The organism is Wolbachia endosymbiont of Armadillidium vulgare str. wVulC (genome assembly GCF_001027565.1).
In the GTDB taxonomy this organism is placed as follows: domain Bacteria; phylum Pseudomonadota; class Alphaproteobacteria; order Rickettsiales; family Anaplasmataceae; genus Wolbachia.
In genome coordinates this window covers 346,029-461,371 of the sequence record NZ_ALWU01000010.1, presented here as the reverse complement: position 1 = coordinate 461,371, position 115,343 = coordinate 346,029, and the positions used below count along the sequence as shown (strand labels likewise).

Genomic DNA, 115,343 nt, shown 5'->3' with positions numbered 1-115,343 from the left:
TAGTCGCTTTTACTTGTTCTAAGCCAGTGTTTATGGTTTTATCAAGTAAGGAATTTTTCAATTCTTCATATCGAGAGGAAGAAGTAATGAAATTATATTTTTCCAAAAGTTCTTCATAGGAGATCTCTTGTTTATGATATCTTTCAAGTACTTCAGTGGATTCCTTATGAATCTGCTCATCGAGATTCTTTAGTTTCTCATCGCAAGTTTTTTTCAAAGTTTCATCATACTTTGACAATACATTTAAAACCTGACTCTTATATTCTTGACTGTTTTGATATTCATTACCTTGTTGATCAGAGTAAGTTAGTTTATCCTGTCCATTAGAAGTTTTTACTACCTTGAGGAAATGATATTCCTTTGATATATCAAGTGTATCATCTGTTGCCCTATTTATAGCACGAGCAACATCATAAAATGCGACGTGTTCTACAGGAGAAAAACTTCCAACGTTTTCTCCATCCATTTTTTCTATATTTGCTTTATAGTAGGATATGTTTTTAATTTCTCCACCCACTATTTCTTGACCAGTTGCTATAAAAGCTCCTTTTGTAACTTGCAAAGCGTTAAGATGTTCCATTGCAGTTTCTGTATCATTCTCAGCAAGCCAGCCTTTAAAATTATCATTATGCCCTTTTATTTGAGAGAGAAAGTCTTTTGACTTATGTGAGTCACCTTGACGTAAAGCATCTAGGTAGTCTCTTAATAAACTAGGATCTTTTTCCTGTAAGTACATTATCAACGCATGACCTGTTTTATAAACCAGGCTATTTGCTTCGTCGTTCTCTGAATATTCTAAACTTAAAATTTCACTTAAATTCAAATTTGTAGCTTCAGTTTTGTCGATACTTGATCCTTGAGAATTGAATTTATGATCTGAATGGTGCTCAAAGTAATCTGCAATTCCTTCCATTAATACTGCAGGTAGGTGCTCACCTCCTGTAGCCAAGTAAGTTAAACCATGTGCAAATTCATGCTGAAGGTTATGAACGCCACCTTGTTGGTAGACATACATTTCAGCAAAAACATCAGCTTCCCCTTTGTAGTAACATTTACCACCTTCATCTCCAAGGTAAGAACCGAAACGCTCGCTTCCGCCAAGGTGAGTGTAATCATCCTTGTCATCAAACATATAAATTTTAAATGTTTGTTCTGAGTTGCTGTGTTTTAACTTGAATGCGTCCTTAAAATTAGTAGCTGTTTCTCTTATCTCACTTTCAATGTTAGCAATTTTACTTGCTCTTAAATTATGAGAATAAACCTCTACTTTAATATTTAAATCTTTAACTTCTACAACATGTGGCGAATTAAATCCTTTGCCGTTATTGTTGAAATATTCTTCTTTAGTTATATTTTTATTTATTTGTTGATTGATTGTCATAATTCTAACCTCTAATTTACTAACTCTTCAAATATAAGGTGATCTCTACTAAAAAAATGTGAATTTTCATATTGATATAGTCTATATCTTAGTGAAGAAATATAAGTAATTAATTTAATATGAACAATATAAGATATAGCTTGACTACAAAAAAAATCTACATTCTAACGTTACATTAGGATAGGGTAAGAATTTAAAAGCAAATTGACTTCTATTCCACTGAAGCACTATACTAAAGCTATGATGGGTAATTAGCTCAGTTGGTAGAGCACTTGCTTGACGTGCAAGGGGTCGCTGGTTCGAGCCCAGTGTTACCCACGTTTTTTGCTCATGAAAAGATTTTATATGACAGCAGTCCACAATGGCAAACACTCAGCAGCAGCATCCAAGCGCTTAATTTATTCTATAATAATAGTTGCAATAACAATGCTTATGGAGATAGCAGGTGGAATAATTTCACACTCGCTTGCTCTGTTATCAGATGCAGGACACATGCTCACTGACCTTTTTGCTTTGGTTTTAAGCTGGATAGCACATAAATTTTCAGCCAAGAAATCTGATTTACAGAGGTCATATGGTTATCACAGATTGCAGATAATTGCAGCATTTATTAATGGTTTAACTCTATTTCTCATTGCAGCGGTCATTATAATTGAATCAATAAAAAGATTTATTTTTCCAGTTAATGTTGAATGGAAAGTAATGTTAATAATTGCCACACTTGGCCTGATTTCTAATATCATAGTCTTTTTTATATTACATAGTAAATGTGAAAGTAACATAAACATAAAAAGTGCTGTATTACACGTCATAGGAGATATTTTAGGCTCTGTAGCTGCTATACTTGCATCCATAATTATCATGCTTACCGGATGGCAAGTAGTGGACCCTATTTTGTCAATATTTGTCAGCGTAATAATCTTAAACAGTGGCTATAAAATTCTCAAGAATTCTTGCCATATACTCCTTGAAGGTACACCTGAAGGTGTATCTGCTGAGGAGATCAAAAGTGAGATTGTATCTAAGTTACCTGAAGTGATAGATGTGCACCACATACATGCATGGTCACTATCTGATAATTATTTTATAATTACCATGCATGCCAAAGTAAAGCAAAATGCACAACACACTGATATTTTGTATGAGATAAAAAAAATACTACTAAATAGGTTCGAGATAGCACACTCTACAGTCGAGATCGAATACGATGAGTGTGCGGATAATAAGATACTTAAACATTGACGTTTTAAATTACTATGCTATTACTAGGGTGTAATGATGTTGAAGGTAAGCTATGATAGGTATTTCTCAATTACAATTTCCTTCAAAGGAATCTAGCAGGCTAAAGTTTTTTGTTTACCTTGGTATTGTGCAAGCGTTAAATATATTAACTATGCCCACCAGTATAGCAATTTCTTTTGTGGCTGTTCTTTACAGATTAGAGATCCAGACTTTTCTTACCTATAAAAAAATAAAGAATGAGGAAGTAAATAAAAAGGAATATTGGAAAATGTTTATTAAAGATAATATAATCAAGTCAGTGTTTTTTTTATCGTTAGTAGGGTTTATATTATATCTATCCTTTACTAAGGCTCTCATATTAGCTTGGCTGTTAGCACCGATACCATTACGATGTTAATAATTTTGTTGCAATCTGAAGTCAGACCAAAAAAACTTAATCCTATTGCCCTGTTTAAGAATGCAGTGAATTTACTTTTGGATGGTGCACGAGAAAATTTATTCGGTATGAAGTATATTATTAATACTGCTATTGAACACACATTGCCTAATTTATCGAATGATAGTATTATTGACAATATTAATATATTAAAAGATAAATATGGTGAGAAGGTACCAGAACCTAAGGATGTTATACGTAATGATGAGTTTGTTAAGTTTATCCAGTATATAAAAGAAGAAAAAGAGTTTAGGAAGAGTAATGAACAAGAATTCATTAACTATCTTAATAGATGGTGCAATAATGATGAACAAGTTCATGTTTCTGGACTTACAGGAGGGCAAATTTTATACTTAGTTCTAAAGGCTTGTAATAGTGGAGATAGTGAATCAGTTGCAGCAAAAAGGCGGGAATTGGCAAAGTCTTTAATGTATGCCATAAATTATGCTCAAGGGACGTTTATTCCTGAAACTTGCTTTACTATTGGTGCTACGGTAAAGTCATTAAAAGGAATACACCCTGATATTAGAGTAAAATACCTTATGGAAGACAGAATTGGAATGGATGCAAAAGATGAGGCGTATGAGTTTATTAAGAAAGAGCTGAAAAAAAAAGAAGAATCATAAAGAAATCCTCAATGCTTGGAATAAGTCAGATGATAGCAGTAAACAAATAACTTCTAATTTTATTCAAGAGATCAGGATACCTTTAATGAGAAATTTGTTTAGCTTGGACTGTAGTGAACAGAATGTAGTAGATACAATAGAAAATCTTGAATATATTAATCCAGAAAAATTAACCGACCCAAACATCGATAATATAAGAAGTAACAGGATCAGCACGTAAATTATAAAAACTTATGTTCCTTGCCTTGCAAAAGGTTTGTGATGTTTTTGTGGTGCTTGAGAAAAACTAACACTTCTATAACTATGAGTGTTAAGGATAAATCCATTTGAAAAAAGAATGAAGTTATCACGGCTATTGTAATAGCACTTAATGAAGCAAGAGAAGAGTATCTAAAGATAAAAAATACCATTATCCAGGCAAATATAAATATCAGGGCAACTAGCATATTAAGTGCTATCAAAACTCCCAAAGTTGTTGCAACTCCTTTGCCTCCTTTAAATTTTAGCCAAATGGGAAACATGTGCCCTAAAACTGCTAAAATTGCAGATATATATATATAAAGATTGTCATCGAAAAATTGTTGTGCTATATAAACCGCGATAAACCCTTTAAAGGTATCCAGAAATAATGCAAGAGCAGCAAGGCCTTTATTTCCTGTCCTTGCAACGTTTGTAGCGCCAATGTTTCCTGAGCCTACCTCTCTTAAATTTATCCCCTTTATTTTTGCAATAATTAAGCTAAACGGTATTGAACCGAGTACGTAGGATAGTATAAGGATTACATACCTCTCCATCATTCTAGCATCCTCTCTCTTGTCATCCGAGTAGCTGACACTGGGATCCAGCGAACTTTGTTCGCAAACGAATCTAGTAGATAAATATAAAATTTTACATTAAAACATAACACTATGGTGGAACTATATGCAAAATAGATCCCAGTGTCACACACTGGGATGACAAAAGGGAGTTTTGCTATGACAAGAAGATGGTACTGAAATGACATCTGTTGCTGTACCTTCATATGCCAAAATTTAATTAATTTTATTATTCCTCAGCCTTTTTAGGTAGCACTGAACTTCATCGTTAATCTGATTACTGAACAGTATGAGCGCTGTCATATTGATGAGTGCTAAACAAGAGAATAAAGCTCCACCAATATTGGCAATAGCCATTATATCTTTAGAAAGACCAGAGAAAAATGCCACAATTATTACCGATATTCGGTATATCACTATACTCTTTGCACCAAACAAATATAACCATCCCATTTCACAGCAATAGACAAATGAAATTACTGAAGAAAATGCAAATAAAGGCGCAGCTATTGTTAAAAGGATAGGAAACCAAGAAGAAACTGTCTCAAATGCTTTTTGGGTGATCAGTATTCCCTCGCCAGTGCTGGTCTGGTATGCACCTGTTATTACTATTGTTATTCCTGTTAAACAGCAAATTAACATTGTGTCAAAGCATGGTTCTATCATCGCAACTAGTCCAGTTCTAACCGGCTCCTCATCTTTAGCTGCCGCGTGAGTGATTGAAGCAGAACCAACACCTGCTTCGCTGGCAAAAACCGCCCTTTGAATTCCAGCAACAAATGCTCCTACCACTCCTCCACCAACAGCATTGAAGTCTATCATACTGGAAAACAATATTTTTAATGTATTGCCAAAGTTGTGAATATTGAATGCAATGATTGTGACACAACTGAAAATATATATGAGCGACATAATAGGCACTAGTGCAGAAGACACCCTGGCTATCCTTCTAATTCCACCAATAATTACTAGAGCAAGTAACATAGAAATTATGGAAGAGAGAAACCAAGGATGACCATCTATCCAATTTGAATAACCAGATAATATTGAAACCATTTGGTTAGTTTGAAACGCTACACTTCCACCAAGACCTGATAATATAAAAAATACTGCATATATAGCAGCCAGAACAATACCAAGTTTTTTAAATCCAAATTCCTCTAGCCCATTTCTTATATATTGAAAAGGACCACTGAATAACTGCTCTTGACCCTCTGTTCTGTGCCTGAATGCTAAAGTTACTTCAGCAAACTTTGCGGACATACCAAAAAAGCCTGTAATCATCATCCAAGGTACCGCTCCTGGCCCTCCCATTGAAATTGCAATTGCAACACCAGCAACAGTTCCAAGACCTACTGTGCTTGATAGCGCGGTTACGAATGCCTGAAAATGCGTAATGTGACCATCGTGATGATCTGTGTTATATTTTCCACACAAAATAGCGAATGCATGCTTAAACATCCTTATGTTGAGAAATTTAAAACGTAGTGTTAGAAATATATAACCAAAAACCAATAGAAGAATTATAAATGGTACGTGAAAGATCTTGAAAAACAATACTTCATTCATGAAGTTGCTTATTCCATTTAATGCAATGTCATAACTTTTGTAAAAAATTGAAGCAGCATATACATCATTAAACGATAGGCAAAATAACATCATACAAAGCAATCTATAAATCATGTTTATACCTTTCGTAATAAGAGTCTACTGCATTTGAAACGTCCCTTCTCAGTAGATATATTGCAACAGCATTTGGAATCATAAGGCACATAAACAGGCTGTCACCTAAACAAGATATAAATTCTATATTTTTTGATATACAGCTAATGTACACTGAACCCACTATAAAAAATTGAAATAATATCAGTACTTTTTTGTTACCAAATAAGTACACAAGGGCAACTTCACAGTAGTAATAATAAGCTATTATCGTGGAAAATGCAAAGGAAAACATTATCAGCGGAAGAACTAGCTTGCTAAATAAAGGCAAGACTGTCGAAAATGCTGAGCTAACTAACGTAATATCACCGATTTCATTGGTACTGTGCATACCAGTGATAATTATCACAACACCAGTCAAAAATGAGACTAATATTGTGTCTACAAATGGCGCAATCATTGCAACACTCCCAACTTTAACTGGGTCTTTCTCTTTTACAATCGAATGTGCTATAGCTGCTGTTCCAGTACCAGCTTCATTAGCAAACACTGATCTTCTTACCCCTGCTATTAATCCACTCAATACTCCACCTCCTATAGCTGATTTGTTAAAGATATCTTGAAACATTATAGATAGAGCATTCAAAAGATTACTTCCGTTTGCACAGATTAAATACACGCACATGCCTACATATAACATTATCATAATCGGCCCTAAACCTGTTGCAACGAAAGCAATTCGCTTTATCCCTCCGAGTATTACAATTAATACAAGCAGAGATATAATAACAGATGCGTTGTATTCAAATAGGTTATTTGACAACGCTGCAATTTGATTTGCCTGAAATGGTATGTCGCCCAGAATCATTGCAACAAGCAGCATAATCACATAAATAAATGCGAGGGATTTGCCAGTTTTTATAAATCCAATCTTTGCAAGTCCATGCTCCATATAATAAAAAGCTCCACCAGTTGTGTTTTCAGAGCGGTAATTGAATGCAAGCACTACTTCAGCAAACTTTATTGACATACCAAGTATTCCAGTAACTATCATCCAAAAAACTGCACTTGGGCCCCCTATTGTGATAGCTATTGCAACTCCTGATATTGTTCCAAGACCAACTGTTCCGGAAATGACTGTTGCAAACGCTTGAATATGAGTGATTACACCATTGTTATTGCCATTACATTTTAGGTTGAATAGCGTCTGTATTCCATGTTTGAATAATCTAAAGTTAGTAAATTTGAATTGAATCATACAAAAAACTCCAGTTGCAATTACCCAAATAATTATGAATGGAATGTTAAATATCTTTATATATAGAAGAGAGTTTAATAGATCAGTTACTTTTACAACCATGCTGCTCACTATTTTTTATATAGCGGACTAGTTTTATATGCGTAATATATATAAAGTCCGGTACTTATTGGAAGAGTCAATATATAAACTGCACCTAAAATTGGTAGTGTTATCCAGGGCTTGCTTATAAAAAATATGATCAATATTCCAAAAAATGATACAAAGATATAGGATAAACTTTTAGGGACATAAATGTACTTTGCGGAGAAAGTTGGAATATGACTTATCGAAAAAAATGAAATGGCCAAAAAGTAACAAGCTGTATTCCTTACGTTAAAAAATTGCTCTATAAGAAGTAAGTATTCACTTTCATGAGATTGGAAGGTAATAATTATTGGTAACAGAGTAAGTAAAGCGCATACAGGAGCTGGAATGCCGGAAAAGAAATTTTTTTTCCAGTATAGTTGTTCTGAATGTAGCGAAACATTGAATCTTGCAAGTCTTATTGATATGCAGATTACATATATCATTACTAAGATCCAACCTACAACTTTAATTTCATTTAACTTCCAAAAATACAAAAGAAAGGCAGGTGCTGAACCAAAATTCAGAAAATCTGCAAAAGAATCAAGCTGTGCTCCAAAATCGCTAGTTGATTTTAGAATTCTGGCTATTCTACCATCCATTCCATCTATTATTGCTGCGATGATAATAAAAATTGCTGAAAATTCCCATTGTTCATTAAATGTGAATTTAAGTGAAGTAAGGCCAGCACATAAACCCAGTAAAGTTATAAAGTTTGGAAATAATTTGGTAATAGGTAAGAATTTACCGTTACTTCCATCGTTATTCATATTACATCAAAAATAAGCTTCTCTTGCTTGTTTAAATCTGCTATAATTGTTTCACCACCAATAACAGTTTGCCCTTCTGAAACTCTTACCTCTATGCCAGCAGGTATATAAATATTTACTCTACTGCCAAATCGTATAATTCCAAATCTTTCACCTGCTTTTACACTTTGAGATACTCTCAAATTACAAACAATGCGGCGTGCAATAAATCCAGCTATTTGTTCCACAATGATTTCTTTCCCCTCTTCATATTCAATCACAATAACCTGCTTTTCATTTTCATTACTAGACCTATTGCTTATTGCAGAAACAAACTTGCCTTTTTTATAATTCATCTCCTTTATCGCACCAGATATTGGCATACGATTCACATGGACATTCAAAACACTTAGAAATATGCTGACAAGTGTAAACTTCTTTCCTTCTTCGTTTTCTGCTAACAAAGGATAATTAACTTCTTCAATTTTTGAAATCACACCATCAGCAGGGCTTAATATGAAATCCTTATTGTTTGGTACAGCTCTTGATGGGTCACGAAAGAAATAAGTACATAATAGTGTTGGGAATAAGCAAGTAATGCCAGCCCCCCAAGATATAGAGAATGCTATACACGTTACTATAAAGGAAACAATTATAAATAAATAACCTTCTCTGTTTATGTTAGGCAAACCAAAGCACATAACTTATTCTCAATAATTCATTATTAACAATTTATCATTTATAATTTCTCATGAAAAGCTTTTTTTTACTGTTTCACTTTTGGAATTATTATATAAACATTTGCTTATAAAATCGCTGATAGATATCTATTTTTTAATAGAAATTGAAGTTTTTTTAACTATTATTAATATAATCTTAATGAAAACTTAATAATATATGAATTAATATGTTCGCAATTTCGTATGACAGGGGAAATAGAAAAAGATGAATCTCCTTCCTTACACGTTGCAATTAAGGCAGATGATATTAAAACTGCAGAATTACTAATAAAATCTGGTGCAAACGTCAATGATAATTATGAACGTAATCATACACCACTGCATATTGCCATCGGGCATAAGCAATTTAAAATAGCGAAATTGCTGATAGAAAGTGGAGCAAACGTTAACGCAAAAACTGAAAATCATGGCAAAGATTACTTAACACCAATGCACCTTGCAATTTTTGCAAATACGCCAGAGTTCATAGAATTACTATCTAGCCATGATGCGTTAATTAATGAAAGAGAAAGCACCGAAGGACATACACCTCTTCACTTTGCTGCTTTATATGGAAATAAAAGTGTAATACAAGCCTTAGTTGATAAGGGACAGAATATTGAAGATATAGATAACAATGGGCGAACAGCTTTATTTTTAGCTACTAGACAATGCACTGAAGCAGAGGATGATAGCAGAATAGAAATTATCGAGTACTTGATAAATAAACTCAAAGCAGACGTAACAAAAAAAGATAATAATAACAACACAATGCTTGTTTCTGCTGCTAATAATTGTCCTGGAAAGGTAGTAAAACTCGTTATTGAACAATATGTGGAAAATTTTGATAGAAACCAGCTAAAGGATTTTATCAACCACAAAAATAAAGCTGGAATGGATGCTTTGGATATCGCGCTCAATAGTGGGAATGAAAAAGCCATTGAAGTACTTAGATCATATGGAGCAGATATTGAAAAGATAGAAGGTGAAAGTCGTCTATTTCGTACAGTAAAAGAAGGTAATATAGAAAAAACGGGGCTTCTTTTAAAACAGGGAGCAAACATTAATATAAAAAATGGGAGGGGACTTACTCCTTTAGATCTTGCGATGCAGGAAAACGATCAAGACATGGCTCGATTCCTAAGAGAGAATAAAGCAAAAACGGGTTTAGAGATGAAAGTTCAGTTAGCAGCATTAGTTACGCTAACTATTATAACTCTTGGTTTAGCGCTAGTAGTGTATTTTATTGTGAAAGGTATTCAAGAAATTGCTGCACAAAAAACAGGCAGTACTCTCAATAATGCAGAAAGCACAAAGATAGAATCTCCAATCAAGCAAAAATAAAAGCAGCTCACAGATAGTTGATAAATTTCTTGCTTTATTTACATGCTTTCTATAGCATAGCATATTAATATTAGAATGGGGTGTGTGTTATGTTTGTAGGTCAAAATAATAATCAACAGCAAAATAGAAATAGGGCACAGGATTTAATAGAAGAAGCGCAAAATGTTCACAACAACACTAGTAAAACTAAAAAGCTCATCAATATAGTTTTATTAGTAAGTATGATTTCTCCGCTTCTTTTCATCATACAATTCCTTTTATATTTATTATTAGTAAATTATTTTTTCAAACCAGGAGAAAATGAAAAAAGGTCGTCAGCATGGTTAAAAAATATCATTAGAGGAATATTAACAACTATTTTGATCGTATGTATTATTCCTTCCTGTATGTTTTTAGTGCTGCCTATGTTGTCCTTGTGGCTGCTAAATCGTGAAGGAGTACAGCAGCTTAATAGTTTAATACAACAAATTCCAAAAGAAGAGATACCTTTCTTCCATAGTTTAACTAATGTCCTTCCTTTTGCTGTAAAAACTACTCATGATCCAAGTGCAGTTGCTAGTATAAACTTGAGTGTTAATAGACTCATAGAAAAGCATAAAGAGAATCTAAGCAAAGATGAATTCTATGTACAGCTAAATAGAGGCAACACAAACGACATTGAAGAGTATATCAAACAGTCAAGTGAATTTACAGAAGGTGATAAATCTCATGCACTTGAATGCTTAAGATTTATCAATAGAACAGGAGATAATTTTAAAGACAATCATAGTAAGCTAACACTAAAGCAGGCAGCTGTTTTATGTTGGAAAGCCTGCAACGATAGAAATGAACAGAAAATCAAAGAATCCCTTTGAATGGTGAAGACATAAAAAATAGAAAAGATATGTTTGTAAAGGGTCTTGTAGACGCTGCAACAACTTACGGTACTCAAGGTCAAAATTGTGCAGGTGGAACATACAATAAACTGTTTGAGTCTTTATCTGATTTGCATCCATTAGTAGTTATTACACTAGATGAAGAAGAAGCTAGAGCAATGATAAAAGAAACGATTACGCAAAAATTCCCTGAAATGGCCAGAGCCAATTTTAGCAATTTCTCTGAACTAGAACAAGGAAGGATCCGTAATAAGTTACCAGAGTTATCATCTGAAACGGTAAGGTATATTATGACTACGCATTCAGCTGTCGAGAGAAGGTGTCAGGAGTTCAGCAGTAAACTAAACAACGATAAAAAGGATGAAATATTAGAAGAGTGTATGAGTAATCTATCCTGTGTTAATTTGGAAAGTCTAAGCAAAAGGGAAAGGTAAATTATACCTCACTGTAGTTATACGTCTTGAAATATAAAGCAGGGTTTCATGTAGGTAGTGTAGTATATTTTACCTATATACCACAACCAAAGATACTTCTTTCAGTTTTAAAATCTTGCTAATCGTTGTATACAAATGTAATATTAATTAACATTTATAAATAAAGCAATTCCATGGAAAGTAATTACAACGCTGACGCAATAAAAATCCTAAGAGGTCTTGATGCTGTAAGAAAGCGTCCAGGTATGTACATTGGTGATACTGATGATGGATCTGGTTTGCACCATATGGTGTATGAGGTTGTTGATAATGCGATAGATGAGTCTTTAGCTGGATATTGTGATAAAATTGAAGTTAGCATAAATGAAGATGGATCAGTATCTGTAACTGATAACGGTCGTGGCATTCCAACTGATATTCATGAAGAAGAAGGAATATCGGCAGCAGAAGTAATAATGACTCAACTTCATGCTGGTGGTAAGTTTGATAATAATACCTATAAAGTTTCCGGTGGATTACATGGTGTTGGAATCTCGGTTGTAAATGCATTATCAAGCTGGCTGGAATTAACTATCTGGCGCAACAAGAAAGAACACTTTATACGCTTTGAAGATGGTGAATCCATTGAATCCTTAAAAGTAGTGAATGAAAACACAAACAAAAGAGGAACTAGAGTGACATTCATGCCATCAACAGAGACTTTTAACGGTGTCGATTTTAGTTACTCTACTCTTGAGGGTCGCATCAGAGAATTAGCATTTTTAAATTCAAATATCAAGATTACTTTGTGTGATTTACGTAATAAACCATATGTGGAGTCTCACTTTAACGATAGTAAACAGTCTGAAGATAATTTCGGCACAGCAAATTTTGTACGGTACTTAGATAAAAACAAGACACACATTACTAAAATTGCCAGCATTAGAGATGATGTGAAAAATCTAGGCACCAGTGTAGAAATATCGATGGAGTGGAATGATTCTTACTATGAGAATATGCTGTGCTTCACAAACAACATAAGACAAAGGGATGGCGGTACGCATTTGGCAGGGTTTAGATCTGCACTAACCAGATGTATCAATAACTATGCAACCAATGAAGGGTTTTTGAAGAAAGCAAAAGTGAATTTGACCGGAGAAGACGTTAGAGAAGGCTTAACTTGTGTTTTATCTCTCAAAATGCCTGATCCTAAATTTTCTTCACAGACAAAAGATAAATTGGTCAGTTCTGAAGCGCGGACGGTTGTAGAGAGCATAGTTTTTGACAAATTAAGTACAATACTTGAAACTGACCCCAAGTTAGCAACAAGTATAGTAGAAAGAGCGATTAGATCAGCAAAAGGAAGAGAAGCAGCAAGAAAAGCACGAGAGTTAGTTAAAAATAAAAATAATATTGATATCGCAACTCTACCTGGAAAGCTTGCCGATTGTCAGGAAAAAGTTCCTGAGTTATCGGAATTGTTTATAGTAGAGGGTAATTCCGCAGGTGGTACTGCAAAGCAGGGACGTAATCGTAAAACACAGGCAGTACTTGCATTAAGAGGGAAAATTCTAAACGTAGAACGTGCAGGATTGGATCGTATTTTTTCATCTGCAGAAATTGGCTCTCTGATCACGGCAATTGGGGCTGGAATAGGGAGTGAGCACTTCGATATTGAAAAAACTAGGTATCATAAAATTATCATTATGACAGACGCAGACGTTGATGGCTCACATATAAGAACTTTGATTCTAACTTTCTTTTTTAGACATATGCGCGAAGTAATTGAAAAAGGATATTTATATATAGCGCAGCCACCGCTCTATAAAGTTACAAAAAATGCCAAAGATACTCATATTAAAGATGACGAAACTTTTGAAGAGTATATAGTAAATTCAGCGATTAAAAGATTAACATTAAATGGTATAGGCAAAGACTTGCGTTTCGTTTTGAATAAGTGCCTCAGTATTTCAAACATTAGCAAAAATTATGATAGGGAAATACCACAAGATCTCTTAGAATCATTGCTAATTTTAAGCAAAAAGAATGCTCTATTGTCTGCTGATGAGATATTAAAATATTTAAAATTGATGTATAGTGAATATAATTGGGAAGTAGAAGTAAAAGATGAAGAAATTCACATTGCTAAATTGTTTCAAGGATTAGCAGACAAATATGTATTCTCGCTTAGCATGCTTGAAAGCAAAGAAATACAGAATATATTGAGTTCTCTTGATAACATAATTGACTTATTTAATGGTGATTCATTTTTAAAATCGCAAGAAACTGAAATAAAAATAAAGTCTCCAAGTGCACTTGCAAAAATAGTAATGGATTACGGTAAAAAAGGTTTAACTCTGCAGAGATTTAAAGGCCTTGGTGAGATGAATGCTGATCAGCTTTGGGAAACTACACTCAATCCAGAAACTAGAACTCTGCTAAAAGTTGAAATAAAAGATTGTGAGGAAGCAGATAGCATATTCTCGGTGCTAATGGGTGATATAGTTGAACCACGTCGTGACTTTATAAATAACAATGCACTTAACGTGCATGATGTTGATATTTGATTTTAGAAACGCTAAACCCTTATGGCTTGTGATTCCAGCATTGTGTGCCAACACAACATTTAAAACGTACTACTAATCAGTTCATTTTAGAAATCTGAATTGATCTTGATTGTATTCCTATTTTCGATCATAAATATATAGATTTTCTGCCCTACTGTTGTTATAATTAATACCTCGCTAAAATTGAATATTAATGAATGAATTGAGAAGGTTAAGTATTACAGAGATGCATGATGGACTTAGGCGGAGAGATTTTTCTGCTGTTGAGCTTGTAGAGACGCATGTTAATGCAGTCGAAAATGAGCAACTAAATGCATTTGTAACAAAAACCCCAGAAATCGCGATAAAAGCCGCTAAAATAGCAGATGAATACTTCTTGAAACAAAAAGATAATATCTCACCACTTATGGGCATACCAGTTGGTGTTAAAGATTTATTCTGTACAAAAGGGATAAAAACAACAGCATGTTCAAAAATGCTGGAAAATTTTGTTCCAACTTATGAATCTACGGTGTCTGACTTACTTTTAAAAAATGGAGCAGCCATTCTCGGTAAACTTAATATGGATGAGTTTGCTATGGGTTCTGCGAACACAAATAGCTATTTTGGTCCTGTTGAAAATGTATGGATTAGAAAAAGCGATGGAGAAAAGGTTGTTCCTGGTGGATCTTCTGGTGGATCTGCAGCATCAGTTGCTGGGTTTTTATGTGCTGGAGCACTAGGAAGTGATACTGGTGGATCTGTACGTCAACCAGCAGCTTATTGCGGAGTAGTGGGAATAAAGCCAACTTATGGAAGGTGTTCGCGTTTTGGTATGATTGCATTTGCAAGCTCTCTCGATCAAGCAGGAGTAATTACTCGTTCTGTTTCTGATTCAGCATTAATGCTGGAAGCGATTTGTGGCTATGATGAAAAAGACTCAACATCAAGCGAAATGCCAGTACCTAAATTTTCCAATTTTGTAAATGGCGATATCAAGGGTAAGCGCATTGGTATACCAAAAGAATATAGGATGGATGGAATTTCAGAGGAAACAGTCCATAATTGGGAAAAAGTTACTTCCTATTTAAAAGAAAATGGTGCTGAAGTTATTGACATTGCTCTGCCTTATACTAAACATGCAATACCAGTCTACTATTTAATTTGTTCTGCTGAAACTTCATCTAATCTTGCTCGTTATGATGGTGTACGTTATGGATTTAGGGTTGATGCTGACACCCTTGAGGAAATGTATTCGTTAACAAGAGCAGAAGGTTTTGGTAAAGAGGTAAAAAGGAGAATTTTAATTGGTGCTTATGCGCTTTCTTCAGGTCATTACAATGAGTATTACGAAAAAGCGCAGTGCATTAGGGCGCTAATCAGAAATGATTTCATAAAAGCATTTGAAAAAATAGATTATATACTTGTACCATCTGCTCCAACAGAAGCTTTTGGCTTAAATGAAAAGCCAGATCCGCTAATGATGTGCATTAATGATGTGTTTACTGTGCCAGCGAGTCTGGCAGGATTGCCTGCTATTTCTGTTCCTGTTGGGCTCTCCAATGAGGGTTTGCCCCTTGCTTTGCAAGTAATTGGAAATTATTATGATGAAGCTGGAATATTAAATATAGCTAGTGTGATAGAGCAAAATTGCGGCAGAATAATTAACTCTCTTATGTAATATGTTTTCTTATAGTAACTATAAAATAGTGATTATAATTTGAATCTTTAGCTATAGGAAACAAGAATTTGATTTTTGTAGCTAAATAATAGACCATCAAAGGCACACATAAATATCTACAATGAAAGAAAAAACTTTCACAATCATTGATGGTTACAGCTTTCTTTTCAGAGCTTATTACGTTTTGCATCATTTAACTACCACAACCGGTATTCCAATAGGTGCTGTGTACGGCTTTCTTAATATGGTTCTGAAGTATATTTCCCATTCGGACTACTTAACTATAGCACTTGATTCAGGAAAAAAAAACTTTAGGCACGATTTATATACTAAGTACAAAGCAAACAGAGTAACGCCTCCTGAGAATCTAATTCCACAGTTTACCATACTGAGGGAAGCTGTAGAAGCTTTTAACCTCAGCTATGAAGAGATTGAGGGTTATGAAGCAGATGACATAATTGCAACACTAGCTGCAAAATATACCAATCATCAAGACTTTAAGGTGGTAGTAGTTTCCTCAGATAAAGATTTATTTCAACTTTTGAATTGCAATATTTTGATATTTGATCCCATTAAAAATATATACATAGATGAAAAACAGGTAATAGAAAAATTTGGTGTAAATTCAAACAAGCTTCTTGATTTATTTTCTCTAACTGGAGATGCATCTGATAACATTCCAGGTGTCCCAGGGATAGGCCCAAAAACTGCAGCTAAATTGCTGGATGAATTTGATTCGCTGAATAATATTATAGAGAACATTGATAATATCGAACAAACAAGAGTTCGTAATATTCTTACTGAACATCAGGAAAAAGCACTCATTTCAAGAAAGCTTTTATCATTATGCGAAAGAGTAGATCTTCAGCATGACGTTGCAAAATACGAAATCCATCCTCCAAATATGGAAAAATTGTTATCCTTTTTAAAGAAGTATGAACTTAATTCATTGATAGGAAAAGTGGAAAAGCTTTTTTCTTATAATGGGTCTAGCACAAAAGAGGAAACAGAGTATAGCAGTGAAAAGTTAGAGAAATTTTTAGAGCACTGCAGATATGAAGGCAAAGTTGCAGTTCATTGCCACTTTGAAAACAACGCGTTAAAAAAAATCTCCTTATCTTGCAATGAAGATAATATTTTCTACATAGATCAAAACTATCTACAAGATGCACTCACTATAATAAATTCAACTTTATTTTCAAATGGGGTGCTTAAAATAATACATGATATTAGAAAGATCAGAGAAACATTCCCTACAATAGAGAAAGTGCTAGACTCAATTGATGACTTGATGATCATGTCATATAGCCTTGACACAGGGAAGCATGATCACAGCATTCCAAACATAGTTGCACATAATTTGAGTGAAAATGTAGAAACTTTCTCGGCAAAAACTTTAATAGCGATCCATGAGAAACTGACACGAAGATTATTTCAGGAAAAACTTTTTACGATTTACGAACGCTTTGACAGGCCTCTCATGAAAGTAATATTTGATATGGAGAAAAATGGAATACTGCTCAATATTCAAAAACTACAGGAATTGTCTGATAAGTTTCAACAGCTAATCACTGTACTTGAGAACGATATATACGACTTGGCAGGGGAAAAATTCAACATTGCATCACCAAAACAATTAAGTGATGTTTTATTTAATAAAATGGGGTTGAGTAAAAAGAAAAAGTCAAAATCTGGATCGTACAGCACCAATTATGAAGTGCTAGAGGCGCTTGAAGAAGAAGGGGTAGAAATTGCAAGTAAAATTTTAAGTTGGCGACACCTAAGTAAATTAAAGGGCACCTACACTGATGCATTAATAAAACAGGTTGATCCTCTTGATGGTAGGATACACACAAACTTTTCGATAACTATAACTGCAACTGGAAGGCTGAGCTCAAGCAATCCTAACTTGCAGAATATTCCTATCAGAAGCGAAGAAGGAAATTTCATCAGACAAGCATTTATTGTGCCAAAAGGATGCAAGATAATCTCTGCTGACTATTCACAAGTAGAACTAAGACTCCTGGCACACGTTGCAAACGTTGCAGCATTTAAAGAAGCTTTTGCAAACAGGCAAGATATTCATGATATCACCGCAAGACAAGTTTTTGGAGTGCAAGAAATAGATGAACAATTAAGACGCAAAGCAAAATCCATTAATTTTGGAATTATATATGGCATTAGTCCATTTGGCCTTGCAAAGCGGCTTGGAATTACCATTGCGGAAGCTGCTGAATATATTAATTACTACTTTTCCTGTTACCCAGAGATAAAGGTCTATATGGAAAAAGCAGTATCTATCGCGAGACAGCATGGTTATATAGAGACTTTGTTTGGTAGAAGATGCTTTATAAAGGACATAAACAATAAAATTCCTTATCTAAGACAATTTGCAGAAAGGGCAGCGATAAATGCACCACTGCAAGGAACTGCCGCTGATATAATAAAACGTGCGATGATTCAGCTTTTTGATCAGCTAAAATCAGGTAAAATAATCCTGCAAGTGCACGATGAATTGCTTGTAGAAGTTGAGGAAGTCAGAGTACAAGAAACAGCGAAACTTATGAAAGACATAATGGAGAATGCAGTAAAAATTACTATACCACTTGAAGTAGAAGTAAAAATTAGTGATAACTGGGCTCTTAATTATGACTTAAACATGGCGGATTCTAAGAACATGTCTTAAAAGGGAATAAAGAAAAGAATATGATTAGGTAAGCAAAAAATAGGAGGGTAAATTGTATCCAAGTAATGTAAGTGACAAGGATTTTTCGCCGTGGAAGAGTGTGTATCTCAGGTGGATGGCAAATTGGAAAAAATACATGATATGCTAGTAAAAGGGGTGAGAAAAATGGTTGGTAAAAACGAAACGCCTTCAGTAGGAATAGTTAATCAGTGAAAACAACTCAAACCAGGGCTGGCAAGAAAATAAAGGGTAGGAAACGTCATATTGTTGTAGATACAATAGGGCTAGCAGATGTTCATAGTGCAAGCGTTCAAGATCGTGATGGTATCTTTTGTTCAAGCTAAATGCAAATGTACGTAAGTTTTTTGCTGATCAGGGATATATAGGCAAATTGCAAAATCACTGTTTATTGGGGAATGTTCAAAAAAGCATAGGCGTCAAGTTAAGAGAATACGCCCAATTAGCAACCATTTAAGGTTTATTTGTTATATTTATTTTTTAAGAAATCTTGATCTAAAATAAGATAATTTTTTTTAAAGAGTCTATAAATTACTAATTTTATCGTTTTATGTCTAAAATAATTTTTACCGCTTCTCTTCTTTCTTATGCCACTTTTCCTTAACTTGACGCCTATGGTTTATTTAACACTCCCATCAAAAGCTGATCTTCATTTATTTTCAGTTGCCAAGTAATTATTGTTGATGTCGAGTTCTGTTAATAATTGATTCAAAGGTAGCTGTGTACCGCAAATCTCAAGTACCATTCCTTGCTGAATAGCCTGCTCAATGTCGAATATTAGTATATCGGTATTTAATGAATCATCATGCAAGATAATAGACCTCTTGCATAACCCATATGGACAACTCCAAATTGTAAATTCCGGAAATAAGATTGAACCTCAGACTGAAGCGTTTCCTTCGATTTCTATATCTATCCACTATAATTTTGAATCTTTTGAGCAATTCTATCACATTTTCAACTACTGCTCTCTTAGCTTTTGATTTTCTTTCTTTTGCTCTTTTGTTAAGAGGTTCTTTTTCGTTTTCCTGTATGGCAATTCAACGTTTTCATGAATTTTTTGCAAACCTCTGTACCCTGTATCTGCTAGCACCTTCATTTCTGGTAAATACGCACTTTTGACTCTTTAAAAATCCAAAAATCACACACCCTGCCGTTTGAAAATGACGTACATATCACTCTCTTGCTCTCTTTTTCTATCACTACTTATGTCTTTTTATATGCTGTACTTTCGCTAATTCCATAGCTTTATGAAAATATGTACGATATTCTCTCAGTGCCATAAATAGTATGCCCTCTTCACTCAACTCTACCTCCTTTAACCTTTTTTTCCTTCCCGTAAAATCTCTACCATTTTATTAAATATTACCTTTTTTACTCCTGTTAACCTGCGAAATTTTTCATCATCCAACTCTTCTACTATTTTCACCTTTTCCCTTACTCAAAACCCATCATTGTACACTCTTCTTAGCTTTGTTCTAGTTTCAAAGAGGTTTAATGAGATCTGATGATTGTTCCATCAATTATGGAGATTTCCAAATCTGGATCTTGTTGTGCATACTTAAGTAATTTTGCCAAAATTCCCTTTTCGCACCACTTTTTAAACCTCCTATGTATACTCCTGTAATTACCGTAAATTCTTGGTCATTGGCAGCCACTTTGCCACACTGCTTCCATAAATATTCTTAACTTCTCCTCATTTTTACTGTGTATTCCTTTTGTGCTCTTTAAAAATGCAAAAATTTGCTTCCAAATTTCCTTTTTTATGTGATATTTCATACGGTAACTTCTCTATATTTATGATCATTAGGTTAAATTACTGCTTTTTTATACTTCCTGCCCTCAATTAATTTGACCTGCTAACATTTTGTTCACAGAGCCTAGATGTTTTCTACTATTTTATCGCGAGCGATTATTTTTTCTTCACTCGTATCCATATTTTTAATTTTTAAAGTTTTACTGCTTAGCTCTTCATCACCAAAGATTAATGCAGCTTTTGCATTTGCTTGATTTGCTTTTTTCATGCGGGTTTTAAGCGTTCCGCTATATTCGTGAACTACATATAAACCATTTTTGCGCAATTCATTTACAAGTATTAGAGCATGTTCTTCAGCTTCTCTACCGATTGGAATTAGGTAAATGGGTCTCTCTTCTTTTGCAACATAGTTGATTAACTCCATTATGCGTTCAATACCTCCTGCAAATCCTATCGCTGGAGTGTGTTTTCCACCTACTGAAGATACTAGATTATCGTATCTTCCACCGGCAAAAACTGCCCCTTGTGCACCTAAATCTTCTGTGACAAATTCAAATACTGTGTGACAATAATAGTCTAGACCTCGAACTAATTTGCTATTTACAGTGTAAGGTATGCCAAGAGCTTGCAGTCCATTTAACACCTGGTCAAAGAAATATGAAGATTCTTTTGTATAGTGATCACTGATTTTAGGCGCATCAGAAATTATTAATCTATCTTTCTCATCCTTAGAATCCAGTATTCTGAGTGGATTTTTGATCAACCTATTTTTGCTATCTTCTGATAGATCGTTTTGATACTTTCTAAAGTATGATATCAAAGCTTCTCTGTATTTGGTTATTGTTTCACCATCGCCCAAAGAATTAATTTCTAGTTTTACATTCCTATTGATGCCAAATTCAGTTAGTAAGTGCTGAGCAAGTGATATCAATTCAATATCAACTTTTGGATCTTCTATGCCAAAAACTTCAAAATTTATCTGATGAAATTGCCTTTGTCGTCCCTTTTGTGGTCTTTCGTAACGAAATGCAGGTCCTGTTGAGAATAATTTTATCGGTGTTTGCAGTTTTTTTTCAATGAGCAGTCTGACAATCGCTGCAGTAAATTCAGGACGCAGAGTTATGCTCTTTCCTCCTTTATCATTAAAGGTGTACATCTCTTTATTGATGATATCTGAGCTATCACCTAAAGTCTTTGTGAAAACTTCTGTGTATTCAAATATCGGAGTTTGAGCAGGCAAAAAGCCGTATAAACTTGAGATTCGATTTGCTATTTGCTCTATGTGTTTAAACTTGTACCATTCATCAAACAGGAGATCTTTTGTTCCTCTAACCGTTTGATTAGTCATAGTGTGGTCTCTATACCTGCAACCTCTGGTATGTGGTAGCTCAGCATATTCTGCACTCCTTGCTTGAGGGTAATTGCAGCACTTGGGCATCCAGAGCAAGCTCCTTGTAGCTCAACATAAACTATCCCGTCTTTATAGCCACGAAATTTGATATCGCCACCGTCTTGAGCAACTGCAGGTTTGATATAACTTTCCATCAATTCTTTTATTCTATTTACAATTTCTATATCATTCTCATCGAAAAATTCTTCATCTGGCAAGTTGTTGTCATTCACTCCTTCTTTATCTAGTGTTTTTCCACCTGAAGTAAAGTGATCCATAATTGTAGTTAAAACTTCTACTTTTAATGTATCCCAATTAATTCCACCCAATTTTGTTACTGAAATAAAATCATGACCAAAAAACACTCTTACCACATGTTCTATTTGAAAAAGATTTGCTGCTAACTTGGAGTTTTTTATTTCATCTGCATTTGAAAAATCGGCTGTTTCTCCTTCGCTTAAAATTTCAAACCCAGGAAGAAATTTTAGTGTGTTTGGGTTTGGTGTTTCTTCAATCTGGATAAACATGTTATTTACCACAATAATTATAATTGTTACTATTTAATCATAAAATGATAAAAAAATATACATGTCATTCATCTTTTTCCTTTTTTTGATATTCGCAATAATCACTTTTGTCCTGCCTAGCGTTGTTGTATTTTTTCTCTTTCTGGCGAAGAGAAATAACATAAGTTTTATGATGAACTCTATATTAAGTAAGTTTTTAAACGAATTTAATAGTGGTACAAGTTACAACAAAAATTATACTGGTGATAACATGTCTAAAGACGAAGCATTAAAAATACTGGGGCTAAATCCTGAAGCAAGCCAGAATGAAATCAATAAAGCATACCAAAATTTAATGAAGCTAGTCCATCCAGACAAAGGAGGCTCAGAATATTTTGCACAAAAGTTAAACGCAGCACGTGATAAGTTGCTGAAATAACAATTTCTTACATTGTAAAAACCTCTTTAATTTTCCATATAGATTTTGCTAGCACACATTCAATTTATATGGTATAAGGGCTAAAAATATTAGTCTTTAGGAGGGTTTATACTCACAAGTACAGAATTTAAGAAATTGGAAGATGATCTACGTTCTGCAGTGAAGGAAGAGAATTTTCAGAAAGTTAAAGAATGTGTTAAAAAAGCAAAAGAGGCTGAAACTGCTACTCTCAATTCCAACGTTATTATTAACTCTAAAGATGTGAATGGTAACTCACCTTTATCGATTGCTGTTAGTAAACAAGATTTAGAAATGATGAATTTTTTAATTGAGAATGGTGCAGATGTTAATATTGAGGATTATTTTCGTATGCCACCTATATACTATGCTGTTACGAAGGGCACTACAGAAATGATAGAGCTTCTAATCGATAAAAAGGCTAGGATTAGTGGCTACTTTTCATACGCTCGTGAAGAACGTACTCTTGTAGGTTGGGCTATAGATGAAAATAGTCCGGAGAAAGTGGAAGTCTTACTTAAGCGTGGTGCTAGCCCAAATGGTAAATTTGATCTTTACGATCACTCACAAGATTCATGTCTACATGCTGCTGTTAAAAAAAATTACTTAAGGATAGTTGAGCTTCTTATCATACATCACGCTGATGTTAATGTTCAAAACGAACAGGGACAAACACCTATATACTTGGCTATTAAATCAAAACGCCAAGAAATAATAAAGCTATTATACGATAATGGTGCTGATATTGACAATGTTAAGGACATAAGAAACGATACACCATTAGATTATGTTAAGTCATTTTATCCCGGTAAAACGATAAAAGAAATTGCTGCAGAGGCAGAAAGTGCCAATTTAAACCCAGAAGATACTACTCTTGCACCAAGTAGTGCAGTAAAACCTTCCTCTTTTATTAATAGTATATTTAGTGGGATAACTACCACCATCAGTTGCTTATTCAGCAGTGCTCCTGCTTTACCTCCTGCACAGCAAGCTGTTGCCTATTCGGCTGAAAGCCCAATTGGTTTTTCGCAAGTTGATTTTAATGGAACAGTTCTGCTAGCTGATGTGGTAATCAGAAAGTTTATCGGGAGGAAATATTCAACACCATTGGATGATTCGCTTTTGACATTGGAGCAAATTAGAGAAAGAAAGGTTAGTGCTATAGAAAGGAATATCAAGATGGCAATTAGTGAGTTTGAAGAACTTGATCAATGTCCTAGGAGTTCACTAAGTAACACAACAATATCTAAAGGTGTATGTCATCAAAAATCCCTCTAAATCAGTTAAAATAAGCACTCAAATTTGAGTGCTTATTTTTCTATCCCTTATTTCCTCTTCTCAAACACATTGCTTCTTATCAAGAGCCAAAAAATTCGAATAAGGAAGCTCGGAATGCTTTGCACAAAAGTTACATGATAGGTTGCTGAAGACCTAATTTTTAACCATTGAAAATTTTTCTCTGTAAATTTTTACTTGTGCACACTAAATTGTGTGATATAAAGCTGGAAACATTGTTCTTCAAGAGGTATTTAATGGAAAGACAAGAAATAATTGAGAGCCTGAGAAAAAAATTACTTGCTGCTATAAGCATGGGTGATTTTCAGAAAGTTAAAGAATATATTGAAGAGGCAGATCATAGACACATAAAAAATGAGATTTTGAATGATGAAAAATATAGTATGAATCCTATGCATTCTGCTACTTACATAGGTAACTTAAAGGTATTGCAGTTTTTGTGTGACAGTGGTGCTGATGTTAATACTACTATTAGCAGTCGATATTTGAGCACTCCCTTACACATTGCTGCTATTGATGGCAAACTAGAAATAGCACAATTTTTACTTGATTGTGGTGCTAACATCAATGCTACAAATTATAAAGGCTTTACACCTTTGCACTTAGCATCTTTCTATTGTCGCCCAGATATAGTAAAACTTCTGCTCTTCAACAATGCTGATACTAGTATTAAAGATATGAATAGCAAAACAGCCTTGGATGTTGTTGGAGGTTATAGAAGAGATAGATGTAATAGCAATAGTAAAATTCAAGAGATAGAATCTGTATTGAGTAGTGCAGCAAATCTTTCACTATTCCCTACCAAAGCAATTAAGATAGAATTGGAAGCTAGCAATACCACAGACTTGGCAAGTAGCACAGTGAATTCTTCCTTCACTCTTACCAGAGAAAATTTTAAAGAAGCTAGCAGCACTACAAGCAGCGCAGTAAAATCTTCTTCTTCTATTAATAGTATATTTAGTTGGGTGAGAGCTTTAACTACCGCCACACTCAATGGCTTATTCAGCAGTTCTCCTGCTTTACTGCCCTGCACAGCAGGCTGTTGCTAGAAAGATTGATTTTAATGGAACAGCCCTACTAGCTGATGTAGTGGTCAGAAAGTTCACAAGAGAAAAATATTCAATGCCATTGGATGACTCATTTTTGACGATAGAACAGATTAAAGAAAGAAAACTTAATTCTCTAGAAAGAAACATCGAGACGGCACTTAGTAAGTGTGAAAAACTTTATCAGTGTCCTGGAAGTTCACTAAGCAACTCAACAACATCTAAAGGTATATATCAAAAGTCCCTTTAAAATAAGTACTCGAGTTTGAGTGCTTATTTTTATCTCTTATTTCCTTTTCTAAAACATACTTCCTCTTATTAAGTGCTACATAACTTAAACAAGGAAGCTCAGAATATTTTGTATAGAAGTTAATGCGATAGGTTGTTGAAGACCTATTGAAAAATTTTTTCATTTCTTCTACAAGTTTTACTTGTATGCACTAAATTTTGTGATATAAAGCCGGAAACATTGTTCTTCAAGAGGTATTTGATGGAAAGACAAGAAATAATTGAGAGCCTGAGAAAAGAATTATTTTCTGCTATAAACAGAGATGATTTTCAGAAAGTTGAAAAATGTATCGAAGAAGCAGAGAGTGAACATGTAAAGAATGAGGTTTTGAATAGTAAAGAGTACGGTATAAATCCTATACGTCTTGCTACCCAAGAACGCAACTTAAAAATACTACGTTTTTTAATCGCCAAAGGTGGTGATATTAATGCTGCTACTAGTACTGTATATTTTAGTACTCCCTTACACATTGCTGCTGCTGATGATGAACTAGGAATAGCACAATTTTTACTTGATAGTGGTGCTAATATCAATGCTACGAATTATGAAGGCTTTACACCTTTGTACTTAGCATCTTTCTATTGTCGCCCAGATATGGTAAAACTTCTGCTCTTCAATAATGCTGATACTAGTATTAAGGATATGAATGGCAAAACAGCATTAAATGTTGCTGGAGGTTATAGAAGAAATATGTGTGATAGCAACACAAGACAAGAAATAGTATCTATATTGGAATATGTGACCTTTACAGTAACTATTAAGACAGTATTAGAAGTTGATGATAACTCTAACACTGCAGATATGGCAAGCAAAGAAGTTGAACAATTGACGGATGAATTATTCGCTGCCATGAATATAGGTAATTTTCAGAAAGTTGAAAAATGTATTAAAGAAGCAGAGAATATAGGTATAAAAAGCAGGATTTTGAGTAGTGAAAGATACAGTATGAAACCTATACATTTTGCTACTAACAAGTGCAACTTAAAAATATTGCAGCTTTTGCTTAATGAAGGTACTGATATTAATGCTACTAGTACTGAATATCTTAGTACTTCTCTACACATTGCTGCTATTCATGGTGAACTAGAATTAGGACAATTTCTGCTTGATAGCGGTGCCAATATCAATGCTGCAAATTATAAAGGTTTTACACCTTTATGCTTAGCATCTTTTTATTGTCAATCAGATATGGTAGAACTCCTCCTCTGTAATAATGCTGATATTAATATTAAAGATATGAATGGCAAAACAGCATTAGATATTGTTGGAGGTTATAGGAAAGACATATGTAATCGCGATAGTGAAATGCAAAGAGTAATATCTATATTGAGTGGTACCGTTTCAACTGATTGTAAAGCGATATTAGCTTCTACTAGAGTCAGCCTTAAAGCAGCATTGGAATCTGGCAGCACTACAAGCAATGCAGTAAAACCTTCTTCTTCTATTAATAGTATATTTAGTGGGATAACTACCGCCATCAGTGGCTTATTCAGCAGCGCTCCTACTTTACCTCCTGTACAGCAATCTGTTGCATATTCAGATGAAAGGCCCATTGATTTTTCACAAGGTAATTTGCATGGAATAGTCATGTTAGGTTATGTAATGTTCAAGCATTTTACAGGGAAAAAATATTCAGGACGACTGGACGATTCACTTCTCACAATACAAGAAATTAGAGAAAGAGAGCTTAACACTATGGCAAAAAACGTTGAGAGCATATTTAGTAAGTGTGAAAAACTTTATCAGTGCCCTGAGAGTTCGCTAAGCAACTTAACAATATCTAAAGGCATGCATCAAATGTCCTTTTAAAATAAGCACTCGAGTTTGAGTGCTTGTTTTTCTATCTCTTATTCTCTTTTTTCAAGCATACTGCTTCTATCAAGTACCAAAAAATTCGAATAAGGAAGCTCGGAATGCTTTGCACAAAAGTTACGTGATAGGTTGCTGAAGATCTAATTTTTAATCATTGAAAATTTTTCTCTGTAAATTTTACTTGCGCGTACTAAATTGTGTGATATAAAGCCGTAAACATTTTTCTTCAGGAGGTATTTGATGAACGAGGTGGAAAGACGGGTTAAGAACTTTATAGATGAGTTATTTGTTGCCATAGAAGAACATAATCTTGCAAAAGTTAATAAATATTTCAAAACTGCAGCAAGCATGAAACTAAAAAATAAGATTTTTATTAGTGAAAAATACGGTATGAAGCCTATAAGTTTTGCTGTTAAAGAAAACAGCTTAAATACATTGAGGTTTCTGGTTAATAATGGTGCCAATGTTAATGCTGCTAGTAGTGAAAGTTTGAGAGTTGCCTTGCACATTGCTGCTGAATATGGCAGAGAAGATGCAGGACAGTTGTTACTTAGTCGTTATGCTAAGATCAATTTGCAAGATATAACGGGTAAGGTGCCTTTGCACTTAGCGTCTTTCCATTGCCAAGTGGAAATGGTGGAACTTCTTATCAAGCATGATGCTAACATTAATATAAGAGATGCGGGTGGTAGAACACCACTAGATGTTGTTGGAGATGATCCAAAAGCTATATGTATCAGTAATACAAGGCAAAAAATAATATCTACATTAAAATGTGCTGATAAAGTTAACTGTCAGCCATTAGCTTCTAGGACAAATCTTAAGGTAATAAAAGCTAGCAGTCATGGTAGCACAATCGCGTCAAGCAGCGCAGTAAAATCTTCTTCTTCTATTAATAGTATATTTAGTTGGGTGAGAGCTTTAACTACCGCCACACTCAATGGCTTGTTCAGCAATTCTCCTGATTTACCCCCTGCACAGCAGCCTGTTGCTGGAAAGATTGATTTTAATGGAACAGCCCTACTAGCTGATGTAGTGGTCAGAAAGTTCACAGGAGAAAAATATTCAATGCCATTGGATGACTCATTTTCGACGATAGAACAGATTAAAGAAAGAAAACTTAATTCTCTAGAAAGAAACATCGAGACGGCACTTAGTAAGTGTGAAAAACTTTATCAGTGTCCTGGAAGTTCACTAAGCAACTCAACAACATCTAAAGGTATATATCAAAAGTCCCTTTAAAATAAGCACTCAAACTTGAGTGCTTATTTTCGTGAAATCTATTCTTTAAATTTAAACTTTTTATTGTGCGTTGTAGGTAAGTTGTTACAATAAAATGAGTTAAGGCGAAAAAACTTTAAGTTATGGAAGATGGTAGCAAAAAAGAAATAATAGAAGAAAAAGGTATATTAGGTTGGATAGAGTATAGGCTTCCTATATTTTCTTTTCTAAAACACACTGCTTCTTATCAAGTACCAAAAAATTTAAATTATGCTTGGAATTTTGGTTCTTTAGCTGGTATAGCACTAATTTTGCAGATAATAACAGGTATATTTCTTGCTATGCATTATACTCCGCATGTTGATTATGCGTTTAATAGCGTGGAGCGTATAATGCGTGACGTAAATTACGGATGGTTGATACGCTACACTCATGCTGTTGGAGCTTCGCTTTTTTTTATGGTTGTATACGTCCATATAATGCGTGGATTGTATTATGGATCTTATAAGAGGCCACGAGAGATGGTGTGGTTTATTGGCATATTTATATTTTTTGCAATGATGGCAACTGCCTTTGTGGGGTATGTTCTTCCCTGGGGGCAAATGAGTTTTTGGGGTGCAACAGTCATAACCAACTTATTTTCAGCCATACCCCTGGTTGGCAATGAAATAGTTACATGGTTATGGGGCGGTTTTTCTGTTGATAACCCAACACTTAATCGTTTTTTTGCACTGCATTATCTTCTGCCTTTCATTATTATTGCTTTAGCTATGTTGCATGTTATTGCTCTACACAGATTTGGTTCTAGTAACCCAAGTGGAATAGAAATCAGGTCAGATAAGGATACCATTCCATTTTATCCTTATTATATAGCAAAGGATTGCATAACTTTTGGCTTATTTTTTATAATTTTGTTTGCATTTGTTTTTTATGCCCCTAATTATCTTGGGCATCCTGATAATTATATAGAAGCTGATCCTATGGTAACTCCAGTACATATAGTGCCAGAGTGGTATTTCTTACCTTTTTATGCGATGCTGCGTTCAATTCCAAATAAACTTATTGGTGTACTTACCATGTTTGGGTCTATTTTAGTGTGGTTTCTTTTGCCTTGGCTTGATCAATCAAAGGTTAAAAGTGGTGCTTATCGTCCACTGTTTAAGAAATTTTTTTGGGTTTTTGCAGTAAATTTTGCATTTCTTGCTTGGCTTGGCGGTCAGGAAGTCAAAGAGCCTTACATCACTTTAAGTAGGCTTTCAACTCTTTATTACTTTTCATACTTTGTGATAATTTTACCTTTACTTAGTAAGTATGAGAAACCAAAAGAACCACCAAAAACCATAAGTGATTCTGTGCCGGAGATGAAGTAATGTCAACTCAAAGCAAATTCCTTACAAAATTCTCTGTCATCCCAGCTTCACAACTTTATGAACATTGTACACAACACACAGCGTCATTTCGCTATCTTCTGTTGTCATCCCAGTGCTTGACACTGGGATCCAGATATAAAAATACTTATAAATCATGCAATGAACAACAAATTCTGGGAGTGCACGATAACCATAATGTCAGTGATGAAATAAACTGGATTCCAGTGTCAAGCACTGGAATGACATCAATTCGAAATTTACTAAAACAGTGGTTACGCATGGGATCTAATGTATTTGCAGTCTTTTGCATGTTATTCCTGTCTAGTTTTATATCTGCAGAAGAATTCACACCATCACCAAATAAGAAGATGGATTGGAGTTTTAATGGGATTACCGGATCTTTCGATAGAGAGTCAGTTCAGCGTGGCTATAAGGTATACAAGGAAGTCTGTGCTGCTTGCCATTCAATGAATAGAATAGCGTTCCGTAACTTGCAAGATGTTGGTTTTTCTGAAGAGGATGTAAAACAAATCGCAGCCTCTTATCAAGTGAAAGATGGGCCAAATGATATGGGTGAAATGTTTGATAGGCCGGGAGTATCTTCGGACTATTTTATTGCACCTTTTGACACGAAAGAAGCAGCTGCAGCAAGCAACAATGGCGCAATTCCACCGGACTTATCATTAATTGTCAAAGCAAGACATGATGGTGCAAATTATGTCTATTCACTACTAATTGGTTATCAAAACGGTGAACATGATGAGAACGGTTTATATTTTAATCCATATTTTTCAACAGGTAGGTTAGCTATGGCACCACCGCTTTCTGAAGGAATGGTAGAATATGATGGTGCAAGGCAAGCCACAGTTGAAAATATGGCATATGATGTGGTAAATTTTTTACAATGGGCAGCGGAGCCAGAGCTGGAACGCCGACATAAACTTGGGTTAAAAATAGTGACATACTTTATAATTTTGACGGTGTTTTTTGTATTAACTAACAACAGGATTTGGAGCAAGCTCTATAAAAAGAAAAAATAGAGTTTTTTTATGTTCATTCTTTTATACCTTATTTACACTAGCAAATGTATTATATAATAATAAATACATTATGAAAATATAAAGGTATGGAATTTCAAATAGTTACACATTTTCAGCCAGCTGGAGATCAACCACAGGCAATAGATAGCTTAGTTGAAGGGCTAAATAACAACAAAAGAGATCAGGTTTTGCTTGGAGTTACCGGCTCTGGAAAAACTTTCACTATGGCAAATGTTATTGCAAGAACAAACAGGCCTGCGTTAATTATGGCGCATAATAAAACTTTAGCGGCGCAGCTTTACGAGGAGATGAGAGGATTTTTTCCCCACAATGCTGTTGGATACTTCATTTCTTATTATGATTATTATCAGCCTGAAGCTTATTCGCCACAAACTGACACTTATATTGAAAAAGACTCTTTAATAAATGAAAGAATTGATATGCTACGTTACTCCGCTGTCTGTTCGCTTTTGGAGCGCAGGGACACAATTGTAGTTGCCAGTGTTTCCTGTATATACGGTCTTGGTTCGCCTGAAAGTTACCTCAATATGACTATATCCCTTAATATTGGAGATAAAGTGCGTGTTAATGATTTCCTGAGTAATTTAGCTGATCTTCAATACAAGCGCTCTGATGTTAGATTTGAGCGAGGATATTTCAGAGTGCGTGGCGACATTATCGATATCTTTCCTACCTATTATGAAAATAAAGCTTGGCGTCTATCATTGTTTGGTGATGAAATAGAAGAAATTTTTGAAATCGATGCCATGACTGGCAATATTATCAGACGCATAGATAAAATCACCATTTTTCCAAACAGCTATCACATTACATCACGTGAAACTCTATTGCAAGCAGTTCAGCTGATCAAAAAAGAACTTCATGAACGCTTGGATTATTACTATTCACAGAACAAAATTGTTGAAGCAAAGCGCCTTGAGCAGCGTACTAATTTTGATATTGAAATGATGATGGCAACGGGAGTGTGTAAAGGTATTGAAAATTATTCTCGTTATCTTTATGAAATGAAAGCAGGGGATCCACCGCCTACGTTGTTTGAGTATTTACCTAAAAATGTAATTTTATTTGTTGATGAAAGCCATGTAACCGTTCCCCAGATAGGTGCAATGTATAGTGGCAATGAAGCACGTAAAAAGAAATTGATTGATTATGGTTTTAGGCTCCCTTCTGCTTCTGATAACCGTCCATTAAAATTTGAAGAGTGGGAGGCAATACGGCCCCAAACTATTTACGTTTCGGCTACTCCTGGAAAATACGAATTAGAAAAGACTAATCATGCATTCATAGAGCAAGTTATCCGCCCAACAGGACTCACAGATCCCATCTGTACCATAAAACCAACAGAGAATCAGGTTGATGATGTAATTCACGAGGCGCAAGTAACAATAAAAAAGGGATTTTGTATTCTAATTACCACATTGACAAAAAAAATGGCTGAAAAGCTAGCTGAGCATATGAGTGAGCTCAGTATGAAAGTAAATTATCTGCATTCAGATATTGGTGCACTGGAAAGAATTGATATTATATGTAAATTAAGATCGAAAAAAATCGATGTTCTAATTGGTGTTAACTTACTGCGGGAAGGTCTTGATATTCCCGAGTGTGGGTTAGTTGCAATTTTGGATGCTGACAAAGAAGGATTTTTACGATCGGAGACTTCACTCATTCAAACGATAGGCCGTGCTGCACGCAACGTTGAAGGCAGAGTAATTTTATACGCAGATAAAATGACTAATTCTATGGATCGCGCACTGAAAGAAACTGAAAGGAGAAGAAAGAAACAGACAGAGTATAATACACTGCATAATATTGTACCAAAAACTATAATAAAGCCTATATCAAATACTTTACAGGAAAAAGTGGTAGTTGAGAATTTTAATAAGGATGATCTAAACAGTTTGAAAAAGCAAATGTTGAAGCATGCTGAAAATTTAGAGTTTGAAGAGGCGGCAAAAATAAAAGGTATTATTGAAAGATTTAATAATAGACCCATTGAATAACTGGAAAAAAGACGAATAATTAATAGCTAAACTGACTTTGATTTACCAACAATTTGAAAAAACATCATCCGAGTGGCAGAAAAAAGGTATCTGTTCAGGTGCATGACTAATAAATATTGAAATCAGTGCTTCCTTTCTTGTCATCTAAGTAACCTCTGTAGTGTCGTTCCTGTAGCCCCTTCGGTGTCATCCCAGTTCCCTCTTTCCTGTCATCCGAATAGCTGACACTGGGATTCAGAAGACTCGACCAGGTAATAAGAACTAGTCACGCGCTGGCTCTCTAAAATTACTTTAGCTATAAATATTAAGAAATTTACTAAATAAAAAAAGACAAAAGAACCCCCGTATAGCGAGTTTTGACCCTATAATAATTTAAATTGGCGTTGTAATAATGTGCTAACGCTTATTTAAAGCGCGTTTTGGCTGAATGTAGAAAAAATAAAAAAGACATGCAGCCGCTATAATTTTATGTAATTTGCCAATAAATATCTGAGTTTTTTTACTGAATTTTGTCGTTGAGCCCAAAAACAAGGATAAATACTCTTATTAGTATAATAAGGAAAGTGGGAAAGTTTGTCAAGTGGTTTTTATTGGCTGTTGTGCTGGAATAGGTCTACTTTGATGGCAGTTTAAATTTCACAATAAATTGTTTGTTTAGTTTCCATAGCTTTTATATCATACTATAATTGCAACTGTTTTAACAGTAATCAGAGCCTAAAGGAGGCTTAGTATCAATGGATTACTCGTAAAATAAATTTTATGGGAAGTAGAGCTTGGTTCATTTGGTTGATCAGTAACTTGATTGTTATATTCAGCAATATGCAGATAATCTATACTTTTATAAGTGTAAATCTTGAAAAAGAACTTGGGATCACAATTGCGCAAGTTGCACTGGCTAATTCAGCATATACTTGGACTTTTGCCATCTCACAATTTTTCAGTGGGGCAATGTTTAACGTTTTTTCCAGTAAAAAAATTTATTTTTTCTCATTGTCAATTATGATCTTTGGGTTTTTTGTCCTTATCAACAGTGACAATTTTGCCCATTTAATTTTATCTCAATTGTTGATTGCAATTGGAGCATCGTTTGGTTTTATTGGCGCTGCTCATATAAGTAGCACATACTTTCCCATTACCCAATTTGGATTAATGTTTTCACTAGTGCAGACAATTTCAAGTCTTTCCGCTTTGACGATTCAAATGTTATTCTCTAGCTTTCTTGCTGAAGGTACAGATTGGAAGAATCTAATTGTATGCGTAATATTATTTGGCGTGTCGATATTTGTACTTATGTTTTTTTATCCAGAAGGATTTTCAAAAAAAAGTTTGGAAAGATACATAATAAAAAGCTCTATAAAAACAGTAATACGTTCTGTACTAATGGTGCTAAAATTAAGAGATATCTGGATAACCTCAATAGTGGGTGCTATTACTTTTGGAACATTTTTAGCGCTTAATATGTTGTGGGCACCAAGGTTACTAATCAACTTAGAGCTCAATACAATGGAGTCAGGTGTGGCAACTGCAATATTGTGGCTTGGTCTTGCAATTGGTGCTCCAATTGCAGATCTAATCTCAAATCTATTTGAAAATAGAAGGCACGTAATCTCCGCTTTTGCTCTACTGCAAGGCATTTCAATTATTATTTTACTATACAGTCACTTAACAGCTCATATTGTATACTTTTGTATGTTAATGTTTGGTTTTTTTTCAGGAGGACATATGCTTAATTTTACTGTTGGCAGTGAGATTGTGGAGCGGAAATACATTAGCACATCATCATCCATTATCAATGGATTTATGTTTATTGTCAGCGGAATTGTAGTATCAGTTTTAGCGCTTTTTCCAGATTATCAAAAAGCGCTTTTCACAGTATTTGCGATGTTAGCAGTTGCTAGTATTTTAAATTATGCTACAAAAGAAACATACTATAAAAATAAAGTAGCTGAATCTTGAGTCGATTGCTATATTATATTGACATACTGTAATAAATTATGGCAACAAAAGACACAACAGTAACTAAGGCAACAATAGCTGAATGCATAAATCAGGAAATTGGACTATCAAAAGAAGACTCTATTGCGATAATAGATGATATATTGAATGAGATAAAGACAAGCTTGGTAAAAGATGGAATAGTAAAAATATCTTCATTTGGAACATTCTTGGTTAAAAAAAAGAAAGAAAGGCCAGGAAATATACCAAATACATCGAAAAAAGTAGTAATTCAAGCGAGAAAATCAATTTCTTTTAGATCTTCACAAGTGTTAAAAAAATCAATAAATAATCGATGAATAAGGAAAAATTATTTTATACAATTGGGGAAGTAGCTGAAGAACTACATTTGGAACAGCATGTTTTAAGATTTTGGGAAAGTCAATTTCATCAAATCAAACCCATAAAACGTAAGGGAAGAAGACTATATGATCGTAAGTGTATAGAGGCGATAAAAAAAGTAAAATACATGCTATACGATAAAGGATATACAATAAAAGGAGTACAAAAGGAATTTTGTAACGATGTAAAAATCAATCATGATTTAAGGAATTTGTTTCAAGAACTTACTGATTTAAGAGACTATTTGATTGATAAAATAAATGAAGAAAGTAATGAGCAGACGTAAAACACTATAAAGTTTTGTGAAAGTTGATATATCTAGAGATAAGTTTATGTTTCGTATAGTCTTGTTCTTTATATTATCAGCAATACTGATAAGCTGTGGCCTGCAAAAACCTGCTTCTGTACTACTTAAAGGTGAGGAGTTTTATGGGAAAAGAGACCTAGAGTACACAAGGGAATACCATTTGATTAAAGAAAATGTTGATTCTTCGCTGCGAAAAGAAAGTAGAAAAGCCTTCGTAGATAAGGTATATAACAATAATGCACAAAGCATGTGTAAATTTGTAATACCGGTTAAAGGTGCAGCTACCTCTTCTGATAAAATATGTCAGGATGGCATAAGAATTACTGCTCAAAATGGAACAAATGTTATTGCTTCTGCACCTGGCAAAGTGATATACGTAGGTAAAGGACTGAGGTGGTATGGAAATTTAATTATAATGGAACATAAAGATAATTACATGACTATGTACTCCTATTTAAAAAACATACAAGTTGAAATTGATGATAAAGTAAAACAAGGCCAGGTTATTGGGTCTGCAGGTAAATCAAGCACACAAGATAAAGATCCGCAGATGTGTTTCACAATACGGCATAATGGTCAAGCAGTCGATCCTTTGGCACACATAAATTGTGATTAAATTTATGAAATATGATTTTAAAAACATTGAAAAATTCTACCAAAATAAGTGGGATTTTTCTGTAAGCAAAGATAGTAAACAGAAGAAATGTTACGTGTTGGAGATGTTTCCATATCCATCTGGTAAGATTCACATGGGGCATCTGCGTAACTATGCAATAGGAGATGTAATAGCACGTTACAAAAGAGCTTGTGGATTTGAGGTTTTGCACCCAATTGGCTGGGATGCGTTTGGATTACCAGCTGAAAATGCAGCGAGAGACAATAACATTAACCCTGCGGCGTGGACAAAAGAGAATATAGACAATATGCGTGCGCAGCTAAAGTCTATAGGTCTTTCCTACAACTGGAATCGTGAGCTCTCCACATGTGATCCCGATTATTACAAAAACGAACAGAAATTTTTCCTGGATTTTTTAAAGCATGAGCTTGCCTATCGAAAAGAGTCGTGGGTTAATTGGGATCCAGTGGACCAAACAGTGCTTGCAAATGAGCAAGTGGTTGATGGAAAAGGATGGCGATCAGGTGCAGTTGTTGAAAAACGTAAGTTATCTCAATGGTTTTTGAAGATTACTGATTTCGCTGAAGATCTACTTGAGTACTTGCAAAATTTAAAAAACTGGCCAGAAAAAGTCAAAACGATGCAAGAACGCTGGATAGGAAAGTCCGAAGGGGTAACTATAGAATTTGAAATAGGTGGCTTGAATAAGAAGTTAAAGATTTTTACAACTTCTCCTCATACTTTATTTGGAGCTTCTTTCTGTGCAGTGGCAGCAGAGCACCCTATTGTGCAGGATTTAAAAGATGGTTCTTTTGCTGTCATTCCAGACGCTTCTGAAGCTTTGTCATCCCAGTGCTTCGACACTGGGATCCAGGAAATAAAATCGAAAAGAGAGAGTGACGAAAAAATCGGGATTTACACAGGATTAAATGTCAAACATCCATTTCTTGATAAGGAATTGCCCCTCTATGTAGCGAATTTTGTGTTGATGGAGTATGGAGAAGGTGCAATTTTTGGTTGCCCTGCACATGATCAGCGTGATTTTGAATTTGCGCAGAAATATGATTTGCCGATTATTCCCGTTGTTTCTTTGGCCCACTTAGGTGTCATTCCAGCGCGTGATCAGGATTCTTATAATGGATCCCAGTGTCAAGCTACTTGGATGACAGAGGATTTAAATGAAGCCTATACTGGCGATGGAGTGATGTTCAACTCCGAATTCTTAAACGGACTAACGGTTAATGAGGCAAAGAAAGTAATCATTAAAAAGCTTGAAGAAAAAGGGATAGGTAAAAAAACAGTAAACTATCGTTTGCATGATTGGGGAATTTCAAGGCAACGTTATTGGGGATGTCCTATACCTATTATATATTGTAAAGATTGCGGAACTGTGCCAGTTCCAGAAAAAGACCTTCCTGTAGTTCTACCAACGGATGTAGAATTTACAAGTGGCGGTAATCCCCTGAATAACCACCAAACTTGGAAGTTTGTTGATTGTCCAAAATGCGGAAAGCAAGCAGAGCGTGAAACTGATACATTCGACACTTTTTTCGAGTCTTCTTGGTATTTTGCTGCATTTTGTAGTGAAAATAAGTCTATCAATAAAGATGCGTGTAATCGTTTTATGCCTGTTGATTATTATATAGGTGGGATAGAACATGCAATTCTGCATTTGCTTTATTCAAGATTTTTCTGCCGTGCTTTGACCAAATGTGGCTATTTTGATATTAAAGAGCCTTTTTCTACTTTAATCACTCAAGGAATGGTCTGCCATGTAACTTATAAAGATGAGAATGGCAAATGGCTCTTTCCTGAAGAAGCAAAAGATTTGATGGCACGAGGTGCTAAGGTTCAAGTTGGGAAAGTTGAAAAGATGAGCAAATCGAAAAAGAACACAATTGACCCAAACTTTATCATAGAAAAGTACGGTGCTGATACTGCTCGCTTGTTTGTATTATCTGACACTCCTCCAGAAAAAGATATGGAATGGTCAGATGATGGCGTAGAAGGCTGTTCTCGCTATATAAATAAATTGTGGCGTATGGTAATGCAGCTAAGGCCTATACAACTGCCTGTCATTCCAGCACGTGATGCTGCAGTGTCACGTACTGGGATGACACCAAATTACACAGATAAACTTCTAGAATATAGAAAAAAAATTCATAAGCTCTTACACGGACTTACAGATGACTTGGAAAACTGCAGGTTAAACTGTGTAGTGGCAAAATTCCGTGAAATGACGAATTTAATAGCTGAAATAGATGTAAAAACTGGAAAATCTCTTATTGATGAAGGTATACGTATACTAATCAGAGTAATCGAACCGTTCATACCACATCTAGCTGAAAGCCTATGGCAAGAAATAGGAGGTCAACCTTGGCCAAAAGCTGATGAATCACTACTAATTGATAATATGGTGACTGTGGCAGTGCAGATCAATGGAAAGTTGCGTGCGACTATCAAAGTAGCAACTGATTTACCTCAAGAAGAATTGAAGAAAATAGCAACAGGTTCTGTATCTAATAGAATCGATCAAAGCAAAATTCGCACTATATATGCTATACCAAATAAGGTAGTAAACATAGTTATATAAAAATTTGAGTAGCACGTCCCTAATTTTATAGTTATACTTTTTTTGATATGCAGTTATATCTTTTTTAATATAAAGGATATATACTTACGCATTATATATTTTTTGGTATGGGTAGTTATATGAAAATAAAGAGATTGTGTGTTTTGGCTGTATTGCTCACTTCATCTCTAGCAGGTGCAGATGATAATGCAGCGGCTAATTTAGAGAGTCAGTACTATGCAGGTTTAAACTTTGGTGCTGGTTGGGGTGGTGGCTTTAAAATGAAACCTGGCGTTGTTCTTGGTTACCATTATGACCAAAACTCTGAATTTGAACTTGAGGTTCTCAGTAATGTTAAGTCATTAAAGAGCATAGGAGCTAGCTTATTGGTAAACTACCGCTTCTATCCTGGCCTTAATATTGATCCCGTTAAGCTATACGTTAGTGGAGGTTTAGGTGGATATCTCCAAGTAATACCTTTTGGCTTTGGTGGTGATGGTGCAGGTGGTGATGGTGCAGGTGGTGATGGTGCAGGTGGTGATGGTGCAGGTGGTGATGGTGCAGGTGGTGATGGTGCAGGGGAAGGAGAGAGTAAAGAAGCTCCAGCTCTACTAGCTGCTGAAAAGCTCCCTGGTTCATCTTTAGTAGATAAAATGCTGGGTGCTATTTCGTATAAACTAAAGGTTGGTGTTGATTATGAAGTTACTCCGCAGATAATTGGTACAGTTGGTATGACCATGGGTGGGCAACTAAGTAGTTTTAAACCACCATTACAAATACCGGACGCGATGCTAGAGGTAGGAATACGTTATAATTTTTAATGCTCTAAATTGCATATTTCTGTAGTGGATAAGGTGATCCTGCAAAGTGGTTTGCTGTTTGGACAAAATTAGATGTTATTATCTAGAGACGGGGTATCTATTCTTCTCATGCCCTCAACTAATGAAATTAGAAGCATCAGCTCCCTGCTGCAAGCAAGCAGCGACTACAGTGTTCATCATAAGAAATGCAATTGTCATCGGGCCAACGCCTCCTGGTACTGGAGTAATTGCTTTGACTTTTTCTTTTATTCCTTCGAAGTCAACATCACCTACAAGCTTACCTTGATTTCCTACGTTAACGCTATTTATTCCAACATCAATTACTATTGCACCTTTTTTTATCCAATCTTTTTGAATAAAATTAGGTTTTCCAACTGCTGCAACTACTATATCCGCTTTGGAACAATACCCAGCTAAATCCCTACTTTGTGAATGCAAGATGGTAACAGTGCAGTTTTCTTGCAGCAATAAGTGAAACATTGGCTTACCCACGATGTTTGACCTACCAATCACAACTGCGTTTTTACCGGACAGATTATTTTCAACTGACTTAATTAAATGCAAAGAACCTTTAGGAGTACAAGGTATCAGACAATTTTTTTCACCTTTAACTAACCTGCCAACATTTTCATCATGAAAGCCATCTACATCTTTTTCAACACTTACTGCATTAATTACTCTGCTCGCACTGATGTGATTTGGTAGAGGCAACTGAACTAAAATTCCATGCACAGATGGATCTTCATTTAATTCATTAATTTTTCCAATTAACTCATCTTCTGATGTCTCACAAGATAAAAGAATTGTTTCAGAACTTATGCCTATTGATTTTGCTTTTTTCTGTTTGTTGCGAACATAAACCTGACTTGCTGGATTGCTACCAACGAGAATTACTTTTAGGCAAGGAAAAATATTATGCTCTCTCTTTAAAGTATCAATTTTTTGTGATAGCTTCTCACAGAGACCATTAGCTATTTTTTTACCGTCAATAATAATTGTCATTTCCTTGCCACTCCTTGAAATTAGGCAATGCGATATCAAATAAATTCAATACTTTACCAACAGAATGATTTACAATATCATCCAAAGATTTTGGTTTAATATAAAAAGCAGGCATTGGCGGAGCAATAATTGCTCCCATCTCCGTTAGTTTTAACATATTTCGTAGATGCCCAAGATGTAGTGGCGATTCTCGCACCATAAGAACTAACTTTCTTCTTTCTTTTAGCGTTACATCTGCAGCTCTTGTCAATAGATTGGAAGTAACACCTGATGCAATTTCAGACATTGTCTTCATAGAACATGGAGCAATAACCATCCCTGAGGTTTTAAATGAGCCGCTTGCTATTTTTTCTCCTATTTTTTCTTCAGAATAGTAAAAATCTGCAAGCAATGTAATATCTTCAAGTTTTTCTTTCATCTCATGAGCTAGAGTTATTTTTCCAGCACTGCTGATCACTAAATGAGTTTCATGGTTGGTATTTTTTAGTGCTTCTAGAATCCGTACACCATAAATAGAACCAGATGCTCCACTTATTCCAACTACAATTCTACTATTCACTTAGCTCTTCTTCGCAACCCATTCCTAATGCACGTTTATAGGTATCAAGTAATATTTCCTGTTCCTCTCTGTCACCATCATCCATCTTTCTTAGCCTAATAATTTGTTTCATCACTTTTGCATCCCAGCCTTCATCTGCGCTTTTGCATATATATCACGAATGTGATCTTGCACATCCCTCTTTTCTTGTTCAAGTTTTTCGATTCTCTCTATGTAACTCTTCAACTCTTCAGCCGTTATTTTTACTGTATCTTCCATAGAACCCAACTAATTAATTGCTACTATAGTATTATCAGTTTTTACTTGTACTTCAATAACAGTAATAACATTTTTATCTTTTTTTAAAATCTTAAAGCAAAAACCGTACATGAAAAATTCTTCGTTTTCGTCAGGAATGCGTTCTATCTCGTTTACAATCATACCCGCTAGAGTCGTAGCTTCATCATCAGGGAGATTCCAGTGTAACTGTCTGTTAATGTCTCTAATAGTAGATTTCCCTTCTATGTGATACACATTATCAGATATTTTTTTTATAAAATTCTCCGTGATCAAATCATGTTCATCCGAAATTTCTCCAACTATTTCTTCCAGTATATCCTCAAGAGTTACGATTCCCTGCAGTGCTCCATACTCATCAATAACAAATGCAAGGTGTTTCCTGTTTTTACGGAAGTTGTGAAGTTGTACACTAAGCGGCATACTTTCTGGTATAAACCAAGGCTTTGACATAACTTGGGCAATCTCTATTTTATTATCCTTTTCACGCAAGGCGTTTATTAGATTTTTCACGTGAACCACTCCAACAATATTATCTGGTTCTTTTTGCCATAAAGGTACTCTACTATGACTGCTGATTAAAATCTCTCTTATTAAATTTTCTTTGTTTCGATCTATATCAAGAGAAAATAAGTTTCTCCTGTGGATCATAATTTGTGATATTTCTGTTTCAGCCAAATCAAGTATACTACTTAGCATATCTAAATCCTGTTGCAGCATAGTTCCTTCACTGCGGTGAAGAGTAATCATATTACGCATTGCGTCTGCTGCGGATATTATCTCCCTATTCTTATGAAGCCCACATAACTTCAGAATGAGATTGACAATAAACTGAATGCCTAATGTCAATGGAGAAAGAATCTTGACAAAAAACAGCATAAAATAAGCAGAAAGTAATGTAAATTTTTCAGGATTTTGTATGGCGTAAGTTTTTGGTAAAACTTCACAAAATAGCAAAATACAAAACGTCATCATGACTGTTGAAAGAAATATGCCCTCACGCCCAAAAGAATTTATAAATATTGCTGTAAATAAAGCAGAGCAAGTAATGTTAATAATTGTATTGCATACTAATATTGTTCCTATTGTTAATTCTTTTTTACCTAACAAAAGGTTTATTATCTTAGCTTTTTTGTGACCTTCTAGCTTTAGTTTATTGACTTGGGAGCGGCTAATTGAGGTTAACCCTATTTCTGCTCCCGAGAACAAAAACGATAAAATCAACAAGAAGAAAATTGCTGACAATACTGAAACCAATAACCAATCCATTAAAGTATGATGTTATTGCAATATAGAAACAGAGTTGATTTTATATGTTGTAAGGAGCATTTGCAAGTTTATATATCTTTAATATTAAAAAACAAATCATGAAATATATCACACACTGCATTCACATGCACACTCTCAACAATAAGTGGAGGAGTTATTCTTATTACTCTATTATTTAAAATTTTAGTCACTATTAAGCCATTGTCAAGGGATTGGCTAACAATTTTATCAGCCAAAGGTACTCTAAGCTCTATCCCTATCAATAAACCCTCTCCACGAACTTCTGAGATTATCTTCGGAAATTCTTCAGCTAAAGGCAACAATTTTTCTTTTAGATATTTACTAACCTTCTTAACATGGTCAAAAAAGCCTTCTTCTAGCATTACATCGAGTACTGCATTACCAACAGTCATAGCAAGTGGATTGCCACCATAGGTTGATCCATGAGTTCCTGGAGTAATTGCTTCTGCTATGTAATCTTTTACTAAACACGCAGCTAGGGGAAATCCATTACCCATAGCCTTCGCACAAGTGAGCATGTCAGGTTCAGCTCCTATATTTTGATAGTAAAATAGAGAGCCAATCCGTCCATATCCGCATTGCACTTCATCAAAGCATAAAATTATTCCTTGAGCTTTTGTTATCTCTCTTACTCTTTTTAGATACCCTACGTCCAATGGATGTACCCCTCCTTCACTTTGTATAGGCTCTAAAAATATAGCAGCTGTTTCATTGCTGATTTTTTCCTCTAGCGCTTTAATGTCATTTCTTGGTACCTTGTCAAAACCAGAAAGGAGTGGAGCAAAACCTTCGCGTGATTTTTCATTTCCTCCAGCAGAAATTGCAGCAATACTGCGGCCATGAAAACCTCCTTCAATTGTAATGATGCGATTACGCTTTTCCTGATTTTTTGAGTAGAAATAACGGCGAATAAATTTAATTGCAGCTTCTGTTGCTTCAAGTCCACTTGAGCAGAAAAAAACTTTATCAGCAAAGGTAAGTTCTGTTAAACGCTGAGCGAGCCTCTCCTGCTCAGGGATAGTGAAAATATTAGAGCAGTGCCACAATGAACCCAATTGCTCTTTCAGTTTATCTGTAATGTATGGATGACAATGGCCTAGAGAGGTTGTAGAAATTCCCGCAGCAAAGTCTAAATATTTTTTACCATCCTTATCGAAGAGATATACTCCTTCTCCTCTAACTATAGAAGCTTCAGATCTATTATAGGCATTAACAATATGATCCATTTTAAATATTATCTATACTATGCATGAAATTGATATAAAGCTTTTCCTTCATAACTAAAAATTTAGCTAATATTCCATAGCTCAACATAAAATTCAGAAAATTTAATTATGTATAAAAAAGTAAAACTACACTAATTCACACTCAGCAAAAAAGAAAGCTATTTCCCTATGAGCATTTTCTAGACTATCAGAACCATGAACTCTATTTTCACTAATGTCATCAGCAAAATCACCTCTGATTGTGCCTTTATCTGCCTGTTTTGGATCTGTAGCTCCCATGATTTGTCTGTATTTACTTACTGCATTTTCACCAACTAAAACTTGAACTATCACAGAACCAGAGGTCATAAATTCCACTAATTCTCCAAAAAAAGACCTATCTTTATGAATTTCATAAAACAGCTCTGCTTGTTTTTTTGTCAGTAACATCATTTTTTGTGCTATAATTTTCAGCCCAGAGCTTTCAATGTGTGAATTTATCTTGCCTGTAATGTTATTTTTTACTGCATCAGGTTTTAATATTGAAAGTGTTTTCTCAATTGCCATGTTGTTTCTTATATAAGATTGTATATTTGTAGATTTATTTTATTGTAAATTTTGATTTGATAAAAGCAATTTTTTACTTATAGTTAAGAACAAACCATCAAGGAGGTATTGTATGGGTGAATGTTGTAAAAATAACACTACTAAGCAAGCTGAATCTACTGCTAAAAAATTGGTCAATAACTTGAAATCGTCAATTTTTTGTGGAACAAAAGGATTTTTGACTTTTAATTTGGCATTTTTAAGTTATTTGGAATATAGCTCACATCATAATACAGAATTAAAAAAAGGCGCTGCCTTTGCAATGAAAAGAAATACTATTCCGTTTCTTGAAATGGCTGTCATAGTGCCATTTGTTTGTTTTGCGCTGCCAGCTATGGTAGGTAGTATAAGTCTTATACAGTGTGCGCTTATATGTGCTGCATTGATGGTTGCAACATGCTTTTTTGTAAGAACTTTTCACGTGCGTGAGGAGTTAATGGAAAAAATCATCAACCATAGTAGAAAAGAAATAGACACGGAATTTAAGAAGGATGCTATAAAATTTCCTATTTTCGATCAAAACAGAAAACACATCGAGTATAATTCGCCTAATCTAGGGCAACCACTGTATGAAACGAGTAGCACCTCTCTTTTCGTTAAAGTTTTACTTTTCCCTCTAAAGGTTCTTCTGAAGGTCCTGCAAAGTTGTATCATGTTATCTTTAGCTGCTGTTGAACTTCTTGAAACGGTACCAAGTCTTTTTGTCGATACATTTTTTGATTGGAGCTTCACATCCACCAAGAGTAACCTGCAGAGATCAGGCCATTTATTGTATGCAAGTGTGAGAAATTTAGTGCCTGTAACTAAACTCGATGAGTGTGTAGCTAATTTTATAGGCGCCCCAGAAGTAACTTGTTGTAAGTAGTGCGTAGGTGAAAAAGGCAGTTATCTTATTTAACCTTGGCGGACCTAATTCATTGAATGCGGTTCGTCCTTTTTTATTCAATCTTTTTTATGACAGGAGAATAATCAATCTACTGAATCCCTTTCGGTTTCTTTTAGCAAAGTTTATATCTGCAAAACGAGAAAATATTGCACGAAAAATATACGAGGAAATTGGAGGTAAATCACCAATTTTGGAAAATACAAAAGCACAAGCTAATGCACTTGAATGTAAGCTTAATGAACCTATCTTGTGTCATCCCAGTGCTCAGACACTGGGATCTAGAAAAAAACACTGGATTCCAGCGTCAAGCGCTGGAATGACATCAAAAGTATTCATCTGCATGCGTTATTGGCATCCATTTGCTGATGAAGTTGTTAAAAGCGTAAAGCAATTCGATCCTGACGAAATCATTCTGCTACCACTATATCCCCAATATTCAACCACGACAACCCTGTCATCCATTGAAAATTGGCAGAAAAATGCCAAAAAATATAGCCTAGAATGTAACACAAAAGTAATCAATCATTATTATGACAATAAAGACTTTATTGAGGCTCATGTTAATCTGACGTCTAAATATTATAAATTAGCTAGCAAAATCGGTAAGCCAAGAGTCCTATTTTCAGCCCATAGCCTACCTATTAGTGTTATTAAAAAAAGGCGATCCTTACGCTTCACAGATAGAAAAAACAGTAAAATTAATAGTAAAAAAATTGAATATTGAAGATCTTGATTGGGGAATATGCTATCAGAGTAAGGTTGGCCCTGTAAAATGGTTAGAGCCGAGCACTGAAAGTGAGCTATCACGCGCAAGAGCCGATGATATACCTGTAGTTTTGTCACCTATATCTTTTGTTTCTGAGCATTCGGAAACGCTAGTTGAACTTGATATAGAGTATAAAGCAATTATCAAAGAAGGATATTACTTTCGCGTACCAACTCTCAGTACCGATTTCTTATTTATCAAGTGCTTAGCTGACTTATGTGTAAATCACCCTCAAAGTCCTAATTTATAGCACTTTTCTTTTAAGATTTTATATAGTAAAGTAGTAAAAAGCTATTATTTTATTAGCTATTTATGCTAGAAAAAAAAATAAATACATTTGCACAAAGGGTACACGCTGCCCATAACCATGATCTCAGAAAGATGTATTGTATTGCAGTAGGTTAACAGGCATATTGTGTAAGATTTCACTACAATTTTGTTGCGAGTTTATTGACAATAACAGATCTAGTATTTCTGCTGTATCAGATATTGCCAAGTTAATAAAATTACCAACATCAGTATTATATATTCTTCATTCCGGACTCAGCTTGGCTGGATATAGACCTCAAGATGATAAAAATGAACCTAAAAAATCAGTACAGGTTGTAGGTAGCTCGGCCTTCTTGACACACTGTATCATAGGAATATTGATGCAGACAAAAATCATTCATTTCTTAGCTGGAAACAATAAAGATATAATAAGTTATATTAGCTTAACATCAGCAGTTCTGTTTCTATTTTCAGAATTTATAAGCTACTATTATACATGGAAGAAGTATCTGGATAATAAGGATTCTGAAAAGTCTGCTAAATATAGTAAAGACGTTATTTTTAGCACATTCGCTTTGTCATTGGGCTTGTTAAGCTTCATCTTAAAAAGAATGGAAATTTCAACCATACCAATAGATTTGGGTGGTGGTATAATCTATAACTTCAACTTAAGCGTAACAGTGAGTATAATATTAAGTCTGGCATACTTGGTATCAAACATCGATAGATTTGTCAATCAACCTAGTAATGGTACGGATCCTTCTACTGGACTTGATGGCGCTCGCCATGCTCAGCATAATGGCAACATTATAGAAATTAATGATTAGAGATGAAAAGACCTAATTTCCACTGCTAATGCTAGCACTGCTAATTTGCTAACAATGTTCCAAAGTGGCAGGGTTTTATTTTCTTGGCTAATATCATAAAATTCACAGTCAGTGGAATTCAAGCTAGAATATATATCTTTTCTGCTATTACACCTATATAAGTAGCACATTGGTATATTTCCTATGTAGTATATTAGCGGTTCTGCAGGACTGCGCTTAAATACATCGATGGTTGGTACACCTTCTTGTATAATAACGCTACTTACTTCTATCCCTTCCTTTACCTTTTTCATTTTATGGCGCTTTTTTTTGTTGAGGTTTAATACTTCTTCACCGCTTGTCACTGTTATGATACCCATCCCGTATGTGCCATTGCTTGCTTTGATAAAAACGTAAGGTTGTGTTTTTATTTTATGTTCCTGATATTTTTTTTGTACTAAGGACAATATTTGATCAACTTTAACCGCTATTGCTTTTAGTGATGAATCATCATTAAAATCTACTTCATTGCAGTTTTCTGTAAATGCAGAAATAAGCCATAGATCTATTTGAAATTCGCTACAAAACTCGGATGCTAATTCTTGATAAATTTTAAAATATTGAAATTTCTGTCTACTGTGCCAACCATACAATGGGCTTGGTATTATCTCTTGTTTTACATTTTTGAGAATATCAGGAATGTGGCTTGTCATGTCTCGATTCAGTATAACAACATCGGGTACAAACCCTGAAGTTGTCTTTAGCAAAGAGTTTTCTTCTACAATAGTCTCGTATAATTCTATTAAATTATATGCTTCACTGTGAAAGAGACCGATTTTAGTCTCGAAATCTGCAAGTTGCAGTATTTTTTCTATGGCAAATACATTTTCTATATACATTTTATTTCGTGTGTAATTCTCTGGTATTATAAGAGCCTTTTTATATTGTTTTGTTTCAAAGTAGCTTTTTATCAATTTTGCTGCTGTTACTCTCGATATTTCACTTAGATTATTGAACCCTGCAGGAAACAAATTGGCGTCTACTGGAGCAATTTTGCAGCCTGAATTCCTAAGATCTATGGAGCTATAAAATGGTAATGTAAGGCCATTAAATTTTGTTTTGAACCAACTATTTATATCTTTTTCCAAATTTGAATGAATTATATTTTGCATCTACACTTTAAATGTTATAAGAAAAGTACTATATTATAAGCTATAATCTTAACTAATACTTACAATATAAAGTAGCAAAAAAATGATTCATCATGACAACAGTAAAATGTATGGGACTACTATACTGTCAATTAGAAAAGATAAAAGTGTAGTAGTAATAGGTGATGGACAAGTCTCGCTAGGCCATACCGTTATAAAATCTGGAGCAAAAAAAGTTAGGCGTCTTTCTGGTGATTCCGTAATTGCCGGTTTTGCTGGAGCAACGGCTGATGCATTTACCCTTTTTGAAAGACTGGAGTCAAAACTTGACAAACATCCGGGACAGTTAATGAGAGCATGTGTTGAACTTGCAAAAGACTGGAGAATGGATAAATATCTAAGGAAATTAGAGGCTATGATGATTGTGGCAGATAAATCCATTTCATTGGTCATTACAGGAACGGGTGACGTTCTTGAACCTGAAGATGGGGTTGCAGCCATTGGCTCTGGAGGAAATTTTGCTTTATCTGCAGCAAAGGCTTTGATTGACGTCGAAGGGATATCAATAGAGGAGATTGCAAAAAAGGCTATGAAGATAGCTGCCGATATATGTGTTTATACAAACCATAATGTAATTATCGAAAAAATAGAGGAGTAATATGTCAAGAATCTTGTGTACCAATTCTTTTGCTCAACCTGTAGTAGGTCAATCTGATAACTGCAATGAAAAAAATGTCCTCTATGAAAATGAAGGTACAGAAAGTAGTAGCACTCAAAGCTCACAAGCTTTATTAGATGATCTACCACCACAGAAAATAGTTAAAGAGCTGGATAGATTTATAATTGGGCAGAATGACGCAAAGCGTGCTGTTGCTATTGCACTCAGAAATCGTTGGCGTCGAAATAAAGTCCCACTTCCACTACGTGAAGAGATTATACCTAAGAATATACTCATGATAGGCCATACGGGAGTTGGCAAAACTGAAATAGCTCGCCGTTTAGCAAAGCTTGCTGGTGCACCTTTTATAAAAATTGAAGCAACGAAATTTACCGAAATAGGATATGTTGGGCGTGATGTTGACTCGATAATACGTGATTTAGTTGACACAGCAATAGTTTTAGTTAAGGAAAAAGCATGTAAAGCCTTAACTAAAAAAGCTTTGGATTTAGCAGAAAAGATAATAGTTAATTCCATGGTTGGCGAAGATGCAACTGAGGAAAGCAAAAAGGTTTTCAGAGAAAGACTGAGAAATAAGGAATTTGAAGATGGAGAAGTTTCTATTAACGTCAGGGAGAGCAAGGGTATGCTACCCACTTTTGATATACCTGGTATGCCGGGTGGGCAAATTGGCGTGATGAATGTAACAGAAATAGTTGGCAAGATGTTTAATGGGAGCAAAAAAACAAAAACTATTACAGTTAAGGTAAAAGAAGCTCGAGAAATATTGGTTAACGAAGAAAGTGAGAAGTTAATGGATGAAGATAAGGTAATCAAAGAAGCGATTGATCTTGTTAGCAATGAAGGCATAGTGTTTTTAGATGAAATAGATAAAATTGCAGCACGTACAGAAATAAAAGGTGAAGTCAACAGAGAAGGGGTGCAACGCGATCTGTTACCACTACTTGAAGGAACAACTGTTTCAACTAAGTATGGTCCAGTAAAAACAGACTATATATTATTTATTGCATCTGGTGCTTTTCATTTGTCTAAACCATCTGATCTTTTACCAGAATTACAGGGTAGATTGCCAATTAGAGTGGAACTTAAGGCACTTACTCAAGAGGATTTAATAAAAATATTAAAGGAACCAGAATCTAGTTTGTTAAAGCAGTATATAGCTTTAATGAAAACAGAAAATGTGACGCTTGGGTTCACTGATGATGGTATAGAAACCATAGCTGAAATAGCGTTTACAGTTAATAGAGAAGTAGAAAATATAGGTGCAAGAAGGCTTCATACTGTCATGGAGAAGCTTTTAGATGAAATAAGTTTTATCGCTTCTGAAAAAAACAGTGAAAAATTTGTTATAGATAGTAAATATGTAAGAGACAAGCTTGAATCAATTTCAAAGCAGCTTGATTTATCTAAGTTTATACTTTAGAAGAAGCTCTTTTTAAGCAATATAGAGTATTCAAAAGAGTTTATTTTCTCTTGTCTTGCAATCTCTTATTTCTGCCAACCATAGCTATATTCTTTAAGCTATTTTTCAATAGTAGAATTCAAGCTTAAATCAATTATTGAGATATTTTCTTCATCAAAATCTATGTCTTTTATTAATATACCAGTTAAAAGGTCAGGTGGAGAAAGAATAGTTCTTTTATTACCAGCTCTCATTCCCACAACTCCAAGTTCTATAGCAAGTGGTGCTTTTCTGTCACCAACTTTAAACTGCACTGTTTGATCTTTGATTATATACTCACCATTATGTCTCTTTATGCTATATTGAACCGATATCTCATCACCACACTTTACTTGTTTTCCAATTTTGTTAATTAAGTCATTAAAAATCATCAGGTTATTTACTGAATCAGGATATTTATCTTTTACTTCAATCAGTTTGATGTAATAAGAGTTAAAATTCATTTTGTTGTCATCAGCGGCAATAGTAACTACACGTTCTCCGCCTTCTTTCATACCTATTACCCCTAAATTCACTTCTTTTAGATAATCCTGACCTATTTTCAAAGTGACATCAGTCGGAAGTAGCATTGCTAGATTGTTGGATATTTTGTACATTTGTAGCAGGACTTCTTGGCCACAAAAAGCCTTGCTGCCACTGCCTTCAGTAATTTCATAAAAATTTATCGGCTCTTCTTCTTTTTGCTGTGTTATTTCTTCTAAATATTCTGCTAGCCCATGCTTTTCAATATAGCGATCAAGTGCTGATTCAAGTATTGGCTTGACTAGATAACGTGCTATCGTCTGTGTTAAACCATCATGTGTGGCATTTATCTCGTAAAGCTTGTCCCCTTTTTCCGGCTTATCTTTGTTTATATAAACAATAGTAATTATAAAAGCAGAAGCTAAAGTGAGAACCATTACTACAGAGATAAATATTTGTAATATAATTTTTTTAACCATCTTTTCTTACTTGATTCAATAAATCATATAAATAATTAGTATTCCCTGAAAGCACACTCAAATTATCTGAGGCTTGTTTAAAAAGGCCATCTATATATTCTTCCATCTCACTTTTCCCAAGCACAGATATCAAATTATTTGTTTTATCCTGCTCATAATCTTCAATATCATCCTTAGCTTGAAAGATAAGCCCTAGATTTATTCCATAGTTATATGATGCTCTCCGCTCTTCGCTTGTAGCATTGCCTATTATAGCCCCTATTTCACATGAAGCTGCAAATAGTTTTGCAGTTTTCATCAAATGAACTTCCTTTATTTTATCAGCTTGGCCCGACGTCATTCCAGCGTTATACATACAGCCGTACGAATGTTGTGGTTTTAAGGTAGAAAGGGTGTCATTCCAGTGCTTGACACTGGAATCCATTTCATGTTCAGCTTCACCATCGCATGGCTTTTTGCACGAAATGCTTGTAGGCAAAGCCTTCTGGATCCCAGTGTCAAGCACTGGGATGACATAGGGTTGGGGGTTAAAATCTATATGCTCACTGTTAATATCTAAAATCTGTCCTCCCACCATTCCCCTAACTCCTATTGCCTGAGAGAGCACTTTTATAATCTCACAATTTAATGAAGATAATACCTCAAAAGCCAGGGTAAGTAGTGCATCTCCAGCAAGTATTGCTGTTACTTCACCAAATTTTTTGTGGCAGCTTGGCTGGCCTCTGCGGGTGTCGCTGTTATCCATACATGGTAGATCATCGTGAATTAGGGAATAAGCATGAATAAATTCAATTGCTGCTGCTGCTGTTATTGCTTTTTCAACCTTTATGTTGAATATCGACGAAGATGCTATGACTAAAAAAGGACGTATGTATTTTGCAGGAGCAAGAAGCACATAACGCATGGCTGATATGAGCCTATTTTGACTATTTTTAGGTAAAATCCTGTTTATTTCTGCAATAAATAAATTTCTTGTTGCTTCATCTAGCATACAACACATTGAAGCATATCTCATCTAAAAACCTTTATAATAACCATAAAAGCTATTGCAAACATCAAAATTTCTTATAACATCGAAGGTATAGATTATTTTTTGGTGAAAAATGAGTGAATTGGCAAAAAGTACTAGAGAAGATATAGAAGAAAAGGTAAAAAAGATCATACTAGAGCATATTAGTAAGGATGTAGAAAAATTTGATGGCTCTTCAAAGCTTTCAGAGCATGGTGCAGACAGTTTAGATGCAGTTGAGATTATCATGGCAGCTGAAGAAGAGTTTGGTATAGAGATTCCTGATGAAGATGCACAAAAGATGGAAACCATGGAACAGATAGTTGAATATGTAGTAAACAAAGCAAACAATTAATGTTGAATGAGCAGAAAAGTAGTAGTTACTGGTATTGGCTTAATTACTCCACTAGCAGTAGGTGTTAATAATACTTGGTCAAGGTTGATCAAAGGTAAATCTGGCATAAAAGAAATCAGTACAGATAGGTTTGATTTTTCTGATCTTGCTTGCAGGGTTGCAGGGCAAGTTCCAACGCAATCTGATGATATTGAAAGTTACTTCGATCCACTAGGTTATATTTCTGAAAAAGACCTAAAAAGAACAGATCGCTTTATTCATTACGGTATTGCAGCTGCTATTCAGGCAGTAGATGATTCACTAGTTTTGGAAAATCAAAATATTAATAAAGAGCGAGTAGGTGTAGTTATTGGTTCTGGTATAGGTGGCCTTCCATCAATTCAAGAAAACGTAATTACCATGCAAGAAAAGGGGCCTAGGCGTGTCAGTCCATTTTTTGTCCCTGCAAGCCTAATAAATTTGATATCTGGCCATATTTCTATCAAATACGAATTTACAGGTCCAAATGACTCAGCGGTCACTGCATGTGCAACAGGTGCGCATGCAATTATAAACTCAGCAAGAGCTATAAAACTTGATGAAGCTGATGTGATGATTGCAGGCGGAGCAGAAAGTGCGTTATGCAGAGTTGGAATTGCAGGTTTTGCATCGATGAAGGCGCTATCAACTAAATTCAATGATAAGCCTGAAGAAGCCTCAAGGCCATGGGATGAAGAACGCGATGGGTTTGTCATGGGCGAAGGAGCAGGTATATTAGTGCTGGAAGAATATGAACATGCAAAAAAAAGAGGAGCAAAAATATATGCAGAACTCACTGGATATGGATTAACAGGAGATGCGTACCATATCACAGCACCTCATCCAGAAGGAAGAGGCGCATTTAAGGCAATGGAGCTTGCTTTAAAAAATGCACAAATCAGCCCAAGTCAAATTGGGTATATCAATGCACATGGCACTTCAACACCACTTGGAGACAAAATAGAAGTAATAGCAATGAAGCAGTTATTCGGTGAGTATGCCTATAAAATACCTGTTTCCTCGACTAAATCTTCTATAGGACATTTACTTGGTGCTGCAGGAAGTGTTGAAGCAATATTTAGTATCCTTGCATTAAAGAGCGGAATTGTTCCACCAACTTTGAATCTGCATAAACCTTCAGAAGGATGTGATTTGAATTTTGTACCATTTGAAGCTCAAGAGCATAAAATTCAGTATGTGCTTTCTAATTCATTTGGTTTTGGTGGCACTAATGCGTCTCTTATTTTTGGAAAGTTGTAGTTAACTATGCTATTTTGAATCGACTATGAAGATGTCATTCGAGTAGCTGACACTGGAATCCAGCCTTTACATAATCATCAAAATGTTGTATTTTAACATAAAATGACTACTTTTATGCTTACCAACTTAACTAGATTCCAGTGTCGAGCACTGGAATGACACCCCTTGTTACTCCAAAATTTGCAAATTACAACAGTTGTGTATGGTACTATATGAAGAGATCTGACTTGATATTGTTTGCAATTTGCCTTTTACTGCTGGTTCACTATACTTATTCAATAAAGTCTAGCTTAATAAATGCGTAAAATATTAGTAAGGAGTAATCATAGACCCTTGGTTGGAAAAATCAAGATTAATGGTTCAAAGAATGCCGTCTTACCAATAATGGCGGCGAGCTTGTTGAGTAATTCTTCAGTAACTTTACATAATATACCTGATTTAATTGATGTACACTTGATGTCTGAGCTGCTTAAGAGTCTTGGTGCAAAAGTGAATTTCATACACAATAAAGATTATAAAGCAAATCACACTTTAAAAATTGACTGTAGCAATATCAATAACCATTTAATATCACATGAAATTGCAAGCAGACTGCGAGCATCTTTTCTAATGTTGGGTCCAATGCTTAGTAGATTTGGTAAAATTGCAACAGTGTTTCCTGGTGGGTGTAATATTGGAAAACGTCCTGTTGACATGCATATCAAGGCGCTTGAAGCAATGGGAGTTCAAATTGAAATTGATGGCTGTAATATAACTGCAACAACAAAGGGGAAATTGCAAGGCAAAGAAATAACATTTAAAAAAGTGAGTGTTGGTGCAACAGAAAATATAATAATGGCAGCAACACTTGCAGAAGGAGTAACGATAATAAACAATGCTGCAATCGAGCCGGAAGTTCTTGATTTAATAGAGTTTCTGAAGAGTATGGGTGCCAATATTGAAGTTAATAACACAAAAATCACAATAGAAGGTGTTGAAGCATTAAATGGGTGTGAGCATAAAATAATACCAGATCGCATAGAAGCCGGTACATATGCGCTAGCTGCTGTCATTACCGGCGGCGAGCTAAAGTTAGAAGGAGTAAGTCTATCTGATATAGGATGTATTGTAAATGAATTGAAGACTATAGGAACCAGAGTTGAGTTACATGACGATGGTATTATTATTTCCAGAAAAAGTGGCCCTATTAAATCTGCTCACGTTGCAACAAATCCATATCCTAACTTTCCCAGTGATATGCAACCACAACTAATGTCTGCAATGTCAATTGCAGGTGGAATATCAGTAATTGAAGAAAATGTTTTTGAAAATAGATTTGCACATGCAAATGAGTTAAGAAAATTAGGTGCTGATATCAGCATCGAAAAAAGTAAAGCTACTATAAGTGGAATAAAGAGCTTATATGGAGCTGATCTACATGCTAATGACTTAAGGTCAACAGCAGCTTTAATTCTTGCTTCTTTGGTAGCTAAAGGAGAAACTACAATAAATAACTCACATCATTTATGGAGAGGATATGAGGCAATGGATGAAAAACTTAATTCATGTGGAGCTGACATCTCCTTGAGGATATATTATGAATGAAATAACTAAACGAGCTACAGTAAAAGAGATAGATGACATTCTATATGAGGAACATAAGGTATTAGATCATGGATTTGTTCGAGTGATTGATTATATGGGCTCTGATAGCGCCATAGTTCAAGCTGCTCGCGTTTCTTATGGAAAGGGAACGAAACAGATAAATCAAGATGAGGCGCTTATAAAATATTTGATGAGACACCATCACACAACTCCATTTGAAATGTGTGAAATTAAGTTTCACGTGAAACTTCCAATTTTTGTTGCAAGACAATGGATAAGACATAGAACTGCAAATGTGAATGAATATTCTGGAAGGTATTCGATACTTGATAATGAATTTTATATACCAAAACCAGAACAGGTTGCAAAACAATCTGATAATAATAAACAAGGCAGCGGTGAAGCTTTTGATTCAAATACTTCAAAAGAAATAATAGATTTTCTGACAAATGACTCTAATTTAGTATATTCTCATTATGAGAAATTTATTGGGCAGGGCCTTGCAAGGGAAATTGCTCGCACTAACCTAACACTTAATTACTACACACAATTTTATTGGAAGATAGATTTACATAACCTTCTTCATTTTCTAAAGCTCAGAGCTGATAAGCACGCCCAATATGAAATTAGAGTCTATGCAGAAGTTATGTTGGACATAGTGAAGAAATGGGTGCCGCTAGCCTACAATGCTTTCGTTGAATATTCCTTAAAATCAGCCTGCATTTCAAAAACTGGTCTTGAAATAATTCGCAAGCTAATAAAAGGAGAAAATGTTACGAGAGAAGAAAGTGGCATTGGTAAAAGAGAATGGGATGAGCTGATGTCTATACTTGGTAAATAATCTTGAACTGTTGCATAGTTGTTATTTACATAGCACATGAAGGATAGCTGTACAAAACCCAAAGGGTATCATCCGAGTAAACACTAATTTCCATCATCATCAGAAACGTTGTATTTTTTTATACTCGTGAATTTAACTGGATGCCAGACTGGCATGACACCTTCCTTTTAAAACTCTAGTGGTCAAGAGCACAACTGTTGCAATTTGTAGGCAATTTTGGTAGTAGATGGTCAGCACTTGATGCTGGAATCTAGTAAAAAAAGCCAGTGTCAAGCACTGGGATGACACCTTTCTGATTGGAATGATAGAAGATCATGCAAAAACCCTAATTTCCTATATCAATTAATTCTCATCCACTTTTTATGTTACATAAACTCATCACTTTTATAGAACATCTCATTAAAATCATTCAAAACTCCAAAATCTTGATTTTTGATAAATAGATGATCATCTGCAATATAGGACTCAGCAAGAGTAAATGACTCGTCATAATGCTGTGATGCTGGCTTGACAATTCCATTATATAAAACCATTATTTGCTCGTAATTGTATCCACTACCATCATGATATTTGCCACGTATAGTATCATAAAAATTCCTTACATCATCATACGTCACTTGCAGCTCTACCTTATATTTCCCCATTTCAATAGGTTCACCCACTTTGATTTTTAAAGGATGTTGTGATTCTTCTTTCACATTATCTATAACAATTGTTTCCTCTTGCTTCTCTTCGTCTCCTCTTATCGATCTTTTACTCCTTTCTTCAATTACAGGTTGATCTGCCGGCATTTGATCTATATTGTTAGGTTCCTCTTCTTGCATAATAGTTTTTTTAAGATATTTAAGCATGTCCTCTCCAGTCTCTTCCCGAATTGCAGAATTCTTTGAAGGTTCTTGATAATAAAAACCGTCATCACCATGTTTTTTACTATCCGCTACATCTTTGTATAACTTTGCATCTTTTATACAAAATACAGCATGATCAAGCAATGTATCTCCTTCTTTATCCACAACATTAATATCAGCACCGTTTTTTACTAGGTACTTTACTGTATCTAATTGCCCATTCCTCACTGCATGAACCAACGGTGTCCAACCATCATTATCCTGCACGTTAATATTCGCACCTTTTTCAACTAAACGCTCTATCATCTCCTTATTTCCAAGATCAACAGCAAGGTGCAAAGGTGTTAAGCCGTAGCTATCCTGAACATCAATATCCGCATTGTGCTCTATGAGATATTTAACTACTTCCATATTTTTCATGTGCATGGCAAAATGTAGTGGAGATTTACCAGAGCTAATATCACGAGTGTCAATACCTACACCATGATCTATTAAGTACTTAGCAATTTCCGTGTGTTTTAGCTCGATTGCATAGTGCAGCAGCGTTTGAGCTGACGTGTTCTTGATACTAAGATCTGCACCATGCTCAACTAAACTCTTAACTATTTCCGCATGTCCTAGCTTAATAGCAGCAAGTAACGAAAAACCCTTACTATTAGGATCTGCATTATGATCTAACAGATACTTCACTATTTCTGCATTACCTGAATAAATAGCACTGTATAATGGTGCTTTGGAATAAGCATCTTGAATATTAGGGTTTGCACCACGATCTACTAAGTACTTAGCTATCTCTGTATTGCCAGATTCAATAGCATAGTGTAAAGGTGTCTTGTAATAGACATATTGAGTATTAGTTTTATGATAATAATTATCTCGAATATTAAGATTTGCGCCATTATCAATAAGATATTTTGCTACTTCCGTATTTCCTGACTGAATGGTGTAATGTAGTGGTGTTTGTCCATTATGGTCTCTTGTATCAATATATGCGTTGTGTTTTACAAGCGTTGCTACCTTGCTTAAATCTCCTAATGAAGCAGCAGAATGTAAACGTGTTGCACCTGTTACCTCGTTTATCTCATTCACATTTCCTATAGCATCTTCTTCTTTATCTTCGTCGATTGACCTTTTCTTTCTAGATTCGACTTTACTTTTCACTTTAACTTCTTCGTTTATAGATTGATCATTAGGTTCCTCTATTTTTAAGGGATGTTGTGCATCTGCAACACTGCTTGAAGCTTCCACTTCGTTGATAGAATTGTTATCCATATTTTCTATTACACTTCTCATAACAACTTCTTTTTGCTCATCTTTGTCTTCTTCTAGTAACCTTTTACTTCTTTCTTTTTCTTCACTAAAAGGTTGTTCAGCTTTATCCTCTTGCGTACTTGATACTCCGTGCTCATGCTTTAGACCACTCAACTCAGCCTTGACCCACTGTTTAAATTCTTGGTCATAGCCTTTTAGCTCAGCCAAAAAATCCTCAAATAATTTATTACCTTGAGACCTATTCGTACCAGATTTAGAAAGGCTCTTGAGCAAATTATCAATCATATCTGGGTGTTTATCTTCAAGAAATTTGATCACTTGTTCAGCGTCTGAATGATAATGTTCCCCTTTATCGTTCATAATATTATTGCGCAATATCTCATCTGGTTTGAGATCTTTATTTCTTATTGCAATCAAGGCCTCTTTATCTCCGTGATCATTGATATGCTGACCGTCTTCCAAGCTTGCTATATAGTTAGCAACTCCTTCATGCATAGCTTTAGGTAAAATGTCACCCGTACCGTAATAGGAATTAATGACAGTCAAAGCGTGTCCCAATTCGTGTTTTAAAGTTTTACACGAGTCATCGAATTGGTCTTGTAGATAAAAATAAACATGAGTTTCTGAGCCGCGACCTTGGAGCGTCAAACCGGAATTGCCTTTATAGTTAACGTTCAATTCCTTCAGATAGTTTTCGTAGTCACTTTTTGTGTTAAACACGAAAACGTTGACTTTATTTTGTATATTGTGCCAAGGCTGAGAATTATTAATGCCAAATGTCGAGTCAAAGTCTTTTATACTATTCTCGATGATGTCTTTTATATCACTTATTTTTTCCTGACTTAGTTCTTTATTATCATATTTTATGTTTATTTGAAGCTTGTGTTCGCTGTAAGTAATAACCTCATTATCTGGTACAAGATCTGCTACAATTTTATTGCCACTTTTTATATCCATCCACTGCTCAAATTCTTTTTCAATTTCTGAATTATTCAAAATATGCTTGAATTTTGATATCGCTTGTACTCCATTGAAGGACATTTCAGTCAGCAATTGCTTTATGAATTGAGGATGTTTTTCTTGTAGGAATGTTACCAAGCAATCTGACATTCTATAGTCGGTAGACATACTTGCTATTTTATACGGTGTATCATAACCAGATTCCTGCATTTTATTGTATGCTTCTTTTGTGTAGTGCATATCGCGAGTACTTTCTTTTTTAGCTGCATCATAGCTCCACATGAAAAGCTTCATACCGGTACGTAAAATTTCAGGTACTGCATTGAGGTCGCCAGTGGCGTACTCAAGAAATGCATCGCTCATTTTTTCCATTAAGATTTTAGATTTTGCACAAAGTAAGCCATTTACATCTCCAACAATGAAAGTCTTTGCTATCGTGCCGTCAGCTTCATGTGCTCTTACTGTTCCACCACCCCATAATTCACGATGGTCTTTACCACCTGAAAGTTCCTTTATATGAGCTTTATAATCATCATAATTTTTCAGCACATAAAGCTGCAATTTTACCGGACCAGCATGACTGCTTTTTTGTGAATAAAAATTTTCAGACCAAGCTCCATAAGCATCTTTTACAGTTTGTTTTATATACTCGGGTGTATAACTAGCTAGCCCCCCATATTTCACTTCTATCGTAAGCTGATCGTTTATTACTATACTTTCTTTATTTGGAAATAATTTTTTAATCAACGTTTGTGATTTATCATATCCAGAGTTTATTTTGAATTTCATATCCACCTCTTAAAAATTTTCACTATAAATAAGTCTTGAGCAAAACGTGTTAACTAGCCCTTGCCTGATTTTGCATAACTGCTTAGATAGTTGATCATCGCTGAAAAGCCGATTCTTAATATCGAGATATTTAGCACAGCTGCCAGCAGATATTGAGTAGAAACCGCTTTCAAGTTCAAGATAAGAACTGCTATTGAGAACGAAAAATAAATCGCTCTGGTCAAGCAGTATGTCATAACCAGAGCTCGTGCAATGTAAGTATTCATTGCCTTCATACTCTGCTATGTAGTACTTACTTGCATCAAGATCACCATCAAGCTGCAAAATTGCCGCTGAACGTCCATTTCCAATACCATGACCTTTTATTACTTTAAATATTTCAATCTCACCATTTTCTATGAGTTCTCTTAACTTTTCATTCTTTTGATTCAATTCTTTCTCTGCTTGTCTTTTTTCTTTTGCTAATTTTGTTTCTTTTTCAATAAATTTGTTTTGTATCTGCAAAAACATGTCTTGAATGGTTAAGCCATTTAGAAAGTGATCTAGCACACTTGATGCGAGTGATCGCAGTTCACCATTATCTTCAAAGCTCTTTTCCTGCTTTTTGTCATATTGATTTGGGTTATAGATTGCATAAAGAGGATAAAAACCACAATTCACCTCGTCGAATGATAACTCTATTGAAAATCCGTTGTGATCAAGTGGAAGTTTAGTAGCTAAATATCTACCATTATTATCTCTGACATATAGCTCATTTATACCGTAGTGCCCACCATATTTATTGTAATAAATATAAAAATTTTCAGGATTAAGATCAAAATAATCATCTAAATTGTTAAGCTTACCGAGCTTTTCACATAGAAAATTCTTGCTCTCATCTGTAAGTTTGATACGTGTAGAAAAGTAACATCGGTCTATTGGGTCACCTTTTTCTACTTCAAAGTCTAGGACTATTTTATCGCTAAACATACAGAATTTCCTCACATTTTCAATATTTATGATTATAAATCGTGTACTATGAAAAAAGCATTAAGGTGTATCTGATTTTTCTGATTCATTCGAAAATTACAAAATAGTTTAGGCTGCCATGACAAGAATAGTTGAGATATTACTACCACTTCCAATTGATCAGTTATTTTCATATGCAGTTGAGGAAGATACTGAAGTTTCAATTGGGGATTATGTGGTGGTGCCATTTGGTAGAAAGCGTTTGATTGGAATAGTTTGGAAATGTAGTGACAAGAGCGATCGAGAATTAAAATGCATTGAACAAAAGGTCGATTTACCGAGCATCAGACCAAAGTTGATCGAATTTGCAGAGTGGGTTGCGCAATATAATGTAATACCTATTGGTATGCTTGCAAAAGTGATAATGGGAGGAGTATTAAAGGTAAATCAGATAGATAAACTAGTTTATGCTGAGCAAAAGCAGGAAATAAGCAAAATAGACTACAAATTAAACTCTGAGCAGCAGATAGCTCGTGATAAAATAATAAGTAATTTGAATGAGTATTCAGTAACTTTACTTGACGGTGAAACCGGGTCTGGAAAAACGGAAGTTTATCTCTCTGTGATTACAGAATTGATTAAGAATTATAGTACATATGAACATTGTCTACCAAAAAGGTTTCACTCCGTGATGTTTCCCCTATGGTGTCATTCCAGTATTTCCTTCTCCTGTCATCCCAGTGTTTCTTTCTCCTGTCATTCCAGTGTCAGCTACTTGAATGACATCTTTGTATTTAAGGCAAAACCCACTGTAACACTTAGCATACTGCCTTTGCCACGTACTGGAATGACACCATTTGCTATGCAATTTACTTTCAAAAATAAACGTTATGTCATTCCAGCGTTCAATACACAACTAGACGAATGTTACAATATAAGAGTAATTTTTACCAAAAAGGATGTCATCCCAGTGCCCCGACACTGGGATCCAGAAAACTTAATTTCAAATCAGTACACTAAGCAGTTGTACGATAAAGACTGGATTCCAGTGTCAAGCACTGGAATGACACCAGAAGAGGGTAATGCACAAGTGCTAATCCTCCTGCCTGAAATTGTCCTAACTTCACAATTGGTAAATCGTGTTCGCAGTCAGACATCTGGCAATATAGCTCAGTGGCACTCAGGGCTCACTCCAAAAGCTCGTCGAAATAATTGGCTCAGTATCGCAAATGGAAGTGCGCAGATAATTATTGGGGCACGGTCAGCGCTTTTTTTACCTTATAAAAACCTAAAATTGATCATCGTTGATGAAGAGCATGACTCATCTTTTAAACAAGAACAGGGAGTTATATATAATGCCCGAGATATGGCAATTATCTTAGCAAAAATAGAAAACATTCCGATTGTTTTATCATCAGCTACTCCACTGCTTGAAACAATTTATCATGTTAAAAACGGAAATTACAATCATGTAAAATTGACTAAAAGATTCGGTGATGCAGAGTTGCCACACATAAAAGTAGTGAATAATAAACAATGGATTTCCAATGAGCTTTTCGAAGGCATAAAACAAACCATAGAGAAAAAACAGCAAGCTATGCTCTTTCTAAACCGCAGAGGGTATGCACAACTTGCAGTTTGTAAAAAATGTGGATATAAAATTTCCTGCTCAAATTGCGCTGTTTGGCTTACATACCACAAAAAGAAGAACGTCCTTTTGTGTCATCATTGCTCTTACCAGTCAAAACTTCCAGAAAAATGTTCTAATTGTCAAAGTGAGCAGTCATTGTTCCTTTATGGTGTGGGAATTGAAAGATTGCTTGAAGAAATAGTGAAACTAATACCAAATGCAAAGACTGCGATTATAAGCAGCGATCAGAAGTCGCTTGGTAACATCATTGACTCAGTGCTCAAGGAAGAGGTGAATATCATAATCGGTACACAAGTAATTGCTAAAGGGCATAATTTTCCTAAATTAACTTTGGTTGGAGTGATAAATGCAGATTTAGGCCTTGAAAATTCTGACCTTAGGGCAGCAGAAAAGACGTATCAATTATTGCATCAAGTTGCAGGAAGGTCAGGAAGGTTCAATGAGAAAGGAATGGTAATAGTGCAAACTAATAACCCTGAAAGCTTGATAATAAAAGCATTGCAGCAGCAAAAAAGGGATTTGTTTTATGAAATTGAACTTGAGTCAAGGCGCAAAGCTAAAATGCCACCATTTAGTAGGCTAATAGCGCTTATAGTTTGCGGTAAGGATCAATTTGCAACGCAGAAAGCAGCAAGTGAGATAACAAGCTTTTTGCATAATCAGTATTCAGCTACTTCCCAGCGCTTGATGCCGGAAGAATTTGAAATTTTTGGCCCATCGCCAGCAGCAATAAATTTCTTAAATAATAAATATCGGTATAGAGTGTTACTCAAAATACACAATAAACATAGTCTATCTATAAAGAGGAAGCTGAAATATTGCTGTAATTTGAGTTCAAATATTGCAGTAACAATAGATGTTGATCCTGTGAGTTTTTTTTGATGGATTTTCGGAATTTATTTGACATTTGTAGGGATTGCTAATAAATTATATTAACTTTTTAATTAAAAATTTGACTTTTAGTAGAATTTATTATATTGTTAATATAATTAGAACAAGGAGATGGTATGACTACTTTAGTTAAAATCATTAATAATCAAGAAAAGAAATTTACAGAAAAAATTAAAGAGTTGCAAGAGTATCTTACTGATGATAGAGAAATTGTGATTAACAAGACGTTATTCACAGAGGCTATTGTCAATAGAGTCCCTGTAAATGGAGATCCTATCAATAGGCAAGGAGATATAGTATACCCTATTTTGCACCACTGTATTAAATTCGATAATGCAAGGTCTGAAAAAGGAGATATATTACCGTTTCAAAACGTAATGAATATTTTAGATGAAGCGGTGCATAAATTTATTACTCCTGAGTATTTCTATGGATTGATAAATTTTCAAGGTCAAAGTGGAAATACGTTATTACACCAAGCTGTTATAAGTAATAACACTGAAGCAATAGAAGCCCTTTTGAAATATGGTGCAAATCCTTTGATGAAGGATAGAAATAGGAAAATTCCATTAGATTTAGCTGAAGGAAAAACAAGAGAAGTACTCATTAAATGTATGAAAGACCAAGCTAAATCGAAAAAAGAAAGTGCTAAATATGATAGTTTATTTTTCATTATGCCTGTCGTTTATCTTGGTATTGGACTCGGTTTTGGTGGTGCTTCAATACCTTCAATGACATTATGTGCAATAGCAGTATCTGCTCTCATTGCTGGAATAGCACTTGGAGTGGCTATGTATTTCCTAAGTCAGGACTATAAACAGGCCACATCGATAGAAAGCGTTGTTGCTACTAATTCTTACTTGTATTCTGCTGAGCATGAAAAGATTGCAGATAATGGAGCAGCACTAAGAACTCAACAATAACTGTGAGTTTCTTTTAACTATCCATTTGAAATCTGATTAAAATTTTGAGAAAATGTAGCTATAAAAACCGCAGGTACCAGTTGGTTTTTATTAGCTAAAGTAAAGGTCAAGTATCTGGAATTCTGAACATAAAATCCCCCTGTATAAAAAAAGATTAGAAAAAATGCAGTGCACATACGACAGAAATTAAGCACACTTACATGCTCTGAAGAATACATTTTTTGATGAGTTTAATAAAAAAGTCTGCAGACGGAGATAGATTTTTGAGCTCAATAAATATCTCTAGTTGTAATTATAATCAGATTTAAAATATGCGGAAGTAATTTTTTTGCTATAAAATCTTCTAAAAGTTTTACACAAAAGTTAGTGTCGTAAGTATTTTTATCAAAAACTATTTTAAGAAAATCTTAAATGGGGTTGAAAAATTTTAAAGATGGGGTATTCTGCTTGGCATGTAACTCTCGTGAAAAAAAAAAATATGAAAGGTCAAATAAACGCTGCAGCAAATTTTCAAGTAGAAGACTTTGAGTTTGAAAATGCTACAGAAATTGGTGACTTTAACTCCTTAGCTAGAGATAACAATTATTCAACACCTCTAGGCATAGCAAATTCCTTGAATACAAAGCTAGAAAATAGTGCTCAGGCTAAAGATCAAAAGAATGAGATGCCTTTTTCCAGTAGAAGAAGTAGCTCGCATACTTTAAAACTTTCTCCTAGTGGAAATGCTAAGGTTAATGTTCAAGATAAAACACCTTCTGCCGTTCGAGGTAAACCAGGTATAGCTGGACTGTTTAAAGGTAGGAATAGTGTGAATATAACTCCTAGTGCAAAAATTCCATACAAAGTGCAACGTAGCTCTGCAATTGATTACAGTGCTGTAGAAAGTATAGGGTCACGGCTATTAAATATCTGTAAAGGAGAAGAAGAAGGTATCTATTTTGACCAAGAGATTAATTTTCTACATACAAACGCTTGTTTGTATGATGTCTTATTGTTGCAAGATGAGAAAAATCAGGACACACCTTTACATGTATCTGTTAAAAAAAATCGTATTAGCTTTGTAGAAAAACTTTTATGTCTTCTTAAAGAACCATATCTTTCGAATACATTCTATAAGTGCAAGTATTTTGAACGTAATCAAGAGAATGAAAAGCCGCTTTCTAAAATTATCAATGCTAAGAATAAAGATGGAAAAGATGTAATTACTCTGGCTATTGAGGGTAATAATTCAGAATGTCTTTCAGCTCTTTTCGACTACTTAACTCGTGAAAATATTAACAGAAGGAAAGATGTTGAAAGTGAGTACACACCTCTACACGAAGCTGTGCTTCTTCGCAAGAATGAAGCAATCAAAAAGCTTCTAAAATCAAGGGATATAGATACTGAACTTATGGATAAGGAATCTTATAAAGCATATAATTATGCTAATGACAAAGAGGCAATAGAATTGTTTATTGAGCACTATAGTAGTAAAATTAGTAAGTTGCGTACAAGATTAGAAGATAACAATAAAAAATTAGTGCGAGTTAAGTCTGTCCTGAGCAGAACAAAATTTATTTGTGTATGCTTAGCAGCTTTTGGCTCTTGTTTTAGAATGTATAGAAATTCTCATGACATAATAAGTGAAGAAGTGAGCAAAGATATGTTATATTATTCTCTTGCATTGCTCTCCAACACTACAGGTCTAATATTATTTTTTAATTATTTGATCGATACAATACTTTCCAAGTATGAAGAAAAAAATTCTAGTTTGAATAAAGAATCAGACAGTTATGTAGAAGAAAGAAATATATTGGAAAATAGATTGCATTATTTTCAAGAAAGCACATTTTGCGATACTAGGGCAACTACGCAAATGTTTGAGATAACTTCAGTTATACCTGAAGCAGAATTAAGTTGCAGTAGATTGTGATTACATTTTTCTAGAACAAAATTTCAGGACCACCCTCTTACATAAGTTTTTTTGTGTTGTTACAGTGCGCAGCATCGCAATTGTTAGTGTCTGTAAAATTCCATTATATTGTAAAAAAATTACTTCCGCATATTTTGAATCTAATTATAATTAGAGATATTTTAAGAGCTCAAATTTATCTGCAGACTTTTTAATCAAACTCATTAAAAATGTATTCTTCAGAGCATGTAAGTGTGCTTAATTTCTGTCGTATGTACGTTGCCAAATCTTTTTTATACAGGGGGATTTTATGTCCAGAGTTCCAGATACTTGACCTTTACTTTATAGGCGCCTGTGGTTTTTATAAAGAAAGTTTAGAAAAAAATAAGGTTCTAGTAGCAAGTTATCTTAGTGAAGGTATTAAAATTTTTCTTTACCTCTAAATCCGTTAGTTTTTGAGTTATATTCTGACTCATTGAATAATCCTTTACATCACTAAAACACTGTTTCTTTTTCTTTATTTCTTTCTTACCATTCTCTTTATGTATCACTTCTGTTTTTATCTTTGGTTGTTTCTCTTGATTGAGCAATCCCTTCTTTTCGATCTGTGAATTCTAAAAAGAGTGAAATTAGCTCAGGAATTATGCTCACTTGATGAGCACAATTCTGTAATCGGAGATAAGGTGGTGAGAAATGTCTCTTGACATCTGGTGAACCTAAGCGTAGCCTGAAATAGTTTTTTGTTTATTTATGACATTTGTTCAATCACTTAATAATCAATTAGATAGTTTACACTTATTAAAACATCCGTTTTACCAGTCATGGAATGAAGGTAGCTTAAGCATGCAGGCTTTACAAACCTATGCTAAGGAATATTATCACCATGTTGCTGCTTTTCCTCGTTATATCAGCGGTATACATTCTTTATGTTCAAGTCTAAAGATGCGGCAAGTTTTACTTGGTAATTTAATAGAGGAAGAACAAGGTGATGAGAATCACCCAGAATTATGGCAGCGTTTTGCTGAAGGGCTGGGAGTAGCAAGGCCTAATCTTTTTGAAGATGTACAGGTTAAGGAGACGCAAGAATTAGTTGATGGTTATTTTGACATTGTAAGATCAGGTTTTGCAGAAGGTCTTGGAGCTTTGTATGCTTACGAACGTCAAACTCCGGAAATTTCTAAGTCTAAAATCGAAGGCCTGAAAAAACACTATTCAATAAACGACGAACGTTCTCTCAAATTTTTTACCGTTCATATGGAAGCTGATGAGTGGCATTCTGAAGAATGTGCAAACCTTATTGCAGATTTAAGCGAAGAAGAGCAAGAGAAAGTCATGCAAGGTGCTAAAAAAGGAGCAAAACTCTTATGGGGTTTTCTTGACGGCATTAACGTTTGTCATTAATTATAAGTAGATACTAAATTCAGTGGTAGTATGTAATTTTCTTATATCTGATCTGCGGCTTTGGGTTCATTTAGGATGTAGCGCAGAAGAGAAGTTTTCTCCCCAATTGGTGAGTATTGATGTTGGTTTCACTTTTAAATCTCCTCCTTTAGGGCTTACAACTGATCAACTTAAAGATACTATTTGCTATTTGGAGGTAGTGCAGAACATTCAATCTCTCGTTCAGAGCAAGCAATTTAATTTAATCGAACATTTAACTCATGATATATACAGGGTGATTAACGACCTTTTGATGCAAAAAGAGCATATTATTTCTTCTGTCAGGGTAACTACTCACAAAACTGCACCACCAGTTCCTGGTGTACATGGGGGCGTTTTTTTTACTTACTGTAATGAATTGCAAGAATGATCTATATTTCTATTGGCTCAAACATAGGGAATCGCCTTTCCCATTTACAAAAGGCTACTGAGTTACTGAAGGAGCGCTATTTAAAAGACTTAAAGTCTTCGATCATTCTAGAAACTAAGGCTATTTTACCAAATGGTGCTCCACCTGATTGGGACAAGCCATTTCTCAACATGATTGTCTATGGAAGTTGTTCTTCTTCTCCTGAGGAGCTATTAAAAGGCTTAAAACAAATCGAATGTGACATTGGCCGTTCACAAGTCTATGAAAAATGGGCACCTCGCGTTATTGATTTGGATATTTTGTTATGGGGTGACTTAACGCTCGACACACCTGACCTTAAAATTCCTCACCCAGAATTGGTAAATAGACCATTTTTGCTCCACTTGATGGCAATAGTTAACAAAACATTTGCTTCTAATGTTCAAAACTGTTTTTCAAAAAGTTTTACGCTCTCACCAAAGCTTATGGGTATTGTCAACATTACCCCTGATTCATTTTCAGATGGTGGTCTTTATTATGATGCAGATCGAGCAACCAAGCAGGCATTGCAACTGGTATCAGATGGTGCAAGCATAGTTGATCTTGGGGCTCAATCAACAAGACCTGGAGCTTCAATACAGACGCCAGAGAAAGAGTATGCACGTCTAAAGCCAGTACTTGATAATCTTAGTGATTATATGAAAGCTGGTGATATTAAAGTCAGCATTGATAGTTTTTGGCCAGACGTTATTTTAAACGTTTTGAAGCACTACAACATTGCCTGGGTAAACGATCAGAAGGGAGATCTGAATGATCATACTCTAAAAGCAATTGCTAGCAGTGGATGTAGTATCGTTATTATGCATTCACTCTCCATACCACCACATAAGGACAACATTATTCCACATGACACTGACTCAATTGATATCATGAATAATTGGGCAGAGAAGAACATTAACAGACTACTAGGCCTGGGTTTTGATGAAAATTCAATAATTATTGACCCCGGTATTGGTTTTGGCAAATCTATGTATCAGAATATTCAGATTTTACGCAGTATAGAAACGTTACAAAATTTTGGCTGCAAGGTTTTAGTTGGCCATTCCAGAAAGTCATTTATTTCTTCTTTTTCCACAGAACCTGCCTCTAATAGAGATTTAGAAACAATTGCTACATCAGCTATACTACAAAATAAGGTTGATTTCCTTCGAGTGCATAATGTGCGTGATCACATGCGATTTTTTGTAGCCCAAACTGTCTTACAGGAATGAAGATTATTGGAATTATGGCTGTTGACCCTCATGGGGTAATTGGAATAAATAATGATTTGCCTTGGCATTATCCAAGTGAGTTCAAACATTTTTGTCAAGTGACTGACAAACAAATTATTGTGATGGGAAGAAAGACATTTGAAACTATACCTAAAAGCATATTAAAGAATCGTACACCTATTGTTTTCTCTCGTAACAAGTGTTTTAATAGAGGCCCAAAATGTACTGTCGTTTCTTCTATGCAAGAGTTTCTGTTGATTAAAAGTAGTTCTCAAATTTTTGTGATTGGTGGAGCGCAGATAGTACATCTTTTTTTAGAGCATAACCTAATCTCAGAATTTATTATGACTGAAATTCATAAAACTTATAAAGGTGATACGTATTTCAATTTAACACTCCTTGATGGATGGAATAAAACTATTCTTACCAAAACACAAGATTATACTATATGCAAATTATTGAAGTAATTTATCGTATTGAAAGCATTTTGCATAACTGGAATTCGAAGAGTTCCAGCGCGTGACCAGATTTTCTTATTGGATCCCAGACTGGGATGACATCTCTTTACGGATAATGTTCGTACAGCTGTGTGTCAAGCACTGGAATGACACCTATCTTGGGCTCTTTTAGCCATAAATATTAAGGAATTTACCAAATAAAAAAAAGGCAAAAGAAACCCCGTGTTAGCTAGTTGTCACTCTCTAATCCTGCAAATTGGCGTACTATACTGTCTTAAACGACTTATAAGCGCGTTTCAGCTTATATAGGTAAAAACCCAGAAATGTTGTGAAGACATAAGGTGCACATAGTGCAAAAAATTAAAAATAAGACGCCAACTACGTTGTTTTCTTGCTGTTTAATCTGCACAAATGAAGATAACTGAATACCTTCAGTTTCATGGTAAGGGGGCTGGAGAGGTTTGTCAAGTAAGTTTTTTGTTTCTATTCCCAATAAAAGTTTGTTATATGGTTATGCAAGAAGTCTATTATAAATGAAATGAATGTGAAAAATATCTTATTAGCGCTTTTAGTACAAACGGTATTCAGTTTGCCGCTATTTGCAGCTGATCCTGTTTTGCTCAACTGCATTGAAACTCCAGAAATATATGACCTTGATGCAAGGCCAAAAAATTTTAGCTCTTCAAACAATTTAAGAAGGAAACCTGGTTCTCCAAATAGTGCAACAGGAGAATTAATACACATAGTGGGTAGAATTACTGATATAAACTGTTTACCAATACAAAATGCTGTAGTTTCTATATGGCACGCGAATTCACGCGGCGTGAACCATTACGATAAGAATATAGAGGATGATCCGAATTTTGCTGGATCAGGAAGGTTTGTAGTGAATAATCTTGGCTATTATAATTTTATTACGATAGCACCTGGTAAAATTGGTGATAGAGCTCCACATATTAACTTTCTAGTTCAACATCCAGATTTTCCAGAATTCACAACGCAAATGTTTTTTGCTGACCATAATTGCGATAATTGTGCTGATCCTGTTCTTGAAGATTTTGTTAGTAACGGGCTTGCAAGCCTTCTCATAACACCATTTACTTACAGTGATCAGGTCATAAAAACCTATATGTTTAACATTACCTTGGGCGGATATAATAAGTTCTCTAATAAAAGATAAAAACCCTTGCATGTAAGGGAGTCCATAGTAAACTTGAGTGTTATTGTACTTAGGATGTATATGAAAAATATCTTACTGATGTTTTTGCTATGTTTTATGTACAGTTTACAATTATTTGCAACGGAGATGCCAGCAATGAAAATAACAATTTCTAAAATTTCGCCCAATTTTAAAACAATAGTAATGGGTTTATTTGAGGATAACGAAACCGTAAATGATGGCGGGGTTTTGCAAGGAAAACAGATCATAGATAATATAAAGCAATTTAGCGATTTCAATGGAAGTTTTGGTGAATTTTTCTCTATTACTTTGCCAGAAGAAAAAAATGTCATAGTTATTGGACTTGGGAAGAAGGATGAATGGAATGAAAATAAAGAATTAAATATTGGTGGTAAAATATATTGTGAGCTAAGCAGATTAAAAATTAAGAAAGCAGCGGTTTTAATCGAAGGTAGTGTAGCAAATGTTGCATATGGTGCATTTCTGCGTAGTTTTAAGTTTGATAAGTATAAAACTAAAAAGGATGAGAAAACTACAGAGGTAGAGGAGATTACCGTATTAGTAAAAGATGAGCAATTAAGTAATGCTGAAAGATCATTTGAGCACTTAAGACAAGAAGGTGAGAGTATATTCCTCGCGCGCTTTTTTATAACAGAGCCTCCTAACATTCTATATCCAGAATCTTATGCTGATCATATAAAAAAAGAACTTACTAAGCTTGGCCTTGAAATCGAAGTGCTTGATAAAAAGCAGATGGAAAAGAAAAAAATGGGAGCCTTGCTTGGAGTCGCACAAGGAAGTAGTAAAGAACCAAAATTAGTAGTGATAAAATGGAATGGGGCTGCTAAAGAACAAAAGCCAATTGCTTTTGTTGGTAAAGGTATAACGTTTGACACTGGTGGAGTATCACTCAAACCTTCACGTGGTATGGAGTCGATGAAATATGACATGGCAGGCTCTGCTACTGTGGTTGGGGTGATGAATGCTTTAGCAGGACGAAAAGCAAAAGTAAATGCGATCGGTGTGGTTGCACTTGCAGAAAATGCAGTGGGTGGTAATGCTCAAAGACCAAGTGATGTAGTAACTTCAATGTCTGGACAGACAATAGAAGTGTTGAACACCGATGCAGAAGGAAGGCTCATACTTGCAGATGCTTTATGGTATACACAAGACAGATTCTCACCAAAATTTATGATTGATCTTGCAACTTTAACTGGTGCTATAGTGGTTGCACTTGGAAATAACGAATATGCTGGTCTTTTTTCAAATAATGATGAATTAGCAAACCGTCTAATCGATTCAGGAAATGAAGTAAATGAGAAGTTATGGCGTTTTCCTATGAATGAAACTTATGACAAAATTATTGATTCACCGATTGCTGATGTTCAAAACATCGCTCCTGCAGGCTCTGGTGGAGATAGCATAATGGCTGCACAGTTTTTACAGCGTTTTGTGAATGAAACTTGCTGGGCACATTTAGATATCGCAGGCACTGCTTGGCACGAAAAAGGTACTGACATTTGTCCAAGAGGAGCAGTAGGTTTTGGTGTAAGGTTACTTAATAAGTTGGTTAAAAAGTACTACGAAGCCAATGATTAAAGGTCTTTATACTGGATTTATGGCTTGGCTACATGAACGTTTATTTTCGAGGCGCAGCAAATGAAAGTAGCTGATACATATTTCTTTTTTTCTGGTCAAGCACTGGAATGATATCAAGGGGTAACTTTTTATTTAAACAATAATTACAATAAGAGATCTATTGAAATTTTAAAGTTATTAAATATTGACGCTATATACTTAAGTGTTAAAATAAAATGAGAAGTTTTTAGGAGTTTATATGGCAGCAGGTGGGAAAGCAAAGACAGCTAGTAAAAATAACCCTACTCAGCGTAAGAAAGCCGAGCAAAAAATGTATAAAGATAAACCGGTAAAACCTGTTAGATATATAGATCGTGACTCGCGCATGAATTATATGTCTGCTCAATATGACAACGGCAATCTGGTTGAAGATGAGATAAGCGGCAATCCTATAAAGTGGGAAGCTGTATAATAGTTGTGGTTAAAGTTACTATTAATTCTAAGGAATGTGAAGTAGAGTATGGGCTCACTATAATTCAAGCTTGTGAAGTCGTGGGCGTTGAAATTCCACGTTTTTGTTATCATGAGCGTTTAGCAATTGCTGGTAACTGCAGAATGTGTTTGGTTGAAGTCGAGGGTGGACCTCCAAAACCAGTAGCCTCTTGTGCAATGCCAGTTACAGAAGGGATGGTTATTCACACTGATACCCCTAAGGTTAAAAAAGCACGTGAAGGTGTGCTTGAGTTTTTGCTAATTAACCACCCGCTTGATTGCCCAATTTGCGATCAAGGTGGTGAATGCGATTTGCAAGATATCACGATGACTTATGGGAAAGGAAACAGCAGACTTGATGAGCATAAGAGGGCTGTGCAAAAAAAACACTTCGGACCACTGATTGAGACTGCGATGAATCGATGCATTCATTGCACTCGGTGTGTTAGATTTTTGTCTGATATTGCAGGTACAAATGAACTTGGAGGAATCGGAAGGGGAGAAAATGTAGAGATTAGCACTTACATAAAAAGGCATATTAGTTCTGAATTATCTGGAAATATCATAGATCTCTGCCCGGTAGGGGCTTTAACTTCAAAGCCTTACTCCTTTACAGCGCGTCCATGGGAGCTATCACATTGTGAGACTATAGATGTGCTAGATGCTGTGGGAAGTAGCATTAGAGTTGATTATCGTGGCCTGGAAGTTATGCGAATATTACCAAGGCTGAGCGAAGAGGTAAACGAAGAATGGATATCAGATAAAACCCGCTTTGCCTACGATGGACTAAAAGTTCAGCGTCTTGATCGACCTTATGTAAAAAAAGATGGTAAATTAGCCCCAGTTGATTGGAATGAAGCATTAACTATTGCTGCAAAGAAATTAAAGAATACAAAATCAAATAAAATAGCTGCAATTGCAGGTGATTTAGCAGATTGTGAGTCTATGCTTCTACTCAAAGAAGTGATGCAGAAGCTCGGCTCGGGGAATATAGACTGCAGGCAAGATGGTGCAAAGCTTATACCAAGTAATCGTGGGTCATATGTGTTCAATACCACTATTGAAGGTATAGAAAATGCAGATTTGTGCCTGCTTATAAATACAAATCCAAGGATAGAAGCACCAATCATTAATGCAAGATTGAGAAAGAGATATTTACAAAGTGGCTTCACTATTGCAAGTGTTGGTCCTAATATTGAATATCTATATAATGTTGAAAGATTAGGTGATGACCCAAACATTCTAAACGAAATAGCAGAGGGAAATCATAAATTCTGTGAGTTACTGAGTGCGGCTCAGAATCCTATGCTAATTATCGGTCAAGATGCGTTGATAAGAGACGATTCTGAATCAGTTCTAGTTCTAGCTGGCAAAATTGCAGAAAAATTTAACATGGTCAGGGATGACTGGAATGGCTTTAATGTGCTGCATAAAGCTGCAGCAAGAGTTGGTGGGCTAGATATTGGGTTTGTTCCTAAAAAAGGTGAAAGGGATATTAATCAAATATTGCAATATGCAGAAAGTGGTGAAATAGAAGTTGTCTATCTTCTTGGTGCAGATGAAATTGATATATCAAAATTAGAAAATACATTCGTAATTTATCAAGGTCATCATGGTGATAAGGGTGCACATGTAGCAGATGTTATCTTGCCTGGTGCTGCATATACAGAAAAATGTGCAACTTATGTAAACACTGAAGGTCGAGTGCAAAGAACAAATTTAGCTGTCTTTCCTCCTGGTGAAGCAAAGGAAGATTGGTTGATTATTAAAAATTTATCCCAATATTTGGGCCTTTCCTTATTATACGATAGTTTATTTTATGTGAGGAAGAAATTAGACGCTATTGGCCCACAATTTAGAAATGCTGACCAAGTAGTAAAAAATAAATGGGTATCAATTGCCTGTGATGAGATCAAATTAAGCAATATCCCTTTCACTCTAAAAAATTGTAATTTTTATATGACGGATTCAATAAGTCGCGCTTCAAAAATAATGGCAGATTGTACTAAAGCTTTTTATGAACACGCTAGTTAATATTTTATTTATTTTAGTACCGCTACTACTTTCAGTTGCATATTTGACATACTTTGAGCGTAAGGTCCTTGCTGCAATTCAACTGAGGCACGGTCCAAGTGTAGTTGGACCTTTTGGGCTATTGCAGCCATTTGCAGATGCTATTAAGCTACTGATTAAAGAGCCGATAATACCATTTAGAGCGAGCACCATACTGTTCATTATGGCTCCAATGCTTACCTTTATCTTGGCATTAATTGCCTGGGCAGTTATACCGTTTGGTGCTGAAGTAATTGTAGAAAATGGCCAACAAGTAGTGATTCCTAAGGTTATAGCAAATATTAATGTTGGAGTGCTTTATGTGCTAGCTATATCGTCGCTGGGAGTATACGGCGTAATTATTGCAGGCTGGTCAAGCAACTCCAATTATGCATTCCTTGGCGCTATACGGTCGGCTGCTCAGATGATTTCATATGAAGTTTCAATAGGCTTAATAGTTGCTACAGTTATTGTTACAACTGGTACGTTGAACCTTGGAGAGATGGTGGTAGCGAAACACAATATGCCATTTTGGGTTGATTTACTACTAATGCCTATAGGAATAATATTTTTTATTTCTTTGCTTGCAGAAACTAATCGTCACCCATTTGATTTACCAGAAGCTGAAGCAGAGCTTGTCTCTGGATATAACGTTGAATATTCATCCATGCCTTTTGCCCTCTTTTTTCTTGGAGAATATGCAAATATGATTCTAGCAAGTGCTATGATGACGATATTCTTTCTAGGAGGATGGTATCCGCCGCTGGAGTTCAGTTTACTTTACAAAATTCCAGGTTTAATTTGGTTCGTTTTGAAGATAGTTATACTTTTATTCATATTTATTTGGATTAGAGCAACAATACCTCGTTATCGATATGATCAGCTAATGCGCCTTGGTTGGAAAGTATTTCTACCAATATCAGTGTTTTGGGTGATACTCATTTCAGGGGTGTTGCTCTTTACTGGGAATTTGCCAGAATCCAATGTTTAATTTTCCAAATACAAGATTAAGACGCAGGCGCTCGAGCAAATGGGTTCGCAATTTAACAGGTGAAAATAGTTTATCAGTAAATGATCTGGTTCTTCCTCTGTTTGTTCACGACAGAGAAGAAACAACTGAACCAATTTCTGGCTTACCAGGCATAAAGTGTTATTCAATAGATGAATTAGTGTCTATAGTTAAGGAAGCTAAAGATTTAGGAATTAATGCTGTTGCAATTTTTCCTGTAGTTGATAGTAAACTAAAATCTGAAAACGCTGAGGGAGCATATAATTCTGACAACTTAATCTGCAAAGCAATTTGTGCTGTAAAATTAAAGGTACCTGAAATTGGTATTATTGCAGATGTTGCATTGGATCCATACACTATTCACGGCCATGACGGCATTTTAAAAGGCAATCAGGTGGATGTAGAAAATGATGAAACTGTATCAGTATTGTGTAAGCAAGCGCTTGCTCTAGCGAAAGCAGGATGTGATATAGTTGCTCCTTCTGATATGATGGATGGTAGAATAGGAAGAATCAGAAAATCATTAGATGATAACAACTTTCAAGACTTATTAATATTATCTTATGCGGTGAAATATTGCTCTAGCTTCTATGCTCCATTCAGGCAAGTCGTTGGTTCATGCGGGCTATCACATTCTATAGACAAAAGTGGTTATCAAATGGATTATAAAAATGCACACGAAGCAATGTGCGAAATTGAAATGGATATAAATGAAGGTGCAGATTTTGTTATGATTAAACCAGGTATGCCATATTTGGATATTATTAAAACAGCAAGTGATAAGTTTAATTTTCCGATTTTTGCTTACCAAGTAAGCGGTGAGTACGCAATGATAAAAGCTGCTGCAAATAATGGCTGGCTAGATTATGAAAAGGTGATTTATGAATCTTTGATTGGTTTTAAACGTGCGGGTGCAAGTGCAATATTCACTTACGCTGCACTTGATGTTGCAAAAAATTTGGTATCTGCTTAGCAGTGTGGGACATTTAAATAGGCAGTTGGCTGAAGCTACTTGACAAACCTCGCTATTTTCCTTACCATGAAAGTGAAGCTATATTATTTAACTTTCCAGTCTGTGCAGATTAAAATGACAAGAAGACTTGTATTTGGCGTACTATTTTTGCACTATGTGCATACTATGTCTTTATAAAAATTTTGGGTTTTTCCCTACACAAGCTGAAAAACGCTGTTTAAGACATCACCCAACGTCAAATTTTAAAATAAAGAGTGAGCTACTCCGGGGATTCTTTGCCTTTTTTTAATTAGTAGATTTATTAAATATTTATAGCTCACATGAAACAATAAATGGCGTCATCCAGATTTGACACTGACTGTCATAAAGGCTTGCATGACACTCGTTTCAGCAGACAACGTTCGCACAAAATTCCCTATTTCAAATCTTAATTTTCAACTTAAAGAGGTACATAATGTCAAATAACTTCAATTTTAAAGAATTTTTTCACCATTGCGAAGCAAATAGTACTTTAGATGATATACAACGGTACTGTATACTGTGGCAATCAGTGATAGCACAGGCAATGGCTGATGCAGCAAGTAACTGTAAAAAAACAGAAAGCTTGGTAGAGAAAAGTAAAGCAATTTCCTGGCTATCAGACTTTAGTCAAGATTTTGTTGAAACATGTATACTGGCTGACTGTGATCCGTTATACGTAAAAAATAAAATACAGCCAATTTTAAAAGGCCTTACTAGATAAACCTTTTTAATGAGGTTTACCCCTTTCACCAAAAAAAATATCATGTAATCTTTTGTCTATAGCTTCCTCTATATCTTTGATTAATATCTGCTTTATCATGTTCACTTTCTGTTCCGCCTCTTGAAAATTATTGTTACCATAATTGTTCTTATTACTATAACCATAACTACTGCCATTTGGTTTACTACTCTTTTTTCTTCTTGTGCTGAGTATCTGAACTATCTTTTTTTTGAAAAAAGACTTCCAGCCTGTGCTAAGAAATAATTTGTAGAGAAAATGCGGAATAAGGAACGCTACTAATATTCTAATAGAAACTCCATAACCCAAATCACCTCTATTTTCATAATACCATTTTAAATATTGATACAAATGGTAAAATGCATTTTTGAAAGAGCTAAATTCTACAGCATACCAAAAGCCATTGGTGAGAAACATGAGCATAATGCTGGATGTATAAAGATACATCGTGAAAAGAAATAGCTTTACAACTATATCTTTCAAGCTGCCCAGTATGTAATTTAACAACCTTAATTTATAAAAAAGTGATATCATTTCACACACACTTCAATATGGCTGGGGTGGAAGGATTCGAACCTTCGCGTGGCGGTATCAAAAACCGCTGCCTTACCACTTGGCTACACCCCAATATTGTTTATATCAATAACATTATTAACCCAATTAGTAAAAGATTTACTCGCTTTTCCTACGGGTATTACCGCAATAGCTGGTTGATCATAAGAATGCATTGCTTCGATTTTTTCTACAATCTCATCAGTTTGATCATTCCTGCTTTTCATAATTGCCGCTACCTCACAACTACTATTAATTTTACCTTCCCATAGATACAGAGAATTTACTTCAGGAAATATATTTACACATACAATTAACTTCTCGTTTAACAATTCTTCAGAAATAATCTGAGCCTCTTTCAAGTTTGAAAAAGTTATATAGACTAAAACTAAATTGCTCATTAAACGCCACATAAATGCACTTTCATTATACTCCACTTAGATTTATTCATCAAGAGAAAATAGAAGAGACTTCTCCAGTGCTTGACACATAGCTGTACAGAAATTGAAGATGTTATCCGAGTAGCTGACACACAGCTGTACGAAAATTATCCGTAAGGAAATGTCATCCGAGTGTTTCCTTCTGCTGTCATTCCAGTGCTTGACACTGGAATCCAGCCTTTCTTACCAACAAAAACTTAGCATAACTTTCGTACTCAAAAAATTCCTGAATTCCAGCGTCGCGCGCTGGAATGACATCTTCAATCTCCTTACATCTCTCTGGAATGACACCAACTGATTTTCTTTTTAATTCCAGTTATGCAAGAAATCCAATGTTTTGGTGAGATTACGAAAAGCCAGTGTCAAGCACTGGCGTGACATCTTCTTGAATCAAAATGTTCGTACAGCTGTGTGCTTGACAATAGAATTTGGCGAGTATAAAAGTAGCTAATAAAGCAGCTCTTGATGAAATTACGTTAGAAAGAGCTGCAGCTAGTTTGTTGCGAGGAGGCATTATGAATAGAGATCAGCAAAAAAAAGCCATAGCTTTAGGAATGAGATTTTATTGGAAGACAATATTTACATATATTAAGCAAGGCGACAAGGAAAGTGCAAAAAGACTTGCAGAGCGTTGTATAAAGGAAAATAAATGGGAATCTAAAGAAGTTTATGGTTACTTGCTAGCTTTAGCTGCTGAGCAAGGAGAAGTTGACATTGCCGAATTTTTTAAAGATCAAGGTGCAAACCTTGATTGTGAAGTCTGTCATGGAAGGACACCACTCTGGCTTGCTATGCAATATCGACACAATCAAATGGTTAAAGCTTTAAAAGAGTGGGGAGCACGAAAGGACACTCATGATATTTTTGGTTCCCCTTCTAGAAGTCATTATACTCCTTTTCCTTTCTCTGCTTGGACAAAAAGCACCAGTCCAAAGAAACAGATGAAGAATAAGGTGGAATTATATTTGCAGGATATATTTTCATACATTAAACAGGGTGATAGAGAAAGTGCAGAGAGAATGATAGAAAATCTTATAAGTAGAAATAAGTGGGAGTCTAAAAAAGAGGAAATATATGGCTGCTTATTGTTTATTGCTGTCACTCAAGGTGAGATTCAAGTTGCTGAATTCTGTAAAAATCACGGAGCAGATCTTGATTATGTAAGTTATGATGGAAGAACATCGTTGTGGCTTGCTAGAGTAAATGGAAAAAATCAAATGGTTGAAGCTCTTGAAAAATGGGGCGCACGTGGAGACACTGATGAGTATTGTGGTAAATCTTCCTCTGATTTAACAAAGCCAGATTATCGTAAAATAGAAGGTTTTTGTCATAATATACTCTCTGAGTGCTTTAAGACAGGTTTAAGCAAAGAAAATTTAGCAAGGACAGTAGAGGATTTTGTGCAAAACAAAGGGTACTGTATTAAGAAAACATACGGAGAACTTCTCTTGTGTTCTATTGTTGGACGTGATATCAAAATTGCTGAGTTTTGCAAAGACAATGGAACAGATCTTAATTATAAAGGCCATTCTGGAAAAACACCATTAGAGGTAGCTGAGAAATTAAAATATTGTGAAATGGTTGAAATTCTTAGAGAATGGGGAGCACGTAAAGACAATAAGTTTTGGAGTAAGTTGCCTTCTTCGAGTTTAAAAGACCCTAGTTGTAGTGAACAAGAAAAACAAAGAGGATGTACGAAGAAAACTTCATGCAACTTGATGTAAGTAGATCTTGCAAGCATTTTAAGATTGTCATTTCGCTAGTTAATGTAAAAAAAGCTTGGCGAAATTTTAATAATAGTATATAATTGATAGTGTTCTATAAAAAGGATGATGCCCAATACTAAAGGAAACGAAATACATCTTATATTCTTTCATGGATTAGGAGACTATTATAAAAATGCAACTGCATTCTGTGAAAGGGAATTTGAGCGCATGTGCCTCCACGATAAACCTAATTTTCACATTCATGCACACAAATACCCTGCTGCATTTCAAAATTATAGAACTTATGTCTTAGCCAGCTTCGTATGTTTAGGAACGTCCATATTGCTACCTGCTGTAATACTGCTTACCAAATCGAATAACAGCTAGAACAGCCGGGTTGGCAGTCTTAGCAGCTTTAGCTTGTGTTTTTTTATCTATATTGCTACTCATGATTCCGTTTCTAAATAGGAATCAAAACTTATCTAAGTCTTCAATAGAGCAAATTAGTCAACTGACAGATAAAGGTGTAAAACCCGAAAATATTATACTTTTCGGTCATTCTTTTGGAGGAGCAATTGCATCGGAAGTGTTAAGGCATTTTGCGGATAGAGATATTAAACTTGGAGGCATTGTTTTTACTAGCACCTTTAGTTCTTTTCATACAGCAATAAAGCATTTTTCAATACCTCAGACGAAGATTTTGAGTATACTGCCTTCATTTCTATTAAAAGGAATACTAAAGGCCCTCAATTTAGAATTTGACATAGTAGATAATTTGCGAAAGTCACAAAATGAGAAAATGCCAATAGTAATTATTAACCACATGGAAGACGAATTAATACCACTTTCTGCACAGTTGGCAATTGCGATGTTAGATGATGAGAAAATGCCTAACTACATAGAAGACGAATTAACAGTAATTGCGATAAGAGGTAGTCGATATCTGATTAAGATTTATGGTGATCTGGGGGGTTCTCATAATGACATTTTGGGTAGTGCCAAACTTACTAGAGAATTAAAAGAAGTGGTACTTAGTAAAGTTACGTCTAGAACGCGTTAACTTTTCTGCCGTTTTTTTTTGCTAAGGTTACATTTCATCTTTATTACGTATTAGATTACATGTATCTGTTCAGGGAATTTGCTAATGTGAAAGCCAGTACTTCCTTTCTTGTCATTTTAGCTTCCATAAGGAGAGTAGACCGGCGGAACTTCCCCACCAGTCTCTTGCAGAACTGTACGGAAACCTCTCGGTTTATACAGCTCCCATTATTTAGCCTTTTGATCCTAACCCAAGTGTCCAATGATAGAAAATATTTGGAGACCTCTTTCTCACTTTTCCTAGAAATTGCTTTGCTAGCCTTCCATGATCCCGAAGTTTCTCATATTTTGTCCTGACCCATCTTACGAGGTATCTTTCTATATTTCTGAGAGATGTATACATCTCCGATTTATAAAACCTGCCATAGCCAGCCTCTGACTATTGGATGGCTTTGTTGCATCGCTTATCGGATAGTGGGTAAAGCATAATAAATTCATGAAACTACCTCAAACTTAGCCATGCCAATATCAGTAAATTTATTGAGTAAGTAACATTTTATTAGCAACTCTTTTTCTCGATTTACTTCAGATCTATTTCTAAACAAATATTTGCTTGAGAAAAATCCTTCAATATATGACCTTTTCCCATAAATTGCTTCCTTTTTCCACTCTTTCACACCTTCTTTACCACATAATCTAATGGCAGCATTCCTTTCAGCCATATAGTCCAATTTTGTATGCTCCGCTGCACGATTTTTCGGTAAAATTTTTGTCTTTATATCATATACAATTTATAAAGCTTGCGCCTATCATAGGCTCTGTCTGCATATAATGCTTTTTAGCATGCTGAAATCAAGTCAGCAAGTACCGTAATGGTTGACCATTGCTATATTGTGCAGCTATAGCTTTTTTACTATTTATACTCAATATTACATCTTACCTGTTTATAACTGCGATACTTTCCTATTTTCCTTACTGTAGCCAGGGGTGTTATTATAAATTTGTGCTGTCTATGGCAATTGCAATATCTTCCATATTGTTTTTATCAACTCTGCAATCATTGATCTTAATATTGAGCTTTTTAAACCTTCTTGAAGCCTGCGAATAGCTAATGACTGCTAAGCCCTTTCCTACTTGCTGCAAATATCCTTTTATAAACCCTACCGTTTGTCTTAAGCCAATTCTAAAGAGACTAGCGACTATATGCACTAAAATCACAACTTTATTACTATAAATATAATTTCCACCTCGCATTTTGGGGCTATTTTCGTACCAATTTTCCATTAATAAAATGAAAAATATTTCCTCTTTCTTGCAGAAATCTGTTATATTCATGGCAGTTACTGATCTTCATTTTAGTTGGCATATTTTTCTTTCGTAGGTTAAATGCCTGTTTTATAGTGAATTTCGTCAGTAACTGCCAGTTCTTTTCTCTTGAGTGATGCAACAAAGCCCTATTGGATCTATTTTCTTCGATATTTTCTAATGTTATCCACGTAATCCGATGTATTCTCCATGACTTTATGGTTTTCTTGATCTTCTTCTTAGCTTTGTTGCAAATTGCTGGTAGAAATGAGACGAAATAATTCCTCATCTTATTCTTTGCTATTCTAGGTCTAAAAGTATAGCCCAGAAAATCAAAGCTCTGTGTAGGAAATTCTTCTCTCCTATCATCATCCTTACTGTACACAATGTGTGTCTTTTCAGGATGTAACTTCAGTTTACACTTAGCCAATCTTTCTTCGATCATTACTTTCATAAATTCTGCCTGCTTACGAGTTTTACAGTGTACTATCGCATCATCTACGTGCGACCTGAAGTTGCATTGTTGTGATGGTTAAATTCCATCTCCCCAGACATCAGGGGTAAAGCATGGCCCACATTCTGAGAGGTGGCAACTTTTGGGATGCAAGCATGGGACAAAAGGAGGTAACACCAAACCTTATGGTGAATCCCTTCGAGCAAAGCTGCATAAGGTTACGAAAGAAACCTATGTTAGAACTGTCGTTACGCGGAATATGCGAAAAAAGGTTGAACACGCATAGACCAAAATGGTATGAGATAATTTAAGGAATTAGAATAGTAGATGTCTAGTTTTGATGTTCTTAATCTTCGGTGGAGACTAAGTGCGGCGTGAAACAAGAATGTAGAACAGGGTAACCATCATATTTGCTCTCTTGAGAAGGTAGCCAAACCGCAAGCTTTATGATGGAAGGATTGTCTAAGAAGCTAATGCCTGAAATAATATTCAGGATATGCTGACGTAGACACTATAATTTGGAAGATAAAGTTGTAAGTAGTAGTAAATATGTTATGAACCAACAAAAAGTTAGGTATGAATGGAATGAAATTCCCTGGCGTAAGTTAGAACAATCTTCATTTAAGCTGCAAAAACGAATTTACCAAGCTTCTAAATGTAATGATGTCAAAAGGATGCACAATCTTCAGAGACTATTACTCAAATCAACAAGTGCAAGGATGCTTGCTGTTAGAAGGGTAACTCAGGATAATAGAGGAAGAAAGACAGCAGGTATTGATGGAAAAGCTAGCCTTAAGCAAAAAGAAAGATTGCAATTAGCAAACTCTTTAAATATAAGGGAAAAAGCAAAACCATCAAGACGTGTTTGGATTCCAAAATCTGTTAAACCAACAGAATATCGTCCTCTTGGAATACCTACAATAGCAGATCGAGCAAAACAAACACTTGTAAAAATGGCTTTAGAACCTGAATGGGAGGCAAAATTTGAGCCTAACACTTATGGTTTTAGACCTGGTAGATCTTGTCACGATTCTATAAGAGCTATATTTGATGCACTAAAAAGAAAAATGGCATTTGTCTTGGATGCAGATATATCTGGATGCTTTGACAATATTGACCATAAGGTGTTATTGGAAAAGCTTCATACCACACCAACTATAGTAAAGATTATAAGAGGATGGTTAAAAGCTGGCATTATGGAAGGAAAAGTATTCCAATTTACAAAACAAGGTACAATTCAAGGGGGAACTATTACCACTGCCATTAAGTTAAGGGAAAGTGATGGACTGTATTGTAAAATCAGGTAAGATCCACAAATTAAAAGAAGTAATGACATGAGTAAAAAAAAGAATAATCATGTTTATAAAAAATAAATTGATGAGTTTAAACTTTATAAACGCACACAGAGCATCCTCAAAAGACTTCTCACGAAAAAGAAAGCTGCCCTTCATTAATGTATTTCTCCTGATTTTTAGAAAGAGTGTAAAGTCATTACAAGTAATGCTTAATGAGTTTGTTCTGCATACAAGAAAAGATTACACAATTACGGCAAGTGCATTTACTCAAGCAAGAAAGAAGCTAAAGCATACTGCGTTTTCAGAGTTAAATGATGATATAGTTTCCCTATACTACCAAGATCAGGAATTTAAAACCCACCATGGCTTCAGAGTACTTGCATTTGATGCTTCAATACTGATTCTGCCAAAGAGCGACAAAATAATAGGCGAGTTTGGCTCAAGAGCAGTATGGAATGGAATCCAGAGATTTGAAGACTATACAAGTGCAACCTTTGAAGTTTGCTACGATGTGCTAAATAATATTGCAATAAAATCTGTGCTAAGTAGAGGTGACAGCTATGAGGTTGATTTAGCGATCGGTATGCTTGAATCCATAAAATCAGACGATTTGTTAATCTGTGATAGAGGATACGTATCTTATCGATTTCTTGCTGAGCTTACAGGAAGGAAAATCAATTATATAATTCGCTGTCCAAGTTCGTCTTTCAATGAAATAAACGCTATGTTTAAGCCGGAAAGCCCATCTAGTATGGTGGTAGCACCTATTAAAGTAGCAAGACAGCTACGAAAGCTAGGATTACCTGATGAGATGAAATTCAGGTTAGTCAAAATAATACTTTCTTCTGGAGAAGTTGAAGTGTTAGTAACATCTCTGTTAGATGAGCAAAGTTTTACAGTCGAAGAGTTTGAGAGATTATATTACTTGCGCTGGGGAGTAGAAACATTTTTTTCTAGGCTGAAGGGAAGATTAAATTTAGAGAATTTCACAGGAAAAAGTATTGAAACTATCAAGCAGGATTTTTGGTCAACTATCTTCATCAGTAATCTAGAAAGTATCATGATAGAAGATGATGAAGAGACATTGAGCGCACAGAATAGTAAACTAAAAAAAAGCATCAATAAATCTGTCTCATTTAATGCGATTAAAAACTTAGCCTTTGATATTTTTTCTACAGAGTCAGACATAGACTGCATTATGGATCGACTATCACAGTTATTTTTGATGAACACTTTAGTGGTAAGAAAAGGGAGAAGAGTTGATCGTCATAAGATATCTGATATTCGTTCACTCAACTACCAGAAAAGAGCTAGAAAACATGTGTTTTAAATTCAAGATATCTTTTCAGTATCATTGCATTAGTACATTCTTTGCAAAATAACCTGCAATTATTACTTTTTTAAATAACTTGCACTTTTCAGACTCCCTTTTCTTAAAAATTCACCCTAGTATTTACCATAATTATCAATCGCTTCAAATTTTTTGTCCAATCTTAACTTCTCTTTCCCTTAACTTAATGGCAGTGACTACAACGTCCTACCAACTTAATGAATTTTCTAGACAAGTTGCTAGACAATTTAATACGTCTTTTGCTAGGTATGATGACTGGAGCGATTTACTATGGGCAGTTGGTGAACGTCTACTATCAGAGAAAATACTACTGTTATTTGATGAAATTTCTTGGATGGGCTCAAAAGATCCAACCTTTTTAGGCAAAATAAAAAATTTTTGGGATACGCAGCTAAAAAATAATAACAAGCTAATTTTCGTTGTTTGTGGATCAGCTTCATCCTGGATCGAGAAAAATATACTGAGTAGTACTGGTTTCGTAGGAAGAATATCGTTAACTTTAACACTCGGAGAATTATCGCTTTCTGATTGCAATGAATTTTGGCCAAAAAACATTTCAGCATATGAAAAGTTTAAGGTGCTTGCAGTAACTGGCGGAATTCCAAAGTATTTAGAGGAGATAAATTTTAAACATAGCGCTGAAGAAAATATTAAAAAGCTTTGTTTTACAAAAGGTGGGTTTTTAGTTGAGGAATTTAATCAAATATTCTCAGATTTATTCATGCGAAAAACTGCTTTTTATAAGCAAATAGTCAGAGCTCTTTCTACTGGAGCTAAAGAACAGGAGGAAATTTGTGCTACTTTAAATATCGTAAGACATGGACGCATTTCTGAGTATCTACATGAACTTGAGCTTGCTGGTTTTATTGCAAAGATCATACTTGGAGTATAAAAACGGGTACTGATTCACGACTCAGGAGGTATAGGCTTCAAGATAATTATTTAAGGTTTTATTTAAAATATATTGAAAAAGATCTGGGGAAAATTAATCGTGGCACCTACTCTATAGGATTTTTACCAGAATGGTATACAATCATTGGGCTTCAATTTGAAAATTTGGTGCTGAACAATAGAAAGAGCATACATAATATCTTAGGAATTGATGGAATAATAAGCGAGAATCCATTTTTCCAGAAGAAAACGCGTAATAGTGCAGGTTGTCAAATTGATTATATGATTCAAACGAAGTTTAACACTCTCTACATTTGCGAAATCAAATTTTCAAAAGATAAAATTGGTCATTCAATAATACAAGAGGTACAAAAGAAAATAGATACACTAAATCGTCCAAAAGGCTTTTCATGTCGTCCAGTCCTTATTCACGTCAATGATGTAAGTGATAATGTTATAGATAGTGATTACTTTTCACACATAATTGATTTTGGAAAATTATTGAATTGTAAGTAATGTTTTTTCTGACTTAAAAAATAGTAGTTTCTACAGTCATTCTTAAGTTTATAGAGTTTGCCATTGAAACTATTGCTTTTGATAATAGCAATGTACTACACGATGGAGAATGAGAGATATAGGGCTTTTATCTCCATTGCAAGGGAGTGTTAAATAAACTGTGTCAAACCAAGAAATAAAAATATAATTGATATAAAAAAACGGAGGTTTGACATGAGTCAAGTAAATAAAACTACCGGTTTGGTAGATTATAAAGAATTAGAAACCTGTCGTCTATACGAGAAGGAAGACCGCTAACAGGAAGAGATGACACCGTTTATAAAAAAGCTGCTTGAGGCAAGTCTGGAAGGTGAAATAGAACACCACTTGTCTGGTGAAAGCGAAGAAAATAATCGAAGAAATGGGAAAAACTTTACGTACAACTCATTTGAGTTGTTAACACCTAGAGACAGGGAAGGAAGCTTTGAACCCCAAATAGTTAGAAAAAGACAAACAACAGAACTTGAAGCAAAGGTCTTAAGCACATTTGCCAGTGGCATGGAGATATAGCGTCACATATTGAGGAAATTTACGATCACAAAATATCGGCGGCAGAGATATCAAGTATTACTGACAAACAGTAATCAACGAATGGCGTAGTCGTCCGCTGCAGTCTGTATATCCGATAGTTTTCATGGTTTTTTAAGGAGTTGTGTAAGTAAATGTATGTATAATATATTAGCAAAATGGCAGAAAAGAAGTTTTATTTAGCTGAAAGTGAAGTTCTGGTTGGGAGTACTAAATGATCTCAAAGAGAGAGGAGTGGAAGATATTCTAATTGCATGTGTAGATGGGCTAAAAAGCTTTCCTGCAGCAATAAACGGTGTGTTCCCTAATGCAGAATGTGTATAGTGCATCAGATACGTAACTCACTGAAGTATGTAGCTAGTAAAGAGTTTTTTGAGTGATTTAAAGAAAAGCTTCAAGTAAGGAAATTGCCGAGAATTATCTGTTGGAATTAGATGAAAAATGGGGCACAAAGTACCCTATAATCTTGGCAGAATAATTGGGAAAACCTATCTGGTTATTTTAAGTATTCCGACCCAGTTAGGAGGATAATCTATACTACTAATCCCATAGAGGGGCTACATAGGCAAATTAGGAAATTCACCAAAACCAAGGGCTCATTTACTAGCATAAATGCCTCGTATAAACAGGTATATTGTGCTATAAAGAAAGCGGAGGAGAAATGGACTATGCCTGTACATGATTGGGCATTGACTATATCTCAGCTCGACATTTTCTTTCCCAACAGATTGAAAATTGAGTTGAATTAAAAATGCGGTTTGACACAGTTTATTTAACACTCCCCATTGCAACGCCATTCTTAAAAAAGTTTTAGAGGGCTATTATAGCGTTATCTCTGATCTAGATGGAAAAAGGGGGATTTGTTTTTATCAAAAATTCATGTAACCTCTTCTCAGCCTAAGTAAACCTTACTATTACCCATAAGTATAAAGTTCAGTAGCAAGTCTCCATCCTTCTGATAAATCAAAGAGACGTCTCCATCCTTTCCAAAGAGTAATGGGACCTGGTTCTGGGTCATTTTTTCTGGCTAAGTGGCCTCCAAGCTGAGCAATCCATGAAACAACCTCTTTTATAGTAGGAGTTACATTTGGGCATTTGTGTATTTTCGCGTATAAAACTTTCCACTCTTCTTCAGCTAATAAAGTAGTGTTGGATTGGTTCTTGCAATTGTTGTAATAAAAAAAATTCTCCAAGCAATAACACTCATAACCGTTAAATACCTCATTAATCTTTCTGCTGTTTCAAGTCTACATTCTTCAACTTTAAGGCCAGATTTTAAAATTTTATGAAGTATCTCTATCTTCCATCTAAGACAATACCAACTAACCTTTTCAACTGCCTCATCAAAAGTATTAACAGGAAGATTCGTTAAAAGCATCCACTCTAGCGGACTTGCTTCAGGAGGACAGAACAACATAAACTGCATAAAGTGGTAGGTTATATAACTCTTTATACCTTATGTGCCTTTTAGGCGGATCCATCATAAACTTCCCAAACTTAACCTCTAAACATGCTGTTCTTTTTGGCTTATTATCTCTAGCAGGGATTTCAATTTCTATTGTACCAATGCTAGAGAAGTCTTCAAAAAATTCCATAATTTTTGTTTATCGTTGGAAAATCTGGATTTTCTATTTATATCTCGATCTTTGGAAGCTCTTACTAAAACTGCTGAGTTAAGATTACGTGCAAGTTCAAAAAATTCATAAATATCTGCCTCTCTATCACATACAGTTATAGCTTCAGTTTTAGTTGAGTCTATAATGCTATCTGTTTTCTTTAGGCTTTCTAGCCACTTTATACTTTCTTTATCTTCAATATGTGCTCTTTTACGATTCCTCTCTTTTAGCTCTTTGGCTTCTTCAGAAACAGGTGGTCTCGAGTAAATTTTTATTCCTAATGCCAAGCCTTCTGTACTAACAGCAAAAGCTGTATGCAGCATAACACCTTTACTACGTTTTCTTGAGATAATTCCCAACCCACTTGCCATTTTTATACCCTCAATATTTGCAAACTTTAATATTCTAATACTTTATTTATAAGTCCATTTATATTTGTGGGTAATAGTAAGTAAGTAAACAGTTATTTCCAAAATGGAAACAACTCAAATAGCAAATTAGGGTTGAATTTTGAAGCTTAGGCTCTCTTTAATTCCTTAGAACATGTTTTCAAACTATATAGGAAGCAGTTAAGAAGTGTGGTATAAGATACATTTAAGATGTACCAAGTGATATAAGCGACAAAGAATGGAAGATAATAGAGCTGTATTTTGAACCTAAAAAGACTGGAAGACCAAGAAAACATAATATTAGAACAATTATTAAACTGTACTAGACACAACTTAATCTGACAGGCATAAGTTAACTAACAGAAGAATTGAAAACTGATATCAGTCTCTTGTTTAATGTTACTAATATTTTTCTGGAAAGCAATGTGTTTGCTATCAAGAAAAGTCTGCATAGCCATAGCAATATTTACCTGAGTAAGGTCTGCTCTCATTGTAAGAACGTAACCAATGATCAACATCAATCTGCAAATCTTCCAAAGAACTGTAGATTTTCTTTCTAAAGATAATATTGTAACACTCATCTTGCATAGTTTTATGAAACCTCTCGCATATGCCATTAGTTTGTGGGGTTAGTTCTTGAATGATCAATATTTTCAATTTCCAAATAAAGCTGTGATTTTCTGGTTTACCACAATATTCTGTACCTCTATCAGTCAAAATGCGCAATAATGGCACCATCAAAAAATGGTATTACTCTATCATTCAGCAAGTCAGCAGCGGTAATAGCAGTTTTATCTGTATAAAGCTTAGCAAAAGCCACTCTCGAATATGTATCAATAAAAGTCTGCTGGTAAATGCGCCCAACGCCCTTCTACGTAATAAGTATCTTGAGATCGTAAATAACCTGTGTTTCAATTTCACCGTGAGCTTCTCTTTGCTCTTTAACTTTTTCCAATGCTGCAAGTTGCTCTTCAGTTAAAATTATGCTGTCTTGTGCAACCTTTGCTTCAAGGGCTTTAAGTCTTTTTTTAAATGTTTCAATGTCGTTTCTTAGCCATACAGATCTTACGCCACCTTCGGAAATCCCTTTTTCTCAGCTTATTTGCAGCTCTTTGTTGTCCATATGCTGGAAATTCTGTAGCTATCTGCCCTTTCTATATCTTCGGAAACTCTGTTTGCTAATAGGGGTTTTTTCTTACTTATTTCATGTTTCTCCCCCATTTTCATATAACTCCTTAAATCGATAAAATGTATCACGCGAATACTTTACACGCTTGTGATACGTTACCTAATTGCTTTGCTAGTTCTCTAACTTTGGTTTTAGTATTTTTATTTCTCATATCTAACACTCCTTTCTTTTATTATTTTATAACTTACTTTTTTAAAGTAAGTCTTGTTTAATACATTTTAGGCACCTTTAAATTTTTTGACTTATGCCAACTAGCACAATCCATAACTAAAAAAGCCTCTCTTGTTCCTAAATATTGGGACATCTGCTTAAGAAATACATTCAGTGTTGACATTCGGTGCAAATAAGCTAGAGTTCTCTCCATTTTTAGGATTAACTGCACTGTAGAGATAAAAATTTTGTCTACCTAATTTTATTTTAACCTTTGTCCTGATGCCCTTTTTAAACCAACCACGTCCGACTTTCGAATGTGTGCCAAACCGCGATTCATCAAAGAAAAACAGCTCTTTTCCAAGATACTTGCCAATAACTTCATTGAGATTTTTTTTTGAATTCCTCTTGTTTTCTTTTATCTTGTACATTGTGTTGGTGTAATATATGAAAATTTCATATATTACGGTGCACTGTAGACTTACTGACATTCAGACCAAATTTTTTCTGAATCTTTATTCTCATTTCTTTAATAGTAATATTAGGATTTTCTTCTATCCATACTTCAACTTGCTCAAGTTGGCTATGATTCAATCTAGTTTTTTTACAGCATTGAGCAGGAGCAAATAGTTTTTCTTCTCTTCCAAATTTTAAGTCATGAAGTTACTGCGTTTCTTGAAATGCAGCATATCTTTGCTACAGCCGTTATGCTATGCTTTTTTGCTAGCAATTACAGCATTTAGTTTTTTTATGCATTGTTTCTTACTTTTTTCAGCATTTTTCTTGCCGATTCCACCACTTGTTCATCTAATAGTTTTGATCTTAATCCTATTTTACCCCGCTATTTTACTTGTTTCAGTATGGACTTTTTTTTCTCTTTATTGTCTATCCGCTCTCTCCTTAATGGGCATTGGTATAAATATAAGAGTTTTTGCAGATTATAGGAAAGAGCTAGAGCAAAAATCTTCTTATATAGTTATAAGAGCCGAAGTAGTACAATATTTAGATTCTTCAGGAGAACTGCTGAAGGACTCTATAAAGAGCGTTGTTCATTATACTACTTTTCCTAAGTTAAAAGGAGGAAATAGTTTAGATTGTGAGTATTTTGTTCAAGGTAAGGAATTAATAAGTGACAGAAAATCTCAGCTTAAAGATAAATTTAAAGGTATAATTAAACTGAATGCCTTAATGGCTGCTAAACATAAAGAAGGATTAAGCCTTGTAGTACCTAATGCTTTTTTTGATCGTTTTAGTGAAAGTGGCAAAAAAGAAGCAAAAAGGATTTTTGTCAACGCAGCAATAGAAGCTGCTAAGGAAATAGAACAAGATGATAAAAAATATTCAGGATTTTGTGGAACATTTGTCAGTGCTGGAAAGAATCAAGAATTAAATGAGCTGATAAGCAAAAGTGATGTTAAAAGTATTGCTGTTAATTATGGTGATCTTAGTGCACTAAGTAGAGCGTTAACAAGAGGGAAGTTTGCAGAAACTATAATGGGTGAGGGAGTTGGATATGTTGGTAATGGTGCATTATCTGCAAGCGGTAATATTGCAGTAGAGGAAAATCTTACTAGAAAAACATTAGGAGAAACTGTGTTAATGTTTAGCGGAGCATTAAAGGTGCTAGATAAAAGTGTTACAGGGGAAAAAGTGTGCAATCTGACAGAGTACGCAATGAGGAGCAAAGATCACTTCAGTCTAATAGAGCACAAAATAAAGGACAAAAATCACCTCAGCATAAAATGCAAAATATTCAATGTAATAGATCAACTGTGTGTTTTGCTATAACAGTATCTTTTGGCTTTTATTATAGTATTAGCATTCGTGACACAAACATATATATTTTTAGCAGCGCTTGTTATATCTGCAGCAATTGGACTATATGGGTGGTCATTATATAAGAAAGAGCAAGAAAATAAACCTAGCACTAGTATTCAAGGCAATTTAGAAACAAATAGAGTCTTTGATGAGCAAAGTGCACAAAGGGACTAGAGCACTTTGTTTATCTACCTATTTAATTTTTGTGTTTATTTTATTTAAGTTTTAGCATATTCTTGTGGAAATTGCCTATATGGGTTGTTTTTTATTTCTATTAAGCTTATATTAAAAATTTAAGCTTGCCTATGAGGTTACTGATCACACTATTTTCATTATTATTCGTGGTAGGGAGTGCTAACGCTAGGGTAATTCTAGATAAGGAGATATTTTATGCAGAACTAGATGGAAAAATAGATTTAAGATTTGGCTACGCTTTCAATAGAGATTCTTTTAGCTCTGCCAAAGACAAGACCTCAAGCTATTCAGATCTGCGCTTTCTTTATTTGCAGCAACTTTATCTAAATACGCAAATGGGGTTTAATGTTAAGGCAGGAGTTTCTAGTATTGCAAACCTAAAAGCATTAGACATAGAAAAGTTAGAAATGGAAAAGTGGTATTTTATCATAAAGAATCAAGAGTTTGGATCAGTTGAATATGGTAAAGGAAGTTTAGTTAGTCAGAGTATGTTAATTAACACTTCAAAAATTTATACAGCTGCTGGAGGAATAAATGGTCATTGGACAAACTATGCAAATTTGCACGGTAGTGAAAAAAGAGATGCTGATCCTGGGTATGACAAGGACAAGGTATTTTGGGTAAAACCCAATATTTACAGCGACTATAATGGATTAGAACTGAAGTTAAAACAACCAACAATAAACTATATTTCTCCTGAAATCTATAACTTTCAACTTGGATTCAGTTATGTTCCAGGAAAAAATAATTTACAATATAATAATCTAATAGCCGCTGGTCTTTCCTATAAAAATGGCTTATCAGATGAAATAAATTTTACTACTGCTTTAACTGGTGAATTTGCAAGGGAAAATTTAACTGATTGCACAGATGGAACTTCTGAAAATTATAAATGCCGTAATCAATTACTACACTGGAATTTTGGCTTGAAGCTAAAACTTTTTGAACTTGATTGCATTTTTTCGTACGGTAATGGTGGTAAATCTGGTGAGAAGCGTAGTCCTGAAACAAATAATATGTATTATGTAAATGCAGGTGTTGCTTACCACTCCGATTCTCGTAAATTGAGCTTAACATATTTTAATAGTGTTAGAGATATTGCAGGTAAAGGTACAAACGAATTAACATCACAGGCTTTCAGTCTTGAATATCCATTAGCTATTGGTACTTCATACTACTTCGATATTGTAAAATTTAGTACCAAAGAACCTGAAATCGAAAGTAATAACTCCGGGTATGTGCTCTTGGCTGGGCTGAAGCTAAGTTTTTAATGAAATAACCGGTGTGTAAGTGTTGTAATGTGGTATATATTAAGCAATGAGAATAAAATCGAGTTATTAATATATGCGCTATTTGGTATGATAAAAATAACTATTACATAAGATTTTCAATAAAAAGATATGGACTAAAACCTTCGGTCTGTTAATGTAGTGAATATCAACAAATTTAAGATATGACGACGCCGAAAGTTAGGGTTGTCCTGAAACTAGAAAACTTAGGCATATTTCCTCGTTAACATAACCCTATTCATAGCAAGGCATATGAAATTTTCAGTAGATGTTGTAAGCAAATCATATTCCTTTGATAGCCTTCTATTCCTCAAGCAAAAGTCCTTTCTACAACCCACCTTCTTGGCTGTACTTAAAATCCCTGTTCTCTCGCTGGCAGCAGCTCAAGCGTTATGTACCCAAAATCTACATGGAGGTCTTTTAACAATTTTAATATCTATGTCATATTCTTTCTTTATATGCCTTTTTCTACCTTTTACTTTTTTATTTCCATCATAATCTTTGACCCCCCTTTTTCTGTAGTTTTCACAGATTGACTGTCAAGCGCTTGGCTTCTCATTTCTTCCTATTTTTCTCCTGCTATATTTGGCAATTCATTTTCTCAAAAATTTCCTGCTTTTTCCATTGCCTAAACTGCTCATACACAGTCTTCCATAGCATTCCCGCCATTGGCATCCTGTACGCAATACATAGAAAATTGCCTCTAATATTTCTCTTTTACTATACTTTGGCGGTCTTCCTCCTTTCTTGTATCATACTCTGAAATATTTTTCTATTCGGCCTTTCACTTAGATCTGTTGGATACTTTTTTCTCATTTCTTACCTCACTTTTACATTTCTTATACTATACCTTATCCTACTTTCAAGATAATCTCTTATAGCATCTTCCATAATAGTCCGAATATAATAAAATAAAGATTTATGGTAAGAGGAGGTAAGAGTGCCAGCAACATATAGTTACGATTTAAGGAAAAAAGCAATGCAAGCTCTAGATGAGGGAGGAAGTAGTAGCGAAAAGGTTTAAAATAGGAAAAACAACATTATATGAGTGGCAGATAAGACGCAAAGAAACTGGTGTCGAAAAAACTGGGGAATGGAGCACAAAATTATTGACCGGAATGCGTTTGCTGAATTTGCTAAAAAGCACGGTGGAAAAACTCTATCAGAAATGGCTAAACTGTTTGGGCAATATAAGTTGTCAAACGATTAGCGGAGCTTTAAAAAAGGTCAATTTTACGAGAAAAAAGACCTATGGGTACAAAGAAAGAAGCGAAGAAAATCGTGCCAAATTCACAAAAATTATAGAAATAAAAGAACCTGAAAACTTAGTGTATATCGACGAATCTGGACACCGAAGATTATGCTTATCCAGAAAGGACAGCGGTTTTATGCTCTAAAATCTGGAAAGAAGACTCAGCATGGTTGCAGCATTAAATAAAGGGAAAATCATGGCACCTATGACCTTCGATGGCTACTGCGATACAGATGTTTTCAATGGATGGTTTGAGCAATTTTTGACACCAATTTTGCGGTCTGGATAAACGGTAATTTTGGATAATGCGACTTTTCATAAGTCCAAAAAAATCAGTGAACTTGCCGAGAGTGTCGGTGCAGAAATTTTATATTTGCCACCATATTCTCCTGATTTTAATGAAATTGAGCATCATTGATTTGCCATAAAAATAGAGCAAGAAAAAACATTCCTATTTTCAAATCCTTTCGTCAAGCTGTTGATTCTTCCTTTTTATTCTGACTATTATGAGAAGAGCTATACTTTATCTATATTTAATGCGTTGTTTTATAGCTAACACACCATACCTCCGTGGCACTACACGAGTAACAGAACGACGATTGTCGGTAGCTCAAGCTAGGATAGATATAGCGTTCACAATATCGTTTGTAAACCTATAGCTATATACAATGAATGAATTTTTTTATATATTCGTTATTAGTATTTTGTATTTCCTGAACAGTTCCATGGGAAATGATCTCCCCTTCATATAATACTGCTATTCTATCAGCTATTTTAAATGCGCTATGAATATCATGTGTAATCGTGATAATTGTAGGGCAAAGATCTTTAGATAATTTTATTATTATCTCGTTTACTATATCTGACATAATTGGGTCCAATCCTGAAGTTGGCTCATCCAATACAATAATTTCTGGGTTATGTGCAATTGCCCTTGCAAGTGCGACTCTTTTCTTCATTCCGCCTGATAGCTCTATTGGAAACATATCTGCTATGTTTTCTTCCAATCCAACGTCATTTAACTTCTTGATTGCTAGCTGTTTTGCCTCCTTTTTGCTGATATCAAAGCGTTTTTTATAATTAAAAGATATATTTTCCCACACTGTAACGTAGTCAAATAAAGCAGAATTTTGAAATAAGACTCCAAATTTATTTTTGCTTTTACTATTTATTTTAATAGATCCTGAGTCTGGTGTCAGCAAGCCAATGATTATTTTTGTTAATACAGATTTGCCACTTCCCGAGCCGCCAAGTATGACTAATGATTCTCCCTTCGATATATCAAAACTTATGTCGTTTAATATCGTTCTATCATCAAAAGATAAGCTTAAGTTCAATATTGATATTATGGGGCTATGCATGTATCAAAGTAATCAAGTAGTTTGTTAAAATGATCAGTATGGACGATAAAACAACAGTTGATGTTGTAGCAACACCTACTCCTCGTGCACCTTTTTTGCAATGGTAACCGTAATAACAACTTGAAACAGAAATTATGGCGCCAAAAGCAGTTGCTTTCATTAGCCCAATAATAAAATCATACACATTAAAGAATTGAGCCGTATATTTTATGTATATATTTAAATTGTGGTTAAATTCAAAGACTGCAGTGACATACCCTCCAAATATTCCTATTAGATCTGCACATACTGTAAGTATGGGAAATACTATGATTGACGCTAAAATCCTTGGTGCAATTAAATATTTGAAAGGATTGATGTCCAAAGTTGTAAGTGCATCTATTTGCTCAGTGATACGCATCGTACCAATTTCTGCCGCAATTGATGATCCAACCTTCCCTACCATTATTAAGCTGATCAAAACTGGCCCTAACTCTTTAATGATAGTGATCGTAACAAGTTTAGGTATTACTTGTTCTTGATTAATTAATAGACCACTTAAGCTACTTTGTAAAACTATCACCGCTCCTATAAAAACTCCAGTGAGCCCAACAATTGGCAAAGAGAAAAAGCCTATCTCTATAATTTGTCTTGCTACATTGCTAAAATAATATGGCGGCACAAAGCAATGGTATAGAGACTGAATAAAAAACACAAATGCGTTACCAAGCTTCAACAGAAAGCTGATAAAGCACCTACCGATTATTCTAACACTTTTTATATCAAAGGAACTCACTTTGCATTTATCTTAGCTAAAAATTAGTTTTACTGATTTTATTAAAATTTTTATTAACTTCACCGCAGAGTATAGTCAAGATATGTCTTAAGTTCAATATGCTTTGGTCAAAATGCTTTAGTTTAAGTTTATAAGACTGAATTGTATAAGAAAATCTTACTCATTTCGCTATTTACTTCTTGTAAAAAACATGCTACTAATAAATTGTGTTATATGATTGGATTGGAGTAAATTTTGGCAGTTCCAAAAAGAAAAAAGTCAAAGTCAAGGCGTAATATGCATCGTTCTCATCATGCTATTAAGCCTAAGAATATTGTGGTATGTGCAACAACTGGAGAATTCATGTTGCCTCACAACATAGCAGTTGACAACAGTTACAAAGGAAAACGTGTTTTCATTAAACAACAAGCGGAGTAGCTCATGGTATGTTACCCACGATCAACAATAACATAGTTATTGCACTTGATGCTATGGGGGGCGATTTTGCGCCTCTTTCCATAATTCAAGGCGCTGGTTTTTTTTTGGATAATCTTGTTGATCTAGGCGTTAAAGTTTTTTTTCATATTTATGGAGATCAGAAAGAAATATCTCCTTTGCTTTCAAAATATAAAAAAGTAAGTGATAATTCCGAGTTTACCCATTGCTCTGACAATGTTCTTCCAAATGATAAGCCCTCTTTTGCACTGAGATATCGCAAAGATTCAAGTATGAAGGCTGCAATTGGCGCAGTGAAAGAAGGTAAGGCTTTCGGAGTGGTGTCTTCAGGCAACACTGGAGCATTGATGGCAATCTCTAGACTTATTCTAGGAACATTACCAAATATCTATCGCCCTGCTATTGTATCTGTCTGTCCAACTAAAACAAAAAGTTTTGCGTTGCTTGATCTTGGTGCAAATGTTGACTGTAATGCTGACTCATTATTTCAATTTGCATTAATGGGAAGTATATTTGCAAAAATAGCATTAAAAGTTGAAAATCCTAAAGTCGCTTTGCTAAATATTGGTACAGAAGAAGTTAAAGGCACTGACTCAGTGCAAGAAGCTTTTAAGTTACTCAGCAATGCTCAAAGTATTAACTTCAAAGGATATATAGAGGCAAGTGAATTTTTAGAGGGTAATATAGATGTAATTGTTGCTGATGGTTTTGTTGGTAATGTAATGCTCAAAACAGCTGAGGCAACTGCTGGTACTTTTATCAGTCTAATAAAACAGGAAGTATTTAACTCATGGATGACAAAAATGCTTCTTGGCATATTATTGAAGCCCAAGCTAAATAAAGCTTTAGAGCGTTTTAATCCAAAAATTAGAAGTGGAGCTATGTTTTTAGGGTTAAATGGTATCGTTATTAAAAGCCATGGAAATTCTGATGCTATTTCTTTTGCTCATGCTATAAAATTCGCAGTAAACGCAATTAATGAAAATTTAAACCAGAGGATGATTAGTGAGATTAAATAAGAACCTTATATTGAGCACTGGATCTTACCTACCAAAAAAAACGTTGAGTAATAACGAAATTGCATTGATAGTTGAGACAAACGATGAATGGATAAGGCAGAGAACAGGAATAGTTCAAAGACATATAGCAGATGAAGGAGAATTAACATCAGACTTAGCTGTAAATGCAGCAAGAAATGCTATAGAAAAAGCTAAAATTTCAGTAGATGAAATTGATTTAATCATAATTGCCACAACAACACCTGACAAAATTTTTCCTAGCTGTGCAACTATTGTGCAGAATAAATTAAAATGTAAAAACGCATTTTCTTTTGACGTGCAAGCAGCATGCTCTGGTTTTATATATGCAGTTACAGTTGCTGATTCTCTCATAAAATCTAACAACAGAATTAAATACGCGCTTGTTATTGGTGCTGAAATAATGTCTAGGATTGTTGATTGGGGAGATAGGTCAACTTGTGTACTCTTTGGTGATGGTGCTGGAGCGGTGATAATAAAATCAAAAATGGGTAACAACGGCATTATATCAACAAACTTACACTCTGATGGCAATGTGGACATATTATGTACAAACGAAGGAACATCCTCTATTGGTGATTCTGGAAAAATATGCATGAATGGAAGAGAAGTGTTTAAACATGCAGTGGATAAGTTAACAGCCTCAGTAGAGGAAACTCTGAAATGCAACAATTTAAAAATCACTGATATTGACTGGTTAATTCCCCATCAAGCAAACATTCGTATTATTGAAGCAGTAGTAAAGAAATTAGATTTTCCTATAGAGAAAGTGATTAATACCGTTGATAAGCATGCAAATACCTCAGCAGCGTCAATTCCACTAGCCTTAGACTACGCAATACAAGAATTAAAAATAAAATCAGGAAATCTGGTACTGCTGATTTCGATAGGTGCAGGTCTCACCTGGGGTTCTGTGTTGCTGCGCTATTAGACTTCCTGCATGTCACTCAAGCTTCTTTTTTTTAAGTTTCAGCATTACATGCTGTACTGACAAAGTTTTGAGATATTATTACAAACATCATATTCACAAGAAATACTTGACTTCACGTGTACTAAGAAGCATTTTATATATGCTGTGTGCCCGTAGCTCAGTTGGATAGAGCAACAGCCTTCTAAGCTGTGGGTCGTAGGTTCGAATCCTACCGGGCACATTCTTCTATCAATACTTTCTATAAATCTTCAAGTACTCTGGCACCACATTTTCAATTGCTAATGGTCGAATTTTCATTATTTCAAGGTCATCTGACTTTTCGATTGAACTACTCATCATAACTTTCACCTGATCTCGAGTAAGTATAGGGCTTGCATCTCCGGTTATGGGTTTTAACAGCACAGAAACAACTTTACTTTCTAAGAAGAAGGCTATCAATCTTGCCATTGGAAAAGATACATTGATCAGTAAACACTTTCTGTTAGTAACATTCAGAATAAACTTTAACAAGCTTTTAAAAGAGTAAACTTTTGGTCCACCTATATTATAAATTTTTTTATCTTGCTTATTAAAGCTGATAATACGATATACCACTTCAGCTAAGTTTGTTACACATATCGGCTGGAACTTAGTTATTCCACTACCGATCAACGGCAAAAAAGGAAGAATTGTTGCTAATCTTGCAAATTTATTAAAGAAATTATCTTCTTTACCAAATACAAGACTGGGCTTAATTATTATTGCTCCTTGAAACGCTGAAGTTACAGCTTTTTCACCTTTCAGTTTACTTTTGGCATATTTTGACAGCTTACTATTTTCTATTCCCATAGCAGAAAAATGTATCATCATAGATACATTTTTTATTTGTGCAGCTCTGGCTATTTTTTCAGCTATTCCAACATGAACGGTATAGAAATCGTGCTTTTTTGTTTCGTATAATATTCCCACTAAGTTTATAACAACATCACACCCCTCCATACTTTCTAAAATTGATTTTTCATTAAAAAAATCTCCTTCAAGTATTGATATTTGCCCTAAGTTGCCACATAACTTTAGACAAGCAGCTTTTTCCTGATCACGAGTAAATATTCTTATTAAATACCCCGCCGCTGCCAAGCGTCTTACGATGTGTTTTCCTATAAACCCCGTTCCACCAAAAATAATTACACGTTTTGTCACGATTAAAGTTCCTAATAATTTGTTACTGTAAATTAGTACAATGATTTTGCTTAATATTCTATTATGAATTCCCGTACAATAAGATCCATTTTCATTCCTCGTGAGCCTTTAACTAGAATTGCGTCATTATTCTGAATAATGTTAGCTAAATCACTTTTCAATTGATTAGAATCATTAAAATGCGTGCCTCTTATATTATCTGGCAAAAGCTCATGCAATTCTAACATAAATTTACCAACTGTATAAATTTTATCTATATTATTTTCTGTGACAATCTTAACCAAATCTGTATGAAATTCTATGCTTTTATCACCAAGTTCCAACATATCACCAAGCAAAGCTACTTTTCTCTGATTAGAATATGTACTCAAAGTTTTTATTGCAGTTTTCATCGAAGCAGGGCTGGCGTTATAGGAGTCATCAATTAAATGTATATATTTTCTATTGTATTTGACCTTATGAATATTGCCTCTACCTTTCGCTACACTAAAATTCTTAAGTGCAAGTGGTAATTTTGATAAATCAAGTCTGAGGCTTTGCACAACTGCTGCAACAGCAAGTAGCGAATAAGCAAAATGCTCACCTTGCACACGTAAATTACAGTTTATAGTTTGATTATTATTTAGTCTTATTTTTAAATTTAACCCGTCATCGTTTCTTATTATGTCTAATAAGCAAACTTCAGCATTTTTATCTTTACCGAGGCTTATTACATTTCTATTGGCGCATGATGAGAGATAATCATAGTATTTATTATCTCTGTTCAAGACCAAAGTACCGTTATTTTTCGTACCATACAGAATTTCTAACTTCGCTTGTGCAACGTCAAATAGTGATGAAAAATTTTCAACATGTGCAGGTTCGATATTGGTAATAACTGCAATATCCGGATTGCTAATCTTCGATAACTCTTTTATTTCACCAGCTCTATTCATTCCCATTTCAAGGATTAAGTACTGGCAGTTTTTTGGGGCTTTTAGAATCGTAAAAGGCAATCCTATATTATTATTCAAGTTACCTTCGTTTGCATGAGACACTCCATATTGCGATAAAACAGTGTGCAGCATGTCCTTTGTAGTGGTTTTCCCGACACTACCTGTGATTGTGATAACTTTAGCATTAACAAGAACATTTCTAATGTAATATGATGCAATATTATGCAAAGCTTTTAGAGTATCTTGCACAACAATTAGAGGAAAATTTCTATATTTATCTTCACTTACTACCGCAGCAGCAGCTCCTTTTAAAAACGCTTCATGCAAAAAATTATGGCCATCAAAATTCCTTCCCTTGAGTGCAATAAATAAATCACCTTTTTTTATGCTTCTTGTGTCCGCTGAAATATTTAAGTTATGTATCCAATTACAACCATTTATGTCTCTTCCGCCAGTTGCATCAATGATATTATTTGTGTTCCATTTAACCATAATTTAGAGAGTATTCTTTATAATAAATTGAACAATAAAAGTAGCAAAAATACTACATGTTTTAGACAATGTGCAAATAATGGTTGCAATCTCCATAATTTCATCTTATAATGGATATATAAGTTTAAATATTTTTGTCTATAATTAGATATGGTGTAGGGTCTGGTTGTAGGAAGTGCCTTGGAGGTATGTATGTTAACAGGAGAAAATGAAAAATCTACCTCTATATTAGCTAAAGTTGGTAATGTGGCTTCGAGAGTAGGAAGTTTTCTGGGTAGAGGTGTAAAAATCCTAGTCAAGGGTGCAGTATACCCTATATGGCCAAAGAATTGGTTTAAGTCCTGGGATGAAATGCGGCACGACATAAAAAATGGCGGGCGTTCTATTATTGGCAACCCACTTGAAGAGTATGATCCACTTATAGAAACCACACAAGCTAGTAAGGATCTTGGTGTACAAATAACAGAGCAAAAGAAAGGGACAGGGAAGGTAGCTTTTTTAGCGTCAAGAACTTTAACGGGGGATGTACCTTACTTAAGTTCAGAGCAATTAGGTGAAATAAAGAAAGAACTGCCGAATATAAATATTTTTAAAGAAGAGAACAAAATTGTAATTGAAGTTGATGTTGAGGGGATTATTCAAGAAATAAAAGATAAAAATCCAGGTATGGATGAAAAAGCAATAAAAAAGTGCGCTCTTGAAGAAATTTATAATAAGGTTGATTGTGATCTCAAAAACTTGGCAAAAATTACTGGCGGAGAATTTAAAATTCATACAGATCCAAAGTTGCTGTATGGTATTGCAGAAAAGTTGTATAATGGATATAATAATCAAAAGCAGCGTTCATCAGAAGTTGCAAGTTCCATGACTGTAAAAAAGTCATCAGAGGAGTTTTTAAATAGTTGGCGGAGTAAAGTTGATAAACATGAAAATATTGGAGGTTATGAGTTATGAGGAATAGGACGAATGAAGTTAAAATGGAGGAGAGATATCACAGCCTAACCGTTCCTGGAGATATGTATCATTTACAACCAGAAGTTATTGCTGCAAGAAGAGCAAATAGAATAGAAACGTTTTCAAAAAAACACCAAATGGACTATGGGTCAGTTTTGCGTGGACAAGATATACAGCTAAAAGACGTTTCAAGTCTTGAAGATGCTTCTAGCGAAGCAGCAATAAGCTCACCTTCTACACCAAATCATAAGCAAAATAGGAGAGGGCCAGGAATTTAATAAAGTATGGGTAGTACAGCTTATGATGATGCTAACATCTTTGCTCAAATATTAAGAGGCGAATTACCTTGCGAGAAGGTATATGAAAATGAGAGTGTACTGGCTTTTTGTGATAAGTACCCTGACGCGCCAGTTCACATTTTAGTTATACCAAAAAGTCAATATACTTCATATGATGATTTTATTTTAAAAGCTTCTGCAGAGAAAATAGTAAGCTTCTTTCAAGCTGTAAGAGAAATAACACATAAATACAATTTAGAAAAAACAGGATATAGATTAGTTACTAACTACGGTGAAAACGGAGAACAAGTTGTACCACACTTTCACGTGCATATTTTAGGTGGTAAAAAGTTAGGAAAGCATGTAAATTCATAGTGTTATATGTTTTGTTAAATGAGCGAATATTTAACCATAGTAATCTTTATCTGCGTATCAATTGTAGTATCTTTTACTTTAGGTGTATTACCTATGTTCCTTGCAGTCAGTAACCCAGATGGCGAAAAACTTTCTACATATGAGTGTGGCTTTAATCCTTTATCAAGAGCAAGAAAAAGTTTCGACATAAAATTTTACTTAGTTTCAATATTGTTCATAATATTCGATTTAGAAATTGCTTTTCTTTTCCCTTGGGCTGTTTCTTTATCTAAAATAAGCTATTGTGGATTTTGGTCTATGATGATATTTCTTGCAATACTCACTATAGGCTTTATCTATGAGTGGTGTAAAGGTGCATTAGAATGGGAGTAAGTTTATGACAGGTCAAGTTCTATCTAACGATGATTGGAGTCATTATAAAAAAGAAGGGTTTCTTGTCACTAAATTTGGTGATTTAACAGATTACGTAATGAATTGGGCAAGGTCTGGTTCATTGTGGCCAATGACATTTGGTCTTGCATGTTGCGCAGTTGAGATGATGCATACTGCATCCAGCCGTTATGATCTTGATAGATATGGCATAATGTTTCGTGCAAGCCCACGTCAATCAGATGTGATGATTGTTGCTGGCACACTAACTAATAAAATGGCAGCAGCATTGCGCAAGGTTTATGATCAAATGGCAGACCCGAAGTATGTTATTTCTATGGGAAGTTGTGCAAATGGTGGTGGTTATTACCATTACTCTTATTCAGTAGTTCGCGGTTGCGATAGGATCGTACCAGTTGATGTGTACGTTCCTGGATGCCCACCAACCGCTGAAGCTCTTCTATATGGAATGCTATGTCTACAAAATAAAATAAAACGAACTAAGAATATATAGCATGGATAAAACTGCAAAATACATACAAAAAAAGACTAAATGTGAATGTATTCAGAAAAATGATGGCACTATTGTAATATATTCAGCTTTGAATGACATTGAAAATCACTTACTCTTTCTGCGTGATGATGAAAAATGCAGGTTTGAGTTATTAGTTGATATTTTTGGGGTTGATTACCCAAATAGAGAGAAGCGTTTTGAGCTAATATACAATTTGCTCAGCATTGTGTATAACACTAGAATACATATAAAGCTTAAGTTATATGAGAGTGATATGCCTACAAGCGTAGCGAAGATATTTAGTACGGCTTCGTGGTTTGAACGCGAAGTGTTTGATATGTATGGAATAAAGTTTTTGGGTCACCTAGACTTACGTAGGATTTTAACGGACTATGGATTCAAAGGTCATCCAATGTTAAAAGATTTCCCTCTCACTGGTTATGAGGAAGTAAGATATGATATAGAGGCAAAAAAGATTGTATATAATCCTATAGATTTACCGCAAGATTTTCGTATGTTTGATAGCTTATCCCCTTGGGAAGGTAAAGATACAAAAGTAAATACAAAGGAGTAGAAAATGACAGCACAAAGAAAAAAAATATCTTTGATTGGCGCAGGAAATATCGGTGGAACGCTTGCCCATATTATTGCACTAAGAGAGCTAGGAGATGTTGTTTTGCTTGATATCAGCAATGGAATACCACAAGGTAAAGCGCTTGATATTGCAGAATCATCTCCTATTGATGGGTTTAATGTCAATATTATTGGTACAAATAGGTATGAAGGTATAAAAAACTCTGACGCAATTATAATAACAGCAGGCATTGCTAGAAAACCTGGAATGAGCAGGGATGACCTTCTGCAAACTAATGCTACAGTAATGAAAGAGGTTGGAGAAAATATTAAAAAACATTCTCCAAACGCATTTGTAATAGTGGTTACCAACCCTTTGGATGCTATGGTTTCAGTGGTACACAAATCTTCAAATCTGCCAACTAATATGATTGTTGGTATGGCAGGAGTGCTTGATTCTGCTCGTTTTCGTTATTTTCTTGCAAGTGAGTTAAATATTTCTATTGAAGATGTATCTGCTTTTGTGCTTGGAGGACATGGTGACACTATGGTACCACTAATCAACTGTGCCTCCATTGCTGGCATTCCACTTATCCAAATTATTAATATGGGTCTCATCACACAGAAAAAAGTTGATGAGATAGTTGAGCGTACACGCAACGGTGGAAAAGAAATAGTTGATTTACTCAAATCTGGATCCGCATACTATGCTCCTGCATCTTCAGCCATATGTATGCTAGAGTCATACTTAAAAGACAAAAGGCGTATATTACCATGTGCTGTTTATCTTAATGGTGAATATGGCGTGAAAGACTTGTTTATTGGTGTCCCTGCTATTATTGGCAAAAATGGAATTGAAAAAGTTCTAGAAGTTAAAATGAATGATAGTGAACAAGAGATGTTCAATAAATCTGTGAATGCAGTAAAAGAGCTGGTAAATCTAATAAAATTCTAATAATTATTTAAGAGAAATTTATAATGAAAGTTTATAGACACAATGTATCTGTAATAAAAGAAGCATTGAATTTTTGGAAAGGAGAAAATCTAATTAGTACAAAGCAGTGTGATGAATTAAACAGTAGCCTAAAGGTCATTGGTTTTGATTGAGAAAAGTTTACTATCTTTATTATCCCTTTCGCGATACTTTTCCTTATTATTGCATCTACTGGCTTTATAGAAGGGCTAATAAAGTACTTTGAAAATAATAAAATGATGGTGAGCTTCATTGTAGCAGCATTGGATATCCTATTTTATGCATCTGGAGCCTATAGTAAAATAAAGTGGCCAGAAAAATTTTATAGCAATAACGGATTGCTTTTTTAGGGGTTTTGTTTACCCCTTGTACAATTCTGATATTTTTTGCTGCACTATATGGAAATGAGATTAAGCCTGATATTATAGGTAGGTATTTTCTTAATGTGACCTTAATTTCATGCATACTATATGTAATATTAGGTATTTTACTAAAATCCAAATTAATTTGGTGTTTTGCATTGATTGCTCTTGGACAATGGGTAAGCCTTCTTGGAGAGAACGGTTATTGGCTAGAAATGAGTTTAAATGTAAGGCTCATGCTATACGGGATTTTACTGACTACCTTATCAAAGCTAATTAAACGAAATGCAAGAATTTCATTTTTACATAGGACAATTTTAGTAACCATAGGCGTCAAGTTAAGAGAGTACACCCAATATAGCAACTATTTAAGGTTTATTTGTTATATTTATTTTTTAAGAAATCTTGATCTAAAATAAGATAATTTTTTTTAAAGAGTCTGTAAATTACTAATTTTATCGTTTAATATCTAAAATAATTTTTACCGCTTCTCTTCTTTCTTATGCCACTTTTCCTTAACTTGACGCCTATGGTTTATTTAACACTCCCCTTTCTAATAGTAATTTTTGCGTCAAAATGCTCCTCAAATGCATCAACTCGGTCTTGTGATTTCTTCTTCACTCAATCGTTCAGCACTTGAACTACCCAATTGAGAATCTGGCTTTATTTCCTGAGCTTTCTCATTAACTTTTTGTTCTACCTCTTTTATGTCACTACCAATTGCCATAATTGCAGATTGAAATTTATTTATAAGATCATCAAATGCGTCTCGATCATCTAGATGAGTACTGAGGCCCTTTTCCAGAAGTCTGCTCATATCATCTTCTGAAAAATTTTGAATGGTTCCATCTTTTACTAATTCCTTTATGGCCATTAATTGCTCTTTTTTTTGAAGTATTTTTACTATTTCTAGCATACTAGAAAGATTGTTTTTAGTTTCATCTTCTCCAGTTTCTTCTCGCTTTTGTGCCGTACCAATTTTTATAATACGCCCAGACAAGTTATTTTTGAACTTATCAAAATTATTCTCTCTTGCTTGAATCGTAGGTAATTTATCTATTAAATCCTTATATGAACTTTTCACTGCTTTTCCTGCTTCAATCGCACCTTCTTTTATTTTTTCCCCTGCCTTTCCTATACCTATTCCTACATAACGCGCTCCAATAGCTACAAGCGCTATTAATGTAGCAAGTACAATAAGCGGAGAAAATGCTACTCCCAATACTATTCCGGTAGAAGCTATTCCAATTTTTTTATTTGCAGATGCTGATTTAAAATAATTGACTAGATTGTCCAGCGGACCTTTATTATTATTTATAACATTACTTATTGCTTCACGCTCAACGAATTGTAATGCTTTCTCTATGATTTCTGGCTTGATATCTTCAGGTTTTAAATTTTCAAACGCTCCTTCAATGAATTTTATAAATAATTCTTTGCTAACCTCCTTTTGCAAGCCTTGGTCATTAATTGCTAAATCTAAATCTTTGAGATTCATCCCTCTAACTTGTTCTGATAGGGCTTCAAACAACTTCCCTTTTTCTTCCTGTGGAGATTGTGCAATGCTTTCTATTGTATCTGAAATAGTTTTTCTTAGTTTTGGGTAGTCAATGTCAAAAAACGTACTGTTTGTAGGTGCCATATTCAACTTTATCAACTATAAATATGCCTAATTATATATACTAATTATTAATTATATTATAATAGATATGAGATAATTAATATAATAACCTCTTTACCAAATATAGAATTTGTATTAAAATATCTAGAGTACATGAAATTAAGGTACTTTATGGGTGAAAAAAAATTAAAAGCTGCTGTGGTTTTATCAGGGTGTGGTCACCTTGACGGTGCAGAGGTAAGAGAAGCGGTTTTAAGTCTGCTTGTGCTTGATCAGCAGGAAGTGAATGTTAAATGCTTTGCACCTGATATCAATATCACACAAGTTATGAATCATAAAACAAAAGAGGCAACAAAAGAAAAAAGGAATGTACTTGTAGAAGCAGCAAGAATCGCAAGAGGCGAAATATATGACTTAAAGGAAGCCAAAGCTGAAAATTTTGACATGCTAGTCGTACCTGGTGGATACGGGGTTGCAAAAAATTTGTCTGACTTAGCTGAAAATAAAGACATGGTAACAGTAATGCCTGAATTTGAAAGATTAGTTTCAGAATTTTTTGTTACAAAAAAGCCGATAGGAGCGATATGCATATCTCCAGCCATCATTGTTTCAATTTTAAATAGCAAGATAGGTAAAGAAGAAAGTAAGGTTAAGGTCACTATAGGAGATGACAGAGAACAGTTGATAGAGAAGCTTGGTGGTGAACACATAAAGTGCGATACAGGGTTATCAATAGAAGACGAAGAACATAATGTATTTTCCTGTTCTGCTTATATGCGTAGCAACGAAAGTACATACTCTGTATATCAAGGAATAAAGCATATGATTGACAGCATAGTAAAAAAGATTAACAAAAAAACTAAACAGCCATTCGGGAATGTTTAAAAAAGCATAGGAGTCAAATTAAGGAAAAGTGTAAGTAAAGAGTGAAGGAAAATAATAAGGTATAAGTTTTCCTGGATATATGAATGAGAGAACTTGCAATATAGCTTGCTTATAAAAAGACCTCAATGAATTCTTTAATGAAAAAGCAGACAAAATCTCAATTACAACAAGGTTTATAATTGAGATTTTAGATTTACTGAAGAAGCAGTGGAATTTATGAAAAGAATGAATCTGTGGTTCTCTTTAAAAATATCTTGCAAAGAGATTTTTAGAAAATGAGGTATTGTTAGGAAAAGAAGCAAAAATTAGAGTAAGAATTATATGTCAGAAACTAACTGAATATGGCCAGAAGAAGGAAAGCTAATAGATTAGCGAGATCGCAAGGATATACATCCTCTACAAGAATTGTTAAACTGGTCAATACTAATGTTCCAGAAAATAAAATTAGTGCTGAGCAATAGAGTAAGGTGGCAAATTATTTAAATTGTATAAAAGCCATATCAGACTTGATAAGCTACCGTGCAGAGTATTATGTGAACTATATGCTAAATTGTGCGCAATTCTTATATTTCACGGCATAGTTGGTTGCACAGAAGTGAAAAAGAATACAGTTTAACAAAGGCATTTATTGAGCTAAAAAGACGGGTTAGAGAGTTATTTTTAGCACTAAAGAATAAAGTTAATAGTTTGAAAATTTTTCTTAAACATAACTTGGTCACGATTTTCATTAAAAGATAAGTACAGAAAAACTAGAGTATCTACCTAACTTCCCTGAATTCGCTCACAATCTCTTAACTTGACGCCTATGGTTTATTTTACACTCCCATTTAAGGAGCCTATCTGTACACAGTATCCTTTAATGTAAATGTTCATGTGATTCCATAGATAATCTTTGTTTTTTTATTTTATCTGTCCAGTTATCATTTCCTATATCTTGTTCAACAATTGCCTTATCTACCTTCTGATGAATTGCATTAACCGCACCTTTTTTTTCGTATATTTCGCTTTTCCCTTCAATAATTAAATTGGTAAAAATATTTACAACACACTGCACTTGATTATGATTAACCTGACCTTTTATCAAAGAAGGTAAAGAGCCTATTACTCCTGATGCTTCTTTATCTTGAGATGAAATCCCTAAATTATCTGCTACTTCACTTATTAATAACTCTCTGTTTTCTTTATTATCTTCCAATTTAGCATAATCACTCAATAGATCCATAGCGGTAGACACCTTGATTGCAACAAAATCATTAACATCTTCTAGAGCAACTCCTGATCCCAATAACCTCCCTCTGAGATTTTTCCTTAAAAGATTGATAAATTCTTCATTTGCATCTGATCCTGTGGTTGATATCGTACCATCCAAATAGTTACTTACTTTGATTTGAGTACCTAAGTCATGCTCTATTTGTATTTTTGTCTCATGTTTAAATCCTAATTTTGCACAGAATGTCTCAAAATATTCTTTAATAATATCAAACAAGCTCTTGCCATTATCTTTATAGTTTTTCAACTCTTCAGGAATAGTAAGTGACAATTTACCTTCTTTATATGTTATAACATCTTTGCCATCTCGAGATTCAAGTGTGAATTCTAATGAGCTAGATAGGTCACATATTTTCTCTTCTGGATTATCAAACGTAGTTATAGGCATTGCCATATCAGACTTCACTTTTATGCAGTTGTGGTCAGTACAGTAAATGTTTAGCGCTTTTTTAGGACTGTGTGGAGTTAAGTTACAACTACTGAGTGCGGCATGAGATTCATTAAATATACCAGCTCCATACCCTGCTTGATTACAATTGGTGACTAACTCTTCTAAAATAGCATCACTTGGAACTTCTGCCTCAGCGTATCTAAACATTTTCTTGAAAATTTCCTTTGCTAATGCACGGTAATCTTTTTTGGAGAATAGATGATAAGAGCTTCTCCCTGCGTTATAAAATCTCTCAAATTCCTTTCTATATTCATCAATTTTTTTCTCATCAGCAACTGTAGGGCTATTACAATGATTTTCCCAAACTTCAGATAGTCTATCTTGATCAAGTTCCTTAAGTGCTGGTTCCATAAAAGCTTTACCTTCTTCAGAGAGATTATCAAAATTATCACGGTTAAAAATCTCATTTTTATAATCTTTAGCTCCTTCCTTAAATGCAATAATAAGATTTTTATCTATTTCTTTTCCGTTAATAATAAAATTCATCCTTTGAAAATCTAAGAACATTGTTTCACCAGAATTTGCTAATTCATTATCTTGATCTGCTCTTAATTTACTAAAATTGAACTCTTTAGCTGTGGCCTTTAATCTAACTACTGGACTCTTATTATTTTTTCCTTTTGCCTCTTTCATAAATAACACCTTACTGTAAATATGTTGTAAGTTGTATCATATAATGATGAATAATTTGGTAATATATTAAGAAAATCGACAGTATATTTCTTTATTTAAGAGGTGCAGGAAAGGCGCAGATTTCTCTTTCCATTTGTAACATGCTGCATTAATATTTACGTATTAATCTAGAAAATAGTGATGAATAATATTGTAATTGTTGGTCTGCAATGGGGTGACGAAGGCAAGGGTAAAATAGTAGATTATCTTTCTGAGAATGCAGATGTGGTTGTGAGATTTCAGGGAGGAAATAATGCAGGTCACACTATAGTAGTAGATGATGAGGTTTATAAATTAAATTTACTGCCCTCTGCTGTTCTGAGGTCAGGCAAAATATCTATCATAGGAAATGGCGTTGCTCTCGATTCACAAGCTCTAATCTCAGAAATAGAATCATTGAAAGTTAAAGGGGTAGACATAAATCATAATAATTTGATGATATCTGAAAGCTGCCCATTAATACTCAGTGTACATAAAGATAAGGAAAAGCTGTTTGAAGATTTAAACGGAAATTGCAAAATTGGCACAACAAACAAAGGGATAGGGCCATGTTATGAAGATAAAGTTGGCAGGAGAGCTATACGCCTTTGTGACTTAGAAAACGCAGACGAGCTCAATAAAAGAGTGGATACTCTTTTGAATTACCACAATGCTATCAGAAAAGGCTTTGAATATCAGGTAGTTGAAAAAGAAGAAATATTAAAGGAAATTCGACAGATTTCAGGAAAAATTCTTTCATATAAAAAACCTGTGTGGAAGGTGCTAAATGATTTTATGAAAGAAGGCAAGAAAATAATATTTGAAGGTGCTCAAGGCACATTTTTAGATATTGACCACGGAACTTACCCTTTTGTTACTTCAAGTAATACTGTAGCATCGCAAGCGATAACAGGCTCAGGATTATCCTCCAATGCTCACATTATTGGTGTAGCAAAAGCGTATACAACAAGAGTGGGTAATGGTCCATTTCCTACTGAACAAAATAACGAAATTGGAGATAGCTTATTTTCTATAGGCAAGGAACTTGGAACAGTAAGCAATAGAAGAAGGCGCTGCGGATGGTTTGATGCAGTTTTAGTGTGCCAGGCTGTTCAACTCTCTGGAGTTTCAAGCATTGTATTAACCAAATTAGATGTTCTTGATTCTTTTGATACAATTAAAATATGCACTAGTTACAAGTATAGTGGAAAAATGTATGATTATTTACCCGCATCACATTCAATACAAGAGGAATTAGAGCCGATATATGAAGAGTTTCCTGGCTGGAAAGAAAATACTCAAGGTAAAAGGTCGATTGAAGCATTACCTATCAATTTAATAAAATATATAGACAGGTTAGAAAAATTAATAGGTGTACCAATTCATCTAATTTCAACTAGCCCAAAAAGAGAGGATGTTATTAAGCTTAAAAATCTATGAAGATGTCTTGTTAACTTTTATCTAATAAAAAACGATACTTGTGTGACTTCAAACAATCTATTATGCAAAGTAGCAGTGTAAAAATACAGTGAGCAGTGTGATTTTTCTTAAATATATGTTGATTATTATAATATAAATATAGTTGAAGGAGGTATATTATGATTGCAGGTTTGACTAAGGGAGATAAAGCAGTAGAGGCAGGAAAAATAGGTGATCAATTTGAAAAGCATTTTTGTATAGGACCAACTTCACTGAATAGGGAAGTTTATTACTCTACACTTATCTACCATACATTCAAAGAGTTATATTCACAATTAGATAATATCTCTCATGCTAATAAAACGAGATCAGAAAAAGAAATAATCAATTTTTATGTTCTACCTCAATTTGCACATTTTAAAGAAATTCTTGATGAAGGTATAAAAAAAGATCCTTTGTTTGCAAATTCTGCTATTGTGAAGTTTTGCTACTCAATTATAAAAGATAATAAATTGTTTAAAGAATTAGAAGAAGCGAGTATTCCTGCAAAAAACTCTAGTGTAAAGGCAAGGATAAGCCTTCAACTGAAAAATCTTAAAGAAAAAGTGTGGCTCTTAAGAAAACTAAAGGAAAAAAAGAATTTCACTTACGTGCAGAGGGCTTTTGGGGATGAGTGGAGTTTTTATGACTTAATAAACGATAGAGATTTCAAACAAACGTACATAGATAAAGCAGTAACAGAGTCTGCTAATAAGAGCTTTGAGGAAGATATAAATAAATGCATAGAATTGGCAGAGCAGGGAAAAAAAGCTGCAAGTAAATATTTTGAGAGGAAAGACGTAGAGCTTCAAGCTTATTACACAGAAACTGGTAACGATCATAGAGTTTTGAATATTAACCTTATTAATTACGATAAGAGTGAGCCAACAAAGATTAGTGAAGTTTTACAGCAAGAGAAAGATATTAAAGAACTGAATATCTATTGCAATAAAAAACATGAAATACACGCTCATCAAAAAGATAAGGAAAGATATTATGAGTTTAAAGAAGGCGCATGTTATGAAGTGACAAGCACTTGGTCTGTAAAGGATGGATTCGGAATGTGTACCATGATTATGAATGTGAGTAGTGATGGCATAACTGAAGTACTAAAATTTAATGGTGAAGATTTTGTGTCATCAAAGGAGATCCTAGAATTAATAAAGCAAAACGATGAATTATATATTCAAGGTCTCTCCTTATATGATGCTGTAATGCAATCACTAGAAAAGGATAAGGATACTGATGTTGTACCTATTAATTTTCACAATGAATCTATAGTGGCCTATCAAGGTAAGGAACCAGAGGGGAAATTAG

The 115,343-nt window shown here is 34.7% G+C and carries 98 protein-coding genes, 3 tRNA genes and 15 pseudogenes (2 of these 116 cut by a window edge); 79 read left to right on the top strand and 37 right to left on the bottom strand.

Translation table 11 applies throughout. The annotated features are described in order from the left end of the window. Positions 1-1,381 carry the 5' end (the start) of a peptidase M2 gene (locus tag wVul_RS07730; RefSeq protein ID WP_047759786.1) on the bottom strand. It extends 2,021 nt beyond the left edge of the window, so 1,381 of the gene's 3,402 nt are visible here — the first part of the coding sequence; the start codon lies at positions 1,379-1,381; the stop codon falls past the left edge of the window. A 245-nt stretch (positions 1,382-1,626) separates the two neighbouring features. On the opposite strand from wVul_RS07730, the gene wVul_RS07725 reads away from it, so the two are divergent. The 5 genes from wVul_RS07725 (at position 1,627) to wVul_RS10125 (ending at position 3,905) form a co-directional block, all read left to right on the top strand. Next, positions 1,627-1,699, top strand: a tRNA-Val gene (locus wVul_RS07725). A 27-nt stretch (positions 1,700-1,726) separates the two neighbouring features. Next, on the top strand, positions 1,727-2,623 hold the full coding sequence (locus tag wVul_RS07720; RefSeq protein WP_047759860.1) for a cation diffusion facilitator family transporter: 897 nt from the start codon (positions 1,727-1,729) through the stop codon (positions 2,621-2,623). A gap of 52 nt (positions 2,624-2,675) precedes the next feature. After that, the gene (locus wVul_RS09405) at positions 2,676-3,020 is read left to right on the top strand and encodes a hypothetical protein (RefSeq protein WP_161794196.1); all 345 of its coding nucleotides are present in this window, start codon (positions 2,676-2,678) and stop codon (positions 3,018-3,020) included. Further along, the gene (locus wVul_RS09310) at positions 2,987-3,685 is read left to right on the top strand and encodes a hypothetical protein (protein ID WP_153295713.1); all 699 of its coding nucleotides are present in this window, start codon (positions 2,987-2,989) and stop codon (positions 3,683-3,685) included. The genes wVul_RS09405 and wVul_RS09310 overlap by 34 nt, the downstream gene beginning before the upstream one ends. Before the next feature lie 85 nt (positions 3,686-3,770). Then, entirely contained in the window at positions 3,771-3,905 is a 135-nt protein-coding gene (locus wVul_RS10125; RefSeq protein ID WP_255351252.1) for a hypothetical protein, read from the top strand. A gap of 1 nt (position 3,906) precedes the next feature. On the opposite strand, the gene plsY is transcribed toward wVul_RS10125, so the two are convergent. The 5 genes from plsY to wVul_RS07685 all read right to left on the bottom strand — a co-directional run bounded on the left by plsY (position 3,907) and on the right by wVul_RS07685 (position 8,996). After that, a complete protein-coding gene (plsY, locus tag wVul_RS07710; protein WP_047759859.1) occupies positions 3,907-4,479 on the bottom strand; it encodes a glycerol-3-phosphate 1-O-acyltransferase PlsY in 573 nt (190 codons plus the stop codon). Positions 4,480-4,716: 237 nt separating this feature from the next. Beyond that, positions 4,717-6,183 carry an alanine/glycine:cation symporter family protein gene (locus wVul_RS07700; RefSeq protein ID WP_047759784.1) on the bottom strand — a complete coding sequence of 489 codons (1,467 nt, stop codon included), beginning with the start codon at positions 6,181-6,183 and terminating at the stop codon, positions 4,717-4,719. After that, positions 6,173-7,522 (bottom strand): alanine/glycine:cation symporter family protein, encoded by a 1,350-nt coding sequence (locus tag wVul_RS07695; RefSeq protein WP_047759783.1) that lies wholly within the window; start codon positions 7,520-7,522, stop codon positions 6,173-6,175. Before wVul_RS07695 ends, wVul_RS07700 begins: the two co-directional genes overlap by 11 nt. An 8-nt stretch (positions 7,523-7,530) precedes the next feature. Beyond that, on the bottom strand, positions 7,531-8,316 hold the full coding sequence (locus wVul_RS07690) for a CDP-alcohol phosphatidyltransferase family protein (protein WP_047759782.1): 786 nt from the start codon (positions 8,314-8,316) through the stop codon (positions 7,531-7,533). Then, a complete protein-coding gene (locus tag wVul_RS07685; RefSeq protein WP_047759781.1) occupies positions 8,313-8,996 on the bottom strand; it encodes a phosphatidylserine decarboxylase in 684 nt (227 codons plus the stop codon). The genes wVul_RS07690 and wVul_RS07685 overlap by 4 nt, the downstream gene beginning before the upstream one ends. A 222-nt stretch (positions 8,997-9,218) precedes the next feature. Here wVul_RS07685 and wVul_RS07680 point away from each other — a divergent pair, with 222 nt between their 5' ends. From wVul_RS07680 to wVul_RS09305, 8 genes and pseudogenes are all read left to right on the top strand, one after another. Further along, a complete protein-coding gene (locus wVul_RS07680; protein WP_238580451.1) occupies positions 9,219-10,358 on the top strand; it encodes an ankyrin repeat domain-containing protein in 1,140 nt (379 codons plus the stop codon). 89 nt (positions 10,359-10,447) lie between these two features. Beyond that, a complete protein-coding gene (locus wVul_RS09990; RefSeq protein WP_238580450.1) occupies positions 10,448-11,212 on the top strand; it encodes a hypothetical protein in 765 nt (254 codons plus the stop codon). Continuing rightward, complete coding sequence (locus tag wVul_RS09985; RefSeq protein WP_238580449.1) at positions 11,209-11,667, top strand: hypothetical protein; 459 nt, start codon at positions 11,209-11,211, stop codon at positions 11,665-11,667. The genes wVul_RS09990 and wVul_RS09985 overlap by 4 nt, the downstream gene beginning before the upstream one ends. 173 nt (positions 11,668-11,840) lie before the next feature. Next, positions 11,841-14,213, top strand: coding sequence for a DNA topoisomerase (ATP-hydrolyzing) subunit B (gyrB, locus tag wVul_RS07670; protein ID WP_047759780.1), 2,373 nt, complete (start codon positions 11,841-11,843; stop codon positions 14,211-14,213). 193 nt (positions 14,214-14,406) lie between these two features. After that, positions 14,407-15,873 (top strand): Asp-tRNA(Asn)/Glu-tRNA(Gln) amidotransferase subunit GatA, encoded by a 1,467-nt coding sequence (gene gatA / locus wVul_RS07665; RefSeq protein ID WP_047759779.1) that lies wholly within the window; start codon positions 14,407-14,409, stop codon positions 15,871-15,873. Positions 15,874-15,994: 121 nt separating this feature from the next. Further along, complete coding sequence (gene polA / locus wVul_RS07660) at positions 15,995-18,559, top strand: DNA polymerase I (protein ID WP_047759778.1); 2,565 nt, start codon at positions 15,995-15,997, stop codon at positions 18,557-18,559. A 90-nt stretch (positions 18,560-18,649) separates the two neighbouring features. Next, positions 18,650-18,772, top strand: a complete 123-nt coding sequence (locus tag wVul_RS10120) for a hypothetical protein (RefSeq protein WP_255351251.1) — start codon at positions 18,650-18,652, stop codon at positions 18,770-18,772. Beyond that, positions 18,766-18,885: pseudogene (locus wVul_RS09305) on the top strand (IS5/IS1182 family transposase); the annotation flags it as partial. The gene wVul_RS10120 and the pseudogene wVul_RS09305, both read left to right, overlap by 7 nt. A 341-nt stretch (positions 18,886-19,226) precedes the next feature. On the opposite strand, the gene wVul_RS09300 reads toward wVul_RS09305, so the two are convergent. The 5 genes and pseudogenes from wVul_RS09300 to wVul_RS07635 all read right to left on the bottom strand — a co-directional run bounded on the left by wVul_RS09300 (position 19,227) and on the right by wVul_RS07635 (position 22,250). Beyond that, positions 19,227-19,388 (bottom strand): hypothetical protein, encoded by a 162-nt coding sequence (locus wVul_RS09300; RefSeq protein ID WP_153295711.1) that lies wholly within the window; start codon positions 19,386-19,388, stop codon positions 19,227-19,229. Further along, positions 19,381-20,006, bottom strand: a pseudogene (locus tag wVul_RS09295) (transposase family protein). Before wVul_RS09295 ends, wVul_RS09300 begins: the two are co-directional and overlap by 8 nt. 215 nt (positions 20,007-20,221) lie before the next feature. Further along, positions 20,222-20,356 carry a hypothetical protein gene (locus tag wVul_RS10115; RefSeq protein WP_255351250.1) on the bottom strand — a complete coding sequence of 45 codons (135 nt, stop codon included), beginning with the start codon at positions 20,354-20,356 and terminating at the stop codon, positions 20,222-20,224. A 101-nt stretch (positions 20,357-20,457) separates the two neighbouring features. Next, positions 20,458-21,681, bottom strand: coding sequence for a histidine--tRNA ligase (gene hisS / locus wVul_RS07640; protein WP_047759777.1), 1,224 nt, complete (start codon positions 21,679-21,681; stop codon positions 20,458-20,460). Next, complete coding sequence (locus wVul_RS07635; RefSeq protein ID WP_047759776.1) at positions 21,678-22,250, bottom strand: NifU family protein; 573 nt, start codon at positions 22,248-22,250, stop codon at positions 21,678-21,680. Before wVul_RS07635 ends, hisS begins: the two co-directional genes overlap by 4 nt. Positions 22,251-22,419: 169 nt before the next feature. Here wVul_RS07635 and wVul_RS07630 point away from each other — a divergent pair, with 169 nt between their 5' ends. The 15 genes from wVul_RS07630 to wVul_RS09495 all read left to right on the top strand — a co-directional run bounded on the left by wVul_RS07630 (position 22,420) and on the right by wVul_RS09495 (position 39,434). After that, on the top strand, positions 22,420-22,668 hold the full coding sequence (locus wVul_RS07630) for a J domain-containing protein (protein WP_237349939.1): 249 nt from the start codon (positions 22,420-22,422) through the stop codon (positions 22,666-22,668). Between the two features lie 135 nt (positions 22,669-22,803). Then, positions 22,804-23,964, top strand: coding sequence for an ankyrin repeat domain-containing protein (locus tag wVul_RS07625; RefSeq protein WP_238580448.1), 1,161 nt, complete (start codon positions 22,804-22,806; stop codon positions 23,962-23,964). A 254-nt stretch (positions 23,965-24,218) separates the two neighbouring features. Then, a complete protein-coding gene (locus wVul_RS07620) occupies positions 24,219-25,031 on the top strand; it encodes an ankyrin repeat domain-containing protein (protein ID WP_238580447.1) in 813 nt (270 codons plus the stop codon). Further along, positions 24,976-25,278 (top strand): hypothetical protein, encoded by a 303-nt coding sequence (locus wVul_RS09980; protein WP_238580446.1) that lies wholly within the window; start codon positions 24,976-24,978, stop codon positions 25,276-25,278. The genes wVul_RS07620 and wVul_RS09980 overlap by 56 nt, the downstream gene beginning before the upstream one ends. Positions 25,279-25,518: 240 nt before the next feature. After that, positions 25,519-27,126, top strand: coding sequence for an ankyrin repeat domain-containing protein (locus tag wVul_RS09290; RefSeq protein WP_153295709.1), 1,608 nt, complete (start codon positions 25,519-25,521; stop codon positions 27,124-27,126). A 243-nt stretch (positions 27,127-27,369) separates the two neighbouring features. Further along, complete coding sequence (locus tag wVul_RS07605) at positions 27,370-28,371, top strand: ankyrin repeat domain-containing protein (protein WP_047759773.1); 1,002 nt, start codon at positions 27,370-27,372, stop codon at positions 28,369-28,371. Between the two features lie 122 nt (positions 28,372-28,493). After that, complete coding sequence (locus wVul_RS07600; protein ID WP_047759772.1) at positions 28,494-29,720, top strand: cytochrome b; 1,227 nt, start codon at positions 28,494-28,496, stop codon at positions 29,718-29,720. A gap of 278 nt (positions 29,721-29,998) precedes the next feature. Further along, a complete protein-coding gene (locus wVul_RS07595) occupies positions 29,999-30,760 on the top strand; it encodes a cytochrome c1 (protein WP_047759771.1) in 762 nt (253 codons plus the stop codon). 86 nt (positions 30,761-30,846) lie between these two features. Further along, the gene (gene uvrB, locus wVul_RS07590) at positions 30,847-32,781 is read left to right on the top strand and encodes an excinuclease ABC subunit UvrB (protein ID WP_047759770.1); all 1,935 of its coding nucleotides are present in this window, start codon (positions 30,847-30,849) and stop codon (positions 32,779-32,781) included. A 759-nt stretch (positions 32,782-33,540) separates the two neighbouring features. Next, on the top strand, positions 33,541-34,737 hold the full coding sequence (locus wVul_RS07585) for an MFS transporter (RefSeq protein WP_047759769.1): 1,197 nt from the start codon (positions 33,541-33,543) through the stop codon (positions 34,735-34,737). A 38-nt stretch (positions 34,738-34,775) separates the two neighbouring features. Further along, positions 34,776-35,075, top strand: coding sequence for an integration host factor subunit alpha (locus wVul_RS07580; RefSeq protein WP_047759768.1), 300 nt, complete (start codon positions 34,776-34,778; stop codon positions 35,073-35,075). Further along, the gene (locus wVul_RS07575; RefSeq protein ID WP_047759767.1) at positions 35,072-35,404 is read left to right on the top strand and encodes a MerR family transcriptional regulator; all 333 of its coding nucleotides are present in this window, start codon (positions 35,072-35,074) and stop codon (positions 35,402-35,404) included. The genes wVul_RS07580 and wVul_RS07575 overlap by 4 nt, the downstream gene beginning before the upstream one ends. Positions 35,405-35,450: 46 nt before the next feature. Next, a complete protein-coding gene (locus wVul_RS07570) occupies positions 35,451-36,041 on the top strand; it encodes a murein hydrolase activator EnvC family protein (RefSeq protein WP_047759855.1) in 591 nt (196 codons plus the stop codon). A 4-nt stretch (positions 36,042-36,045) separates the two neighbouring features. Next, positions 36,046-38,634, top strand: coding sequence for a leucine--tRNA ligase (leuS, locus tag wVul_RS07565; RefSeq protein ID WP_047759854.1), 2,589 nt, complete (start codon positions 36,046-36,048; stop codon positions 38,632-38,634). A gap of 119 nt (positions 38,635-38,753) precedes the next feature. Continuing rightward, the gene (locus wVul_RS09495; protein ID WP_047759853.1) at positions 38,754-39,434 is read left to right on the top strand and encodes a hypothetical protein; all 681 of its coding nucleotides are present in this window, start codon (positions 38,754-38,756) and stop codon (positions 39,432-39,434) included. A 114-nt stretch (positions 39,435-39,548) separates the two neighbouring features. Here wVul_RS09495 and folD read toward each other — a convergent pair whose 3' ends face one another. From folD to ndk, 6 genes and pseudogenes are all read right to left on the bottom strand, one after another. Beyond that, on the bottom strand, positions 39,549-40,436 hold the full coding sequence (folD, locus tag wVul_RS07555; RefSeq protein WP_047759766.1) for a bifunctional methylenetetrahydrofolate dehydrogenase/methenyltetrahydrofolate cyclohydrolase FolD: 888 nt from the start codon (positions 40,434-40,436) through the stop codon (positions 39,549-39,551). Beyond that, positions 40,420-40,995 (bottom strand): UbiX family flavin prenyltransferase, encoded by a 576-nt coding sequence (locus wVul_RS07550; protein ID WP_047759765.1) that lies wholly within the window; start codon positions 40,993-40,995, stop codon positions 40,420-40,422. Before wVul_RS07550 ends, folD begins: the two co-directional genes overlap by 17 nt. Then, positions 40,988-41,253 (bottom strand): annotated as a pseudogene (locus wVul_RS10190) (DUF2312 domain-containing protein). The gene wVul_RS07550 and the pseudogene wVul_RS10190 overlap by 8 nt, the downstream one beginning before the upstream one ends. A gap of 9 nt (positions 41,254-41,262) precedes the next feature. Next, positions 41,263-42,540, bottom strand: coding sequence for an HlyC/CorC family transporter (locus wVul_RS07540; protein ID WP_047759764.1), 1,278 nt, complete (start codon positions 42,538-42,540; stop codon positions 41,263-41,265). A gap of 68 nt (positions 42,541-42,608) precedes the next feature. Further along, on the bottom strand, positions 42,609-43,787 hold the full coding sequence (locus wVul_RS07535) for an aspartate aminotransferase family protein (RefSeq protein ID WP_047759763.1): 1,179 nt from the start codon (positions 43,785-43,787) through the stop codon (positions 42,609-42,611). 126 nt (positions 43,788-43,913) lie between these two features. Beyond that, positions 43,914-44,333 carry a nucleoside-diphosphate kinase gene (gene ndk / locus wVul_RS07530; protein ID WP_047759762.1) on the bottom strand — a complete coding sequence of 140 codons (420 nt, stop codon included), beginning with the start codon at positions 44,331-44,333 and terminating at the stop codon, positions 43,914-43,916. A gap of 112 nt (positions 44,334-44,445) precedes the next feature. On the opposite strand from ndk, the gene wVul_RS07525 reads away from it, so the two are divergent. The 3 genes and pseudogenes from wVul_RS07525 to wVul_RS07515 all read left to right on the top strand — a co-directional run bounded on the left by wVul_RS07525 (position 44,446) and on the right by wVul_RS07515 (position 47,121). Then, positions 44,446-45,237, top strand: coding sequence for a membrane protein (locus wVul_RS07525; RefSeq protein ID WP_047759761.1), 792 nt, complete (start codon positions 44,446-44,448; stop codon positions 45,235-45,237). Positions 45,238-45,244: 7 nt separating this feature from the next. Then, a pseudogene (hemH, locus tag wVul_RS07520) lies at positions 45,245-46,274 on the top strand (ferrochelatase). Positions 46,275-46,336: 62 nt separating this feature from the next. Continuing rightward, positions 46,337-47,121: pseudogene (locus wVul_RS07515) on the top strand (hypothetical protein). Here wVul_RS07515 and gshA read toward each other — a convergent pair. Further along, positions 47,118-48,272 carry a glutamate--cysteine ligase gene (gene gshA, locus wVul_RS07510; RefSeq protein WP_047759760.1) on the bottom strand — a complete coding sequence of 385 codons (1,155 nt, stop codon included), beginning with the start codon at positions 48,270-48,272 and terminating at the stop codon, positions 47,118-47,120. The pseudogene wVul_RS07515 and the gene gshA overlap by 4 nt on opposite strands. 82 nt (positions 48,273-48,354) lie before the next feature. Between gshA and hslV the strand changes: the two genes are divergently transcribed. Together hslV and hslU are read left to right on the top strand one after the other, a co-directional pair. Beyond that, positions 48,355-48,909 carry an ATP-dependent protease subunit HslV gene (hslV, locus tag wVul_RS07505; protein WP_047759759.1) on the top strand — a complete coding sequence of 185 codons (555 nt, stop codon included), beginning with the start codon at positions 48,355-48,357 and terminating at the stop codon, positions 48,907-48,909. A gap of 1 nt (position 48,910) precedes the next feature. Continuing rightward, positions 48,911-50,353 (top strand): ATP-dependent protease ATPase subunit HslU, encoded by a 1,443-nt coding sequence (hslU, locus tag wVul_RS07500; protein WP_047759758.1) that lies wholly within the window; start codon positions 48,911-48,913, stop codon positions 50,351-50,353. Between the two features lie 98 nt (positions 50,354-50,451). Here hslU and wVul_RS07495 read toward each other — a convergent pair whose 3' ends face one another. Together wVul_RS07495 and wVul_RS07490 are read right to left on the bottom strand one after the other, a co-directional pair. Beyond that, complete coding sequence (locus tag wVul_RS07495; protein WP_047759757.1) at positions 50,452-51,333, bottom strand: FKBP-type peptidyl-prolyl cis-trans isomerase; 882 nt, start codon at positions 51,331-51,333, stop codon at positions 50,452-50,454. Continuing rightward, complete coding sequence (locus wVul_RS07490) at positions 51,326-52,324, bottom strand: polyprenyl synthetase family protein (protein ID WP_047759852.1); 999 nt, start codon at positions 52,322-52,324, stop codon at positions 51,326-51,328. The genes wVul_RS07495 and wVul_RS07490 overlap by 8 nt, the downstream gene beginning before the upstream one ends. A gap of 112 nt (positions 52,325-52,436) precedes the next feature. Here wVul_RS07490 and acpP point away from each other — a divergent pair, with 112 nt between their 5' ends. From acpP to thyX, 4 genes are all read left to right on the top strand, one after another. Beyond that, the gene (gene acpP / locus wVul_RS07485) at positions 52,437-52,697 is read left to right on the top strand and encodes an acyl carrier protein (RefSeq protein WP_047759756.1); all 261 of its coding nucleotides are present in this window, start codon (positions 52,437-52,439) and stop codon (positions 52,695-52,697) included. A gap of 6 nt (positions 52,698-52,703) precedes the next feature. Beyond that, positions 52,704-53,975 carry a beta-ketoacyl-ACP synthase II gene (gene fabF, locus wVul_RS07480; RefSeq protein WP_047759755.1) on the top strand — a complete coding sequence of 424 codons (1,272 nt, stop codon included), beginning with the start codon at positions 52,704-52,706 and terminating at the stop codon, positions 53,973-53,975. A 297-nt stretch (positions 53,976-54,272) separates the two neighbouring features. Further along, on the top strand, positions 54,273-55,559 hold the full coding sequence (gene murA, locus wVul_RS07475; RefSeq protein WP_047759754.1) for a UDP-N-acetylglucosamine 1-carboxyvinyltransferase: 1,287 nt from the start codon (positions 54,273-54,275) through the stop codon (positions 55,557-55,559). Next, positions 55,552-56,400, top strand: coding sequence for an FAD-dependent thymidylate synthase (gene thyX / locus wVul_RS07470; protein ID WP_047759753.1), 849 nt, complete (start codon positions 55,552-55,554; stop codon positions 56,398-56,400). Before murA ends, thyX begins: the two co-directional genes overlap by 8 nt. Positions 56,401-56,765: 365 nt before the next feature. Here thyX and wVul_RS07465 read toward each other — a convergent pair whose 3' ends face one another. Then, entirely contained in the window at positions 56,766-60,269 is a 3,504-nt protein-coding gene (locus tag wVul_RS07465; protein WP_047759752.1) for an ankyrin repeat domain-containing protein, read from the bottom strand. Between the two features lie 9 nt (positions 60,270-60,278). Then, the gene (locus wVul_RS07460; RefSeq protein WP_047759751.1) at positions 60,279-61,238 is read right to left on the bottom strand and encodes a hypothetical protein; all 960 of its coding nucleotides are present in this window, start codon (positions 61,236-61,238) and stop codon (positions 60,279-60,281) included. A gap of 118 nt (positions 61,239-61,356) precedes the next feature. On the opposite strand from wVul_RS07460, the gene priA reads away from it, so the two are divergent. From priA to wVul_RS07385, 14 genes are all read left to right on the top strand, one after another. After that, positions 61,357-63,750 (top strand): replication restart helicase PriA, encoded by a 2,394-nt coding sequence (gene priA, locus wVul_RS07455; RefSeq protein ID WP_047759750.1) that lies wholly within the window; start codon positions 61,357-61,359, stop codon positions 63,748-63,750. 125 nt (positions 63,751-63,875) lie between these two features. After that, a complete protein-coding gene (locus wVul_RS07450) occupies positions 63,876-64,682 on the top strand; it encodes an ankyrin repeat domain-containing protein (protein ID WP_047759749.1) in 807 nt (268 codons plus the stop codon). A 478-nt stretch (positions 64,683-65,160) separates the two neighbouring features. Further along, the gene (locus tag wVul_RS07445) at positions 65,161-66,594 is read left to right on the top strand and encodes an ankyrin repeat domain-containing protein (protein ID WP_047759851.1); all 1,434 of its coding nucleotides are present in this window, start codon (positions 65,161-65,163) and stop codon (positions 66,592-66,594) included. Between the two features lie 729 nt (positions 66,595-67,323). After that, a complete protein-coding gene (locus tag wVul_RS07435) occupies positions 67,324-67,974 on the top strand; it encodes a CADD family putative folate metabolism protein (RefSeq protein WP_047759748.1) in 651 nt (216 codons plus the stop codon). Positions 67,975-67,996: 22 nt separating this feature from the next. Then, entirely contained in the window at positions 67,997-68,383 is a 387-nt protein-coding gene (locus wVul_RS07430) for a dihydroneopterin aldolase (RefSeq protein ID WP_047759747.1), read from the top strand. Further along, a complete protein-coding gene (folP, locus tag wVul_RS07425) occupies positions 68,380-69,633 on the top strand; it encodes a dihydropteroate synthase (protein WP_047759746.1) in 1,254 nt (417 codons plus the stop codon). The genes wVul_RS07430 and folP overlap by 4 nt, the downstream gene beginning before the upstream one ends. Beyond that, on the top strand, positions 69,630-70,100 hold the full coding sequence (locus wVul_RS07420) for a dihydrofolate reductase (protein WP_047759745.1): 471 nt from the start codon (positions 69,630-69,632) through the stop codon (positions 70,098-70,100). The genes folP and wVul_RS07420 overlap by 4 nt, the downstream gene beginning before the upstream one ends. 529 nt (positions 70,101-70,629) lie before the next feature. Beyond that, positions 70,630-71,271, top strand: coding sequence for a protocatechuate 3,4-dioxygenase (locus wVul_RS07415; RefSeq protein WP_047759744.1), 642 nt, complete (start codon positions 70,630-70,632; stop codon positions 71,269-71,271). A 96-nt stretch (positions 71,272-71,367) separates the two neighbouring features. Then, complete coding sequence (locus wVul_RS07410) at positions 71,368-72,870, top strand: leucyl aminopeptidase (RefSeq protein WP_179943870.1); 1,503 nt, start codon at positions 71,368-71,370, stop codon at positions 72,868-72,870. Positions 72,871-73,108: 238 nt separating this feature from the next. Further along, positions 73,109-73,321 carry a hypothetical protein gene (locus wVul_RS07405; RefSeq protein WP_017532424.1) on the top strand — a complete coding sequence of 71 codons (213 nt, stop codon included), beginning with the start codon at positions 73,109-73,111 and terminating at the stop codon, positions 73,319-73,321. A gap of 5 nt (positions 73,322-73,326) precedes the next feature. Next, entirely contained in the window at positions 73,327-75,375 is a 2,049-nt protein-coding gene (gene nuoG, locus wVul_RS07400) for an NADH-quinone oxidoreductase subunit NuoG (RefSeq protein ID WP_047759850.1), read from the top strand. Beyond that, positions 75,359-76,384, top strand: coding sequence for an NADH-quinone oxidoreductase subunit NuoH (nuoH, locus tag wVul_RS07395; RefSeq protein WP_047759742.1), 1,026 nt, complete (start codon positions 75,359-75,361; stop codon positions 76,382-76,384). Before nuoG ends, nuoH begins: the two co-directional genes overlap by 17 nt. Then, entirely contained in the window at positions 76,377-77,375 is a 999-nt protein-coding gene (gene hemB / locus wVul_RS07390; RefSeq protein WP_047759741.1) for a porphobilinogen synthase, read from the top strand. Before nuoH ends, hemB begins: the two co-directional genes overlap by 8 nt. Before the next feature lie 454 nt (positions 77,376-77,829). Then, positions 77,830-78,117 carry a hypothetical protein gene (locus wVul_RS07385; RefSeq protein WP_047759740.1) on the top strand — a complete coding sequence of 96 codons (288 nt, stop codon included), beginning with the start codon at positions 77,830-77,832 and terminating at the stop codon, positions 78,115-78,117. Between the two features lie 6 nt (positions 78,118-78,123). On the opposite strand, the gene wVul_RS07380 is transcribed toward wVul_RS07385, so the two are convergent. The 3 genes from wVul_RS07380 to cutA all read right to left on the bottom strand — a co-directional run bounded on the left by wVul_RS07380 (position 78,124) and on the right by cutA (position 79,088). Then, entirely contained in the window at positions 78,124-78,486 is a 363-nt protein-coding gene (locus wVul_RS07380; RefSeq protein ID WP_238580443.1) for a hypothetical protein, read from the bottom strand. A gap of 201 nt (positions 78,487-78,687) precedes the next feature. Continuing rightward, positions 78,688-78,762 (bottom strand) — tRNA-Gln (locus wVul_RS07375). Continuing rightward, on the bottom strand, positions 78,753-79,088 hold the full coding sequence (gene cutA, locus wVul_RS09270) for a divalent-cation tolerance protein CutA (protein ID WP_153295707.1): 336 nt from the start codon (positions 79,086-79,088) through the stop codon (positions 78,753-78,755). The genes wVul_RS07375 and cutA overlap by 10 nt, the downstream gene beginning before the upstream one ends. Before the next feature lie 467 nt (positions 79,089-79,555). On the opposite strand from cutA, the gene wVul_RS07370 reads away from it, so the two are divergent. Next, entirely contained in the window at positions 79,556-80,851 is a 1,296-nt protein-coding gene (locus wVul_RS07370) for an ankyrin repeat domain-containing protein (RefSeq protein ID WP_047759738.1), read from the top strand. A gap of 108 nt (positions 80,852-80,959) precedes the next feature. After that, a pseudogene (locus wVul_RS07365) lies at positions 80,960-81,893 on the top strand (alpha/beta hydrolase family protein). A gap of 472 nt (positions 81,894-82,365) precedes the next feature. On the opposite strand, the pseudogene wVul_RS10605 reads toward wVul_RS07365, so the two are convergent. Together wVul_RS10605 and wVul_RS10600 are read right to left on the bottom strand one after the other, a co-directional pair. Next, a pseudogene (locus wVul_RS10605) lies at positions 82,366-83,237 on the bottom strand (transposase). Between the two features lie 312 nt (positions 83,238-83,549). Continuing rightward, positions 83,550-83,666 (bottom strand): annotated as a pseudogene (locus wVul_RS10600) (hypothetical protein); the annotation flags it as partial. Between the two features lie 77 nt (positions 83,667-83,743). Between wVul_RS10600 and wVul_RS07350 the strand changes: the two are divergent. From wVul_RS07350 to wVul_RS09245, 6 genes and pseudogenes are all read left to right on the top strand, one after another. Beyond that, positions 83,744-83,941, top strand: a complete 198-nt coding sequence (locus wVul_RS07350) for a hypothetical protein (protein WP_047758791.1) — start codon at positions 83,744-83,746, stop codon at positions 83,939-83,941. 207 nt (positions 83,942-84,148) lie between these two features. Next, complete coding sequence (locus wVul_RS07345; RefSeq protein WP_202966485.1) at positions 84,149-84,937, top strand: reverse transcriptase N-terminal domain-containing protein; 789 nt, start codon at positions 84,149-84,151, stop codon at positions 84,935-84,937. Between the two features lie 49 nt (positions 84,938-84,986). Next, positions 84,987-86,255 carry an IS4-like element ISWpi18 family transposase gene (locus wVul_RS09250; RefSeq protein ID WP_076611312.1) on the top strand — a complete coding sequence of 423 codons (1,269 nt, stop codon included), beginning with the start codon at positions 84,987-84,989 and terminating at the stop codon, positions 86,253-86,255. Positions 86,256-86,442: 187 nt separating this feature from the next. Beyond that, positions 86,443-87,168 carry an AAA family ATPase gene (locus wVul_RS09970; RefSeq protein ID WP_238580442.1) on the top strand — a complete coding sequence of 242 codons (726 nt, stop codon included), beginning with the start codon at positions 86,443-86,445 and terminating at the stop codon, positions 87,166-87,168. A gap of 164 nt (positions 87,169-87,332) precedes the next feature. Further along, positions 87,333-87,683: a hypothetical protein gene (locus wVul_RS09965; RefSeq protein WP_238580441.1), complete on the top strand. Its 351-nt coding sequence runs from the start codon at positions 87,333-87,335 to the stop codon at positions 87,681-87,683. Positions 87,684-87,896: 213 nt separating this feature from the next. After that, a pseudogene (locus wVul_RS09245) lies at positions 87,897-88,999 on the top strand (IS256 family transposase). Positions 89,000-89,164: 165 nt separating this feature from the next. On the opposite strand, the pseudogene wVul_RS07315 reads toward wVul_RS09245, so the two are convergent. The 3 pseudogenes from wVul_RS07315 to wVul_RS09960 all read right to left on the bottom strand — a co-directional run. After that, positions 89,165-90,231: pseudogene (locus tag wVul_RS07315) on the bottom strand (IS4 family transposase); the annotation flags it as partial. A gap of 380 nt (positions 90,232-90,611) precedes the next feature. After that, positions 90,612-91,595: pseudogene (locus wVul_RS07310) on the bottom strand (integrase core domain-containing protein). A gap of 66 nt (positions 91,596-91,661) precedes the next feature. Continuing rightward, positions 91,662-92,426: pseudogene (locus wVul_RS09960) on the bottom strand (IS630 family transposase); the annotation flags it as partial. 71 nt (positions 92,427-92,497) lie between these two features. Between wVul_RS09960 and wVul_RS07300 the strand changes: the two are divergent. The 3 genes from wVul_RS07300 to wVul_RS07290 all read left to right on the top strand — a co-directional run bounded on the left by wVul_RS07300 (position 92,498) and on the right by wVul_RS07290 (position 94,878). Further along, entirely contained in the window at positions 92,498-93,382 is an 885-nt protein-coding gene (locus wVul_RS07300) for a hypothetical protein (protein WP_047759736.1), read from the top strand. Between the two features lie 36 nt (positions 93,383-93,418). After that, on the top strand, positions 93,419-93,586 hold the full coding sequence (locus wVul_RS07295) for a hypothetical protein (protein ID WP_153295703.1): 168 nt from the start codon (positions 93,419-93,421) through the stop codon (positions 93,584-93,586). A gap of 131 nt (positions 93,587-93,717) precedes the next feature. Beyond that, positions 93,718-94,878, top strand: coding sequence for a porin (locus wVul_RS07290; RefSeq protein ID WP_047759734.1), 1,161 nt, complete (start codon positions 93,718-93,720; stop codon positions 94,876-94,878). A 224-nt stretch (positions 94,879-95,102) separates the two neighbouring features. Here the strand turns inward: wVul_RS07290 and wVul_RS09230 are convergent. Continuing rightward, positions 95,103-95,712: pseudogene (locus wVul_RS09230) on the bottom strand (transposase). Positions 95,713-95,836: 124 nt separating this feature from the next. Here wVul_RS09230 and wVul_RS07275 point away from each other — a divergent pair. Then, positions 95,837-96,649 (top strand): annotated as a pseudogene (locus tag wVul_RS07275) (IS630 family transposase). Between the two features lie 158 nt (positions 96,650-96,807). On the opposite strand, the gene wVul_RS07270 reads toward wVul_RS07275, so the two are convergent. Both wVul_RS07270 and wVul_RS07265 read right to left on the bottom strand, forming a co-directional pair. Continuing rightward, positions 96,808-97,509: an ABC transporter ATP-binding protein gene (locus tag wVul_RS07270; protein WP_047759733.1), complete on the bottom strand. Its 702-nt coding sequence runs from the start codon at positions 97,507-97,509 to the stop codon at positions 96,808-96,810. After that, complete coding sequence (locus tag wVul_RS07265; RefSeq protein ID WP_047759732.1) at positions 97,502-98,284, bottom strand: MlaE family ABC transporter permease; 783 nt, start codon at positions 98,282-98,284, stop codon at positions 97,502-97,504. Before wVul_RS07265 ends, wVul_RS07270 begins: the two co-directional genes overlap by 8 nt. 234 nt (positions 98,285-98,518) lie before the next feature. Here wVul_RS07265 and rpmF point away from each other — a divergent pair, with 234 nt between their 5' ends. The 4 genes from rpmF to wVul_RS07245 all read left to right on the top strand — a co-directional run bounded on the left by rpmF (position 98,519) and on the right by wVul_RS07245 (position 100,907). Continuing rightward, the gene (gene rpmF, locus wVul_RS07260; protein ID WP_047759731.1) at positions 98,519-98,701 is read left to right on the top strand and encodes a 50S ribosomal protein L32; all 183 of its coding nucleotides are present in this window, start codon (positions 98,519-98,521) and stop codon (positions 98,699-98,701) included. Between the two features lie 8 nt (positions 98,702-98,709). Beyond that, the gene (plsX, locus tag wVul_RS07255; protein WP_047759730.1) at positions 98,710-99,738 is read left to right on the top strand and encodes a phosphate acyltransferase PlsX; all 1,029 of its coding nucleotides are present in this window, start codon (positions 98,710-98,712) and stop codon (positions 99,736-99,738) included. Continuing rightward, positions 99,725-100,687 (top strand): beta-ketoacyl-ACP synthase III, encoded by a 963-nt coding sequence (locus tag wVul_RS07250; protein ID WP_047759729.1) that lies wholly within the window; start codon positions 99,725-99,727, stop codon positions 100,685-100,687. The genes plsX and wVul_RS07250 overlap by 14 nt, the downstream gene beginning before the upstream one ends. 146 nt (positions 100,688-100,833) lie before the next feature. After that, positions 100,834-100,907, top strand: a tRNA-Arg gene (locus tag wVul_RS07245). A gap of 8 nt (positions 100,908-100,915) precedes the next feature. Here wVul_RS07245 and wVul_RS07240 read toward each other — a convergent pair. Together wVul_RS07240 and wVul_RS07235 are read right to left on the bottom strand one after the other, a co-directional pair. Beyond that, positions 100,916-101,866: a complex I NDUFA9 subunit family protein gene (locus wVul_RS07240; protein WP_047759728.1), complete on the bottom strand. Its 951-nt coding sequence runs from the start codon at positions 101,864-101,866 to the stop codon at positions 100,916-100,918. 50 nt (positions 101,867-101,916) lie between these two features. Beyond that, positions 101,917-103,293: a UDP-N-acetylmuramoyl-tripeptide--D-alanyl-D-alanine ligase gene (locus wVul_RS07235; RefSeq protein ID WP_047759727.1), complete on the bottom strand. Its 1,377-nt coding sequence runs from the start codon at positions 103,291-103,293 to the stop codon at positions 101,917-101,919. Between the two features lie 192 nt (positions 103,294-103,485). Between wVul_RS07235 and wVul_RS07230 the strand changes: the two genes are divergently transcribed. The 8 genes from wVul_RS07230 to wVul_RS10100 are packed head-to-tail and all read left to right on the top strand — an operon-like array spanning position 103,486 to position 107,463. Next, positions 103,486-104,247 (top strand): hypothetical protein, encoded by a 762-nt coding sequence (locus wVul_RS07230; protein WP_047759726.1) that lies wholly within the window; start codon positions 103,486-103,488, stop codon positions 104,245-104,247. Continuing rightward, positions 104,244-104,525 (top strand): hypothetical protein, encoded by a 282-nt coding sequence (locus wVul_RS07225; protein WP_047759725.1) that lies wholly within the window; start codon positions 104,244-104,246, stop codon positions 104,523-104,525. Before wVul_RS07230 ends, wVul_RS07225 begins: the two co-directional genes overlap by 4 nt. 6 nt (positions 104,526-104,531) lie before the next feature. After that, positions 104,532-104,900, top strand: a complete 369-nt coding sequence (locus tag wVul_RS07220) for an HIT domain-containing protein (RefSeq protein ID WP_047759724.1) — start codon at positions 104,532-104,534, stop codon at positions 104,898-104,900. A gap of 18 nt (positions 104,901-104,918) precedes the next feature. Next, on the top strand, positions 104,919-105,272 hold the full coding sequence (locus wVul_RS07215; protein WP_047759723.1) for an NADH-quinone oxidoreductase subunit A: 354 nt from the start codon (positions 104,919-104,921) through the stop codon (positions 105,270-105,272). A 4-nt stretch (positions 105,273-105,276) separates the two neighbouring features. Further along, on the top strand, positions 105,277-105,783 hold the full coding sequence (locus wVul_RS07210) for a NuoB/complex I 20 kDa subunit family protein (protein ID WP_047759722.1): 507 nt from the start codon (positions 105,277-105,279) through the stop codon (positions 105,781-105,783). Position 105,784: 1 nt separating this feature from the next. After that, positions 105,785-106,357 (top strand): NADH-quinone oxidoreductase subunit C, encoded by a 573-nt coding sequence (locus wVul_RS07205; protein ID WP_047759721.1) that lies wholly within the window; start codon positions 105,785-105,787, stop codon positions 106,355-106,357. A gap of 3 nt (positions 106,358-106,360) precedes the next feature. Further along, a complete protein-coding gene (gene mdh, locus wVul_RS07200) occupies positions 106,361-107,311 on the top strand; it encodes a malate dehydrogenase (RefSeq protein ID WP_047759720.1) in 951 nt (316 codons plus the stop codon). A gap of 23 nt (positions 107,312-107,334) precedes the next feature. Beyond that, the gene (locus tag wVul_RS10100) at positions 107,335-107,463 is read left to right on the top strand and encodes a hypothetical protein (protein WP_255351247.1); all 129 of its coding nucleotides are present in this window, start codon (positions 107,335-107,337) and stop codon (positions 107,461-107,463) included. Between the two features lie 820 nt (positions 107,464-108,283). Here the strand turns inward: wVul_RS10100 and wVul_RS07190 are convergent. Beyond that, positions 108,284-109,333 carry a hypothetical protein gene (locus wVul_RS07190; RefSeq protein WP_047759718.1) on the bottom strand — a complete coding sequence of 350 codons (1,050 nt, stop codon included), beginning with the start codon at positions 109,331-109,333 and terminating at the stop codon, positions 108,284-108,286. A 150-nt stretch (positions 109,334-109,483) separates the two neighbouring features. Between wVul_RS07190 and elbB the strand changes: the two genes are divergently transcribed. Together elbB and wVul_RS09225 are read left to right on the top strand one after the other, a co-directional pair. After that, entirely contained in the window at positions 109,484-110,197 is a 714-nt protein-coding gene (gene elbB / locus wVul_RS07185; RefSeq protein ID WP_047759717.1) for an isoprenoid biosynthesis glyoxalase ElbB, read from the top strand. 259 nt (positions 110,198-110,456) lie between these two features. After that, positions 110,457-110,992: pseudogene (locus tag wVul_RS09225) on the top strand (IS4 family transposase); the annotation flags it as partial. A 61-nt stretch (positions 110,993-111,053) separates the two neighbouring features. On the opposite strand, the gene wVul_RS07180 reads toward wVul_RS09225, so the two are convergent. Continuing rightward, positions 111,054-112,550, bottom strand: a complete 1,497-nt coding sequence (locus wVul_RS07180) for a hypothetical protein (protein WP_047759716.1) — start codon at positions 112,548-112,550, stop codon at positions 111,054-111,056. A 180-nt stretch (positions 112,551-112,730) separates the two neighbouring features. Between wVul_RS07180 and wVul_RS07175 the strand changes: the two genes are divergently transcribed. Beyond that, entirely contained in the window at positions 112,731-114,008 is a 1,278-nt protein-coding gene (locus wVul_RS07175; protein WP_047759715.1) for an adenylosuccinate synthase, read from the top strand. 158 nt (positions 114,009-114,166) lie between these two features. Then, positions 114,167-115,343: the 5' portion of a hypothetical protein gene (locus wVul_RS07170; RefSeq protein WP_047759714.1), read on the top strand. Its footprint extends 695 nt past the window's final position; the window shows 1,177 of its 1,872 coding nt (coding positions 1-1,177); its start codon is at positions 114,167-114,169; the stop codon falls past the right edge of the window.

Bases quoted from the DNA above. Each gene is read 5' to 3' on its own strand.
- wVul_RS07720 (WP_047759860.1), top strand. From the start codon at position 1,727: ATGACAGCAGTCCACAATGGCAAACACTCAGCAGCAGCATCCAAGCGC.
- wVul_RS09405 (WP_161794196.1), top strand. From the start codon at position 2,676: ATGATAGGTATTTCTCAATTACAATTTCCTTCAAAGGAATCTAGCAGG.
- wVul_RS10125 (WP_255351252.1), top strand. From the start codon at position 3,771: ATGAGAAATTTGTTTAGCTTGGACTGTAGTGAACAGAATGTAGTAGAT.
- plsY (WP_047759859.1), bottom strand. From the start codon at position 4,479: ATGGAGAGGTATGTAATCCTTATACTATCCTACGTACTCGGTTCAATA.
- wVul_RS07700 (WP_047759784.1), bottom strand. From the start codon at position 6,183: ATGATTTATAGATTGCTTTGTATGATGTTATTTTGCCTATCGTTTAAT.
- wVul_RS07695 (WP_047759783.1), bottom strand. From the start codon at position 7,522: ATGGTTGTAAAAGTAACTGATCTATTAAACTCTCTTCTATATATAAAG.
- wVul_RS07690 (WP_047759782.1), bottom strand. From the start codon at position 8,316: ATGAATAACGATGGAAGTAACGGTAAATTCTTACCTATTACCAAATTA.
- wVul_RS07685 (WP_047759781.1), bottom strand. From the start codon at position 8,996: ATGTGCTTTGGTTTGCCTAACATAAACAGAGAAGGTTATTTATTTATA.
- wVul_RS07680 (WP_238580451.1), top strand. From the start codon at position 9,219: ATGACAGGGGAAATAGAAAAAGATGAATCTCCTTCCTTACACGTTGCA.
- wVul_RS09990 (WP_238580450.1), top strand. From the start codon at position 10,448: ATGTTTGTAGGTCAAAATAATAATCAACAGCAAAATAGAAATAGGGCA.
- gyrB (WP_047759780.1), top strand. From the start codon at position 11,841: ATGGAAAGTAATTACAACGCTGACGCAATAAAAATCCTAAGAGGTCTT.
- gatA (WP_047759779.1), top strand. From the start codon at position 14,407: ATGAATGAATTGAGAAGGTTAAGTATTACAGAGATGCATGATGGACTT.
- polA (WP_047759778.1), top strand. From the start codon at position 15,995: ATGAAAGAAAAAACTTTCACAATCATTGATGGTTACAGCTTTCTTTTC.
- wVul_RS10115 (WP_255351250.1), bottom strand. From the start codon at position 20,356: ATGAAATATCACATAAAAAAGGAAATTTGGAAGCAAATTTTTGCATTT.
- hisS (WP_047759777.1), bottom strand. From the start codon at position 21,681: ATGACTAATCAAACGGTTAGAGGAACAAAAGATCTCCTGTTTGATGAA.
- wVul_RS07635 (WP_047759776.1), bottom strand. From the start codon at position 22,250: ATGTTTATCCAGATTGAAGAAACACCAAACCCAAACACACTAAAATTT.
- wVul_RS07630 (WP_237349939.1), top strand. From the start codon at position 22,420: ATGATGAACTCTATATTAAGTAAGTTTTTAAACGAATTTAATAGTGGT.
- wVul_RS07620 (WP_238580447.1), top strand. From the start codon at position 24,219: ATGGAAAGACAAGAAATAATTGAGAGCCTGAGAAAAAAATTACTTGCT.
- wVul_RS09980 (WP_238580446.1), top strand. From the start codon at position 24,976: ATGGCTTATTCAGCAGTTCTCCTGCTTTACTGCCCTGCACAGCAGGCT.
- wVul_RS09290 (WP_153295709.1), top strand. From the start codon at position 25,519: ATGGAAAGACAAGAAATAATTGAGAGCCTGAGAAAAGAATTATTTTCT.
- wVul_RS07605 (WP_047759773.1), top strand. From the start codon at position 27,370: ATGAACGAGGTGGAAAGACGGGTTAAGAACTTTATAGATGAGTTATTT.
- wVul_RS07600 (WP_047759772.1), top strand. From the start codon at position 28,494: ATGGAAGATGGTAGCAAAAAAGAAATAATAGAAGAAAAAGGTATATTA.
- wVul_RS07595 (WP_047759771.1), top strand. From the start codon at position 29,999: ATGGGATCTAATGTATTTGCAGTCTTTTGCATGTTATTCCTGTCTAGT.
- uvrB (WP_047759770.1), top strand. From the start codon at position 30,847: ATGGAATTTCAAATAGTTACACATTTTCAGCCAGCTGGAGATCAACCA.
- wVul_RS07585 (WP_047759769.1), top strand. From the start codon at position 33,541: ATGGGAAGTAGAGCTTGGTTCATTTGGTTGATCAGTAACTTGATTGTT.
- wVul_RS07580 (WP_047759768.1), top strand. From the start codon at position 34,776: ATGGCAACAAAAGACACAACAGTAACTAAGGCAACAATAGCTGAATGC.
- wVul_RS07575 (WP_047759767.1), top strand. From the start codon at position 35,072: ATGAATAAGGAAAAATTATTTTATACAATTGGGGAAGTAGCTGAAGAA.
- wVul_RS07570 (WP_047759855.1), top strand. From the start codon at position 35,451: ATGTTTCGTATAGTCTTGTTCTTTATATTATCAGCAATACTGATAAGC.
- leuS (WP_047759854.1), top strand. From the start codon at position 36,046: ATGAAATATGATTTTAAAAACATTGAAAAATTCTACCAAAATAAGTGG.
- wVul_RS09495 (WP_047759853.1), top strand. From the start codon at position 38,754: ATGAAAATAAAGAGATTGTGTGTTTTGGCTGTATTGCTCACTTCATCT.
- folD (WP_047759766.1), bottom strand. From the start codon at position 40,436: ATGACAATTATTATTGACGGTAAAAAAATAGCTAATGGTCTCTGTGAG.
- wVul_RS07540 (WP_047759764.1), bottom strand. From the start codon at position 42,540: ATGGATTGGTTATTGGTTTCAGTATTGTCAGCAATTTTCTTCTTGTTG.
- wVul_RS07535 (WP_047759763.1), bottom strand. From the start codon at position 43,787: ATGGATCATATTGTTAATGCCTATAATAGATCTGAAGCTTCTATAGTT.
- ndk (WP_047759762.1), bottom strand. From the start codon at position 44,333: ATGGCAATTGAGAAAACACTTTCAATATTAAAACCTGATGCAGTAAAA.
- wVul_RS07525 (WP_047759761.1), top strand. From the start codon at position 44,446: ATGGGTGAATGTTGTAAAAATAACACTACTAAGCAAGCTGAATCTACT.
- gshA (WP_047759760.1), bottom strand. From the start codon at position 48,272: ATGCAAAATATAATTCATTCAAATTTGGAAAAAGATATAAATAGTTGG.
- hslV (WP_047759759.1), top strand. From the start codon at position 48,355: ATGATTCATCATGACAACAGTAAAATGTATGGGACTACTATACTGTCA.
- hslU (WP_047759758.1), top strand. From the start codon at position 48,911: ATGTCAAGAATCTTGTGTACCAATTCTTTTGCTCAACCTGTAGTAGGT.
- wVul_RS07495 (WP_047759757.1), bottom strand. From the start codon at position 51,333: ATGGTTAAAAAAATTATATTACAAATATTTATCTCTGTAGTAATGGTT.
- wVul_RS07490 (WP_047759852.1), bottom strand. From the start codon at position 52,324: ATGCTAGATGAAGCAACAAGAAATTTATTTATTGCAGAAATAAACAGG.
- acpP (WP_047759756.1), top strand. From the start codon at position 52,437: ATGAGTGAATTGGCAAAAAGTACTAGAGAAGATATAGAAGAAAAGGTA.
- fabF (WP_047759755.1), top strand. From the start codon at position 52,704: ATGAGCAGAAAAGTAGTAGTTACTGGTATTGGCTTAATTACTCCACTA.
- murA (WP_047759754.1), top strand. From the start codon at position 54,273: ATGCGTAAAATATTAGTAAGGAGTAATCATAGACCCTTGGTTGGAAAA.
- thyX (WP_047759753.1), top strand. From the start codon at position 55,552: ATGAATGAAATAACTAAACGAGCTACAGTAAAAGAGATAGATGACATT.
- wVul_RS07465 (WP_047759752.1), bottom strand. From the start codon at position 60,269: ATGAAATTCAAAATAAACTCTGGATATGATAAATCACAAACGTTGATT.
- wVul_RS07460 (WP_047759751.1), bottom strand. From the start codon at position 61,238: ATGTTTAGCGATAAAATAGTCCTAGACTTTGAAGTAGAAAAAGGTGAC.
- priA (WP_047759750.1), top strand. From the start codon at position 61,357: ATGACAAGAATAGTTGAGATATTACTACCACTTCCAATTGATCAGTTA.
- wVul_RS07450 (WP_047759749.1), top strand. From the start codon at position 63,876: ATGACTACTTTAGTTAAAATCATTAATAATCAAGAAAAGAAATTTACA.
- wVul_RS07445 (WP_047759851.1), top strand. From the start codon at position 65,161: ATGAAAGGTCAAATAAACGCTGCAGCAAATTTTCAAGTAGAAGACTTT.
- wVul_RS07435 (WP_047759748.1), top strand. From the start codon at position 67,324: ATGACATTTGTTCAATCACTTAATAATCAATTAGATAGTTTACACTTA.
- folP (WP_047759746.1), top strand. From the start codon at position 68,380: ATGATCTATATTTCTATTGGCTCAAACATAGGGAATCGCCTTTCCCAT.
- wVul_RS07420 (WP_047759745.1), top strand. From the start codon at position 69,630: ATGAAGATTATTGGAATTATGGCTGTTGACCCTCATGGGGTAATTGGA.
- wVul_RS07415 (WP_047759744.1), top strand. From the start codon at position 70,630: ATGAATGTGAAAAATATCTTATTAGCGCTTTTAGTACAAACGGTATTC.
- wVul_RS07410 (WP_179943870.1), top strand. From the start codon at position 71,368: ATGTACAGTTTACAATTATTTGCAACGGAGATGCCAGCAATGAAAATA.
- wVul_RS07405 (WP_017532424.1), top strand. From the start codon at position 73,109: ATGGCAGCAGGTGGGAAAGCAAAGACAGCTAGTAAAAATAACCCTACT.
- nuoH (WP_047759742.1), top strand. From the start codon at position 75,359: ATGAACACGCTAGTTAATATTTTATTTATTTTAGTACCGCTACTACTT.
- hemB (WP_047759741.1), top strand. From the start codon at position 76,377: ATGTTTAATTTTCCAAATACAAGATTAAGACGCAGGCGCTCGAGCAAA.
- wVul_RS07385 (WP_047759740.1), top strand. From the start codon at position 77,830: ATGTCAAATAACTTCAATTTTAAAGAATTTTTTCACCATTGCGAAGCA.
- cutA (WP_153295707.1), bottom strand. From the start codon at position 79,088: ATGAGCAATTTAGTTTTAGTCTATATAACTTTTTCAAACTTGAAAGAG.
- wVul_RS07350 (WP_047758791.1), top strand. From the start codon at position 83,744: ATGGCCCACATTCTGAGAGGTGGCAACTTTTGGGATGCAAGCATGGGA.
- wVul_RS09250 (WP_076611312.1), top strand. From the start codon at position 84,987: ATGTTTATAAAAAATAAATTGATGAGTTTAAACTTTATAAACGCACAC.
- wVul_RS09970 (WP_238580442.1), top strand. From the start codon at position 86,443: ATGGCAGTGACTACAACGTCCTACCAACTTAATGAATTTTCTAGACAA.
- wVul_RS07300 (WP_047759736.1), top strand. From the start codon at position 92,498: ATGGGCATTGGTATAAATATAAGAGTTTTTGCAGATTATAGGAAAGAG.
- wVul_RS07290 (WP_047759734.1), top strand. From the start codon at position 93,718: ATGAGGTTACTGATCACACTATTTTCATTATTATTCGTGGTAGGGAGT.
- wVul_RS07270 (WP_047759733.1), bottom strand. From the start codon at position 97,509: ATGCATAGCCCCATAATATCAATATTGAACTTAAGCTTATCTTTTGAT.
- plsX (WP_047759730.1), top strand. From the start codon at position 98,710: ATGTTACCCACGATCAACAATAACATAGTTATTGCACTTGATGCTATG.
- wVul_RS07235 (WP_047759727.1), bottom strand. From the start codon at position 103,293: ATGGTTAAATGGAACACAAATAATATCATTGATGCAACTGGCGGAAGA.
- wVul_RS07230 (WP_047759726.1), top strand. From the start codon at position 103,486: ATGTTAACAGGAGAAAATGAAAAATCTACCTCTATATTAGCTAAAGTT.
- wVul_RS07225 (WP_047759725.1), top strand. From the start codon at position 104,244: ATGAGGAATAGGACGAATGAAGTTAAAATGGAGGAGAGATATCACAGC.
- wVul_RS07220 (WP_047759724.1), top strand. From the start codon at position 104,532: ATGGGTAGTACAGCTTATGATGATGCTAACATCTTTGCTCAAATATTA.
- wVul_RS07215 (WP_047759723.1), top strand. From the start codon at position 104,919: ATGAGCGAATATTTAACCATAGTAATCTTTATCTGCGTATCAATTGTA.
- wVul_RS07210 (WP_047759722.1), top strand. From the start codon at position 105,277: ATGACAGGTCAAGTTCTATCTAACGATGATTGGAGTCATTATAAAAAA.
- wVul_RS07205 (WP_047759721.1), top strand. From the start codon at position 105,785: ATGGATAAAACTGCAAAATACATACAAAAAAAGACTAAATGTGAATGT.
- mdh (WP_047759720.1), top strand. From the start codon at position 106,361: ATGACAGCACAAAGAAAAAAAATATCTTTGATTGGCGCAGGAAATATC.
- wVul_RS10100 (WP_255351247.1), top strand. From the start codon at position 107,335: ATGAAAGTTTATAGACACAATGTATCTGTAATAAAAGAAGCATTGAAT.
- wVul_RS07190 (WP_047759718.1), bottom strand. From the start codon at position 109,333: ATGGCACCTACAAACAGTACGTTTTTTGACATTGACTACCCAAAACTA.
- elbB (WP_047759717.1), top strand. From the start codon at position 109,484: ATGGGTGAAAAAAAATTAAAAGCTGCTGTGGTTTTATCAGGGTGTGGT.
- wVul_RS07180 (WP_047759716.1), bottom strand. From the start codon at position 112,550: ATGAAAGAGGCAAAAGGAAAAAATAATAAGAGTCCAGTAGTTAGATTA.
- wVul_RS07175 (WP_047759715.1), top strand. From the start codon at position 112,731: ATGAATAATATTGTAATTGTTGGTCTGCAATGGGGTGACGAAGGCAAG.